The organism is Amycolatopsis ultiminotia, from assembly GCF_039536925.1.
Taxonomy (GTDB): Bacteria; Actinomycetota; Actinomycetes; order Mycobacteriales; family Pseudonocardiaceae; genus Amycolatopsis; species Amycolatopsis ultiminotia.
Genome location: NZ_BAAAZN010000026.1, coordinates 1 through 107692 on the forward strand (window position 1 = coordinate 1; position 107692 = coordinate 107692).

The 107692-nt window shown below is 70.6% G+C and carries 90 protein-coding genes, 1 tRNA gene and 3 pseudogenes; 44 read left to right on the forward strand and 50 right to left on the reverse strand.

From position 1 onward, the window contains the following. Positions 1-412: 412 nt before the first annotated feature. The 12 genes from tyrS to ABD793_RS38150 form a co-directional block, all read right to left on the reverse strand. The gene (gene tyrS, locus ABD793_RS38095) at positions 413-1693 is read right to left on the reverse strand and encodes a tyrosine--tRNA ligase (protein ID WP_344868391.1); all 1281 of its coding nucleotides are present in this window, start codon (positions 1691-1693) and stop codon (positions 413-415) included. Between the two features lie 32 nt (positions 1694-1725). After that, a complete protein-coding gene (locus ABD793_RS38100) occupies positions 1726-2364 on the reverse strand; it encodes a DNA-3-methyladenine glycosylase (protein ID WP_425548840.1) in 639 nt (212 codons plus the stop codon). A gap of 44 nt (positions 2365-2408) precedes the next feature. Further along, positions 2409-3824 carry an argininosuccinate lyase gene (argH, locus tag ABD793_RS38105; RefSeq protein ID WP_344868394.1) on the reverse strand — a complete coding sequence of 472 codons (1416 nt, stop codon included), beginning with the start codon at positions 3822-3824 and terminating at the stop codon, positions 2409-2411. Positions 3825-3849: 25 nt separating this feature from the next. Further along, positions 3850-4950 carry an argininosuccinate synthase domain-containing protein gene (locus tag ABD793_RS38110; protein ID WP_344868395.1) on the reverse strand — a complete coding sequence of 367 codons (1101 nt, stop codon included), beginning with the start codon at positions 4948-4950 and terminating at the stop codon, positions 3850-3852. Next, positions 4947-5456 (reverse strand): arginine repressor, encoded by a 510-nt coding sequence (locus tag ABD793_RS38115; protein ID WP_344868396.1) that lies wholly within the window; start codon positions 5454-5456, stop codon positions 4947-4949. Before ABD793_RS38115 ends, ABD793_RS38110 begins: the two co-directional genes overlap by 4 nt. Next, positions 5453-6379, reverse strand: coding sequence for an ornithine carbamoyltransferase (gene argF, locus ABD793_RS38120; protein ID WP_344868397.1), 927 nt, complete (start codon positions 6377-6379; stop codon positions 5453-5455). The genes ABD793_RS38115 and argF overlap by 4 nt, the downstream gene beginning before the upstream one ends. After that, positions 6379-7590, reverse strand: coding sequence for an acetylornithine transaminase (locus ABD793_RS38125; RefSeq protein WP_344868398.1), 1212 nt, complete (start codon positions 7588-7590; stop codon positions 6379-6381). The genes argF and ABD793_RS38125 overlap by 1 nt, the downstream gene beginning before the upstream one ends. After that, entirely contained in the window at positions 7587-8522 is a 936-nt protein-coding gene (gene argB, locus ABD793_RS38130; RefSeq protein ID WP_344868399.1) for an acetylglutamate kinase, read from the reverse strand. The genes ABD793_RS38125 and argB overlap by 4 nt, the downstream gene beginning before the upstream one ends. Further along, a complete protein-coding gene (gene argJ, locus ABD793_RS38135) occupies positions 8519-9679 on the reverse strand; it encodes a bifunctional glutamate N-acetyltransferase/amino-acid acetyltransferase ArgJ (protein ID WP_344868401.1) in 1161 nt (386 codons plus the stop codon). The genes argB and argJ overlap by 4 nt, the downstream gene beginning before the upstream one ends. Further along, a complete protein-coding gene (argC, locus tag ABD793_RS38140; protein WP_344868402.1) occupies positions 9676-10704 on the reverse strand; it encodes an N-acetyl-gamma-glutamyl-phosphate reductase in 1029 nt (342 codons plus the stop codon). The genes argJ and argC overlap by 4 nt, the downstream gene beginning before the upstream one ends. Positions 10705-10930: 226 nt before the next feature. After that, positions 10931-11407: a helix-turn-helix domain containing protein gene (locus tag ABD793_RS38145; protein ID WP_344868403.1), complete on the reverse strand. Its 477-nt coding sequence runs from the start codon at positions 11405-11407 to the stop codon at positions 10931-10933. 192 nt (positions 11408-11599) lie between these two features. After that, positions 11600-13186, reverse strand: a complete 1587-nt coding sequence (locus ABD793_RS38150; protein WP_344868404.1) for an alpha/beta hydrolase — start codon at positions 13184-13186, stop codon at positions 11600-11602. A 130-nt stretch (positions 13187-13316) separates the two neighbouring features. On the opposite strand from ABD793_RS38150, the gene ABD793_RS38155 reads away from it, so the two are divergent. Further along, positions 13317-14006 carry a DNA alkylation repair protein gene (locus ABD793_RS38155; protein WP_344868405.1) on the forward strand — a complete coding sequence of 230 codons (690 nt, stop codon included), beginning with the start codon at positions 13317-13319 and terminating at the stop codon, positions 14004-14006. Between the two features lie 59 nt (positions 14007-14065). Here the strand turns inward: ABD793_RS38155 and pheT are convergent, their stop codons facing one another. The 6 genes from pheT to infC form a co-directional block, all read right to left on the reverse strand. Further along, positions 14066-16642: a phenylalanine--tRNA ligase subunit beta gene (pheT, locus tag ABD793_RS38160; RefSeq protein WP_344868406.1), complete on the reverse strand. Its 2577-nt coding sequence runs from the start codon at positions 16640-16642 to the stop codon at positions 14066-14068. Next, a complete protein-coding gene (gene pheS / locus ABD793_RS38165; RefSeq protein ID WP_344868408.1) occupies positions 16642-17697 on the reverse strand; it encodes a phenylalanine--tRNA ligase subunit alpha in 1056 nt (351 codons plus the stop codon). The genes pheT and pheS overlap by 1 nt, the downstream gene beginning before the upstream one ends. Before the next feature lie 1963 nt (positions 17698-19660). After that, a complete protein-coding gene (locus tag ABD793_RS38170; protein WP_344868502.1) occupies positions 19661-20473 on the reverse strand; it encodes a TrmH family RNA methyltransferase in 813 nt (270 codons plus the stop codon). After that, positions 20470-20847: a 50S ribosomal protein L20 gene (rplT, locus tag ABD793_RS38175; protein WP_344868410.1), complete on the reverse strand. Its 378-nt coding sequence runs from the start codon at positions 20845-20847 to the stop codon at positions 20470-20472. The genes ABD793_RS38170 and rplT overlap by 4 nt, the downstream gene beginning before the upstream one ends. Positions 20848-20917: 70 nt before the next feature. Next, a complete protein-coding gene (gene rpmI, locus ABD793_RS38180; protein WP_344868411.1) occupies positions 20918-21112 on the reverse strand; it encodes a 50S ribosomal protein L35 in 195 nt (64 codons plus the stop codon). Positions 21113-21186: 74 nt separating this feature from the next. Then, the gene (gene infC, locus ABD793_RS38185; RefSeq protein WP_344868412.1) at positions 21187-21789 is read right to left on the reverse strand and encodes a translation initiation factor IF-3; all 603 of its coding nucleotides are present in this window, start codon (positions 21787-21789) and stop codon (positions 21187-21189) included. Between the two features lie 206 nt (positions 21790-21995). Between infC and ABD793_RS38190 the strand changes: the two genes are divergently transcribed. From ABD793_RS38190 to ABD793_RS38200, 3 genes are all read left to right on the forward strand, one after another. After that, complete coding sequence (locus tag ABD793_RS38190; RefSeq protein WP_344868414.1) at positions 21996-22355, forward strand: DUF1844 domain-containing protein; 360 nt, start codon at positions 21996-21998, stop codon at positions 22353-22355. A gap of 295 nt (positions 22356-22650) precedes the next feature. Beyond that, complete coding sequence (locus ABD793_RS38195) at positions 22651-23289, forward strand: GntR family transcriptional regulator (protein WP_425548841.1); 639 nt, start codon at positions 22651-22653, stop codon at positions 23287-23289. Next, a complete protein-coding gene (locus ABD793_RS38200) occupies positions 23286-24284 on the forward strand; it encodes a 1-aminocyclopropane-1-carboxylate deaminase (RefSeq protein ID WP_344868416.1) in 999 nt (332 codons plus the stop codon). Before ABD793_RS38195 ends, ABD793_RS38200 begins: the two co-directional genes overlap by 4 nt. 390 nt (positions 24285-24674) lie before the next feature. On the opposite strand, the gene ABD793_RS38205 is transcribed toward ABD793_RS38200, so the two are convergent. The 3 genes from ABD793_RS38205 to ABD793_RS38215 are packed head-to-tail and all read right to left on the reverse strand — an operon-like array spanning position 24675 to position 26805. Beyond that, the gene (locus tag ABD793_RS38205; protein WP_344868503.1) at positions 24675-25058 is read right to left on the reverse strand and encodes a RidA family protein; all 384 of its coding nucleotides are present in this window, start codon (positions 25056-25058) and stop codon (positions 24675-24677) included. Further along, complete coding sequence (locus ABD793_RS38210; protein ID WP_344868417.1) at positions 25058-25816, reverse strand: IclR family transcriptional regulator; 759 nt, start codon at positions 25814-25816, stop codon at positions 25058-25060. Before ABD793_RS38210 ends, ABD793_RS38205 begins: the two co-directional genes overlap by 1 nt. After that, the gene (locus ABD793_RS38215) at positions 25813-26805 is read right to left on the reverse strand and encodes a sugar kinase (RefSeq protein ID WP_344868418.1); all 993 of its coding nucleotides are present in this window, start codon (positions 26803-26805) and stop codon (positions 25813-25815) included. Before ABD793_RS38215 ends, ABD793_RS38210 begins: the two co-directional genes overlap by 4 nt. Positions 26806-26916: 111 nt before the next feature. Between ABD793_RS38215 and ABD793_RS38220 the strand changes: the two genes are divergently transcribed. The 8 genes from ABD793_RS38220 to ABD793_RS38255 are packed head-to-tail and all read left to right on the forward strand — an operon-like array spanning position 26917 to position 36923. Beyond that, positions 26917-28221: an amino acid deaminase gene (locus ABD793_RS38220; protein WP_344868419.1), complete on the forward strand. Its 1305-nt coding sequence runs from the start codon at positions 26917-26919 to the stop codon at positions 28219-28221. Between the two features lie 14 nt (positions 28222-28235). After that, positions 28236-29831 (forward strand): N-acyl-D-amino-acid deacylase family protein, encoded by a 1596-nt coding sequence (locus tag ABD793_RS38225; RefSeq protein WP_344868504.1) that lies wholly within the window; start codon positions 28236-28238, stop codon positions 29829-29831. Next, on the forward strand, positions 29828-31219 hold the full coding sequence (locus ABD793_RS38230) for a GntP family permease (RefSeq protein ID WP_344868420.1): 1392 nt from the start codon (positions 29828-29830) through the stop codon (positions 31217-31219). Before ABD793_RS38225 ends, ABD793_RS38230 begins: the two co-directional genes overlap by 4 nt. A gap of 45 nt (positions 31220-31264) precedes the next feature. Further along, complete coding sequence (locus ABD793_RS38235; RefSeq protein ID WP_344868421.1) at positions 31265-32413, forward strand: lactonase family protein; 1149 nt, start codon at positions 31265-31267, stop codon at positions 32411-32413. Positions 32414-32439: 26 nt separating this feature from the next. Further along, the gene (locus ABD793_RS38240; protein WP_344868422.1) at positions 32440-33723 is read left to right on the forward strand and encodes an extracellular solute-binding protein; all 1284 of its coding nucleotides are present in this window, start codon (positions 32440-32442) and stop codon (positions 33721-33723) included. A 4-nt stretch (positions 33724-33727) separates the two neighbouring features. After that, positions 33728-34675 (forward strand): carbohydrate ABC transporter permease, encoded by a 948-nt coding sequence (locus ABD793_RS38245; protein WP_344868423.1) that lies wholly within the window; start codon positions 33728-33730, stop codon positions 34673-34675. Beyond that, a complete protein-coding gene (locus tag ABD793_RS38250) occupies positions 34666-35532 on the forward strand; it encodes a carbohydrate ABC transporter permease (protein WP_344868424.1) in 867 nt (288 codons plus the stop codon). The genes ABD793_RS38245 and ABD793_RS38250 overlap by 10 nt, the downstream gene beginning before the upstream one ends. A 2-nt stretch (positions 35533-35534) precedes the next feature. Further along, positions 35535-36923, forward strand: coding sequence for a beta-N-acetylhexosaminidase (locus tag ABD793_RS38255; RefSeq protein ID WP_344868425.1), 1389 nt, complete (start codon positions 35535-35537; stop codon positions 36921-36923). Positions 36924-36932: 9 nt separating this feature from the next. Here ABD793_RS38255 and ABD793_RS38260 read toward each other — a convergent pair whose 3' ends face one another. The 3 genes from ABD793_RS38260 to ABD793_RS38270 form a co-directional block, all read right to left on the reverse strand. Continuing rightward, entirely contained in the window at positions 36933-37460 is a 528-nt protein-coding gene (locus tag ABD793_RS38260; RefSeq protein ID WP_344868426.1) for a hypothetical protein, read from the reverse strand. Positions 37461-37531: 71 nt separating this feature from the next. Then, entirely contained in the window at positions 37532-38200 is a 669-nt protein-coding gene (locus ABD793_RS38265; RefSeq protein ID WP_344868427.1) for a response regulator, read from the reverse strand. Next, the gene (locus ABD793_RS38270; RefSeq protein ID WP_344868428.1) at positions 38197-39801 is read right to left on the reverse strand and encodes a sensor histidine kinase; all 1605 of its coding nucleotides are present in this window, start codon (positions 39799-39801) and stop codon (positions 38197-38199) included. The genes ABD793_RS38265 and ABD793_RS38270 overlap by 4 nt, the downstream gene beginning before the upstream one ends. 183 nt (positions 39802-39984) lie before the next feature. Between ABD793_RS38270 and ABD793_RS38275 the strand changes: the two genes are divergently transcribed. Then, positions 39985-41349 (forward strand): cation:dicarboxylate symporter family transporter, encoded by a 1365-nt coding sequence (locus ABD793_RS38275; RefSeq protein WP_344868429.1) that lies wholly within the window; start codon positions 39985-39987, stop codon positions 41347-41349. Positions 41350-41442: 93 nt separating this feature from the next. Here ABD793_RS38275 and ABD793_RS38280 read toward each other — a convergent pair whose 3' ends face one another. Continuing rightward, complete coding sequence (locus ABD793_RS38280; RefSeq protein ID WP_344868430.1) at positions 41443-41844, reverse strand: winged helix-turn-helix transcriptional regulator; 402 nt, start codon at positions 41842-41844, stop codon at positions 41443-41445. A 112-nt stretch (positions 41845-41956) separates the two neighbouring features. Between ABD793_RS38280 and ABD793_RS38285 the strand changes: the two genes are divergently transcribed. Continuing rightward, positions 41957-43417 (forward strand): DHA2 family efflux MFS transporter permease subunit, encoded by a 1461-nt coding sequence (locus ABD793_RS38285; protein WP_344868431.1) that lies wholly within the window; start codon positions 41957-41959, stop codon positions 43415-43417. Here ABD793_RS38285 and ABD793_RS38290 read toward each other — a convergent pair. Together ABD793_RS38290 and uvrA are read right to left on the reverse strand one after the other, a co-directional pair. Beyond that, the gene (locus ABD793_RS38290) at positions 43393-43848 is read right to left on the reverse strand and encodes an SRPBCC family protein (protein ID WP_344868432.1); all 456 of its coding nucleotides are present in this window, start codon (positions 43846-43848) and stop codon (positions 43393-43395) included. The genes ABD793_RS38285 and ABD793_RS38290 overlap by 25 nt on opposite strands. Positions 43849-44894: 1046 nt before the next feature. Then, complete coding sequence (uvrA, locus tag ABD793_RS38295) at positions 44895-47756, reverse strand: excinuclease ABC subunit UvrA (protein WP_344868433.1); 2862 nt, start codon at positions 47754-47756, stop codon at positions 44895-44897. Positions 47757-48027: 271 nt separating this feature from the next. Here uvrA and ABD793_RS38300 point away from each other — a divergent pair, with 271 nt between their 5' ends. The 3 genes and pseudogenes from ABD793_RS38300 to ABD793_RS38310 all read left to right on the forward strand — a co-directional run. Further along, positions 48028-48705, forward strand: coding sequence for an MBL fold metallo-hydrolase (locus tag ABD793_RS38300; RefSeq protein ID WP_344868434.1), 678 nt, complete (start codon positions 48028-48030; stop codon positions 48703-48705). Positions 48706-48711: 6 nt separating this feature from the next. After that, positions 48712-49185 (forward strand): hypothetical protein, encoded by a 474-nt coding sequence (locus ABD793_RS38305; protein ID WP_344868435.1) that lies wholly within the window; start codon positions 48712-48714, stop codon positions 49183-49185. A gap of 8 nt (positions 49186-49193) precedes the next feature. Continuing rightward, positions 49194-49331: pseudogene (locus ABD793_RS38310) on the forward strand (MBL fold metallo-hydrolase); the annotation flags it as partial. Between the two features lie 74 nt (positions 49332-49405). Here the strand turns inward: ABD793_RS38310 and ABD793_RS38315 are convergent. Further along, complete coding sequence (locus ABD793_RS38315; RefSeq protein ID WP_344868436.1) at positions 49406-50194, reverse strand: DUF1684 domain-containing protein; 789 nt, start codon at positions 50192-50194, stop codon at positions 49406-49408. A gap of 88 nt (positions 50195-50282) precedes the next feature. On the opposite strand from ABD793_RS38315, the gene rnhA reads away from it, so the two are divergent. Together rnhA and ABD793_RS38325 are read left to right on the forward strand one after the other, a co-directional pair. Next, entirely contained in the window at positions 50283-50762 is a 480-nt protein-coding gene (rnhA, locus tag ABD793_RS38320) for a ribonuclease HI (protein WP_344868437.1), read from the forward strand. Beyond that, entirely contained in the window at positions 50755-51129 is a 375-nt protein-coding gene (locus ABD793_RS38325; protein WP_344868438.1) for a YchJ family protein, read from the forward strand. The genes rnhA and ABD793_RS38325 overlap by 8 nt, the downstream gene beginning before the upstream one ends. Positions 51130-51182: 53 nt before the next feature. On the opposite strand, the gene ABD793_RS38330 is transcribed toward ABD793_RS38325, so the two are convergent. After that, complete coding sequence (locus ABD793_RS38330; protein WP_344868439.1) at positions 51183-52607, reverse strand: carboxylesterase/lipase family protein; 1425 nt, start codon at positions 52605-52607, stop codon at positions 51183-51185. Between the two features lie 71 nt (positions 52608-52678). Between ABD793_RS38330 and ABD793_RS38335 the strand changes: the two genes are divergently transcribed. After that, positions 52679-54556 (forward strand): Na+/H+ antiporter, encoded by a 1878-nt coding sequence (locus ABD793_RS38335; protein ID WP_344868440.1) that lies wholly within the window; start codon positions 52679-52681, stop codon positions 54554-54556. Between the two features lie 28 nt (positions 54557-54584). After that, on the forward strand, positions 54585-55271 hold the full coding sequence (locus ABD793_RS38340; RefSeq protein WP_344868442.1) for a histidine phosphatase family protein: 687 nt from the start codon (positions 54585-54587) through the stop codon (positions 55269-55271). On the opposite strand, the pseudogene ABD793_RS38345 reads toward ABD793_RS38340, so the two are convergent. The 3 genes and pseudogenes from ABD793_RS38345 to ABD793_RS38355 all read right to left on the reverse strand — a co-directional run bounded on the left by ABD793_RS38345 (position 55247) and on the right by ABD793_RS38355 (position 57387). After that, a pseudogene (locus tag ABD793_RS38345) lies at positions 55247-56012 on the reverse strand (ABC transporter permease). The gene ABD793_RS38340 and the pseudogene ABD793_RS38345 overlap by 25 nt on opposite strands. 22 nt (positions 56013-56034) lie before the next feature. Further along, positions 56035-56850, reverse strand: coding sequence for an MmpS family transport accessory protein (locus ABD793_RS38350; protein ID WP_344868443.1), 816 nt, complete (start codon positions 56848-56850; stop codon positions 56035-56037). A 138-nt stretch (positions 56851-56988) separates the two neighbouring features. Then, positions 56989-57387 carry an NUDIX hydrolase gene (locus ABD793_RS38355; RefSeq protein ID WP_344868444.1) on the reverse strand — a complete coding sequence of 133 codons (399 nt, stop codon included), beginning with the start codon at positions 57385-57387 and terminating at the stop codon, positions 56989-56991. Positions 57388-57425: 38 nt separating this feature from the next. On the opposite strand from ABD793_RS38355, the gene ABD793_RS38360 reads away from it, so the two are divergent. Beyond that, a complete protein-coding gene (locus tag ABD793_RS38360; RefSeq protein WP_344868445.1) occupies positions 57426-58088 on the forward strand; it encodes a DUF6597 domain-containing transcriptional factor in 663 nt (220 codons plus the stop codon). Positions 58089-58566: 478 nt separating this feature from the next. Here the strand turns inward: ABD793_RS38360 and ABD793_RS38365 are convergent, their stop codons facing one another. Next, positions 58567-60060: an FGGY-family carbohydrate kinase gene (locus tag ABD793_RS38365; protein WP_344868446.1), complete on the reverse strand. Its 1494-nt coding sequence runs from the start codon at positions 60058-60060 to the stop codon at positions 58567-58569. 93 nt (positions 60061-60153) lie between these two features. On the opposite strand from ABD793_RS38365, the gene ABD793_RS38370 reads away from it, so the two are divergent. The 3 genes from ABD793_RS38370 (at position 60154) to ABD793_RS38380 (ending at position 63119) form a co-directional block, all read left to right on the forward strand. After that, the gene (locus ABD793_RS38370) at positions 60154-61131 is read left to right on the forward strand and encodes a LacI family DNA-binding transcriptional regulator (RefSeq protein WP_344868448.1); all 978 of its coding nucleotides are present in this window, start codon (positions 60154-60156) and stop codon (positions 61129-61131) included. A gap of 704 nt (positions 61132-61835) precedes the next feature. Next, positions 61836-62417 carry a DNA-binding protein gene (locus ABD793_RS38375; protein ID WP_344868450.1) on the forward strand — a complete coding sequence of 194 codons (582 nt, stop codon included), beginning with the start codon at positions 61836-61838 and terminating at the stop codon, positions 62415-62417. 45 nt (positions 62418-62462) lie between these two features. Continuing rightward, positions 62463-63119 (forward strand): RES family NAD+ phosphorylase, encoded by a 657-nt coding sequence (locus ABD793_RS38380; RefSeq protein WP_344868452.1) that lies wholly within the window; start codon positions 62463-62465, stop codon positions 63117-63119. Here the strand turns inward: ABD793_RS38380 and ABD793_RS38385 are convergent. Beyond that, positions 63112-65055, reverse strand: coding sequence for a S9 family peptidase (locus ABD793_RS38385; RefSeq protein WP_344868453.1), 1944 nt, complete (start codon positions 65053-65055; stop codon positions 63112-63114). The two genes, ABD793_RS38380 and ABD793_RS38385, sit on opposite strands and share 8 nt — an antisense overlap. Positions 65056-65093: 38 nt before the next feature. Next, positions 65094-66059 carry a TerC family protein gene (locus tag ABD793_RS38390; protein WP_344868455.1) on the reverse strand — a complete coding sequence of 322 codons (966 nt, stop codon included), beginning with the start codon at positions 66057-66059 and terminating at the stop codon, positions 65094-65096. A gap of 355 nt (positions 66060-66414) precedes the next feature. On the opposite strand from ABD793_RS38390, the gene ABD793_RS38395 reads away from it, so the two are divergent. The 3 genes from ABD793_RS38395 to ABD793_RS38405 all read left to right on the forward strand — a co-directional run bounded on the left by ABD793_RS38395 (position 66415) and on the right by ABD793_RS38405 (position 71039). Further along, entirely contained in the window at positions 66415-69306 is a 2892-nt protein-coding gene (locus ABD793_RS38395) for an alpha/beta fold hydrolase (protein WP_344868456.1), read from the forward strand. After that, entirely contained in the window at positions 69303-70241 is a 939-nt protein-coding gene (locus tag ABD793_RS38400) for an ABC transporter permease (protein WP_344868458.1), read from the forward strand. The genes ABD793_RS38395 and ABD793_RS38400 overlap by 4 nt, the downstream gene beginning before the upstream one ends. A 63-nt stretch (positions 70242-70304) precedes the next feature. Further along, a complete protein-coding gene (locus tag ABD793_RS38405) occupies positions 70305-71039 on the forward strand; it encodes an enoyl-CoA hydratase/isomerase family protein (protein WP_344868459.1) in 735 nt (244 codons plus the stop codon). A gap of 847 nt (positions 71040-71886) precedes the next feature. Here the strand turns inward: ABD793_RS38405 and uvrB are convergent. Beyond that, on the reverse strand, positions 71887-74046 hold the full coding sequence (uvrB, locus tag ABD793_RS38410) for an excinuclease ABC subunit UvrB (RefSeq protein ID WP_344868461.1): 2160 nt from the start codon (positions 74044-74046) through the stop codon (positions 71887-71889). Positions 74047-74231: 185 nt separating this feature from the next. On the opposite strand from uvrB, the gene ABD793_RS38415 reads away from it, so the two are divergent. The 7 genes from ABD793_RS38415 to ABD793_RS38445 all read left to right on the forward strand — a co-directional run bounded on the left by ABD793_RS38415 (position 74232) and on the right by ABD793_RS38445 (position 81847). Continuing rightward, positions 74232-74756, forward strand: a complete 525-nt coding sequence (locus tag ABD793_RS38415; protein WP_344868463.1) for a ribonuclease FAU-1 family protein — start codon at positions 74232-74234, stop codon at positions 74754-74756. A 76-nt stretch (positions 74757-74832) separates the two neighbouring features. Next, positions 74833-75561 (forward strand): class I SAM-dependent methyltransferase, encoded by a 729-nt coding sequence (locus ABD793_RS38420; protein WP_344868464.1) that lies wholly within the window; start codon positions 74833-74835, stop codon positions 75559-75561. A gap of 32 nt (positions 75562-75593) precedes the next feature. Then, the gene (locus ABD793_RS38425) at positions 75594-76619 is read left to right on the forward strand and encodes a methyltransferase (protein ID WP_344868466.1); all 1026 of its coding nucleotides are present in this window, start codon (positions 75594-75596) and stop codon (positions 76617-76619) included. Positions 76620-76741: 122 nt separating this feature from the next. Beyond that, a complete protein-coding gene (locus ABD793_RS38430) occupies positions 76742-78289 on the forward strand; it encodes a glycosyltransferase family 39 protein (protein ID WP_344868468.1) in 1548 nt (515 codons plus the stop codon). Positions 78290-78384: 95 nt separating this feature from the next. Then, positions 78385-79911 (forward strand): glycosyltransferase family 39 protein, encoded by a 1527-nt coding sequence (locus ABD793_RS38435; RefSeq protein ID WP_344868470.1) that lies wholly within the window; start codon positions 78385-78387, stop codon positions 79909-79911. Continuing rightward, a complete protein-coding gene (locus ABD793_RS38440) occupies positions 79908-81224 on the forward strand; it encodes a sensor histidine kinase (protein ID WP_344868472.1) in 1317 nt (438 codons plus the stop codon). The genes ABD793_RS38435 and ABD793_RS38440 overlap by 4 nt, the downstream gene beginning before the upstream one ends. Beyond that, on the forward strand, positions 81221-81847 hold the full coding sequence (locus ABD793_RS38445; protein ID WP_344868474.1) for a response regulator: 627 nt from the start codon (positions 81221-81223) through the stop codon (positions 81845-81847). The genes ABD793_RS38440 and ABD793_RS38445 overlap by 4 nt, the downstream gene beginning before the upstream one ends. Here ABD793_RS38445 and thrS read toward each other — a convergent pair. Together thrS and coaE are read right to left on the reverse strand one after the other, a co-directional pair. Then, on the reverse strand, positions 81844-83067 hold the full coding sequence (gene thrS / locus ABD793_RS38450; protein WP_344868505.1) for a threonine--tRNA ligase: 1224 nt from the start codon (positions 83065-83067) through the stop codon (positions 81844-81846). The genes ABD793_RS38445 and thrS overlap by 4 nt on opposite strands. Before the next feature lie 272 nt (positions 83068-83339). Then, positions 83340-84524 carry a dephospho-CoA kinase gene (gene coaE, locus ABD793_RS38455; protein ID WP_344868476.1) on the reverse strand — a complete coding sequence of 395 codons (1185 nt, stop codon included), beginning with the start codon at positions 84522-84524 and terminating at the stop codon, positions 83340-83342. 216 nt (positions 84525-84740) lie between these two features. Here coaE and ABD793_RS38460 point away from each other — a divergent pair, with 216 nt between their 5' ends. Continuing rightward, entirely contained in the window at positions 84741-84956 is a 216-nt protein-coding gene (locus ABD793_RS38460; RefSeq protein ID WP_184777166.1) for a hypothetical protein, read from the forward strand. Between the two features lie 56 nt (positions 84957-85012). Here ABD793_RS38460 and ABD793_RS38465 read toward each other — a convergent pair whose 3' ends face one another. After that, positions 85013-85453: an OsmC family protein gene (locus ABD793_RS38465; RefSeq protein WP_344868480.1), complete on the reverse strand. Its 441-nt coding sequence runs from the start codon at positions 85451-85453 to the stop codon at positions 85013-85015. Positions 85454-85602: 149 nt separating this feature from the next. On the opposite strand from ABD793_RS38465, the gene ABD793_RS38470 reads away from it, so the two are divergent. Beyond that, entirely contained in the window at positions 85603-86259 is a 657-nt protein-coding gene (locus tag ABD793_RS38470) for a TetR/AcrR family transcriptional regulator (protein WP_344868482.1), read from the forward strand. 1215 nt (positions 86260-87474) lie between these two features. Here the strand turns inward: ABD793_RS38470 and rpsA are convergent. Continuing rightward, complete coding sequence (gene rpsA, locus ABD793_RS38475; protein ID WP_344868484.1) at positions 87475-88995, reverse strand: 30S ribosomal protein S1; 1521 nt, start codon at positions 88993-88995, stop codon at positions 87475-87477. Positions 88996-89326: 331 nt separating this feature from the next. Between rpsA and ABD793_RS38480 the strand changes: the two genes are divergently transcribed. The 5 genes from ABD793_RS38480 (at position 89327) to ABD793_RS38500 (ending at position 94453) form a co-directional block, all read left to right on the forward strand. Then, complete coding sequence (locus ABD793_RS38480; protein WP_344868486.1) at positions 89327-90178, forward strand: class I SAM-dependent methyltransferase; 852 nt, start codon at positions 89327-89329, stop codon at positions 90176-90178. 18 nt (positions 90179-90196) lie between these two features. Next, positions 90197-91093: a GNAT family N-acetyltransferase gene (locus ABD793_RS38485; protein WP_344868488.1), complete on the forward strand. Its 897-nt coding sequence runs from the start codon at positions 90197-90199 to the stop codon at positions 91091-91093. A gap of 167 nt (positions 91094-91260) precedes the next feature. Beyond that, a complete protein-coding gene (locus ABD793_RS38490) occupies positions 91261-91962 on the forward strand; it encodes an ABC transporter ATP-binding protein (protein ID WP_344868506.1) in 702 nt (233 codons plus the stop codon). 26 nt (positions 91963-91988) lie between these two features. Then, positions 91989-93884: a YhgE/Pip family protein gene (locus tag ABD793_RS38495; protein WP_344868507.1), complete on the forward strand. Its 1896-nt coding sequence runs from the start codon at positions 91989-91991 to the stop codon at positions 93882-93884. Next, the gene (locus ABD793_RS38500; protein ID WP_344868490.1) at positions 93881-94453 is read left to right on the forward strand and encodes a TetR/AcrR family transcriptional regulator; all 573 of its coding nucleotides are present in this window, start codon (positions 93881-93883) and stop codon (positions 94451-94453) included. Before ABD793_RS38495 ends, ABD793_RS38500 begins: the two co-directional genes overlap by 4 nt. 332 nt (positions 94454-94785) lie before the next feature. On the opposite strand, the gene ABD793_RS38505 is transcribed toward ABD793_RS38500, so the two are convergent. Both ABD793_RS38505 and polA read right to left on the reverse strand, forming a co-directional pair. Beyond that, positions 94786-95322: an EF-hand domain-containing protein gene (locus ABD793_RS38505; RefSeq protein ID WP_344868491.1), complete on the reverse strand. Its 537-nt coding sequence runs from the start codon at positions 95320-95322 to the stop codon at positions 94786-94788. Positions 95323-95504: 182 nt separating this feature from the next. Next, on the reverse strand, positions 95505-98243 hold the full coding sequence (gene polA / locus ABD793_RS38510; protein WP_344868492.1) for a DNA polymerase I: 2739 nt from the start codon (positions 98241-98243) through the stop codon (positions 95505-95507). A 62-nt stretch (positions 98244-98305) separates the two neighbouring features. Here polA and ABD793_RS38515 point away from each other — a divergent pair, with 62 nt between their 5' ends. Further along, positions 98306-98743, forward strand: a complete 438-nt coding sequence (locus ABD793_RS38515) for a PaaI family thioesterase (RefSeq protein ID WP_344868493.1) — start codon at positions 98306-98308, stop codon at positions 98741-98743. Between the two features lie 119 nt (positions 98744-98862). Here the strand turns inward: ABD793_RS38515 and ABD793_RS38520 are convergent, their stop codons facing one another. The 6 genes from ABD793_RS38520 to ABD793_RS38545 all read right to left on the reverse strand — a co-directional run bounded on the left by ABD793_RS38520 (position 98863) and on the right by ABD793_RS38545 (position 104962). Continuing rightward, entirely contained in the window at positions 98863-99573 is a 711-nt protein-coding gene (locus tag ABD793_RS38520; RefSeq protein ID WP_344868496.1) for an ABC transporter ATP-binding protein, read from the reverse strand. Next, positions 99560-100489: an ABC transporter ATP-binding protein gene (locus ABD793_RS38525; protein ID WP_344868497.1), complete on the reverse strand. Its 930-nt coding sequence runs from the start codon at positions 100487-100489 to the stop codon at positions 99560-99562. Before ABD793_RS38525 ends, ABD793_RS38520 begins: the two co-directional genes overlap by 14 nt. After that, positions 100486-101631, reverse strand: a complete 1146-nt coding sequence (locus ABD793_RS38530; protein ID WP_344868498.1) for a branched-chain amino acid ABC transporter permease — start codon at positions 101629-101631, stop codon at positions 100486-100488. Before ABD793_RS38530 ends, ABD793_RS38525 begins: the two co-directional genes overlap by 4 nt. Then, a complete protein-coding gene (locus tag ABD793_RS38535) occupies positions 101628-102641 on the reverse strand; it encodes a branched-chain amino acid ABC transporter permease (protein WP_344868499.1) in 1014 nt (337 codons plus the stop codon). The genes ABD793_RS38530 and ABD793_RS38535 overlap by 4 nt, the downstream gene beginning before the upstream one ends. Before the next feature lie 94 nt (positions 102642-102735). Beyond that, positions 102736-103911 (reverse strand): branched-chain amino acid ABC transporter substrate-binding protein, encoded by a 1176-nt coding sequence (locus ABD793_RS38540; protein WP_344868508.1) that lies wholly within the window; start codon positions 103909-103911, stop codon positions 102736-102738. Between the two features lie 448 nt (positions 103912-104359). Then, positions 104360-104962: an ANTAR domain-containing response regulator gene (locus tag ABD793_RS38545; RefSeq protein ID WP_344868500.1), complete on the reverse strand. Its 603-nt coding sequence runs from the start codon at positions 104960-104962 to the stop codon at positions 104360-104362. Between the two features lie 186 nt (positions 104963-105148). On the opposite strand from ABD793_RS38545, the gene ABD793_RS38550 reads away from it, so the two are divergent. After that, positions 105149-105222: transfer RNA gene (locus ABD793_RS38550), tRNA-Leu, on the forward strand. A 629-nt stretch (positions 105223-105851) separates the two neighbouring features. Here ABD793_RS38550 and ABD793_RS42910 read toward each other — a convergent pair. After that, positions 105852-106349, reverse strand: a pseudogene (locus ABD793_RS42910) (recombinase family protein); the annotation flags it as partial. Next, positions 106261-106581, reverse strand: coding sequence for a hypothetical protein (locus ABD793_RS38555; RefSeq protein ID WP_344868501.1), 321 nt, complete (start codon positions 106579-106581; stop codon positions 106261-106263). The gene ABD793_RS38555 and the pseudogene ABD793_RS42910, both read right to left, overlap by 89 nt. Positions 106582-107692 lie beyond the last annotated feature (1111 nt).

Sequence of the window (107692 nt, forward strand, 5' to 3'; positions counted from 1 at the left end):
TGTGTTAAGCACGCCGCCAGCGTTCGTCCTGAGCCAGGATCAAACTCTCCAACAATGAACAGTTCAACCAATGACTACACATCAAACTCAAAGAAAACCCAACGAGGATTCTCCAAAAACAAAAAAACTCTACTGGCTTAGTTCACTAGCACACTGTTGAGTTCTCAAGCAACACACCCCAGAAAAAACCAGAACCCTCAGGCCCAGCCCCAACCGAAGCAACCATTCCTAGCAGTTTTATCCAGAGACACCCACTCAATCACCTTCCAGTGAGAGCTTGGTTCGTGCCCCGCAGCCACCCGGTCTCCCTGGCGACTTGAAGAACTTTACATGACCACCCAAGACCCCAAACAGGGGGGTACCTTAACTACGTTTCCGCAGGTCAGCCCCTGTTCCGAACCGCTGGCCGGAGTCAGGCCCCGACACTCACGCCGGCCACGTTGCGCTTGCCCTTCCGCACCACGAGCCAACGGCCGTGCAGGGCGTCCGCCGACGACGGCTGCCACTGCTCGTCCGCGATCTTCACGTTGTTCACGTACGCGCCGCCTTCTTTGACGGTGCGCCGCGCAGCGCCCCGGCTGTCCACCAGCCCCGCGGCGAGCAGCAGATCGACGATCGTCGGCCCGTCCGCCTCGGCCGCGGCGACCTCACCGGTCGGCACCTCGGCCATCGCTGCGTCGAGCGTCCTGGCGTCGAGCTCACCCAGCTCGCCGCGGCCGAACAGCGCCTGGCTGGCCGCGATGACCTGCCGCGTCTGGTCCTCCCCGTGCACGAGGTTCGTGAACTCCTCCGCCAGGCGTTTCTGCGCGGCACGCAGGTGCGGCCGCTGCTCGGTGTCCTCGGCCAGCGCGCCGATCTCCTCCTCCGGCAGGAAGCTGAACATGCGCAGGTACCGGATCACATCGGCGTCCCCGACGTTGACGAAGTACTGGTACCAGGCGTACGGCGACGTCATCTCCGGGTCGAGCCACAGGTTGCCGCCGCCGGTGGATTTGCCGAACTTGCGCCCGTCGGCGTCGGTGACCAGCGGCGCGGTCAGCGCATGCGCGGTGCCGCCCTCCACCCGCCGGATCAGGTCGACGCCGCCGACCAGATTGCCCCACTGGTCCGAACCGCCCACCTGCAGCTTGCATCCGTACTGCCGGTAGAGCTGCAGGTAATCCTGCGACTGCAGCAGCAGGTAGCTGAATTCGGTGTAGGACATCCCGTCGGTCTCGAGCCTGCGCTTGACCGTCTCCCGGTTGAGCATCACGTTCACCGGGAAGTGCTTGCCGACGTCCCGCAGGAACTCCAGCACGTTCTGCCGGCCGGTCCAGTTCAGGTTGTTCTCGACGATCGCCCCGGTCACCGAGTCGTCGAAGTCCACGAACCGCTCCAGCTGCCCGCGGATCCGGCCTGCCCACTCGGAGACGACGTCCAGTGTGTTGAGGGTGCGTTCCCCGGTGTCACGGGGATCGCCGATCATCCCGGTCGCGCCGCCGGCCAGCACGATCGGCCGGTGCCCGGCCCGCTGGAACCGCTTGAGCATCAACAGCGGTACGAGGTTGCCCGCGTGCAGGCTGGGTGCGGTCGGGTCGAATCCGCAATAGAGCGTGAGCGGGCCCTGGTCGAGTTCTCGGCGCAGGGCGTCGGCATCGGTGGACTGCGCGATCAGGCCGCGCCAGGACAGCTCGTCAAGGATGTGCTCGCTCACGTCTGTAGATCCTCCCGCACCAGGTCAATCGACTAACCCGCGGGTCGCACCTGCCGCCGTTTCCCACCGCGGCGATAGGTGGACACGGCGGGCGAGCCGTCGATCCAGAACCGCCACGGGGTGTCCATCGCCATCGCCACGCCGACCCGCGGGCCCACCCGCACGCGTTCGGCGGGCACTCGTTCTCCCCTCCTCAGCCGTACCGGCGACGCGGGATCGGTGAGGTCCGCACCGTTCTGCGCGCGATCGAGCCCGAGAACGGAGGTGAGGATCGCCGGCCCCTTGGCCAGCTCACCGTTGCCCCTGGCGTTCGGGCGCCGTGCCCGTACCAGCCCGGCCCCCTCGACCACTTCGCCGGCGCGCAGCAGCACCGCACCCGGCTGGCCGTCCTCGGTGCCCACCACGTTCGCGCAGAAGTGCATGCCGTAGACGAAGTACACGTAGAGGTGCCCGGCCGGGCCCCACATCACCGCATTGCGCGGGGTCTTGCCCCGGTAACAGTGCGAGGCCGGATCGTCGAGACCCCGGTAGGCCTCCACCTCGGCCAGGCGGACCCCGACGATCCCCTCGGGTGTCTCCGCCTCCAAGACCGCGCCGAGCAACAGCCGAGCCAGGTCGACCGGGTCCAGTGCCAGTTCCTCGCGCCGGAACAACCGGTCGTCCACGCGCACTCCCCTCGTTCGCCGTCCAGCCTAACCAGGCGGGACCGCCCGGTTCACTTCAGCCATTGCCGGTACTCGGCGGCGCGCTCGGCCAGGCGCTCCCGCTGCTCGGCGACCCGCTCCGGTGCGGTACCACCGCGTGCGTTGCGCGAACGCACCGAGCCTTCGACGGTGAGCACTTCGCGCACTGCCGGAGTGAGCGCCGGGTTGATCGCCTGGAACTCCTCGTCGGTCAGTTCGTCGAGCCCCACGCCACGCGACTCCGCCACCCGCACGCTCTCCCCCGCGGCCTCGTGCGCCACCCGGAACGGCACACCCTGGCGCACCAGCCATTCGGCGATGTCGGTCGCCAGCGTGAACCCGGCGGGAGCCAGCTCGGCCAGCCGCCCGGTGTGGAAGGTGAGCGTGCCGAGCATGCCCGCGATCGCCGGGAACAGCAGCTCCAGCTGTTCGACCGAATCGAAAACCGGCTCTTTGTCCTCCTGCAGGTCGCGGTTGTACGCCAGGGGCTGCGCCTTCAACGTGGCCAGCAGTCCGGTGAGGTTGCCGATGAGCCGGCCGGTCTTGCCCCGGGTCAGCTCGGCGACGTCCGGGTTCTTCTTCTGCGGCATGATCGAACTGCCGGTGGCCCACGCGTCGTCGAGCGTGACGTAGCCGAATTCGGCGGTGTTCCAGATGATCACCTCTTCGGCGATCCTGGACAGGTGCACCGCGAGCATCGCGACGGCGAACGCGAACTCAGCCACGAAGTCGCGCGACGCGGTGCCGTCGATCGAGTTCTCCACACTCGTGTCGAAACCCAGCTCGGTGGCCACCGCCTCCGGATCCAGACCGAGCGACGATCCGGCGAGCGCGCCCGAGCCGTACGGCGATTCCGCGGTGCGCGCGTCCCAGTCGCGCACCCGGGAGACATCGCGCAGCAGCGCCTGCCCGTGTGCCATCAGGTGATGCGCCAAGAGCACCGGCTGCGCATGCTGGAGGTGGGTGCGGCCGGGCAGGATCGCGTCCGGGTGCCGGGCCGCCTGCGACACCAGCGCGTCCACTACGTCGAGCGTGCCCGCGACGACGCGGCGGGCGGCGTCACGCAGCCACATCCGGAACAGCGTGGCCACCTGGTCGTTGCGGGACCGGCCTGCCCGCAACTTGCCGCCCAGCTCGGCACCGGCGCGTTCGAGCAGACCGCGTTCGAGCGCGGTGTGCACATCCTCGTCGGCGATCGTCGGCGTGAATGCACCGGACTCCACGTCGTGCGCGAGTGCGTCGAGCGCCGCGAGCATGCCGGCCAGCTCGGCATCGGTGAGCAGCCCGGCCTTGCGCAGCACACGGGCGTGCGCGCGAGAACCCGCGATGTCGTAAGGCGCAAGGCGCCAGTCGAAGTGGGTCGATGCGCTCAGCGCCGCCATCGCCTCGGCAGGGCCACTGGCGAACCGGCCACCCCACAGCTGCACCGGCTGGTCTTTCCCGCTCACGTTCTGCCTTTCTGAATCCGGCGTCTCAGGACGCCTGTGGAGTCGGATGCTGGGCACTGCCCAGCGGAGTCTGCCCGGTCACCGGACGGTACCGCCGCCCGGCCGGACGAGCGCGCCGCCCGGGGACGCCGCGCTCTCCGGCGACGGTGCCCGTGTGCAGCGCCAGCCGCACTTCGCCGGATACGCGCTCCTGCGCCTGCCGGACGAACGCGTCGAGTGGCTCCCGCAGCGGCGAGAACCACGATCCGTCCTGCACCAGCTCGGTCCACCGCCGGTCGATCCCACGCTTGAACCGGGCCAGATCGCGGTCCAGCGTCACGGCTTCCAGCTCCCGATGCGCGGTGAGCAGCGCGGCCGCACCCGGCGCCTCGTAGCTTTCCCGCCCGCCCCCGGCAAGGTCGAGGTCGAACCGGCCGAACCCGTAACCACCGGCCCGATGCCCGAGCCGCTGAACGGCTTCCGCCACGCTCACCGTCTCGCCGTCGAGCGCTACCGGCACGCCTCGTTCGAAAGTGACTACAACCTCGTCAGGTGCGTCGAAATTCACCGCAGCGTCCTCGACGTACGAGAACACCGCGCCCGGTGCCCGTGACAGGTCGACGAGCACCGGGGCATCGACGTCCCGGCCCCACAACGTGCGCTTCGTCGATACCTGCGGCCCGCCGACCGGTAGACAGCGCTCGCGGGCGTATCGAACGGCGTCGTCGCGATCGGTCACCGGCTCGAGCACGTCGAGGCCGGGCGCGAGGTCGGCGACGGTCGTGGTGAGCACTCCGTCCCCGCCATGCGCGACCGCCGACGCGGCGTGATTCTCAGCCACGGCAACGAGGTGCCCGGCCAGCACCGGACGCGCCAGCGACGCCACCAGCGGGTAGCAGCCGAGAACGACGGCATTCGCCTGCAGGGCAGGCAAACAGTAGCCGTCGGCGAGCTCGTCGCGTGCCTCCACCTCCACGACGTCCGCTGCCCCGCACTCGAAGGCGCGTCGGCGGATTGCACCGAGATCGACGTCCCCGGTGCCGAAATCGACCACGACGGCGAGGACGTCGGCCTGCGGCGCCAGCAGGCCGAGGGCGACGGTGGAGCCGAGCCCGCCTGAGTAGGCGAGCACGACCCGGCGGATCACGGCTCGTCCTCTTCGGACGGTTCGGCCGGCCGCTGCGCGAGCGCGGTGAAGCGCTGCGCGAGATCCCGTCCGCTGAGTGGTTCCCGAGCGATCACCGCCACTGTGTCGTCCCCGGCGATGGACCCGACGACCTCTTCCAGCGCTGCCCGGTCGATGGCGCTGGCAAGGAACTGCGCGGCCCCCGGCGGCGTGCGCAGGACGGTGAGATTGCCGGACGCGTCGGCGGACACCATCAGTTCGCCGAGCAGCCGCGACAACCGCGAAGTACCACCTTGGACGCCGCGGACCGGGCTGCCGTCCTCGGGAATGACGTAGACCGGCGCCCCGGAATCGGCGCCGCGGAGCTTGACCGCGCCCAGCTCGTCGAGATCGCGCGACAGCGTCGCCTGTGTGACGTCGATCCCCTCGGCCGCGAGCAGCTTCGCCAGCTCCGTCTGGCTGCGGATGGCCATCGTGGACACCAGTTCGGTGATCCGAGCCTGGCGGCCGACTCGGCTGCCGGTCACCGGCCGGACTGCCCGAACAACCAGACCAGCAGCGCCTTCTGCGCGTGCAGCCGGTTCTCCGCCTCGTCCCACACCGCGCTGGCCGGACCGTCGATGACCTCGTCGGTGATCTCCCAGCCCCGGTGCGCGGGAAGGCAGTGCAGCACGATCGCCTCGTCCGCGGCCCGCTTCAGCAGTTCGGTGTTGATCTGCAGCGCCCGGAACGGGGCGACCCGGTCGAGGCCGTCGTTCTCCTGTCCCATCGAGGTCCAGGTGTCGGTGACGAGCACGTCCGCGCCCTCGACCGCCTGATGCGGATCGGTGTACACCACGGCGCTGCCACCGGTCTCGGTGGACCGCTGCTTGGCGTCGAGCACCACTTTCTGGTCGGGCTGGAATCCCTCGGGGGACACGACCCGCACGTTCATCCCGGCAGTGGTGCCGCCGAGCAGCAGCGAGTGCGCCATGTTGTTGGCGCCGTCCCCGAGGTAGGTCAGCGTGAGCCCGGCGAGCTTGCCCTTGCGCTCGCGGACGGTCATCAGGTCGGCGAGCACCTGGCAGGGGTGGAATTCGTCGGTGAGCGCGTTGACGACCGGGATCGTCGCCGCCGAGGACATCGCGTCGATGCGCTTCTGCGCGAACGTCCGCCAGACGACGGCGTCGACGTACCGCGACAGCATCCGCGAGGTGTCCTCGATGGTCTCCTCGCGACCGAGCTGCATGGACCGGCCGTCGACGATCGCCGGATGCCCGCCGAGCTGGCTGATGCCGACTTCGAAGGAGAACCGGGTGCGCGTGGAGTTCTTCTCGAAGATCGCCGCCACGGTGCGCCCGGCCAGCGCCTTCGTGCCGAGCGGATCGGCCTTCAGCTGATCGGCAAGGTCGAGCAGTGCGGCCTGCTCGGCGGGAGTGAGGTCGTCGTCGCGGAGGAAGTGGCGGAGCATCAGTCGGCGTCCTTCGTGGTGGTGGTGGTGGAGTCGAGCGCGCCCGGGAGGGCGGCGAGGAAACCGCTCGCCTGCTGCTCGTCGAGCACCAGCGGCGGGGCGAGGCGGACGGCGTCGGGAGCGACGGGATTGACCAGGTATCCGGCCGCCTGCGCGGCCGTGGCGACGGCACCGGCGACCGGTTCACGCAGGCCGATGCCGAGCAGCAGGCCGCTGCCGCGGACCTCGCTGACGAGCGGGTGGCCGAGCGCTTCCACCCCGGCGACGATGTCCTTGCCGAGCGAGGAGACGTGGTCGAGCAGGTTGTCGCGGGTGATCGCGCGCAACACGGCCAGCCCGGCCGCGCAGCACACCGGGTTGCCGCCGAACGTGGTGCCGTGGTGCCCGGGTTTGAGCAGGTCCCCTGCGGCGCCGACGCCGATGACCGCACCGAGCGGCAGCCCGCCGCCGATGCCCTTGGCGAGAGTGATCACGTCCGGCACGATCCCGGTCTGCTGGAACGCGAACCAGGTGCCTGTCCTGCCGATGCCGGTCTGCACCTCGTCCAGTACCAGCAGCGCACCGGCGGCCTTGGTGATTTCCCGTGCGGCCTGGAGGTACCCGTCCGGCGCCGGGTACACCCCGGCCTCGCCGAGCACCGGTTCCAGGAACACCGCGGCAGTCTCGCCGTCGACCGCGCCGCGCAGCGCCTCGACATCGCCGTAGGGCACATGCGTGACCCCCGGCAGCAGCGGTGCGAACGGATCCCGCTTGCCGGGCTGCCCGGTGAGGGTCAGCGCGCCCATGGTGCGGCCGTGGAACGCGCCCTCGGCCGCGACGATCTTGCCGCGGCCGGTGAGCCTGCTGATCTTCAGCGCCGCTTCGTTGGCCTCGGCGCCGGAGTTGACGAACAGGACCTTCCCCTGGCCGGGCAAGCCCGCGACGTCGAGCAGGGTCTCGGCGAGTTCGACCGCGACCGGGTTCACGTAAAGGTTCGACGTGTGCCCGAGCCTGGTGATCTGCTCGGTCACCGCGCGCACCACATCCGGATGGGCGTGGCCGAGCGCGTTGACCGCGATGCCGCCGACGAGGTCGAGGTACTCCGCACCGTCGGCGTCCCACACCCGCGCGCCTTCGCCGCGGACCAGGGTGAGGCCGGGGGTGCCGTAGTTGTCCATCACGGCCGACTGCCAGTGCTGCCGGCCGTCCTCATTGGACTTCAAGGTGGTCACGGGTGCTCCGTTCCGGAAGGGGACGATTCGGGCAGGACCATGGTGCCGACACCACGCGAGGTGAACACCTCGAGCAGTACCGAATGCGCCAGCCTGCCGTCGATCACGTGGGCGCCGCGCACCCCGCCGCGCACTGCGCGCACGCACGCCTCCATTTTCGGGATCATGCCGCTGGCCAGTTCCGGCAGGATCTTCTCGAGCCGGTCGACGGAAATCCGGTCGATCAGCGAAGACCGGTCCGGCCAGTTGGCGTAGAGGCCTTCGACATCGGTGAGCACGACGAGCTTCTCCGCGCCGAGTGCCGCGGCGAGTGCGCCCGCCGCGGTGTCGGCGTTCACGTTGTGCACCACGCCGTCGACATCGGGGGCCACCGTCGAGACCACCGGGATGCGTCCGGCGTTCACGATGTCGAGCACCGCGTCCGGGTTGACCGCGGCCACCTCGCCGACCAGCCCGATGTCCACCGGTTCACCGTCCACAGTGGCCTGTTTGCGCTCGGCGGTGAACAGCCGCGCGTCCTCGCCGGAGATGCCCACCGCGTAGGGCCCGTGCGCGTTGATCAGGCCGACCAGCTCCCGGCTGACCTGTCCGACGAGCACCATACGCACGATGTCCATGGTCTCCGGCGTGGTGACCCGCAGTCCGCCCTTGAACTCCCCCGGCACGCCGAGGCGCGAGAGCATCGCGGTGATCTGCGGTCCGCCGCCGTGCACGACCACCGGGTGCAGTCCCGCCAACCGCAGAAACACCATGTCCTCGGCGAAGGCGGCCTTCAGCTCGTCGTCGATCATCGCGTTGCCGCCGTACTTGACCACCACGGTCGCGCCGTGGAACTGCTGCAGCCACGGCAGGGCCTCGATCAGCACACCGGCCTTCTCGGCGGCGGTCGCGAGCCGCTCGTCCGCGGAAACCAGTCCTTCGGTGCCGCTCATGAGGAGTACGCGCTGTTCTCTTCGACGTACCCGTGCGACAGGTCCGTGGTGTAAATCGTCGCTGCCGAGGCACCGACCCCCAGGTCCACGACGACGTCGATGGCCCGGCCGGACAGGTCCGCGGCCGAGCGGTCCTCCGCGGTGGTGCCTGCGGCGAAGAGCGTGGCGCCGTTGATGGTGATGGACAGGGTCTCGGGATCCAGCCTCGCCGGCGCCCGCCCGAGCGCCATCGCGATCCGGCCCCAGTTGGGGTCGGAGCCGAAGAACGCGGTCTTGACGAGGTTGTCCTCGGCGATGGTGCGTGCCACGGAGATGGCGTCCGCCTCGGAAGCGGCACCGCGCACGGTGATGTCGACGTCCTTGGTCGCGCCTTCGGAATCGGCACGCAGCTGCTGGACCAGGTCGTGGCTGACGGTGGCGAGGAGTTCGGTCAGCTCCGCCTCGGACGGTTCGACCCCGCTCGCCCCCGAGGCGAGCACCAGCACCGTGTCGTTGGTGGACGTGCCACCGTCGACGTCGAGCCGGTCGAACGTGACGTGCGTGGCGGCACGCAGTGCCCGGTCGAGGGTTTCCTTGTCCACCACGGCATCCGTGGTCAGCACGGACAGCATGGTCGCCAGATTCGGGGCGAGCATGCCCGCGCCTTTCGCGAACCCGCCGACGCTCCACCCGTTTCCGTGCCTGGCAAAGGCTTCCTTCGGTTTGCTGTCAGTGGTCAGCACGCCCTCGGCCGCGGCGAGACCCGCGCCCGGCGTCGTATCGAGTGCCTTCACCGCACTGTCCACACCGGACAGCAGGGCGGCCATCGGCAGCCGTTCGCCGATCAGTCCGGTGGAACACACCGCTACCCCGATCGCCCCGGTGTCCAGCAGCTCCGCGACTTTTTCCGCGGTGGCGTGGGTGTCCTGGAACCCGCCGGGCCCGGTGGCCGCGTTCGCCCCACCGGAGTTGAGCACGACGGCCTTCAGCTTCCCCTGCTTGAGTACCTCCTGCGACCACAACACCGGTGCGGCCTTGATCACGTTGCGGGTGAACACACCCGCCGCCGCGTCGAGCGGGCCGTCGTTGACGACCAGCGTGAGATCGAGTGCGCCGGAAGCCTTGATCCCGGCGGCGACGCCGGCGGCGCGGAAGCCCTGGGGGCCGGTGACGGTCACGGTGCCACTCCCACGGTGGAAAGTCCGGTGGCCTCGGGGAAACCGAGCGCCAGATTCATCGATTGCACGGCACCGCCCGCGGTGCCCTTGGTCAGGTTGTCGATCGCGGCGACCACGACCAAACGGCGTGCGTCGGCATCGACGCCCAGCTGTAGCTGGACGTTGTTCGAACCGACCGTGGCCGCGGTCGTCGGCCACGCGCCCTCCGGCAGTACCTGCACGAACGGCTCGGTGTCGTAGGCCTTTTGGTAGATTTCGCGCGCGGCCGCCTCGTCCACGTCCCGCACGAGCGGAGCGCTCGCGGTGGTGAGAATGCCGCGCGGCATGGGCGCGAGTACCGGGGTGAACGACACCGTGACCCGCTCACCCGCCACTGCCGACAGGTTCTGCGCGAACTCCGGAGTGTGCCGGTGCGCGCCGGCCACCCCGTATGCCCTGGCGCTGCCCATGACCTCCGAACCGAGCAGGTTCGGCTTCAGGCTCTTGCCCGCCCCGGACGTGCCGGTGACCGACACCACGGTGACCACGGGCTCGACCAGGCCCGCGGCGAGCGCGGGCGCCAGGGCGAGCGAACCACCGGTCGGGAAACAACCGGGGACCGCGATCCGCTTGGTACCGGCCAGTTTTTTGCGGGCCCCCGGCAGTTCCGGGAGCCCGTAGGGCCACTGCCCGGCGTATTCCCCGGAATACCAGCGCCGCCAGTCGGCCGGATCGGCGAGCCGGTGGTCGGCACCGAGGTCGACGACCAGCACATCGGGCCCGAGCTGCGCCGCGATCTCGGCAGAATGGCCGTGCGGCAGCGCGAGGAACACCACGTCGTGGCCCGCCAGGGTGTCCGGAGTGGTGTCCGCCAGCACCCTGCCTGCCAGCGGTGCGAGGTGCGGCTGGTGCGTGCCCAGCGTGGTCCCCGCACTGCTTGCCGCGGTCAGCGCACCGATCTCGGCCTCGGGATGGGTCAGCAACAGGCGCAGGAGTTCGCCGCCGGCGTACCCGCTCGCTCCGGCCACCGCGATCTTCACCGTCATACGAATGATTATGCACGAGCGTGCAAGCTCAAACAAACAGGGTTTGCCCACCCCGATCGCCCCTTCCCGACGTCGAGTCCGCGGAACTGGCACCACCTGCGCCGGACCGGGCCGCAGCCCACCCGTGCGCCGGCGGAACATCCGCTCCGCGCGCTGCCTTCGAGCCGCCGTCCACTCCGGTGCGGCCGTGGTCCGATGTCCGGGTCGCGCACCCGGCGGACCCAGCTCAATCCACCCCTTCCTCCGCCTCGCGCAGACTCGGCGGCGTCGGCAGGTGGTTCCCGGGCCGTTCCGGATCGCAGCCGACCCGTGGCAGCCGAGCCCGGATACCCCCTGGTGTGCGCGCGAAATGGCGTGCCAGGTCGCCGATCGATGCTCCGTCGAGCCAGCGGGCCTCGAGTTCGGCGTCCATCTCGTCGGACCACGGCTGCCCCTGCCGCGCGGGACGGCTGCGGGGTCTTCGCCTGGCACCACCCCCGGCGAAGGTGCGCAGGCTGGTGCCGAGCAGTTCGGCGACCGTGGGCACCGACGCCACGTCGAGATCGAGTCTGCCCTCGGCAACGGGTTCGCCGTCGGTCCGTTCACCGCCGACGGTGATGGTGACCCGGTCGGGCTCACCACCGTCGGTGCGGGTGATGACGGCGACCTGGTACTGGATGTCTCCTGCCCGGATCTCGGTCCGGTGCTCCTGGATGATCGTCATGGCGGCGAAGGTAGCCGCGACCCCCGACACTTTTTACTCACCTAGCGCGATCGGGTGACCGCGTTCCGAAATTGTCGGACCCCCGCCGTAGCGTCTTCGGCGACCACGAAGGACTACCGAGGGGGATCGGTGGACGAGCGAAGACGCGCGGTGTCCCGGCCCGGCGGACCGGGCCGGGACACCGCGAGGAACTCAGAACCGTGGCAAGTCGGCGAGCGCGCGCTGTTTCGCCGTCTGTGCCGGGGAATCTGCCTTCTGCTGTGCGCCGGAAGCATCCGGCACCGGCGGTGGCACGGGCTGGCACTGGACATCGGAGCCCTCGCCCGCGGTGCGCTTCGGCAATGCGCCCGTCGCGAGGTAGCCGGCCACCTTGTCGTCCACGCAGGCGACGCCGGAGAGCGATCCGGCGTGCGTTGTCCCGCCGGGCGCGCTGATCAAACTCGATCGGGGGAACAAAGAGCGCACCTCGAGGCTGCCGGCATAAGGCGTGGCCGCGTCCAGTTCCTCACTGATCAGCAGAGCCCCGCCCACCTTGCTGCCGTCGACGTGCACCGGCTGCCCCGCCTTGGCGGGCCACTCCGTGCAGGGGGCGTTGAACCAGGTGTTGCCCCAGGTCTCGAAGGGCGCGCGGAAATGGGTCCGCCAGGCGTCGAGGCGCCAGCGGTTCCAGTTCCGCGGCCACGGCACGTCGGTGCACTGCACCGCGCTGTACACGGCGTATCCGTTGTCGTCGCCGGGTGGGTTCGACTGGTCGTAGAGGTCCTTGAGCGGCTGCCAGTCGCCCTGGTGCACCCAGCCGGCGAAGGCCTTGGCCATGTCCTCCCAGCCGAACACGTAGTAGCCGGCCTGGAGGAACACGTCGGTCCACTCGTCACCGCCGAGCACGCCGCCCGCCGGCGACCGGTCCAGCCGTGCCTGCTGGTCGTACCAGAGCTTCTCGACCTCGGCGCCGGTCTTGCCGAGGTGGTAGATCCCGTCGTACTTCGCGACCCAGTCGAAGTAGACCTTGACCGCGCGGTCGAAGGCGACGTCCTGGTCGAGGTTCGACTGGTACCAGACCTTGCGCGGGTCCACGTTGCCGTCCAGCACCATGCGCCGCACGTGGTCCGGGTGAAGGGTGCTGTAGACCTGGCCGAGGTAGGTCCCGTAGGAGAAACCGTAGTAGTTGATCCGGCGTTCGCCGAGGGCCTTGCGCAGGCTTTCCATGTCCTCGGCGACATCGGTGGTCTTCACGTGGTCCAGCAAGGGTCCGTTCGCGGCACACGCCTTGGCGTAGCCGCTCGCCTTCGCCCGCCACGTGCGCTCGTCCCCCGGAGCCGAGGGCACGTACCGCGGGCGGGCGTAGGAGAAGTAGTTCTTGTCGCACGTGATGGCCGGTTCGCTGGCGCCGACGCCGCGCGGGTCGAAGCCGATCCAGTCGTAGCTGTCGCCGGCGTGCTCCGGCACGGCTTTGCCGAGCCTCGAGAGGCCGAGACCGGAGCCGCCGGGACCACCGGGATTGACCAGCATCACGCCCTGGTACTGCGCCGCAGTGTGCTTGATCCGCGACACGGCGATCCGCACCTGCGCACCGCCGGGCTGTGCGTAGTCCATCGGGACGACCAGGAAACCGCATTCGGCGCCCGAGCCGGCGAGTGTGCCCGAGGTACACGGAGCCCAGCTGATCGGCGCCGGGGTGTACCCCGGTCCGGCGGCCGGTCCGGCGCCGGCCGCAGGTGCGGCAGCCAGTGCGCCGGCGCCGAAAGCCGTGGCGGCGAGGACAGCGGCGATTCTCCTCACAGTGGTCCTTTTCGTCCGAGGGCGACCCGAATTCGGCGAAACTACCGGCAGCCCGGCACACTCGCCCGTCCCGGCGCCGGGTGCGCCGTCCCCCGATCCCCGGGGGCCGACCTAGCGGAGGTGATCACGAATGGGCGCGGACAGCAAATTGGTCGCGGCCGTCCGAAGCGGGCTCGCCGACCTGGCCGACGCCACCCGGGCGCCGGCGATGCAGGCGTACATGAAGTCGGAGATGCCGTTTCGGGGCGTCCCGAAGCCGGCGCGCGCGACGCTCACCAAGGCGGTCTTCGCCGTGCATCCTTTGCCGGATCGGGTGACGTTCACCGACACCGTGCTGACGCTGTGGCGGGAGGCGGGCTACCGCGAGGAACGTTATGCCGCGATCGCGCTTTCCGGGCATCGCGGCTATCGACAGTGGCAGGATCCGGAACTGCTGCCGGTCTACGACGAACTGATCGTCACCGGGGCTTGGTGGGACTACGTCGACGAGCTGGCGATTCGCCGAATCGGCCCGATCCTGCGCGCACATCGCGCGGCAGTCACCCCGATCGTCCGGCGCTGGGCGGGCGACGCCGATCGCTGGCGCCGTCGCACGGCGGTGATCTGCCAGGTCAGCGCCAAGGACCAAGTGGACCAATCGCTGCTCACCGCCGCCGTCGAGGCGAACGTCGGCGACGAGGATTTCTTCCTGCGCAAGGGAATCGGGTGGGCGTTGCGAGATCACGCACGCACCGACCCGTCCTGGGTGCGGGCGTTCGTCCGCACCCACCCCACCTTGTCACCACTGTCCACCCGGGAAGCGCTGAAGCACCTCGGCTGAACTGCCGGTACGCCCCACCGGCCGCCGCGTGGTGCGGCGGCCGGTGGGGGCGGTACCGGTCAGGCGCGCAGCGTGGCGCCGAAGCGGTCGCCCGCGGCGGCGACGGCCTCGTCGCGCGCCTTGGTGGCCTCGTCGACAGTCAGGGTGCGGTCCGGTGCCCGGAAGCGGAGCTTGTACGCGAGCGACCGCTTTCCGTCACCGAGCTGCTCACCGGTGTACACGTCGAAGAGGGTGATCTCCTCGAGCAGCTCGCCGGCGCTCTCGCGGAGCACGTCGGCAAGGTCGGCGGAGGGCACGTCCGCACCCGCGACGAGTGCGACGTCCAGCAGCACCGGTGGATAAGCCGAAATGCTGGGCGCCGGACGGGTGTCGGGCAGTGGGATGGCGTCGAGGTCGAGTTCCATTGCGACCGTGCGCGGTGGCAAGCCCAGTGCCTCGACCACCTTCGGGTGCAGCTCACCCGCGTGCCCGATCGGCCAGTCCCCCACGCGCAGCTGGGCGCAACGGCCCGGGTGCCACGGCGGAAGGTCCGCTGCCTGCACCGTCACCGACGCGCCGGCGGCTTCGGCGACCAGCCGTGCGGCCTGCACCGCATCCGCCCAGCCTGCCTGGTCTCCCTTGCCCCACCAGCCGGCGCGGGAGTGCTCTCCGGAGAGGACCACGGCGACGTGCACCGGCTGTGCCGGCACCGCCTCCTCGAGGACGGCGAGTTCCTCGTCGCTCGGCCGGTGCTGCACGCCGAGGTCGGGCACGGCGAGCTGGTTCGGCTTCGGCAGCACGACCTGGCCGACCTGGAACAGCGACAGGTCCTTGATGCCGCGGGAAACGTTGCGCTGCAGCGTCTCCAGCAGGCCGGGCAGCAGGGTGGTGGCCATCCGGTCGTGGTCGGTCTCGAGTGGGTTGCGCACCCGCACGGTGGCGCGGCGCACGTCGTCCTCGGGCAAGCCGAAGGCGTCCCACACCGCGTCGCTCACGAACGGGAACGGCAGCACTTCCACGTAACCGGCCTCCGCGAGCGCGCGCGAAACCGCTCGGCGGCGGCGCTGCGTGTCGGTGAGGCCCCGGCCCGCGGGTGCGGCGGGCAACGTCGACGGGATGCTGTCGTATCCCTCGAGACGCAGCACTTCCTCGACGAGGTCGGCCGGCTGCACGAGGTCGGCCCGCCAGCTCGGCGGCACCGCGGTGACGACCGAAATGCCTTCGTCGGTGGTACTCACCTGGACTTTGCACCCGATCTGGCCGAGGCGGCGCACGGTGACGCCGCGTTCATAGCGCACCCCCGCGACCTTGTCCGGCAGGTTGATCGGCATGGTGACCGGGGCGTGCGGGGCGACACCGCCCACATCGGTGCGGCCAGGCCGGATCGCGCCCTCGCCGTACTGGCGGAGCAACCGCGCGGCCAGCTCGACCGCTGCCGCGCACAGCGCCGGATCGGTGAACCGCTCGAAGCGCTTAGCCGCCTCGGAGAACAGCTTGTGCCTGCGCGCGGTCCGGCTGATCGACGCCGGGTTCCAGTGCGCGGCCTCGAGCAGCACGTCCGTGCTCTCCGGGGTGATCTCGGTGCTCGCGCCGCCCATCGTGCCGGCGAGCGAGATCACGCCACTGTCGTCGGCGATCACGATGTCGTCGGCGTCCAGCTCCCGCTCGGCGTCGTCGAGGGTGGTGAGCTTCTCGCCCGCCTTCGCCCGCCGCACCACCAGCTGGCCCTGGACGGAGCCGGTCGCGAACGCGTGCAGCGGGTGCCCCAGCTCCAGCATCACGTAGTTGGTGACGTCGACCGCAAGCGAGATGGACCGGATGCCTGCCAGCATCAGGCGGCGGCGCATCCACCACGGGGTCGGCGCGGTCGCGTCGAGCCCGGTGACCCGGCGCAGCACGAACCGGGGACAGCCCTGCGGGTCCTCCACCCGCACCGGCCACGCCTCGCCCTCGGCTTCCGGCACCTCCAGCAGCGCGGGGTCACCGAACGGCACGTCGAGCGCGTTGGACAGCTCCCGCGCCAGACCGCGGACCGACAGCGCGTAACCGCGGTCCGGCGTCGGCGTGACCTCGATGACGTGATCGTCCAGGCCCAGCAGCTCCCGGGCATCGTCGCCGGGGCTCGCGGCGCCCGGCGGCAGCACGAGGATGCCGGTGTGGTCGTCGCCGAGGCCCAGCTCCTTGGCCGAGCAGATCATCCCGTCGCTGACCTTGCCGTAGGTCGTGCGCGCGGCGATCGTGAAATCGCCCGGCAGCACGACGCCGGGCAAGGCGACCACGACCAGGTCGCCTTCGGCGAAGTTGCGCGCACCGCACACGATGCCGCGGGTCTTGATGCCGTGCGGGCCCTCGTTCTCGATCGGGCCGTCCTGCTCGTCGTCGTCCTCATAGTCCTCTTCGGACTCTTCGGGCTCTTCCGGTTCGGGATCGGGCTCCTCGCCGACCTCGACGCGGCAGTAGCGCACCGGCTTCTTGAAGCCGGTCAGCTCTTCGATCTCGGCCACCCGCCCGACCACGAGCGGGCCGCTGACCGGGCCGAGCCCGCTCAGCTCGTCGACCTCGATCCCGATCCGCACGAAGGCGTCGGCCAGGTCCTGGGGCGTGACCTCGTCACCCACGTCGAGGTGTTCGGTCAGCCAGCTCACCGGGACTCGCACTACGCCTCCGTTCCGAAGGGAAGGGTGAACCGGACGTCGCCCTCGACCATGTCGCGCATGTCCGGGATGCCGTTGCGGAACTGCAGCGTCCGCTCGATGCCCATGCCGAAGGCGAAGCCCGAGTACACTTGCGCGTCGACTCCGCAGGCGCGCAGCACGTTCGGGTTGACCATGCCGCAGCCGCCCCATTCGACCCAGCCTGCGCCGCCGCGTTTCTCCTCGAACCACACGTCCACCTCGGCGGACGGCTCGGTGAACGGGAAGAAGTGCGGGCGCAACCGGGTCTTGGAGCGTTCGCCGAACATCGCCCTGGCGAAGGCGTCCAGCGTGCCCTTGAGGTGCGCCATGGTGAGGCCCTTGTCCACCGCGAGGCCCTCGACCTGGGTGAACACCGGGGTGTGCGTGGAGTCCAGCTCGTCGGTGCGGTACGTGCGGCCAGGGCACACCACGTACACCGGGAGGTCCCGGTGCAGGAGGCTGCGGGCCTGTACCGGCGAGGTGTGCGTGCGCAGCACCAGGCCGGAGTCCTCCTCGCCGACGTAGAAGGTGTCCTGGAGCTGGCGGGCCGGATGGTCCTTGCCGAAGTTCAGAGCGTCGAAGTTGAACCACTCGGCCTCGAGCTCGGGGCCTTCGGCGACCTCGTAGCCCATGCCCACGAAGACATCGGCGATCCGCTCGGACAGCGTGCTGATCGGGTGCCGCGCGCCGCGCGGGATACGGTCCCACGGCAGCGTGACGTCGACGGCCTCCTCGCGGAGCACCCGCTCGTCGCGCTCCGCCTGCAGCGCCGCACGGCGCTGGTCGAACGCGGACTGCACGGCCTGGCGCGCCTCGTTGACCCGCTTGCCCGCATCGGCCTTTTCCTGCTTGGGCAGGGCACCGATCTCACGCCGCGCGAGCAGCAGCGGCGACTGGTCCCCGAGATGGGCCGGTTTGACGGCGGCGAGCGCGTCCAGGTCGGCCGCGCCGGCGAAGGCTTCCTCGGCCGCCTTGGTCGCCGCACGCAGGGTCTCCGGTGCGAGCACGTCGACCGGCTGTTCTGTGGCTCCGGACATGACTCCTCGGCGTCCGCTGGGACTGGTCTCGTCGGCGGCACGCGGGCAGGCCGCCACACGTGCTCATCGGGCAGCTCAGTCTAGGGGATCGGCCGCAGGCCCCGGCCGGTCACCCTCCGTTTCCGGAGCGCCCGCGCCGGATCCGCTCGGCGCCTGCACCTGCCGACGCCGGTCAGCGGTCCGGGCAGCCGGGCCGGAGGTCAGCACATCGGGTGAGACCAGGACGAGGCCCTCCGAACCCGGACGTCCGCTCCCGATGCGCACCCGCCGCCCGGCACCGGTGTGGATTCGCGACACCCGCACCGTCACAAGACGAAACGAGCGATGCGATCGTCCCTGCGGGCGACGTTTTCAGTACACAGAGTCACACGAGACCGCACAGCCAGAGGCAAAATCACCCGACGGTGTTCCTTGTGGACGGTGCGCATCCGGAAGCGCGCCGAGCAATCAGGACGGCCAGGCGTCGCCGAGGAGGACAAGTCGAGGAGAACGAGAGGCACGACCCCACGGCGCCGCCCGGCGGCGTGACAGACAGATCGGCTGCTGCCCTCGGTCCCAGGTACCCCGGAATAACAGGTACCCCGGTCTTGTACGCGGAGCGTGCAATAAGGCGACGGGAAGAACGAGCGATGGCCAGCCAGGAACGGGCGATCACGAGCGACGCCAGCTGACCACATCGTCCACCAGCCACTGGCCACCAGCCACTGGCCACCAGTCACGGGCACCAGTGACAAGGCACTGGGCACCAGCCAGGGCCACCGGGCAGTGGGCAGTGGGCAGTGGGCAGTGGGCAGTGGGCAGTGGGCAGTGGGCAGTGGGCAGTGGGCAGTGGATACCAGTCGCGCTAGGCACCAGCTGCCAGCCACGGGCGACAGCCGCCGGGTACCGGATACCAATCACTTGGCGATGGGCTCTGGTCGCCGAGCACCGGCAACCGGCGCGGGGCGCCAGTCACACCGGGCGCGGGCGCCGGCGCGGGTGACAGTCGCGGGGTGAGCCGCCGCGTGCCGGCGCGGGGCGCGAGTGGCAATTGTCGGCCGCCAAGCTCCGGGGACCGGGCGGTAATCAACGAAGCTCCGGGGCCGGGCGGTAATCATCAGTCACTGGGCACCAGTCACCGGGTACCAACTGCCAGTCGCCGGGCGTCGGGCGTGGGGTATCGGGCTGTAATCAGCTGCTGATGAGGGCCGGGCACTAGTCGCAGGGCGCAGGGCGCTGATGGCTGGACACACCCGGCGCCAGACACCTGGCAGCGGGCCAACAAGGCGGCGCTGGTGCGGGGACTCGGCGGCTCGTCGGAGGAGGCTCGCATGCGGGCGTCGGCAGCAGGCCCTGCGCGGACCACATCGGTTGCCATGCTGGGTTGGAGGCGTTTGCCGTGCGGGGTGGGGGTTGTTGCCGGGCGGGGTGGAGGCGTTTGCCGGGCGGGGTGGGGGCGTTCCGGGTGTCTGGGTTGGGGCTGTCTCTCATCCGGTGGGTCGGACTTGGGTGTTCTCGCGGGGGGCTTTCCCGCCGGGGTTGGCGGGGCGCGCAGGCCGGCGAGGGGAAGGGCTGGCCTCGCCCGGAGGGCGGGGCGCCTCGGCCGACGGAGAGTGCTGGTCGTCTCGGGCCATCTGGCCGGACGTTCTTTCGCACGTTCCGCGGACAAGATCGCTCGGCCGATCGGTTCGGCGTCGTCTGATCCGGACCGTTCGGGCGGACGAAAGCGGGGCGCGCAGTACGACGGCCGGCGGGGGCAGGTGGCCGGCGGGCGCAGCTGGCCGGCGGGCGCAGCTGGCCGGCGGGCGCAGGTGGCCGGCGGGCGCAGGTGGTCGGCGCAGATCGGCGACTGCCTGGGCTAGGCATCGCCGCAGGAAGTCCGGTATTCCCTCCGGCACTCGAACTCGACTCGGCCGGGGCGGTTGGCGCCGGGGTGACACGGGCATCCCGTCTGTTCGACGCCGGCGAAAGAAGCGAAGGGTGGTCAGTGAGAGGTGGCCATTGCGGTGGTGTAGACGCAGACTGCCGCGGCGGTGGCCAGGTTGAGGCTTTCCGCCTTGCCGTACAAGGGGATTCGGACCGTCTCGTCCGCTGCGGTCAGGAGTTCGGCGGGCAGGCCGTGTGCCTCGTTGCCGAAAAGCCAGGCCACCGGGGTTTCGAAGCGGAGGGTCTCGAGGGACGTCGACGCGTGCCCGGAGGCGGCGAGCGTGCGCAGGCCTGCCGTTCGCAGGGCGACGAGCACGCCGTCCACGTCGCGGGCCCGGGCCAGCGGGATGTGGAACGTGCTGCCCGCGGCGGCTCGGACGCTCTTGCCGTTGTGCGGATCGACCGTGTCACCGGCCAGGACCACCGCGTCGGCGCCGGCGGCGTCGGCCACGCGGATCACGGTGCCGGCGTTGCCGGGTTCCGCGACGTCGACGAGGACCACGACGAGCCGGGCGTCGGCGAGGACCGTCTCCAGTGGACGGTCGACCACCGCGCAGACCGCCACGATGCCTTGCGGGGTCACGGTTTCCGACAGCCCGTCCGCCGCGCGGTCGGTGATCGGCGATACCGGCACGCCGGCCTCGGCCGCGGTGGTGAGCAGCTCGGGATGTGCGCCGGCAGCTCGCTGGGTCGCGAAGAGCGCGTGCACTGTGCCGTGCGCGAGGGCGGCCTCGACCGCGTTGGCGCCTTCGGCCAGGAAACGGCCGGTCTTCTCACGCTCCGCACGCCGGGTGAGCTTGCGCGCAGCAACGACCCGGGGGGTCCGTTCGGTGAACGGCGCCGCCCCGGGTCGGAAAAAGCTGCCGGTCAGGCCGACTTCGCTTCGCCGGTGGTGATGTTCGCCTTGGCGAGCTCGGCGAGCGCGGTGAAGGCGGCGGCGTCGTTGACCGCGAGGTCGGCCAGGATCTTGCGGTCCACCTCGACACCCGAGGCCTTGAGGCCCTGGATGAACCGGTTGTAGGTCACGCCGTTGGCACGGGCGGCCGCGTTGATGCGGGTGATCCACAGCTGGCGGAAGTCACCCTTGCGCGCACGGCGGTCGCGGTAGGCGTAGTTGAGCGAGTGAAGCGTCTGCTCCTTGGCCTTGCGGTACAGCCGCGAACGCTGGCCGCGGTAGCCGCTGGCCAGTTCGAGAGTCGCGCGACGCTTCTTCTGGGCGTTGACCGCCCGCTTGACGCGTGCCACTGGTCCATCCTGTCGGGTTCGGGGGGTGCGGGGACCCCGGAGTGGTCGGGAAAGTGTGTGGGGGCGGGGCTCAGCGCCCGAGCAGCCGCTTGACGCGGCCGACGTCGGTCTTGGCGACCTCGGTGGTGCCCTCGAGACGACGGGTCAGGCGGTTGGACTTCTTCTCCATCAGGTGCCGCCGGCCGGCCTTCTGGCGGCGCAGCTTGCCCGTGCCCGTCACGCGGACCCGCTTGGACGTACCGCTGTGCGTCTTCATCTTCGGCATGGTTGTCCTCTTTCGTGCGGCGGCACACCGGTGCCCCGGTGTGCCGCTGACTGTGCTGGTCGGCGCTGGAGGCGTTACGCCTCGGGAGCCTCGGCCTTCACGGCCTTGGGCTTCACGTTCTTGTGCGGTGCCAGCACCATGATCATGTTGCGGCCGTCCTGCTTCGGCGACGACTCCACGAAACCGAGTTCGGTGACGTCGTCGGCGAGCTTCTGCAGGAGCCGGAAACCGAGCTCCGGCCGGGACTGCTCACGCCCGCGGAACATGATCGTGACCTTGACCTTGTTTCCGGCCGCCAGGAACCGCGACACGTGACCCTTCTTGGTCTCGTAGTCGTGCTGGTCGATCTTCGGCCGCAGCTTCTGTTCCTTGATCACCGTGAGGTGCTGGTTGCGACGCGAGTCACGGGCCTTCTGCGCGCTCTCGTACTTGAACTTGCCGAAGTCCATGAGCTTGGCCACCGGCGGGCGCGCCTGCGGGGCCACCTCGACGAGGTCGAGGTCCGCTTCCTGGGCAAGCCGCAGCGCATCCTCGATCCGGACGATGCCGACCTGCTCGCCGTTGGGACCGACGAGCCGGACTTCCGGCACCCGGATGCGTTCGTTGATGCGTGTCTCGGAGCTGATGGGGCCTCCTTGGTCCGAGTTGACTACTTCTCGTTTCGACCTGGTGCCCACAATGACTCAGGCCCCGCCGCCGGCTGCTGCCGGTGGACGGGGCCCGCTCTGTCTCCGATCGCCGCGCTGCACGGATACCATCACGGCATCCGACACCTCGGCGAGACCGGACCCGGACACCTGAGACGGTGACGCGGGTGGGAGCGGGGCTCCACTTGCCGCCCCCGATCACTCGGGAGCTGGTCGCACGTGGAAGGGTACCAGACGTGTCGGAACAACCCTCTTCACCGCCCCCGTATTCCCCGGACGACCGCAGCCTGGAGGACATCCCGAGCGTCGAGGTGATCAGCCGCGCAGCCGTGATGCTGCTGTCCGCGGGCGCCGAACGGCTCGGACTGGCCGACGCCGACCCGGAGACCTCGCCGCACCGCGATCTCGACGAGGCCCGCAGGCTCATCACCGCGCTGGCCGGGCTCGTGACCGCGTCGGCGGAGTACCTGGGCCTGCACGCCGGCCCGCTGCGCGACGGGCTGCAGTCACTGCAGAAGGCATTCCGGGAAGCATCCGCGGTGCCCGACCCACCCGGCCAAGGACCAGGCGAGAAGTACACCGGCCCGGTGCGCTGAACGGTCTCCGCCGGCCCGGCGTGAGCGCTTCCCGCGCGGGTCACGGCAGATCCGCCGGGCCGCGCACCGGACCGGCGCCGAGCGAGGCCGGACGGGCTCGGCCCGAAGTCATGCCGTGGCAGGTCTGCCGGACGATTCCACGGCAGCCGCCACCGGGATCGAACGACCGGCGCGGCTCGCACGGTTGACCAGGACGGCGACCTCGCCCGGCGGTGGCAGGCCGCGGAGTGGGCTCCGCCGCGCGAAGCGTTGCCGGGGTCGTCCTCGTTCATCTAACATGTTAGATGTGAGTGTGCTGCCCCGGGTGCCCCGGTCACTGCTGCGCGATGAGGCGTACCAGCGCATCCGGCAGGCGATCATCGACGGCAGTCTTGCGCCGGGTACTCCGTTGCGGGACGCCGACCTCGCCGGCGAACTGGGGCTTTCCCGGGCTCCGGTGCGGCAGGCGTTGCTCCGGCTGGCCGAGGACGGGCTCGTGGTCTCCAAACCGCAGAGTTACACGCGGGTCGCCGAGTTCGTCGCGGACGACGTCCGGGACGCGGTCCGGCTCGTGCGCGCACTGCACGAGCTCGCGGTCCGGGAAGCGCTTCCCCGGCTCGGGCCGGCGCAGATCACCGCGATGCGGGCGGCCAACGAGCGGTTCGCCGCCGCGGTCGCCGGCGGCGAGGCCGGCACCGCGATCGAGGCGGACGACGAATTGCACGACATACCGATGCACACAGCAGGCAACCGCGCCGTGGCCGCGACTCTCGAGCGGTACACACCTTTGCTGCGGCGACTCGAATACGCGCGATTCAGCTCGTTGCCCGCACAACGTTCGGTGCAGCGGCACGAAGACCTCATCGCCGCGCTCGAAGCCGGTGACGCGACGGCCGCCATCCGGATCACCTCGACCATCTGGGCCGATCTCGAAACACTGCTGGAGGATTCGTGAGCCTCGCCGATTTCCGCCGTTTCCCGTTGCTCGTCGGGCCTTCGCCGGTGCACCGGCTGGAACGGCTGACCGAGCACCTCGGCGGCGCGGCCGTGTGGGCCAAGCGCGAGGACCTCAACTCCGGCCTCGCGTTCGGCGGCAACAAGACCCGCAAACTGGAGTACCTCGTCGCGGACGCGCTCGCGCAGGGCGCGGACACGCTGGTGTCCATCGGTGGCGTGCAGTCCAACCACACCCGGCAGGTCGCGGCGGCCGCGGCGCGGGCCGGGCTGAAAGCCGTGCTGGTGCAGGAAAGCTGGGTCGACTGGCATGATCCGCTGCACGATCGGGTCGGCAACATCCAGCTCTCCCGGCTCCTCGGCGCGGACGTGCGGCTGGTCGACGCCGGGTTCGGCATCGGATTCAAACAAAGCTGGGAACAGGCCCTCGCCGAGGTCGAGTCCGGCGGCGGACGGCCGTACCCGATTCCGGCGGGCGCCTCCGACCATCGGCTCGGCGGGCTGGGCTTCGCGAACTGGGCACTGGAACTCGAGGCACAGGAACGGGAACTCGGCATCTTCTTCGACACGGTGGTGGTCTGTTCGGTCACCGGCAGCACCCAGGCCGGGATGCTGGCCGGAGTCGCGGCGAGCGGCACGCCGCGGCGGATCCTCGGGATCGACGCCTCGGCGAAGCCGGTCGAGACGCGCGAGCAGATCGGCCGGATCGCGAAGAGCACCGTGGAACTGCTGGGCGCCGGGCCGGTCGACGAGGTACTGCTCGACGAGCGTTACCACGCGGGCGTTTACGGGATCCCGGACGAGACGACGCTCGAGGCGATCCGGATCGCCGCACGGCTGGAGGGGATGATCACCGATCCGGTGTACGAAGGGAAGTCGATGGCCGGATTGATCGATCTGGTGCGGCGCAAGGAGATTCCGGCCGGATCGAACGTGCTGTACGCGCACCTGGGCGGACAGCCCGCGATCAACGCCTACACGAGCGTGCTCGGCTGACCCGTGGCCGCCGACGCGGGCTGCCGGCCGAAGGACGTCCGGCCGGCATCAGGCCAGCACGACACGCCCTGCTGCCGTGGCACATCGGGTGCCGGCACAGCACATCCGCGCCGAGTCCCGACCAACCCGGCACGCCCGGACCCGGACAGCGCACTCGGCCAACGCAGCACATCCGACCGGCACAACACGTCCGGGCCACCATCCGGCCAACGCAGCAGATCCGGGCCGACGCAGCAAACTCCGGACCGACCGGTGGCCGGCAGCGTCCCGGGCCGGCGGGTCTCCGGCGACACGTCCGGCTGAGCGGCACCGGCCGGTGCCGGAGAAACCCGCCGGGGCACCGCCCGCCCCGGGGGCTGGGTGCCCGGGGCGGGCCGGCACCCGCGTGGTTCAGTCCAGGACCGCCAGTACGTCGATTTCCACCAGGAGGCCGGGTGGGAGGCCGACGTACACCGTGGTGCGGGCCGCGTGCGGGGCGTCGCCGATCAGGTCGTTGTAGACCTCGTTGAACTCGGCGAAGTGGCTGGTGTCGGTGAGGTACACGCGCACCATCACCGCGTCCGCCCAGCTCGCGCCCGCCTCGGTGAGGATCGCCTCGATGTTCCCGAACACCTGCCGGGTCTGGCCTGCCAGGTCGTCGCTGACCACCGCGCCGGTCGCCGGGTCGAAGGCGACCTGGCCCGCCACCTGCAGGAGGTTTCCCTTCCGGACGGCTTGCGAGAACCTCGCCGGCGGCTGCGGCGCGTTCTGCGTGGTGATCGCCGTCTTGCCCATCATTGCCCCTTTCCGTTCCCCGTCCATCCACTGTGGACGGAAGCTTCCTCGGTGGCGGCCAGCAGCTCGGGAGCGAGCGCCAGCAGGCCGTCGTGGTCCAAAAGGACCTTCGGTACCGACATCGACGCCGCGGCCAGTACTTCCCCGCCGGCGCCGCGTACCGGCGCCGCAATGCAGTGGATGAAGTCCTCGTGCTCCGCATTGTCCACCGCGTAGCCGCGGGCCAGCACGTCCTGCAGTTCCGCCAGGTACGCCTCGGGGGTGGTGATCGTGGTCGACGTCAGCACCGGGTAGTCGATCTCGTGGGCGAGCTTCTCGCGCTGGGCAGCAGGCATGGCGGCGACGAGCACCTTGCCGACCGCGGTGCAGTGCAGCGGTGCCCGCTTCCCGATCCGCGAGTACATCCGCACCGAGTGGTGCCCCTCGTACTTGTCGATATACACGACCTCACCGTCCTCATAGGAGGCAAGGTGCACGGTGTGCCCGGTGCGCAGGTTGAGCGCGGCAAGCGCCTCGTGCGAGCTCCGGCGCACGTCCCGGTCCTCCAGCGCTTGGTTCGCGAGGTCGAACAGTGCACTGCCGAGCCGGTAATGGCGCGCGTCGTCGCGCCGGACGAAATGGTGCGATTCCAGTGTGCGCAGCAGGCGCAGCACGGTCGTCTTGTGCACGCCGATCTCCTCGGCCAGCTCGTCGAGCGTCCTGGCGCCGCGGGCAAGACCGCTCAGCACGGTCAGCGCCCGGTCGAGGCTTTGACTCACCTCGCCGTCACCCCTTCCCCGGTCAGCCGCGCCGCGGCCCAGCCGTCCGCGTCCGCCTGCAGCAACATGCGCACCATCTCGTCCGGCAGCGGGACGCCGACGTCGTCCTGGGTCAGCAGCGTCGCGGCCGCCTGGAGATGCCCCTGGCGGAGCCGGGTGAGCGGGTCCGCACCGCGCAGGGTGGCGGCGAGGAATCCGGCGGCGAACGCATCCCCGGCGCCGACCGGTTCGACCACCTCGACTCGCAACGCAGGTGCGAACAGCGGGTCCGCACCGTCTTCCACGAGCGTCGCCCCGTGCTCCCCGCGCTTGACCACGAGCGTGCGCGGACCGGGCAGGAGTTCCCGCAGCCGCACCGGATCACCGGTGCCCCACACACGTTCGGCCTCGTCGTCGCCGGTGAGCACGAGATCCGCGCGCCCGGCCAGTTCACGGAGAACGGACAGATCACGCCCGGTCCACAGCGCCGGACGATGGTTGACGTCGAACGAGACGAGCAGCTCGTCGCGCGGTATGTCCAGCAACGCCCGCACGAGCGCTTCGCAGCTGTCCGACAACGCCGGTGTGATCCCGGACAGGTGCAGTACGCGCACGCCGGGGAAATCCAGCCCGGACACCAGCTCCGGTCCCATCCCGGAGGCGGCCGAACCTCTCCGGTAGTACCGCACCGGACTGCCGCTCGCACCGGATTCCTTGAGATACAGCCCGGTCGGCCGGGCCGGATCCACCACGACGCCACCGACGTCGACGCCCGCGGCGGCGATCTCACGCACGATCGCGCGGCCGAACGGATCGTCGCCGACCGCGCTGACCCAGGCACTCGGCACACCCAGTGCGGGCAGGTGCGAGGCGACGTTCGACTCGGCCCCGCCGACGGTGCGCAGCCAGGTGCGGACCTCGTCCGGCGGACCGGGTTCGGCCGGCACGAACAAGGCCATCGACTCGCCGATGCAGAGCACCTCCGGCGGACCGGTCGGACCCTTCGTCACTGCCGCATTCCCCGTTCTTTCAGCCCGTTGACCTGTGCCGACCCGGATGCTACACCTATGCAACGCATTTTGCGCAACGTCCGTTGCAATATACGCAACCGAGGTCTCGTGATGAACAGCTCCGGCAACGCCGCACTCGACGCCGCCGTCCGCGCCGGGCGCGCGGAACGGATCGACTGGCGGTTCCGCTCCATCGCGCCCGCGCTCGCCGGGCTCACCCTCGACGAGGCCGCGGCCCGCCGCGCGAACCTGTTCGCCGACGGGTTCTTCGCGCCGTTCGTGGTCCTCGACGCGGCCGCGCTCGAGCACAACCTGAGCACGATGGCGCGGTGGTGCGCAGAACGCGGGGTCGCGCTGGCGCCGCACGGAAAGACCACGATGGCACCCGAGCTGTACGCCCGCCAGCTCGCACACGGCGCGTGGGGCATCACCGCGGCGAACGCCGGGCACGTGCGGATCTCCCGCGCCTTCGGGGTGTCCCGGATCCTGCTGGCGAACCAGCTCGTCGACCCGTCCGCGTTGCGCTGGCTGGCCGGTGAGCTGGCCGCGGATCCGGAGTTCGAGTTCGTCTGCTGGGTCGATTCGGTCCGCGGCGTCGAGCTGATGACCGCCGCACTCGACGGTTCACCGCGGCCGGTCGACGTGCTGGTGGAGCTCGGCGCCGACGGCGGACGCACCGGCGTGCGCACCACCGCTACCGCGCTCGCCGTTGCCGAAGCGGCCGCGAAAAGTCCAGCCCTCCGGCTGCGCGGCACCGGCGGTTACGAGGGCGCGCTGTCGCACGACACCGACGCGGCGGCGCTGGCGAAGATCAGTTCCTACGTGCACGGTCTGCGCGAGCTTGCCGTGGCATTCGCGGAAAAGGACCTGCTCGCACCGGGCCAGGTCTACGTGACCGCGGGCGGGAGCGCCTACTTCGACCGCGTGGTCGACGAGTTGACGAAGCCCTGGCCGGACGGGCTCGACGTGGTCCCGATCCTGCGCAGCGGCGCCTACGTGACGCACGACGACGGCTTCTACCGCCAGATCTCGCCGCTCGGCGCGCACCCGCGGATCACCGGCGTGGAAACCCTCCGGCCCGCACTGCACGCCTGGGCGCAGGTCACCTCGAAGCCGTCGGACGAGCTGGCTCTGCTGACCGCGGGCAAACGCGATCTGCCCTACGACGAAGGCATGCCAGAACCGCAGCAATTGCGCAAGGAAGCCGTGGTCACCGAGCTGAGCGGGCACACCGTGACGAAGATGAACGACCAACACGCTTTCCTCGCCCTGCCCGCCGGTTCGCCGGTGGACGTCGGTGACTGGGTACGGCTCGGGTTGTCGCATCCGTGCACGACGTTCGACAAGTGGCCGCTGCTGCCGGTCGTCGGCACCGACGGCGAAACGGTGGTCGATTTCGTCCGGACGTGGTTCTGATGAGCACGGTTCGGCTGGACACGGTCATTCGCGGTGCGCAGGTCGCGGACGGCACCGGAGCCCCGCTCACCCGTCAGGACGTCGGGCTCGCCGGCGGAAGGATCGCCGAGGTCGCCGGACCCGGTTCGCTGACCGGAGGCCGAGTGCTCGACGCGGACGGGCAGGTCCTGTCCCCCGGGTTCATCGACATGCACTCGCATTCGGATCTCCAGCTGCTCGCCCGTCCGGACCACCTCGCCAAGGTGAGCCAGGGCGTGACCACCGAGGTGCTGGGGCAGGACGGCCTGTCGTACGCACCGGTGGACGACACCGTGCTGGCCGCGCTGCGCCAGCAGCTCGCCGGCTGGAACGACGATCCGCCCGGGTTCGACTGGAACTGGCGGTCGGTCGGGGAATACCTCGACCGGCTGGATCGCGGCATCGCGGTGAACGCCGCCTACCTCGTGCCGCAGGGCACGGTCCGGATGCTGGCCGTGGGCTGGGCGGACCGGCCGGCAACCGAAACCGAACTGGCGCGGATGAAAGAGCTGATCGCGACCGGCATGGCCGAAGGCGCGTTCGGCCTGTCCTCCGGTCTCACCTACACGCCGGGGATGTACGCGAGCACCGAAGAGCTGGTGCAGCTGTGCCGGGTGGCCGGCGAACGCGGCGGTTACTACAGCCCGCACCACCGCAGCTACGGCGCCGGTGCGCTGGAGGCGTTCGCGGAGATGGTCGAGGTGTCCCGCCGCTCCGGCTGTCCGCTGCACCTGGCGCACGCCACGATGAACTTCTCGGTCAACCAGGGCAAAGCACCGGATCTGCTGCAGCTGCTGGACGAAGCACTCGACGACGGCTGCGACATCACCCTCGACACCTACCCGTACCTGCCCGGCGCGACCTACCTGTCCGCGCTGCTGCCCAGCTGGGCCACCGAGGGCGGGCTGGCGCCGACGCTGGCGCGACTGTCCGATCCGGACACCCGCGAGCGGATCAGGGCAGCACTGGAAGAGTCCGGTTCGGACGGTGCACACGGTGTGCCGATCGACTGGGCCGCCATCGAAATCAACGGCGTCCGGCGGGCCGAAAACGCGGCGCTGGTCGGGCACAGCGTCGCGGATTCCGCGCGATCAGCCGGAAAACCGCCGGCACAGCTGTACTTCGACACACTGCTGGACGAACAGCTCGGCACCTCCTGCCTGATGCACGTCGGGCACGAGGAGAACGTGCAAGCCATCATGCGCCACCGCACGCACACCGGCGGCTCGGATGGCCTGCTGGTGGGCGACCGGCCGCATCCGCGGGCGTGGGGCACCTTCCCGCGCTACCTCGCCCGCTACGTCCGCGAACTGGGCGTGCTCGGACTGGCCGACTGCGTCGCGCACCTCACCGGGCGCGCGGCACGGCGGCTCGGACTGGCCGACCGGGGCCTGATCCGCCCGGGGCACGCCGCCGACCTGGTGCTCTTCGATCCGGACACGGTCGCCGACACCGCCACGTTCGCAACCCCGCGGCAACCTGCCGCGGGCATCTCCCACGTCTTCGTGAACGGCGTCGCCGCGATCGCGGACACCCACCCCACCGGCGCACTCGCCGGACACTCCCTTCGGCACCCCGGGAGGGGCAGATGATCCACTGGCTGCAGACCACGACCGGCGGTCTGCTCACCCTCGCTGCGGTGTCCATCGCACTGCTGCTCGTGCTCATCATCAAGGCCAGACTCGAACCGTTCATCGCACTGATCGTGGTCGGCCTGCTCACCGCGCTGGCCGCGGGAGTGCCGGTGGGCACCCTGGTCGGCACCGCGCAGAAGACCTCGGATTCCCTGCTGGAAAAGGGATTCGGCAGCATCCTCGGGCACATCACCGCGATCATCGGGCTGGGCACGCTGCTCGGCTCGATCCTGGAGAAATCCGGCGGCGCGCGGGTGCTGACCTCGGCGTTGCTGCGGGCCTTCGGCGAGAAACGCGCGCCACTGGCGATGGGCCTGTCCGGGCTGATCTTCGGTGTCCCGGTGTTCTTCGACATCGGCATCTTCGTGCTCGCGCCGCTGGTCTACGCCGCGGCCAAACAGGGCGGCCGCTCGATTGTGCTGTACGCCCTGCCGCTGCTGGCCGGGCTGTCCATCACGCACGCGTTCATCCCGCCGCACCCCGGTCCGGTCGCCGCCGCCGGACTGCTGCACGTGGACCTGGGCTGGCTGATCCTGATGGGCGCGGTCTGCGGCATCCCGGCCTGGTTCGTCGGCGGCATCCTGTACTCCACCTGGATCGGCAAACGGGTGGACGTACCGCTCGCCGAGGAGTTCGCCAAGCTGGCAGGCGACGACGAGGACGAGTCCCGTACCCCGCCGTCGCTGGGACTGGTCGGCGGCATCATCGCGGTCCCGCTGGTGCTGATCCTGCTCGGCACGTTCGGCAGCATCCTGCTGCCGGAGGGCTCGGCGGGTGCCGAGGTCGCGGCGTTCTTCGGCACCCCGGCGATCGCGCTGACCATCGCGACCCTGCTCGCGTCGTGGCTGCTCGGCCGCCGCCGCGGGATGACCGGTGCCGACCTCGCCCAGCTCTCCGCCGCCGCACTGCGACCGGTCGCGATGATCCTGCTGGTGGTCGGCGCCGGCTCGTTCTTCGGTGCGGTGCTGTCCGCGACCGGCATCGGCAAGGCGGTGGCCGGTTCGCTCGGCGACGCCGGGCTGCCGGTCATCCTGGCCTCCTACGTGATCAGCTGCGGGCTGCGCATCGCACAGGGCTCGGCCACGGTCGCGATCGTGACCACCGGCGGGATCGTCGCGCCGACGGTGGTGGAACTGCACTACTCCCAGCCGCAGCTGGCGCTGATCGTGGTCGCGATCTCCGCCGGGTCGATCATCGCCTCGCACGTGAACGACGGCGGGTTCTGGATCGTGTCCCGCTACTTCGGGCTTTCCGTGCCGCAAACGCTGAAAACCTGGACCGCACTGGAAACAGTCCTTTCCCTGAGCGGTTTCGCCGTGGCAGCATTGGTCATGGCATTGGTCTGAACCATGCTGGGCTGAACCACCCGGAGCGAGAGCAGGGAGAATCCGATGGCCGCAGTTTCCCGTCGCACGTTCCTCGGCGCGGCAGGCGCCGCCGGGGCGGGCACCGTGCTCGGCGCCCCGTTCGCGAGCGCCGCGTCCGGCCGGTCCGGGTCCGGCCGCGAGGCCGGGACCACCGCGTACGTCGGCAGCTACACCAGCACCCCGCCGACCGGGCACGGGCTGGACGTGGTCAGCCGAGCCGGTACCGATCCCGCGCTGAGCGCGGTCCGGACCGTCGCCGATGTGCCGGACGCGTCGTGGTTCGACCGCAGCAGCGACGGCCGCACGCTGTACGTGACCAACGAAGGCGATCCGGACGGCACGGTGTCCGCGCTCGACCTCAGCGACGGGGCGAGCCCGAAGCTGCTCGGTGCCACGTCGTCGAAGGGTGCCGCGCCGACGCACCTTTCCGTGCACAGCAGCCAGCAGTTCGTGCTGGCAGCGAACTACGGCTCCGGCAGCGTGGTCGTGCTTCCGGTCGAGGACGGCGGGAAACTCGGCGAGGCGACCGATCTCCAGCAGCACACCGGAACGGATCGCGAAGCGCACGCCCACCAGGTGGTGAACGATCCGTCCGGCAACTGGGTGCTTTCGGTGGACCTCGGTGCCGATTCGGTGTATGTCTACGCGCTGGACACCGCCACCGGGAAGCTGTCGCTGCACAAGCAGGTCACGCTGCCCGCCGGCGCGGGGCCGCGGCACCTGGTGTTCCACCCCGACGGCAAGCACGCCTACCTCGCGCAGGAGCTGCGCCCGGAAATCACCGTCGCGGGCTGGGACGCGGAAACAGGCACGTTCACGCCGCTCGCCGTCGTCCCGGCGGTGCCGGCGGGCAGCACGGGTGACCTCTTCCCCGGTGAGATCGCGGTGTCCCAGGACGGAAAGTTCGTCTACGCCACCGTGCGCGGGCCGAACACGATCGCCACCTTCACCGTCGCCGACGACGGGGCCGGCCTGACCCTGGCGTCCAGTGTGGACACCGGCGGCGACTGGCCACGGCACCTCGCGCTGGATTCCGGCGAGAAGTGGTTCTACGTGGCCAACCAGCGTTCCGGCACGGTCACCTGGCTGCCCCGCGACGCCACCAGCGGGCTGCCCGGCAAGGTCGCCGGTTCGCTCGCGGTCCCCAGCGTCAACTCGGTCTTCTTCGCCTGATCCCCGCATCCTCCCCGGGAGTCCCCATGAGATTGCGCCCTACCCTGCCCGCTCTCGCCGCGCTCGCGCTGCTGGCCGGCTGCGCACCCACCCAGTCCGCTCCGGCGGCCGCGGGCGGTGACGAACAGACCGGAACCCTGCGAGTGTGGCTGTTCGACGAGGCCAGCCGCGCCCCCAAGGAGGCCGCGGTGAAGGAGGCAGCCGCCGAGTTCGAGGCCGCGCACTCCGGGGTGCACGTGGACGTGCAGTGGGTCCCGGTGGAAGGACGCGCCGACAAGTTTTCCGGCGCGTTCAACGATTCCTCGAACGCTCCCGACGTCGCCGAATTCGGCAACACCGACGTCGCGAGCTACGCGCAGACCGGTGCGTTGTCCGATCTCTCCGGCGACCTCGCCTCGTGGCCGGCGGGCAAGGACCTGCTGCCCTCGGTGCTCGACACCGCGAAGGCGAACGGGAAAACCTACGGCCTGCCCTGGTACACCGGGGTCCGTGCGCTGTACTACCGCACCGACGTGTTCGCCGAACTGGGTCTGAAGCCACCCGCCACGCTCGCCGAACTGGCCGACGACGCACGCAAGATCCGTGCCGCGAAGCCGGATCTCTACGGCATCGCCACCGGCGGCAAGTACACCTACGCGATGCTCCCCTTCGTCTGGGCCAACGGCGGCGACGTCGCCAAGCAGGACAACGGGAAGTGGACGTCCACTGTGGAATCCGGCGCGGCCGCCACCGGGCTCGCGGACTATGCCGCACTGCTCAAGGACGACATCTGCCCGCCGTCGGCCTGTGCGAACCTCACCGGCACGCAGAGCGTGACCGCGTTCGCCGGCGGCAAGGCAGGCATGGTCATCGGCGGCGACTTCAACCGCAAGGCGGTGGAACAGGGCACGGTGCAGGGCAAGTACGGGATCGTGCCGCTGCCGGGCACCAAGCCGGGCTCGGTCGCACCCGCGTTCGCCGGCGGCAACCTGCTCGGGGTGTTCGGTGCGAGCAAGCGGCACGGGCTCGCAGTCCAGTTCGCCCAGCTGCTGGCCGGCCCCGAGTACCAGGAGAAGATGTATGCCGCGATGGGCAACCTGCCCACCCTGCAGAGCGTGCAGAAGAAGCTCGCCGCGAACGACCCGTCGCTCAAGGCGTTCGTGGACACCCTCGCCGCAGGGACGAAGTTCGTGCCCGCGGCACCGGGGTGGTCGAAGATCGACAGCCAGAACGTGCTGCCCACCGCGGTGCAGCAGATCGCGACCGGCGGCAAGACCCCGGCTGCCGCGCTGTCCGACGCCGCGGCGGCGATGAACAAGAACTTCGGCTGACGCGGTGGCCACACTGCGCCCGCGGGCGCCGGGCCGGGCGGTACGCCGCGACGGCCGCGCCGCCCTGCTCTACTTGCTGCCCGCGGGGATCCTGCTCGCCGCGGTACTGGTGTACCCGATCTACCAGCTGGTGCTGATCTCGTTCTACGACTACGGCCAGCCGCAGGCAGCGGGCGCGGCACCGCTGGTGTTCCTCGGGCTGGACAACTACGCGGCACTGGTTTCGGACGTGCAGTTCTGGACCGTGCTCGCGAAAACGGTCGGGTTCGCCGCGGTCTGCGTGGCGGGCAGCCTGGTGGCCGGCACCGCGCTGGCGGTGCTCGCCACCCGGGTGCGCGCGCTGCCCCGGATGCTGTTGTTCCTGGCCGCGCTGGGCGCCTGGTCGACGCCGGCGATCGCGGGCTCGTACGTCTGGCTGTTCCTCTTCGACACCGATTTCGGGCTGGTCAACGAGGTGCTGTCGGGCATCGGGTTCAGCGGGATGGCACACCACTCGTGGACCTTCGGCACGGTCGGCGCATTCGGCCTGGTCGCCGCCGAGGTGATCTGGTGCTCGTTCCCGTTCGTGCTGGTGACCATGTACGCCGGAATCCGCGCGGTGCCCGGTGAGGTGCTGGAGGCCGCCGCGCTCGACGGTGCCTCGACCTGGCGCAGGACCTGGGCGATCGTGCTGCCGATGGTGCGCCCGCTGCTGACCATCGCCACCATCCAGTCGATCATCTGGGACTTCAAGGTGTTCACCCAGATCTACGTGATGACCAACGGCGGTGGCGTGGCCGGGCGGAACCTGGTGCTCAACGTCTACGCCTACCAGCAGGCCTTCGCCGGGCAGGAGTACGGCCTCGGCTCGGCGATCGGAGTCGTGATGACGTTGCTGCTGTTGTCGGTCACCGGGCTCTACGTGCGCACGCAGCGCCGGGCCGGGCAGGAAGGGGCCGCGCCATGGCGGTGACCGGTGCCCGCCGCGTGCGCCGTCCCGGACGGCTGGTGGCCGAGATCGTGACCGTGGTGATCGCCGGGATCGTGGCGTTCCCGCTGTACTGGATGGTGCTGTCCGCGTTCAAACCGGCCGGGGAGATCCAGAGCGCGGACCCGAAACCGTGGACGTTCGCCCCCAGCCTGGACAGCTTCACGCGCGTACTCACGGTGTCCGGCTTCGGCCGGTACTTCCTCAACAGCCTCGTGGTCGCCGTCGTGGTGGTGGTGCTGTCGCTGCTGCTGTCGTTCCTGTCCGCGGTGGCACTCACCCGGTTCCGCTTCCGCGGGCGCACCGTGGCGCTGGTAATGATCCTGGTCGCGCAGATGGTGCCGGTGGAGGCGCTGACCATCCCGCTGTTCTTCCTGATGCGTTCGGTCGGCGCCGCGGTACCCGCGTTCGGGCTCAACGAGCTGGGCTCGCTGGTGCTCGTGCACCTGGTGTTCAGCCTGCCGTTCGCGATCTGGATGCTGCGCGGGTTCGTCGCGGCGGTGCCGGTGGAGCTGGAGGAGGCAGCCGAAATCGATGGCGCCTCGCGGATGCGGTTCACCTGGCAGATCCTGTTCCCGCTGGTCGCACCGGGACTGGTCGCGGTGAGCGTGCTCGCGTTCATCCATGCCTGGAACGATTTCCTGTTCGCCAAGACGTTCATCATCTCGAAAACCGAGAACCAGACGCTGCCGCAGGCGATCCTGGTGTTCTTCAAACCGGAGGACACCGACTGGGGCGCGGTGATGGCCGCTTCCACCCTGATGACGATCCCGGTGCTGGTGTTCTTCGTACTCGTGCAGCGGCGGCTCGTCGGCGGGCTGGCCGGCGCGGTGAAAGGCTGACCATGCCCGGTTTCGCGACCCTGCTGCCCCGCCCCGTCTCGGTGACCGAAGCGCCGGGCACCTGCGCGTGGCCCGCCCCGGTCGAAGTGCGCCGCACTGCGGAACTGCCCGCCGAGGGCTACCGGCTGGAGATCACCCCGAGCGGGGTCACGCTGTCCGCCGCCGATCCGGCCGGTGAGTTCTACGGCCGCCAGACACTGCGCCAGCTCGCCGGACCGGACGCGTTCCGCGCGGCCGCCATCCACAGTGGACTGCGGGTGCCGTGCGGTACCGTCGAGGACCATCCCCGGCTGGGCTGGCGCGGCTGCCTGCTGGACGTCGCACGGCATTTCCGCACGAAGGCCGAGGTACTGCGGTTCGTCGACCTGCTGGCCGCACACAAGCTCAACGTGCTGAACCTGCACCTCACCGACGACCAGGGCTGGCGCATCGAGGTTCCGCGGTTTCCGAGGCTCACCTCGGTGGGCGGCTGGCGGCGTTCGTCGATGGTCGGCAGGCACGACGGCCCGGAACGCGACGGACGTCCGCACGGCGGTTTCTACTCCACCGACGACCTGCGGGAAATCGTGGCCTACGCGGCCGAGCGCGCGATCACGGTGGTGCCGGAGATCGACCTTCCGGGCCATTCGCGCGCAGCCATCGCCGCCTATCCGGAGCTCGGCCCGGACCCGTCGGCGTCGTGGCAGGTCTGGACGTCCTGGGGCGTGAGCACGGATCTGCTCGATCCGTCGGAGTCCACTGTGGAATTCTTCCGCACGGTGTTCGACCACCTGCTGGAGGTGTTCCCGTCCCCGGTGATCGGCCTCGGCGGTGACGAGGTGCCGGGTGCGAACGCGGGGCACAGCCGTCTCGTACGGGCGATCGCGGACCACCTCGGCGCCCGCGGCCGTACCCCGCTCGGCTGGGACGAGGTGCTGGACACCGGCGAACTGCCGCCCATGGTGATCGGCGCGTGGCGCGATCCGGCGCACGGTGCCCGCGCCGCCCGGCTCGGCCACGACGTGGTGCTCTGCCCGGAGGAGCACCTGTACCTCGACCACCGGCAGAGCGACCATCCGGACGAACCGATCCCGGTCGGCTACCTGCACACGCTCGAAAACGTCTATGCCTACGAACCCGATCTGCCGGGCCCGCGGCTGCGCGGGGTACAGGCACAGGTGTGGTCCGAGCACCTGGACACCGCGCGGCGCGTGGACTACGCGGCATTCCCGAGGCTGTGCGCGTTCGCGGAAGTGGCGTGGAGCAACGGACCCCGGGACTTCGCCGAATTCCTGCCACGGCTGCGCGAGCACCATCTGCCCCGACTGGACGCGCTCGGGGTGGACTACCGGCCGCTCGACGGTCCGCACCCCTGGCAGACCCGGCCGGGGGTACCCGGGCGGCCACGCTGAGCCCACCGCTCAGGAGGTGGGTCGCTCGTCCAGCAGGTGCAGCGAGCGGAGCCGCTGAACCACCGGCCCGCCGATGGTCTTGACGCGCTCACAAGCGGTGTCGGCAGTAGCCGGCGGGTAGTAGGCGACGCCGACCAGGACCGACGTCCCGTTCTCGGCGAAGATCGTCCCAGCGCACCCGGCGTTGACCCGGCTTTTGCCCAGCAGGACTTGCTCGCCCCCGAGTTCCACGTCGCCGAGCGGCTCGGGATAGCTGTCGCTGAAGTCGACGAACACGCCGCGGTCCCATCTGACGAAGATCGCGGTCGTGAAGGAACCCGCGGTCCACCAGCAGTTGCGAAACCTCGCTTCGTTGACGGTTTTCCCTTGCCCGAGACCGTTTGCGGTCGCCACGGACTGCTCGATGAACGAACAGGGATCGGCGTCCCGCACGCTCATCGGGGCCGGGGCCGCACTCGGCGCCTCGCCACTGCAACCGATGACGACCGTGCCGATCAGTCCACCTGCTGCCAGACCGGCTGCACCTGCGCGCCTCATGTGCCCCCTCCTCCGTGCTCGGAAGCACCCTAGGGCCACACTGCGGGACCGGTCCCGCGCCGTATAGGCCGTTATACAGAATGCAGGCGGTACCAGACCTCGGGGCGGCCGACCTGGCCGTAGCGGGGTTCGCGGTGGGCAAGGCCGTTGTCCGCGAGGTATTCGAGGTAACGGCGGGCGGTGACGCGGGAGGCGCCGATCGCGCTCGCCGCGCCGCCCGCGGAAAGCCCGTCCGCGGCGTCGGCGAGTGCTTCGGTGATCGCGTCGAGGGTCTGCGCGCTCATCCCCTTCGGCAGCGACGGGTGCTCGGTGGTCCGCAGCGTGCCGAGTGCCCGGTCGATCTCCGCCTGTCCGGTCACCTCGCCGGAGGCCTCCCGGAACTGCGCGTAGCGTTCCAGCTTCTCCCGCAACGACGCGAAGGTGAACGGTTTCAGCAGGTACTGCACGACACCCACGGACACCGCGGCCTTCACCAGCGACAGGTCCCGCGCCGAGGTCACCGCGATCACGTCGATCGGCAGACCGGCCGCGCGCAGCGAACGGCACACCGCGAGCCCGTGCGTGTCCGGCAGGTAGAAGTCCAGCAGCACCAGGTCCACCGGCTCGCGTTCGCAGAACCGCAGTGCGTCCCCGCCGGAGTGCACCACACCGGCGACCTCGAACCCGGACAGCCGCTGGACGTACAGCCGGTGCGCGTCGGCCGCGACCGGTTCGTCCTCCACCACCAGCACCCGGATCACCGCACCACCTCCTGCCTCGGCAACCGGACCGTGAACACCGCGCCGCGGTCGGTGTCCACGTCGATACTGCCGCCGTAGCGCCGGACCGCCTGCGCCACCAGCGCGAGTCCGAGCCCGTGTCCCTCGTCCGCCTTGGTGGACCAGCCGCGGCGGAACAAATCCTCCGCAGCTTCCTCCGGAACGCCCGGCCCGTTGTCCGCGACGCGCAGGATCAGCCCTTCTTTCCCGGATCGGGCGGTGACCACGACTGCGGGCCGTCCGCTCGCTCCGCGCACCGCCGCGTCGATGCCGTTGTCCACCAGGTTGCCCAGGATCGTCACCAGATCCCGGCCTTCGACGCCGGGACCGAGGTCGTCGATCACGGTGTCCGGCGTGATGGTGAACTCGACCCCGCGTTCGCTCGCCTCCGCGGCCTTGCCGAGCAGCAGCGCGGCCAGCACCGGTTCGGCGACCGCACTCATCACCCGGTCGGTCAGTTCCTGCGCCAGCGCGAGCTCCGCGGTCGCGAACTCCACGGCATCCTCCGGACGGCCGAGCTCGACCAGCGAAACCACGGTGTGCAACCGGTTCGCCGCCTCGTGTGCCTGTGACCGCAGCGCCTCGGAGAGACTGCGCGCGGTGGTCAGTTCACCGGTCAGCGACTGCAGTTCGGTGTGGTCGCGCAAGGTCACCACGGTGCCCTGCGCCCGTCCGCCGGAGCGCACGAGCGTGGTGCTGACCAGCAGGACCCGCGAATCGGTCAGGTGCAGCTCCTCGGTGCGGGTCTCCGGCGCGGTGAACGAGGCGGTCAGCTCCGGAGGCAGCCCCAGCCCGGACAGCGGCAGACCGGCCGGGTCGCCGCCGAGCCCCAGCAGCGTGCGTGCGCCGTCGTTGCAGAGCCCGACCCGGCCGTCGCTGCCGATCAGGAGCACTCCCTCGCGAACCGAGTGCAGCACCGCCTCGTGGTATTCGAACAGGTTGCTCAGCTCACCGGGTGCGATACCGCGGGTCTGCCGTTTGAGCCGGGCACTCACGAGCCAGCCACCGCACGCGCCGACCACCAGCACCGCCGCCGCGACCCCGAGCAGCGGCCACACCCGGTCCTGCAGTTCCGCGGAGATCGCGGCGATCGTGATGCCCACCGAGACGAGTGCGACGACCCGGTGGGCCGCACCGAACACCGGGACCACCGCACGCACCGACGGGCCGAGCGAACCGGTGTAGGTCTCGGTCACCATCCCGCCCCGCTGCGCGGCCTCGATGTGACCGAGGAACGGACGGCCGATCAGTGCCGGATTCGGGTGCGTGTAACGGATTCCCTGGGGCGACATGATCGTCACGAAGTCCACTTTCGTGTCCGCGAGCACCCGCTGCGCGTACGGCTGCAGCGTCGCGGTGGGGTCCGCTGTGGACGCCGCGCCCGCCACATCCGGTGCGTCGGCGATGGCGCGGGCGACCGCGAGCGACTGCTCCCCCGCGCGGTCGGTCGTGCTGCGCTTCGCATCGAGGTAGGCAATCGCGATTCCGCCTGCCACGAGCACCAGCAGCACCGCCAGCTGCAGGATCAGCAGCTGACGGGCGAGGCTCCAGTGGCTCGTGCGGATCCGCGGCGTCGAGGGCACCCGCCCATACCAGCACACCGGCGGCGGCCGGGACACACCGGCGGCGGGCCTGCGTCCACAGCGGACGCTCTTGTACGCGGAGCGTGCCGCGACTGTGCGAACTCAATGAACACAACGGTGACGGTGGTCATATCCTGCCCGCATAGTGACCTGCGTTCCACTGATCCCGAGCTGGAGGCAACGGTGCCGACACCGACCCCCGAGGCGGCCGCGCCCAAGCGCGACCGCACCCGCTACCTGTACCTGGCCGTGATCGTCGCCGTAGTCCTCGGCGTCGCGGTCGGGTTGCTCTGGCCGTCCGTCGGCAAGAGCCTCGCCCCGCTGGGCACCGGCTTCGTCAACCTGATCAAGATGATGATCTCGCCGATCATCTTCTGCACCATCGTGCTGGGCATCGGCTCGGTCGCGAAGGCGGCGAAGGTCGGCAAGGTCGGCGTGACCGCGCTGGTCTACTTCATCGTGATGTCGACCTTCGCGCTCGCGATCGGCCTGGTGGTCGGCAATCTGCTGCACCCGGGCACCGGGCTGCACCTCAACCCGTCCGACGTGTCCAAGGTGCACGAGCAGTCCGCGGACGCCGAGGGCGGCGTCGACTTCGTGCTCGGCATCATCCCGACCTCGTTCGTCTCGGCGTTCACCGAGGGCGAGGTGCTGCAGACGCTGCTGGTCGCGCTGCTCTGCGGATTCGCGCTGCAGAAACTGGGCAAGCGCGGCGAGCCGATCCTGCGTGGCATCGAGCACGTGCAGCGGCTGGTGTTCCGGATCCTGGCGATGATCATGTGGGCCGCCCCGGTCGGCGCGTTCGGCGCGATCGCCGCGGTGGTCGGCGCCACCGGCTGGGGTGCGCTGCGCAGTCTGCTGGTGATCATGCTCGGGTTCTACGTGACCTGCCTGATCTTCGTGTTCGGCATCCTCGGCGCGGTGCTCTGGCTCGGCGCCAGGGTGAACATCTTCAAGCTGCTGCGCTACCTGGGCCGCGAGTTCCTGCTGATCCTGTCCACCTCGTCGTCGGAATCGGCGCTGCCGCGGCTGATCGCGAAAATGGAGCACCTCGGCGTGAGCAAGCCGGTGGTCGGCATCACCGTGCCGACCGGGTACTCGTTCAACCTCGACGGCACCGCGATCTACCTGACCATGGCGACGATCTTCATCGCCACCGCACAGGACGAGCCGCTCGCACTGGGCGAGCAGATCACCCTGCTGCTGTTCATGATCATCGCGTCGAAGGGTGCGGCGGGCGTGAGCGGCGCCGGGATCGCGACACTGGCCAGCGGACTGCAGTCGCACCGGCCGGAACTGGTCGACGGCGTCGGGTTCATCCTCGGCATCGACCGGTTCATGTCCGAGGCCCGCGCGCTGACCAACTTCGCGGGCAACGCGGTGGCGACCGTCCTCATCGGATCGTGGATGAAGGAGTTCGACCGGGAACGCTCGCATGCGGTGTTCGCCGGGCAGAACCCGTTCGACGAGGCCACCCTGCTCGACGACGGGCACTCCGCACCCGCGGAACCGCCGAAGGAGCAGGTGCCGGCAATCTCGGGCAGCTGACGTCCGCGCCCGGCGCCTCTCCCGCCGGGCCGGCTCCAGGTGCCGTGGTCGTGCGCGTCCCCCGCGCGTACGGCCACGGCACCTTTTTCGTGCTCAGCAGGCGGCGTGCCCGTCGTAGGCCGCGCGCGAAGCCCCGATCGCCTCGCGGTGCCGCTCGGCCCAGCCGATCAGGCCGGACAACGTCTCGTACAGCTCGCGGGCCATGGGCGTGGCCTCGTACTCCACCCGTGGCGGGATCGTCGGGTAGACCGTGCGCACGAGCAGGCCGTCGCGTTCCAGGTTCCGCAACGTGAGCGTGAGCATCCGGCGGCTGATGCCCGCCACCGAACGTTCGAGTGCGGTGAACCGCACCGGACCGCGCATCGCCTCCAGCAGGATGCCGATCGCCCATTTGCCGCTGATCCGGTTGACCGCCTCGAGCACCGTACAGGCCTCGATTTTCTCCGGGTCCACGGCGCCGTCCTGGTCGGTCACAGCGATGTTCCCCTGGGACATGGAAGTGCCTCCTTCTCAGGCCTCCCATGGTCACACATGATGGTCGCAGTAACAACAGATGCCCTGGCTCTGAGCTGGGCAAACTCTGCGACCAGCAGGTGAAGGGACCGAAATGCCGGAAACGACCCGTCGGCGCGGGATCGCGCTCGCGGTGCTGTGCACCGCCTCGCTGATGGTGGTGCTCGACGGGAGCATCGTCGCCGTCGCGCTGCCCGCGATCCAGGAGGATCTGGGGTTCAGCACGCCCGGCCTGGCGTGGGTGGTCAACGCCTACCTCGTCGCGTTCGGCGGGCTGCTCCTGCTGTCCGGACGGCTGGGCGACCTCGCCGGACGGCGCCGGGTGTTCCTGGCCGGGCTCGTCGTGTTCACCGCGTCGTCGCTCGCCGCGGGGCTGGCCCCGAACGCTGGTTCACTGGTCGTGGCCCGGTTCGTGCAGGGCGTCGGCGGAGCACTGGCCTCGGCCGTGGTGCTGGGGATGATCGTGACGATGTACCCGCAGCCGCGGGCCCGTGCGCGGGCGATCGGGGTGTACAGCTTCACGCAGGCCGCGGGCGCGTCGATCGGGTTCGTCGCCGGCGGTGCGCTCACCCAGACGCTGGACTGGCACTGGACCTTCTACGTCAACCTGCCGATCGGCGTCGCGGTACTGGTACTGACGCCGTTCGTGGTCGAGGCGGACCGGGGAACCGGGCTGCGGGAAGGCATCGACGTGCTGGGCGCACTGCTCGTCACCAGTGGCGTGATGATGCTCGGCTACGGCATCGTCCAGACCGGCGAGGCCGGCTGGACACCGGCGACCGTGGGCACGCTCGGCGGAGCAGGCGCACTGCTGGCCGGTTTCGTACTGCGACAGGCCAGAGCGCGCACACCGTTGCTGCCGCTGCGGCTGTTCGGCATCCGCGCGGTCTCCGGGGCGAACCTGACCATGATCGTGATGGTGGCCGGGTTCCTGGGTTTCCAGTTCGTCACCGCGCTGTACCTGCAGCAGGTGCTCGGTCTCGACGCGCTCGGCACCGGATGTGCGTTCCTGCCGGCGCCGGTGATGATCGCGGTCTTCTCCCTCGGCCTGTCCGACCGGTTGAGCGCCCGGTTCTCGCCGAGCACCGTGCTCGTCTGCGGGTTGCTGGTGACGGCGGTGGCGTTCCTGCTGCTCACGAAGGTGCGTGCGGACGGCGGCTACTTCCTGCACGTGTTCCCGGCGCTGCTGCTGATGGGCACCGGCGCCGGCCTGGCCGTGCCGTCGCTGGTCGGGCTCGCGATGTCCGCCTCCGGACCGGCCGACTCGGGGGTGACGTCCGGGCTGATCACCACGACCCAGCAGGTCGGCGCGGCGATCGGCACGGCGCTGCTGGCCTCCGTGGCCGCCGCGCGTACCGGCGGCCTGCTCGCCACGGGTGCCGACCGGCGCGAGGCGCTGACCTCGGGCTTCCGCGTTGCCTACGGCCTGAGCGCGGCGCTGGTGACGCTCGCCGCGGTCGTGGCGGCCGTGACCCTGATCCCGCGCCGCCGCGTCGTGGCGCCTGCGGAACTGTGCGCCGCGGGCGTGGATCAGCCGGGTGGGCCGACGAGGTAGGCGGCGAGGCCGCGGTGACCCCGGCGCATCATCCACGCGTGGTTGACGCGGAAGAACGGCCGGGCCACGCCGTCGAGGCGGCGCAGCAACGCTTTGCGGGCGCGGACGTGCTGCGTGATCTCCAGCCGGGTGCCGCCGTCGACGGAGTGCAGCGCACCGGCGAGGATCCCGTCGAGGTCACCGCTGAGCCGGACCCGCACCCGACCGGCCAGCTGGTCCTGCTGCTCCCGGTGCATCGCGATCACGAGCCGGTAGGGCAGCCTCGACCGGCAGACGACCTCGGCGGTGTCGTCGTCGACCTGCCGCACCGCGCGCACGTCCGGCCACCAGCGGGGATAGGACTCGAGATCGACGACCGCGGCGAAAACCCGCGCCGCCGGCACCGCAGGCAACCACCAGCTGCTGCGAAACCGGTACTCGGCAGCTGCCATGGCAAGCACCCCCACACACTGCGCTGAACTCCCGACGGCCGACCCTCCCCAGCCTGCCACCGATCCCACACCCATGACGGTGCCCCCAGCCACCACATCGCACAGACCGGCGGCGTCCCCGGCCATTACCGCACCGCCGCCGGTTGGACGTTCCGGAAGGTCGTCGCACCCGCGCCGCGGTGCTTCCGCACCCTGGGTCAGCCGCGCCGCCGGGTGCTCGGCGCACTCCGGGAACTCCGCGCCTGCTGCTCCGGCGCTCACCGCGACGATGCCTTCGCCCACCGACATCGTGCAGTGGTGGCCTGTGGAACCGGTCGCGGCCGGCCGCATCTGCTCACCTACGACAACGCGCCCGAGGCCTTGGCCGGCGCTGCAGTTCCTGCCGCCCGCGCCAGCCTCCGACACCGACGCGGATCTGCTCCCGGAGACTCCGTTCGTCTACCGGATCCGGCCGCGGCACGGTCCGCCGTCGCCGGTCGCACACGTCGGCGAAAGACCGGCCTGGCAACAGGCCTCGCCGCAGGCACACCAAACCCTGCCCGCAACCACACCAGCCGCAGACCCACCAGCCGAAACCGCGGCACACGAGCCCCCAACGACGGTCGCAGGCACACGGCCGGGCACATCAAACCGGAACCAGGCACACCGCGGCCAGCACGCACCAAGACGGAACCAGGCACACCCGGCCGCGCGCCGAAACCCCAAGCACGCCAAGCACAGGCCCACCGGTCCCGGTCTGCGAAACCGGTGGACCGGTCGGGGCAACCGGCCGAGCTGCGCCCTGTCCCGCCAGCCCGAGCTACGCCCTGTCCCGCCAGCCCGAGCTACGCCCCGTCTCGCCGACCCGAACGTCGCCCGCTACGCCCCGTCCCGCCGACCCGAACGTCGCCCGCTACGCCCCGTCCCGCCGACCCGAGCGTCGCCCGCTGCGGGCTGTCCCGGCAGCCGGGGAACGGGGCTCGGGCTCGCGCGGCAGGTCCTCCGGCTGCGCTCCCCGTGGTCCACCGCGGCACCACCGGCCGGGCCGGGCCCAGTCGCCGGGTGCGTCAGGCCGGGTTCACCACCTGCTGGAGGAACTCGCCGGTGTAGCTGTCCTCGTCCGCCGCCACCTCCTCGGGGGTGCCCTCGGAGATGACCATGCCGCCGCCGGAACCGCCCTCCGGGCCCATGTCGACGATCCAGTCGGAGGTCTTGATCACGTCCAGGTTGTGCTCGATCACGATCACCGTGTTGCCCTTGTCGACCAGCCCGTTGAGCACGCCGATCAGCTTGCTGATGTCCTCGAAGTGCAGGCCGGTGGTGGGCTCGTCGAGGATGTAGACGGTCTTGCCGGTGGAACGCTTCTGCAGTTCACTGGCCAGCTTCACACGCTGCGCCTCACCGCCGGAGAGGGTGGGCGCGGGCTGGCCGAGGCGCACGTAACCGAGACCGACATCGACCAGCGTCTGCAGGTGCCGGTGGATCGCCTTGATCGGCTCGAAGAACCCGGCGGCCTCCTCGATCGGCATGTCCAGCACGTCGGACACCGTCTTGCCCTTGTAGTGCACCTCGAGCGTCTCCCGGTTGTACCGGGCGCCCTTGCACACCTCGCACGGCACGTAGACGTCCGGCAGGAAGTTCATCTCGATCTTGATCGTGCCGTCACCCGCGCACGCCTCACAGCGGCCGCCCTTGACGTTGAACGAGAACCGGCCCTGCTGGTAACCGCGCACCTTTGCCTCGGTGGTGGCCGCGAACAGCTTGCGCACGTGGTCCCACACGCCGGTGTAGGTGGCCGGGTTGGACCGCGGGGTCCGCCCGATCGGCGACTGGTCGACGCGCACCAGCTTGTCGACGTTGCCCAGCCCGTTGACCCGGGTGTGCCGCCCCGGCACCTGCCGCGCGCCGTTGAGCTTGTTGGCCAGCACCTGCGCCAGGATGTCGTTGACCAGCGTGGACTTACCCGAACCGGACACCCCGGTGACCGACACCAGGCAGCCGAGCGGGAACGACACGTCGATCCCGCGCAGGTTGTGCTCGCGCGCGCCCACCACGGTGAGCTGCCGCTTCCTGTCCACCGGACGGCGGATCCCGGGCACCTCGATCTCGCGCCGGCCGGACAGGTAGGCACCGGTGAGCGATTCCCGGTTCTTCAGCAGCTTCTTGTACGGTCCGCTGTGCACGATGTGCCCGCCGTGCTCGCCCGCGCCGGGGCCGATGTCGACCACCCAGTCACTGGAGCGGATGGTGTCCTCGTCGTGCTCCACCACGATCAGCGTGTTGCCGAGGTCCCGCAGCCGGGTCAGCGTCTCGATCAGCCGGTGGTTGTCGCGCTGGTGCAGCCCGATCGACGGTTCGTCCAGCACGTAGAGCACGCCGACCAGACCGGAGCCGATCTGCGTCGCCAGCCGGATGCGCTGCGCCTCGCCGCCGGACAGCGTGGCCGATGCGCGGTCCAGCGACAGGTAGGTGAGGCCGACGTCCAGCAGGAAGCGCAGCCGGGCCTGGATCTCCTTCAGCACCGCACCGGCGATCATCGCCTCGCGCGGGCCCAGCACCAGCTCGTCGAGGAACTGCGAGGACTCCGCGATGGACAGCGCGCACACCTCGGCGATGGACCGCTCGCCCTGCGTCGCGTGGTCCAGCGTGACCGCGAGGATCTCCGGCTTGAGCCGGGTGCCCTGGCAGGCAGGGCACGGCACCTCGCGCATGTAGCCCTCGTACCGCTCGCGCATGTACTCGGACTCGGTCTGCTCGAGCCGCCGCTCGAGGAACGGGATGACCCCCTCGAAAGCGGCGTAGTACGAACGCTGCCTGCCGTAGCGGTTGCGGTAGCGGACGTGCACCTGCTCGTCGACGCCGTGCAGCACCGCCTTCTGCACCCGCGCGGGCAGCCGCCGCCACGGCGTGTCCGTGCGGAACCCGACCGCCTCGGACAGCGATTCCAGCAGCCGCAGGAAGTAGTCCGCGCTCTGCCCGCCGGACCAGGGCGCGATGGCGCCCTCGGCCAGCGACAGCTCGTCGTCCGGCACCACCAGCTCCGGGTCGACCTCCTTGCGGATGCCGATACCGGTGCACTCCGGGCATGCGCCGTAGGGCGAGTTGAACGAGAACGAGCGCGGTTCGAGGTCCTCGATCGCCAGCGGATGACCGTTGGGACAGGCCAGGTTCTCGGAGAAGCCGCGCACCCGGTGCGCGTCGTCCTCCGGCAGGTCGACGAACTCCAGCTCGATCAGGCCGTCGGCCAGCCGCAGCGCGGTCTCCACCGAATCGGTGAGCCGCTGGCGCGAGCTCGCCTTGACCGTGAGCCGGTCGATCACCACGCCGATCTGGTGCTTCTCCTGCTTCTTCAGCTTCGGCGGATCGGTGAGCGGGTGCACCGTGCCGTCGACGACCACCCGCGCGTAGCCCTGCTGCTGCAGGTTCTGGAACAGGTCGACGTATTCGCCCTTGCGCCCGCGCACCACCGGTGCGAGCACCTGGAACCGGGTGCCCTCGGCCATGTCCAGCACCTGGTCGACGATCTGCTGCGGGGTCTGCTTGCTGATCGCCTCACCGCACTTCGGGCAGTGCGCCTTGCCCGCGCGGGCGTAGAGCAGCCGCAGGTAGTCGTAGACCTCGGTAATGGTGCCCACCGTGGAGCGCGGGTTGCGCGAGGTGGACTTCTGGTCGATCGACACCGCGGGCGAGAGACCCTCGATGAAGTCGACGTCCGGCTTGTCCATCTGCCCGAGGAACTGCCGCGCGTAGGCCGACAGCGATTCGACGTACCTCCGCTGCCCCTCGGCGAAGATCGTGTCGAAGGCAAGACTCGACTTGCCCGACCCGGACAGGCCGGTGAACACGATCAGGCTGTCGCGGGGCAGGTCGATATCCACGCCGCGGAGGTTGTGCTCGCGCGCACCGCGAACAACGAGGCGATCAGCCACGCCCACGTCCCTTCAGTCATTCTCGGCTTCTGGCCCGCCGCCTGCGGGCGCCGCCCAGGCTAGGGCGGACCCCCGACAAAAACCGCACCGCACGTCTGTTACCTGGTCTTTTCCGGCTTTTCACCGGCGAGCGGGAAGACGCGCCCTGCGGTTCGGGGAGGCAGGCGGGTCCCCGACCACGATACAGGCCGGGCCCGCGCGCCCGGACCGGTGCGGCCCCCGGCGCGGACGGGTGGAGCGCGGCGGCCGGACCCGGCTACCGTGTGGTCTCGTGAACATCGCCGACACCTACACCGGGCACGTCGAACCGGGCGGCGACGCCGCCCGCCGCACGCTGGACGGCCTCACCATCACCAAGCTCTCCGTGGGCCCGATGGACAACAACGCGTACCTGCTCGTGTGCCGCGCCGAGAACGAGGCGCTGCTGATCGACGCGGCGAACGATCCGGACCGCATCTCCGACGTCGTCGGACACGGCCCGGACCGGCCCGCGCTGCGCACGGTCGTGACCACCCACCAGCACCAGGACCACTGGCAGGCGCTGGGCGCGGTGGCAGGCGCGAACGGCGCGAACACCGCGGCACACCCGCTGGACGCGGAGCCGCTGCCGATCCCGCCGGACTTCCTCGTCGAGCACGACGACACCCTGCAGTTCGGGCAGGTCACCCTCGAGGTGATCCACCTGCGCGGGCACACACCGGGCTCGATCGCACTGCTGTACCGCGACCCGAAGGGACACCCGCACCTGTTCACCGGGGATTCACTGTTCCCCGGCGGAGTCGGGAAGACCTGGGCGCCGGAGAACTTCACCTCGCTGCTCGACGACGTGGAAACGCGGATCTTCGGCACACTGCCCGACGACACCTGGGTCTACCCCGGACACGGCGACGACACCACCCTCGGCACCGAACGGCCACACCTCACCGAGTGGCGCGAACGCGGCTGGTGAAGAGCATTGTCCTACCGGCGACGGTCGCACAATGACGACAGCTACGGCGGCGGCATTCCGATCGCCCTGCTGAAGGCAGAGCTACGACTGCTCCGGAACCTTTTCCGGCTGCTGTTCCGCCGGCACCATGGCAGCGGCAAGTGGGAACTTCTGCTGGCTCGGCGACGTGCCCACCCCGAGGCCGACCTGGTCCAAGTCCGGAAGGTCTACCAATTGGCACGGACCGGCACGAAGGCGGTGATTCGCTTCGAGGGATCGGGGAAGAGCAGCGATGCATGGTTCCACAGCCACCGGGTGAAAACCGGTGACTACTTGCTCATCACCGGCAGCGACGGTTTCGGGCGTCACCACCGGACAATCTGCCGGTACGTGCGTCCCGAACAGATCTACGCCAGTGCTCCCCGCCGTGCACGTCGCAGGTACAACCGCCAGGTTTCCGGACAACGAGCTGATCGAGCGTCTTCCACATCCGCCTCGTAACCAGCCACTCGCTGCTCGACGACGTGGAAACGCGGATCTTCGGCACACTGCCGGACGACACCTGGGTCTACCCCGGACACGGCGACGACACCACCCTCGGCACCGAGCGGCCACACCTCACCGAGTGGCGCGAACGCGGCTGGTGAATCCGGGCCCCGCCGGTGACGACGGCCGGCGGGGACACCGGTGGAACGCTGTGCTGAAAACCGGCCGGAGTGTGTCAGCTCTGCCGTTCGTACGGCAGCTGCTCCCCCGCTTCCACTGCGAACGGCAGGCGGTTGCCCTCCGGTGGCAGCGGGCACGTCGCGAAGTCGGTGAACGCACAGGGCAGGTTGACCGCCCGGGTGAAGTCCAGCGTGACCGTTCCGTCCGGCGCGGGGCGGGGCACCGGCAGGGAGCGGTTCGCGGGGTAGGTCGTCACGCCGCTCGTCGCGTCGGTGAACAGGATGTTCAACCCGTCGCCGTGGCCGTTGAAGGCGGTCAGCGTGTACTCGGTCCCGTCGTGGTCGAAGTGCACCCGGCCGGGTGCGGTGTAGACGTGGGAGAGACCTTCGACCACCGCGCCCACCGTGGTCGGGCGGGGCTCGTCGAACGGTTCGAAGCGACCGGCCAGCACCCAGGACGGATCGGGGGCGTAGGCGGGGACCCCGCGGAAGTCGCGCAGTACCTCGGCTTCCGGGTCGTGCACGCGGATCAGGTAGCCGGACCGGCGGGCGATCTCGACCTCCACCGCCCCCGCCGTCACGCGGGTGCCCGCGCCGCTGTTGACGAGTTCGAAGCGGTGCGTTCCGGTGATCGGCTCGCCGTCGTGGCGCAGATCGGCCCCGTCCGGGTCGACGTAGGCCGCGTCCGCGTCCTGCCACCAGCGGCCGGGCAGCCCGGGGTAGGTGCGCGGCTCGTTCTCGAGCCAGTCCAGGGAGACCAGCGCGAGCCAGCCGTACGGGTCGGCGAGCGTCTTTTCCCGTTCCGTCTTCCAGTCCCGCCACGCCTGGGTGAAATCCGCGCTCATCGTGCCCCTTCCGCTCGTGTCGCGGGGACAACGCACCCGCGGGCGCGGCATTCCCGGTCCCAGGATGCGGGAACGGTAGGGTCTCCGCGTGGCGGAGCGGACGGACCAGGCCGTGGAGATCTACACCGACGGCGCGTGCAGCGGCAATCCCGGACCGGGCGGATGGGGCGCGTTCCTGCGCTACGGCAAGCACGAGCGGGAGCTCTACGGCGGCGAGGACACCGTCACCACCAACAACCGCATGGAGCTGATGGCCCCGATCCGCGCGCTGGAAAGCCTCACCCGGCCCGCGGTCGTGCGGATCTACACCGACAGCACCTACGTCCGCAACGGCGTCACCCAGTGGATGCCGCGCTGGAAGAAGAACGGCTGGCAGACGCAGGCGAAGCAGCCGGTCAAGAACGCCGATCTCTGGCAGCGCCTGGACAGCGCGGGCGAGCGGCACGAGGTCGAATGGCTGTGGGTCAAGGGCCACGCCGGCCTGCCGGAGAACGAACGCGCGGACCGGCTCGCGGTCAAGGGCGCGCAGGAGTCCGCCGAAGCCGGGGTACGGCGGGCCCGTGGCTGACCGCTGCCCCTGCGGCCTGCCCGAGCCCTACGACGACTGCTGCGGCCGCTTCCATCGCGGCGAAAAGCAGGCTCCGACGGCCGAGCGGCTGATGCGGTCCCGCTACTGCGCGTTCGCCGTCGAGGACCGCGACTACCTCATGGCCACCTGGCATCCCGACACCCGGCCCCGAAGGCTGCGGCTCGACCCCGCGCAGGAGTGGCTCCGGCTGGAAGTGCTCGGGCACACCGGCGGCTCGCTGCTCGAAACCGAAGGCACGGTCGAGTTCCGCGCGCACTACCGCTACCGGGGACACGAGGACGCGCAGCAGGAGAACAGCCGCTTCGTGCGCGAAGCAGGCCGCTGGTACTACCTCGACGCGCTCTGACAAGCGGTCTTCGCGGACGACACGTCGGGCTGGTCAACCGGCGAGCGACGCCCTCACCCGCGGCCGCTCCACAGCAGGCGCTCTTCACGGTTCGGGTCCGACACCGTGGTGCTGGCATCGTCGAAGAGCCGGGTCACCCGCTCGTCCGGCTCGTAGTGCGGCCAGCCCGGCTCTCCGGTGGTGACGAAGCGAAGCCAGGCGTCGAACATCTCCGTGGCCATCGCGCGCAGCCGTGCGGGGTCCGGACGCGCGATTGCGAACAGGAAGCGCCAGTTCGGATTGCCGATGTCGTCGAACACGAACGGGAGGTCGATGCCGTGTGCCGCACCGAGTCCGCGGCCACGCGGTGCGATCCGCCAGTCCAGCCGGTACATCCACGCCCGCCCGCCCGCCGCGTGCTGGGCCTGCGCGAGACGGATCGCGGGCAGCCACCAGTCACCCGCCGTGCGCACGCGGTTGATCAGCTCGGTTTCGGGCAGGTCCGGGAACAGCTCGCGGTACGCGGTGCGGGCGCGGGCCAGAGCGTCCGCGTCGAGCATCGTCGAGCCGGTGCCGAGCAGCTTCGCACCACCGGTTTGCAGCCAGGAGAACAGGTCCTGCTCGTCGGCGGTGGTGCCGACGAGCACCCGCACGTCCCTGGCCACGCCGTCGGCCACGGCGTCTCCCGGGCGTCGCGGCAGCAGCTCCCCGTCCACGACCACCCGGTAGGGCACCAGCGTGCCGAGCGCGGCCGTGACCCGTTGCTGTGCCGCCAGAATCTGCGTCACCGGTGCCGTGGCGAGAGCTTCGGCGGGCAACGCCAGATCGTCGAGGACCGCCTTGCCGACCGTCTCGGCTTCGGCCGGGGTGTGCACCACCGAACCGACGCCGGTGCCGCTCTGCACGATCGCCTGCCGGAACAGCCCGCGCGCGGAAGGGACCGCGAGCAACGTGCCCACGGTGCGCCCGCCGTTCGACTGCCCGGCGAGCGTGACCCGGCCGGGGTCGCCGCCGAACGCGGCCGCGTTGTCGCGCACCCACTCCAGCGCCAGCACCTGGTCCCGCAGGGAAAGGCTGCCCTCGGAAACGCCGGGCAGGCGCAGCATGCCCAGCACGCCGAGCCGGTAGCCGACCGTCACCACGACCACCCCGCGCCGGGCGTAGCCGGAACCGTCGAACTGGTGCGGGGACCCCATCACCCCGCCGCCACCGTGGATCCACACCAGTACCGGGTACGGACCGGGTGAGTCCGGCGCGTAGACGTTGACGTAGAGGCAGTCCTCGTCGCCGACGAACCGCTTGCCGGTGACGTCCGGCTGCGGGGCCATCGGAGCGAACTCGGTCGCCTCCCGCACGCCGGTCCACGGGGTCACCGGAACCGGCGCGCAGAACCGCAACTGCCCCACCGGCGGCTGCGCGAACGGAACGCCGCGGAACACCCGGACGCCGTCCCCCGCCACCCCGCGCACTGTCCCGGTCGTGGTCTCCGCCGTTGTCACGGAGCCAGCCTAATGCGGTAGTTTCGGCCACCCCCGGGCGCAGCCGGGGGTGCGCGGGTGATGATTGTCGCGTGCACATCGCTGCGGAATTGGTCGCCTTGGTCGTGACCGTCCTCGTCGTCACGGTCGCGGCGCGACGGCTGGACTGGTCGGCACCGTTGTGCCTGGTTGCGGTGGGAGTCGCGGCGTCGTTCGTGCCCGGGGTGCCGGAGTACGAGCTCGATCCCGAAGTCGTGCTGATCGGCTTGCTGCCGCCGTTGCTCTACTCGGCGTCGATCCAGACCTCACTGGTCGCGTTCCGCAAGCTGCGCGGGCCGATCGCGCTGCTGTCGGTCGGGCTGGTGGTGTTCACCGCGTTCGGCGTCGGGCTGGTCGCCTGGGCGGTGGTGCCCGGACTGCCGCTCGCGGCGGGGATCGCGCTCGGCGCGGTCGTCGCGCCGCCGGACGCGGTGGCCGCGAGCGTGGTCGCGCGGCGGGTGGGCATGCCGCGCAAACTCGTCCGGCTGCTGGAGGGCGAGAGCCTGTTCAACGACGCCGCCGCGCTCGTCGCGCTGCGCACTGCGATCGCGGCGATCGCCGGCGCGGTCAGCCTGTGGCAGGTCGGCCTCGACTTCCTGCTCGCCGCGGTCGGCGGGGTCGTGATCGGGTTGGTCGTCGGCGTCGTGGTGGCGTTCCTGCGCGCCAAGCTGGAAGAGCCGATCACCGACACCGCGCTGTCGTTCGCGGTGCCGTTCGCCGCCTACCTGCTCGCCGAAGCCGCGCACGGATCCGGGGTGCTCGCCGTGGTGGTCACCGGGCTGATCCAGGGGCACAAGGCACCGCAGATCCAGTCCGGCCCGTCGCGGCTGGCCAGCAGGCTCAACTGGCAGACCGTGCAGTTCCTGCTGGAGAACATGGTCTTCCTGCTGATCGGCCTGCAGCTGCGGCGGATACTGGCCGAGGTCGCCAAGAGCGGGCTGTCGCTGTGGACGCTGATCGGCATCTGCGCGGCGGTGCTGGGTTCGACCGTCGCCGCGCGCATGGTGTGGATGGCAGGCATCGGTATCGTCCGGCGGCTGCTGCGCCGCCTCGGCGCGAGCCGCGGCAAGATCTGGCCGTGGCGGTACTCGGCGGTGATCTCGTGGGCCGGGATGCGCGGCGTGGTCACCCTCGCCGCCGCCTTCGTGCTGCCCGCCGAAACCCCGCAGCGCGCGGTGCTGGTGCTGGCCGCGTTCGTCGTGGTGGCCGGCACGCTGCTGGTGCAAGGCATGACGCTGCCCCCGTTGATCCGGCGGCTGCGGCTGCCCCGGCCCGATCCGGCGGAGGACGCACTGCAGGAGGCGGCCGTGCTGCACGACATGACCGGCGTCGCGCTGCGCCGGCTGGAAGAACTGCAGAAACCGGACGATCCGCCGGAGGTGCTCCAGCGGTTGCGCGACCGGCTGCAGGACCGTTCGGACTCGGCGTGGGAACAGCTCGGCAGGCAGAGCTCGCTGGCGGAAACCCCCAGCGACGCCTACCGCCGGCTGCGGGTGCAGCTGCTGGACGCCGAGCGCGAGCAGTTCCTGCAGGCACGGGACCAGGGCACCGCCGACGACGACGTGCTGCGGCGGATCCTCGCGCGGCTGGACATCGAGGAGTCCATGCTCGACCGCGAAGAAGAGGAACCGCCGCAGGAGGGCCGTGAACTCAGCACGCCCGCGGCGACGGCCGGTTCGTGCAAGCACCTCGCGCACGAGTGGACCGCGAAGGAACCCAGCTCGCCGGACACCTGCGCGGCATGCGTCGAGGAAGGCACCACCTGGGTGCACCTGCGGATGTGCCTGAAGTGCGGCAACGTCGCCTGTTGCGATTCCTCGCCCGCCAAGCACGCCGCACAGCACTTCCACGAAAGCCGGCATCCGGTGATGCGCAGCTTCGAACCGGGCGAATCCTGGCGGTGGTGTTTCGTGGACAAGCAACTGGGCTGAACCCGCCGCGCCGGTTAGGGTCGGGGACATGAGCACGCCCGAGCAGGAGATCGAGTACCGCCAGCACCGGTTCACCCCGCCGCCCGGGGCGACCGAGATTTTCCTGGTGCGCCATGGCGAATCGATGCCTGCCCGGACGAGCCGGCCGTTCGACACCGTGGCCGGGCAGGCCGACCCGGACCTCGCTCCGGAGGGCCGCGACCACGCCGAACGAGTGGCCCGGCGGCTGGCAGGCGAACGGCTCGACGCGCTGTACGTGACCACCCTGCGGCGCACCGCGCAAACCGCCGCACCGCTGGCGCAGCAGCTCGGCCGTACCCCGTCCGTGGAGCCGGAGCTGCGGGAAATCCACTTGGGTGACTGGGAAAACGGGCTCTTCCGCAAGTACACCACCGAGGGCCATCCGATCGTCGAGCAGCTGTGGACGCAGCAGCGCTGGGACGTCATCCCCGGCGCGGAGTCCGACGAGGCGTTCGGCAGCCGGATCCGCGCCGCGCTCATCCGGATCGCCGCGGCGAACCCGGACCGGCGGGTGGCGGTGTTCACCCACGGCGGCGTGATCGGCGAGATCTTCGCACAGGCCAGCCGGGCACTCGACCGGTTCGCCTTCCTCGGCGCGGACAACGGTTCGGTGTCGCATCTGGTGGTGCACGGCGAAAACTGGATCGTGCGCCGGTTCAACGACACCGCTCACCTGGCCGCGCCGCTCGGCTGACGCCGCCGGATCCGCCCGTCCGCGACCAGCTGCACGCCTCACCAGCACGGCGACCGATTCGGCGGCCAGCAACCCGATCAGCACGAGGACCTGGGTGGTCCCGGCCTGCAGCGGGCTCGCGCCGCCGAGCAGCACGCCGACATACGCGCCGGGCAGCGTGACCAGTCCGACCGTGCGGGTCTGGTCCAGTGCGGGGATCAGTGCCTGGCCCGCCGACGGACGGCAGATCTCCAGCGCGGCAGGCCGGGGCAGGAACCCCAGCGCGAGCGCGGCTTCGTACTCGCCGTGGCGCTGGGCCAGCTCGTCGAGCGCGCGGCGGGCGGCCTGCGAGGTCGCGGACATCGCGCCGCCGATGACGATCCCGGCGATCGGCACCACCGCGATCGGCCGCGCGGGCACGACTCCCGAGCCGAGCACGAGGGCCAGCACCGGCGCCACGCCCGAGGCCAGCGCCAGCGCGACCCAGCCGACGTGCCGTCGCGCCCCGATCCGGGCGGCCGAAGTACCCGCCGCGATCGCGAACATCGCCAGCACGAACAGCCCGGTCAGCCAGCCCGAGCGCAGGATCACGGTGATCACCAGCGAAACGAGCGCCAGCTGCGCGACCGCCCGTACCGCGGCCACGACCACGGCACGGCCCTGTCCCAACCCGCCGTAGCGCACGACCGCGGCACCGGCGAGCGTGAGTACCACCAGGACCGCCACCAGGGCGGGGCCGAAGCCGATCGCCGCGTTCACCATGGGGATCTTGCCTCAGCGGGCCTCACGCCGTGCAGCTGAGCCGGGTCCCTTTCCCCGTCACGGACTGCCGGGCGACGACCGTGCCGTCCACCCGGATGCGGCAGGCCAGCGCGCCGGCTCCGGCGTTCTGCACGACGAGACCCGAGAAAACCTGTGCACCGGCGGAGGCCGAACGGTGCACGGTGACCGACCACGGCGTGGCGACTTCGGCCTGCTGTTCGAGGTCGCCACCGTCGGCGACATAGGTGAGGTTGTGCGCCCCGCCGGAACCGGTCAGCTCGTACACGACGGTGCGGCGCACGCTCTCGTCGACGGCAGGCTGGGCGGCCACCGCGTCCCCGGCCGAGCCGGTCCGGCCGGTGGATGCGGCTCGGCCTGTCTTGCCGGTTGTTCCGGTCTGGCCGATGGTCCCGGTCTCGGCAGTGGTCCCCGTTTGCCCGGTGGTCCCCGTTTGCCCGGTGGTCCCCGTTTGCCCGGTGGTCCCCGCTTGCCCGGTGGTCCCCGCTTGCCCGGTGGTCCCCGCTTGCCCGGTGGTCCCGGCCTGCCCAGTGGTTCCGGTCTGTCCGGTGGCCGCGGCTTGCCCGGCCGATCCGGCCCGGCCGCTCGTTCCCGTCCAGCCCGCTTTCCGGCCGGCCGAGCCGGCCGGTCCGCCGCTTGCCGCAGGCCCGGTCGCCGCCGCGCCGGCCGGATCGGGTTGCCCGGGACCGGAGCCGGGGATCAGGTACCCGGCCACGGCGGCCGCGAGCACCCCGAGCACCACCGCCACCCTGCCGAGCGGCCGCAGCCGGTCCGGCTTTCCCCGGTCCGCCGTGGGCCGGGCCGCACCAGGAACATCCATCGAGAGGTCTTCTCTCCTCGAGCGCGCTCGGCGTGAACGCGGCTGAGCAGGACGTCCTGTTTCTCGGCGGATAGTCACGCGGCGTTACCCACACCGGCGTATCCGAGAATTCTTCACCCTTTTGGGTGGACTCGATGGTCAGTCCACGAGCCCCGAGTCGGCGAGCATCCGCAGGACGCGCTGTCCGGCGGGTGGGCACGCGCCCGCGTCGGCCGAGCCCAGCCAGGCGGTTTCGGCGATCTCCGCGGACGGCATCGGCTCACCCGTGTGACCGGCGGTGTAGCAGGTCATCCGCACGCGGCGGCCGTCGGCGAACCCGTCCGCCGGTTCGTCGAGGAGTGCGAAGAACCGGAAGCTCATCGGGTCGAGCCGCACGCCGAGTTCCTCGCGGATCTCCCGGCAGAGCCCCTCGACGTCCCCTTCGCCCGGCTCGCGTTTGCCGCCGGGCAGGTAGAACTTGGCCTTGCCGGTGGTCCGCACGGACAGCAGCCGCCGGTCGCGGACGTGGACCCAGGCAAGCGAGTCGATCGGGATCATGGCCGCATTCTGTCGTACCCGGGCGGCACAACTGCGGTGTGTATCGCGAGACGCCTCCGCCGGCCGTGCTGCGCGGCACCGTGCGCTGCCTGTGGGAGTCGGTGGAGCACGGCCCGAAGCGGATCGTGCCCGACGGCTGCGTGGACCTGGTCGTGGGAGGCGGCGAGGTATTCGTCGCCGGACCGGACACCGGGGCGTGGACGTCCGAATTCGCCCCGGGCACGCACCTGCGCGGACTCCGGCTCCGTCCGGGCGCGGCGGCCCCGGTACTCGGTGCAGGCGCGAACGAGCTACGCGACCAGCGAGTACCGCTCGCGCGGCTGTGGAGCCCTTCCCGTGCGGACGAAATCCTCAACGGCCGTGCCCTCGCCGACACCGTGCGCCCGGCCGTCCCCGATCCGGTGGTGGACCGGATGCTCGCCCATCTGGCGCAGGCGCCCGCCCGCATCGGCGCCGCGCCGAACGGGGTGGGGGAACGTCAGCTGCGCCGCCGGTTCATCCTGGCCGTCGGCTACGGACCGGCCACCTACCTGCGGATACTCCGCTTCCAGCGGGCAATCGCCCGCGCCCCGGCCACAGCCGGGCTGGCAGCCCTCGCCACCGCCGCGGGCTACGCCGACCAGGCCCACCTGTCGCGGGAATGCCGGACCCTCACCGGGCTGCCGCCGAACACGTACTTCTCCCGCCACGCCACCGGCTGAACCCACCACCCCCGACGAAACCACCGGTGTCGCCTGCTCCGGACCCGGCACTCCCGGCGGAACCATGCGCACCGGTTTGCCTCACCGCCGACTCGGATCCGCCACATCCGACGAAAACCACCCACGCCTGGCACCCACGCCGACCAACCCACCGCACCGGCAAGGTCACGCCAGTCGCCTCACTGCCGGCCCGGACCCGCCGCCCCGGAGCTACCCGCGCCGGCTTCGCCCACCAGCCGACCTGACCTTCCCCGGCGAGGTCACCACGTCGGCTTAGCCCCCGACCGGTTCGACCCATCGCATCCGGCGAAACCAGGCACGTCCCCCGCGGAATCGAGCCGGTGCTCGTGGCCCGGACGAAGACCGGGCGGCACGCCGATCCTGCCAAGCGCCGTCGACCGGGACCGTTGCGCCCGGCGGTCCCGGGGAGGCTGGGCTGTCGCCGGATGCTGTCCGCCTCGCCTGACGAGGCACCGGGCTACTCCCCCGCGCCCGCCGCGAGGTTGTGCTGGTGTGCAAGGAAGTGTGCGATCTCCGCGGTCGCCGGGTACAGAGCGCGGTAGCGGGTGTAGAACTCGTCGTAGGTGTCCGCGCGGGCCGGGTCGGGGCGGATCACTTCCGCGACCGGGTTCCAGGCCTCGACGTCCGGGTCCTGGCCCACGGCGACGGCGGCGAGCAGTGCGTCGCCGAACGCCGCGCCGATCGTTTCGGTGGGTACGTGCTGGTCCTCGCGAGTCACGTCGCTCACGATCCCGGTCCACACCCGGCCCTGGGTGCCGCCCCCGACGGCGACCAGCCGCCGCGCCGGGCCACCCATCGCTTCCAGGTTGTGGCGCACCCCGTACGCGGTTCCCTCGAGCGCGGCCCGGTACAGCTCGGCCTGTCCGTGCCCGGTGGTCAGCCCGGCCAGCACGCCGCGTGCCTCGGGATCGGGCACGGGCGTCCGTTCGCCCGCGAAGTACGGCAGCATCAGCAGCCCCCGGCTGCCGGCGGGCACCTCGCCGGCAGCGGCCACCAGCGGGGCGAAATCACCGTCGAACAGATCGCGCAGCCAGTCGGTGATCGCACCCGAGGTGGCCATGCCCGCGGCGAGCGAATAGCTGCCGGGCAACACGCCGCGCGTCGCCCACAGTCCCGGCACCGGACGCGGCGTGGCTGTCTGCTGGATCAAGAACATGGTGGTGCCGTACATGATCATCGTGTCGCCCGGTGCCACGACGCCCGCACTCGCCGCTTCGGCCCACGCGTCGACGGTGCCGCAGGTGACCGGCATCCCGGCAGGCAGACCGGTTTCCGCGGCGTCCGCCGCGGTCACCGTGCCGGCCACCTCGCTCGGCCAGGCCAGCCGGGGCAGCTCGATCCCCGGCGCGACGAGCGCGGCCCAGTCGGCGGCCCAGTCCCCGGTTCGCAGGTCGTACATCGGATCGCACTGGCTCGCCGAGTGGTGGTCGAGCACGTACGCGCCGGTGAGCCGCTGCACCAGATAGGAACTCGCCATCAGGAACCGCCGCGCGCGGGCGGCGACCTCCGGTTCGTGGCGGTACAGCCAGCGCCACTTCGGGCCCACCGCCTGGCTGGACAGCGCGCTGCCGCACCGCTCCACAATGGACTCTGCGCCGAGTTCCGCGGTGAGCTCGGTGATCTCCGCACTCGCGCGGGTGTCCACGCCGTAGAGGATCGCCGGGCGCACCGGACGTCCGGCGTCGTCGGCAGGCAGCAGCACCGGGCCGATCCCGCTCACCGCGAGCCCGGCAGGCGGGGTGCCGTCCGCGGCCGTGAGCAGCTCCCGCACGAGCGCGGTGAACCCGGCCCACCAGACGGTTTCCGCGTCGTGTTCGAACCAGCCCGGACGCGGGCGGGAGGTCGTGTGCGGGCGGCTCGCCCGCGCCAGTACAGTGCCGTCCGCACCCACCAGGACGCCCTTCGCACTGGACGTGCCGATGTCGACGCCGAGCAGCGGGCCCGGTTGCACCGCGGTACCTCCGGTGAGCGGACGGTAAACGATTACCGAGGACGCTATTCTTCGGTCACCGGAGTGTCAAGGAAGCCAGGACGAGGAGGCGCGGTGGCCACCATCAGCGACGTCGCCGCCAGGGCGGGGGTCTCCACGGCGACCGTGTCCAGGACGCTGAACGGGAAGTCCACTGTGGACCCGGAGCTCGCCGCGCGGGTCGTCGCGGCGGCCGAGGAACTCGGTTACCACCCGAACGGACTGGCCAGGAACCTGCGCCGCCAGGAGACCGCGGTGCTCGCGTTGATCATCTCCGACGTGGAGAACCCGTTCTTCACCTCGCTCGCCCGCGGGGTCGAGGATCTGGCGCAGGTGTCGGGCTATTCGGTGGTGCTGTGCAATTCGGACGAGAACGCCGACAAGGAACGCCGGTACCTCGACGTGGCGCTGCAGGAACGGGTCGCCGGCGTGGTGCTCTCCCCCACCGGTCCCGCGACGAACGTCGCGCTGCTGCGCCGGCTGGGCACCCCGGTGGTGGCGGTCGACCGGCCGCTCACCGGCACCGACGGCGACCAGGTGCTGGTGGACACCCGCCGCGCCGCCCGGGACGCGACGCGGCATCTGATGACCGGCGGATACCGCCGGGTCGGCTGTCTGAGCGGCCCGGCCGGGGTGCGCACCGCCGACGACCGGCTGACCGGCTACCTGGACGCGGTCGGCGAGGAGAACGCGCTCTGCCGCCGGGCGCGGTACCGGGCCGAAGGCGCCCGGCTGGCCGCAGGCGAACTGCTGGATCTGCCTGTCCCGCCGGACGCGCTGCTCATCGCCAACAGCACGATGGCGATCGGTGTGCTGGAGGCACTGGCCGCCCGCGGCCTGCGCCCCGGCCGCGACGTGGGTCTGGTCTCCTTCGACGACGCCCCGTGGGCCCCGCTGATCGACCCGCCGCTCACCGTGGTGGCCCAGCCCGCGTACGAGATCGGCCGGGTCGCCGCCCAGCTCCTGCTCGCCCGCATCGCCGACAGCACCCGCACCGCAGTCACGGAAACCCTGGACGCCCGGCTGATCGAACGGCAAAGCTCCCGGCGCTGACCCGTCGAGCGACGGGAGCCGGCCGTCGCGCAGCAAGAAACCCGCCGCAGCGGAGCGAGAACCCGGGCGGTCGCGCACGCGCGGCCCGGCGCTTACCCGCAAGACCCGGCCGTGGGGCGACCGGCGGGTGCGCAAGAAACCCGATTGTCGCGGGAAATCCGGGCGGCACGTCCGGCAGGCACACCCGGCTGGTCGGCTACCGGGTGCGAGCCGGCCCGGCAAGCCCGAACCCACGGCCCAGCACGGCCCGGATGACGGACCGCCTGCCGCACTGGGATCCCGGCGAAAGCAGAGGATCCCGGCGAAAGCAGAGGGTCTCGGCCGAAGAAAGGATCCCGGCCGAACAGCGGCTCCCGGTGAAAGAGCGGCTCCCGGCGGAACGGAAGGGTGGACGACGTACCTGGGGGCCGGCGTCGAGCCGACCCCCGGGCACGTCCCACCCCCTGTCCCCCCAGCACCGGCGGTCGCCGGAGCCCGCGCGAGCCTGAGGCGGAGAAATCGATTACCACAGTGAACGTAAGTGCGCCACGAGGGAGTGTCAAGAACACGAAAGCCTGGACAACCCTGCCTGGCCGGGGCACACTGACTCGAAATTGCCTACTCATCGTGTTGGGTGCTGTGCGATACGTGTCGATCTTTGATGAATTCGCCCACATTTCGGACAGGAACCGCACGAACCCGCACATCCGCGCTAGTCTGAGCGCATGTCAGTCGCGCTGGAGAATGTTCTCGCCAGAGCTGGGCTCAAGGCCGATGCGAACGCCTTCCTCACGCTCGTGGAGGACGCGGCCCGCCGGTTGTCCCCGCCGAACCCCGACCCTGCACACTACTTCTCCCCCGATCAGGTCGCCGCGCTCTCCGGCGCGGGCCTCGACCTGAGCCCACGCGGGGAGGGCGAGCCCGATTTCCGTGCGCGCACCGTCGCCGCGCACGCCGTGCTGGCCGACTCCGCACTGTCGGTCGGGCAGGCCGCGGAGATGCTCAACGTCGACGACAGCCGCATCCGCCACCGGCTCAACGAAGGCAGGCTCACCGGCTGGAAGGACCAGGGGTGGCGACTGCCCGGATGGCAGTTCAACGGCTCCGGCGTGCTGCCCGGCCTCGAGGTCGTGCTGCGCGCGATTCCCGCGGACCAGCCGGCACTGGTCGTCGCGGCCTTCATGAACACCCCGCAGACGGACCTGGTGATCAGCGACCGCCCGGCCACGCCCCGCCAGTGGCTGCTCGCCGGCGGCGACCCGGACCAGGTCGCCCGCCTGGTCGCCACGCTCGGCGAGCCGTTCTAGGCTGACCGGCAAGATCACCGACACAGGACGGACAACCACCGACGCATGGCCCGGCTCCCCCTGCCACCGGCGCGGTCCGTCCTGGTCAAGGAGCTGGATCGGGACCACGACGTGGTGGCGGTCCAGCCCGAGACCAGGCTGGTCCGCATCTTCACCGCACACGGCAACCACCCGCAGCAGTGGAACACGTTCCGCTACACCGGCCCGCTCCCGCACGGGCGGTTCGACCAGCAGCAGCCCGGACGAGGCGGGCAGCCGGTCACCGACCCCGCCGACGGCGTGCTGTACTTCGGCCTGACCGTGCGCACCAGCATCGCCGAGGTTTTCCAGACCACCTCCACCGTGGACCGCACCACCCGCGGCCCGCGGCTGGTCGTGGTGCGGCCGATCCGGGCCCTGCGGATGCTCGACCTCAGCGGCCTGTGGCCGACCAGGGTCGGCGCCTCGCAGGAGATCTCCAGCGGGCCGAAGAAGATCACCCAGGCCTGGGCACGCGCGATCCGCGCGGCGATGCCCGATCTCGACGGCCTGTGGTATCGCTCGTCGATGGACTCCGGCGGTCCCGCGGTGTGCCTGTGGGATCCGCCGGCAGGCGCGGCCCTGCCGATCGCCCCGGACGTCCTGCTGCCGCTGGACCATCCGGGGCTGGACGTACCGCTCGGCCGGGTGTGCGAGGAGCTGAACTACACGCTGCTCAGCTGAGGTGGCGCGACCACCACTCCAGCACCGCGGCGAAGCGCTGCACCCGGTGCCGGGGCCGGCCCGTGCGGGACAGCTCGTGGCCCTCGCCGGGAAAGAGCAGGAATTCCGGATCCGCCCCCGCCCGGCGCAGCGCCACGAACATCCGCTGCGCCTGTTCCAGCGGGCACCGCCAGTCCTGTTCGGAATGCACCACGGCGAACGGGATCCGCACGTCCGCGGCGTAGCTGAGCGGGCTGCGTTCGCGTTGCACCTCGGGATCCGTGCCGACGTACGCCTTCGTGAAGAAGTAGCCGATGTCGGAGCTGCCCAGGAACGAATCCCAGGCGTTCACCGCCCGCTCGCTCCACCCGGCACGGAACCGCTCGGGGTGCTTCGCGGCGACCCAGCTGGTCATGAACCCGCCGTAGGAACCGCCCATGATGCCGACCCGGGACGAGTCGAGGTCCGGCCGTTCGAGCGCCTTGTCGAGCAGCGCAAGCACATCTTCGACGTCCACGGTGCCCATGGCGTGCACCACCGAGCGCCCGTGCGCCTGCCCGTACCCGGCCGAACCGCGCGGGTTGCCCAGCACCACCGCATAGCCGGCCGAGGCGTACACCTGGGCTTCGTCGAACACTGCCCACTCCTGCTGGGTGAACGGGCCGCCGTGCACCACCCGCAGCACCGGATGCGGTCCGTCGCCGTCGGGGAGCACCAGCCAGCCGTGCACCGGGTAGCCGTCCGCAGCGGTGGTGTTCAGCTCCTCGACACGGCAAAGTCCCTTGTCCCGCAACGTCTTCGAGTAATCCGTGAGCACCCGTGGGCGGTCCCCGCCGAGCACCACGATCTCACCCGCCGTCTCCGGCGTCGCGACCACGGCGACCACCGTGTCGCCGTCCGCCGCGAACCCGTGGACCGCCGACTGGCCGCTGTGCAGCACCCGCAGGCTGTCGAGTTCGGCATTCTCCGCGGACGCGGGGACTGCCCGAAGTTCGACGGCGCCGCGATTGCGCACCGGCACCAGCACCTCGTCCGCCAACGGGATCGCCGGACCGGCGCCGGACTCGACGTCGACGGTCTCCTGGTCGGTCAGCCGCCGCGGCTCCGCGCCCGCAACCACGGCGTACAGCCCGGTGTTGGTGGCCACCAGTACACCGTCCGCATAGGACGTACCGAGGTAGTAGAGCGCGCCGTCCCGGCCGAACACCGGGTACTTCGCCTCGCCGGGGCAGGAGACCAGCAGCTCGGGTTCCCCGCCGCCGGCCGGGAAGGCCACCAGGTCGTTCGACAGCGTCTCCACCCGGTCGAACTCCTGCGGTACCACCACGACGACACGTTCGCCGTCCGGCGTCCACGCCGGTTCCTGCACGTCGTAGTCCGCCGGTGAAAGCGGCTCCGGCTCCCCGCCTTCGCCGGTCTCTTCATCGATGCCGAGCACGAACAGCCGCTTCGGCCGGTCCCGCAGGAAACCGATGTTGTCGATCCGGTAGTCCAGCCGCGTGATCCGGCGGGGCTGCTCGGCGTCCGCCTCCGGCGTCCGGCCGTCCGTGTCTTCGGTGCCGTAACGTCCCGCTTCGGGCAGCCGGGCGGTGCACGCGAGGCGCCGCGAATCCGGCGCCCACACCGGTTCGTCCGCACCGAGCGGGAACGACGTCAGCCGGCGCGCTTCGCCGCCTTCGGCAGGCATCACGTGCACCTGCGGACTGCCTTCGGCGGCCTTGCCTTCGCCGGCACGCAGGAACGCGACCCAGCGCCCGTCCGGCGAGATCGCCGGCGCCGAGTCACGCGGACCGTACGTCCACGGCCGGTCGCCCCCGTCGGCGAGCGAGACCCGGCGCAGTGCGGTGTGGTTCCGGTCTGCCTCGAGATCGGGCCTGCTCACCGTGGTGAGCAGCAGCTCACCACGCAGCGCGGGACGGCCGGGGACGACGAGTGCTTCGATGTCGGCAGGACGCATGCCGACGACCGTACCGGACCTTTAGCAAAGCGAACGACCTATTTCGCCTCGACGCCCGCGCGCTCGTCGCGCCGGGCCTTGGCCAGGCTCAGCACCGTGGTGACGGCCAGCACGACCACGATCACGCCGAGGGATACCCAGTTGCTGATGTCGAGCCAATCCGGCGCCACGTGGTATTCGTGCAGCGCATGCAGCACCAGCTTGGCGCCGATGAAGGCGAGGATCACCGCGAGGCCGTAGCTCAGGTACACCAGCTTGTTCACCAGCCCGCCGAGCAGGAAGTACAGCTGCCGCAAGCCCATCAGCGCGAACGCGTTGGCGGTGAACACCAGGAAGGCGTCCTGGGTGATGCCGAAGATCGCCGGGATCGAGTCCACCGCGAACAGCAGATCGGCCGAGCCGATCGCCACGATCACCAGCAGCATCGGGGTGATCATCCGCTTGCCGTCCCGCTTGACCAGGTACTTGTGCCCGTGGAAATCGTCGGCGACCGGGAACAGCTTGCGCACCCAGCGGGTGACCGCGTTCTCCTGGTACTGCTCGTCCTCGCTCTTGCCGCGCAGCATGCTGATCGCGGTCCAGACCAGTACCGCACCGAAGAGGAAGAAGACCCAGACGAACTGGTTGATCAGCGCTGCGCCGACCGCGATGAACACGCTGCGCATCGCCAGCGCGAGCAGGATGCCGACCAGCAGCACCCGGTGCTGGTGGATCACCGGCACCTTGAACGAGGCCATGATGATCATGAAGATGAACAGGTTGTCGACGCTCAGCGAGTACTCGGTGATGTAGCCGGTGAAAAATTCGACGCCCGGGTCGTGCCCGGCGAAGATCCACACGCCGGCACCGAACAGCACGGCGCACGCGACGTAGAAGATCACCCAGCGCGCGGCCTCGCCGGTCTTCACCTCGTGCGGCTTGCGATCGACGATCACCAGGTCGAGGCCGATCAGCGCGAGCAAGCCACCGACCGTGGCGAACCACAGCCACACGGGAACGGTCATGAAAACAAACCTCCGGATAGTGCGCAGCAGCAACTAACCGGAGGTCTCTTCCGCCGGTTTCACAACCCGGCCGGCGGTGCCGGGGGCCGGTGCCCGGCGAGCGCCCGTGATCATCGCGATCACCGTGCTCACCGGAGGTCCGGGCCGCCGTGCTGACGACACCGCCGCGGAGGAATACTCCCCTCACAGCGCGTTCAGTGTGCCGGTTGCCCGCGGCGAACGCCAGCGGTGGTCACCCGCGTCACCGGGCCGGGCCTGTTACCTGCGTCACCGGCCGCTCGAAAGGGTGAGATCGGTGTCTGATCCGTGTGAACCCGGCGCGACGTTCTCAGGAAAGCTCCCATAACGTCGGCACGTGCCCCGAATCCCGCTCCCGCGCACGCGCGGAACCCGGCTCACCGCGCTGGCCGCAGTCGTGCTGGTGGTCGCCGCCGCCGTGGCGGTCTGGACGACCCGCGACACCGGCCCGGCGCCGGTCCGGACCCAGGACGCCGTCGTCGCGATGCCTGCCGCGCCCGGCTCCGCCGAACAAGTCCGCATCGACACCACGACCTACTACCCCGAGCGCACTCCCGCCCCCGCGGTGTTGCTGGCGCACGGCTTCGGCGGGGACAAGACCAGTGTGGATCCGCAGGCGAAGGAACTCGCCCAGCGCGGGTTCCTCGTGCTGACCTGGTCCGCGCGCGGGTTCGGCCACAGCACCGGCCGGATCGGGCTCAACGACCCGGACGGCGAAGTCGCCGACGCGAGCAGGCTGATCGACCGGCTGGTGGCAAGCCACGAGGTCGCCACCGGCCAGGACGGCGCACCCGAGCTGGCGGTCACCGGCGCCTCCTACGGCGGTGCGCTCTCGCTGCTGCTCGCAGGCACCGATCACCGGGTGCGCGCGATCGCCCCGGTGATCACCTACAACGACCTCGGGCAAGGCCTGGTGCCGAACGCGGCGGCGACCGCAGCCGGAGACGCGAAAACCCCGGCAGCGGGTGCGTTCGCCCCGGACGGGGTCTTCAAGAAGAGCTGGGCAGGCATCTTCTTCTCCGCCGGATCCGGTGCCGCGGCGAGCGGCGCGCCCTCGTCCGAAGCACCCGAAGCGGGCCAGGAAACCACGGACAACGGGGACACGGCAGGCAACAGCGGCACGTCGCCGCAGGCCGCCGCCCCGGCCGAAGGCAGTGGACAACCGGGAGGTGGGCAACCCGGCCGTGCACAGCAACCGGCCGCGGACCCGTGCGGCCGCTTCACCCCGGCGGTGTGCCAGGCCTACACGGAGCTCGCGACCGCGGGCAAGGCAAGCCCGCAGACCGTCGAGCTGCTGCGCCGGGTCTCCCCCTCCTCGGTCACGAACCGGATCACCGTGCCGACGTTGCTCGTGCAGGGCGAGAGCGACACGTTGTTCGGCCTCGACCAGTCCGACGCCACCGCACGGCAGATCGCCGCGGCGGGCGGGCCGGTCCGCACGATCTGGTACACCGGCGGCCACGACGGCGGTTCCCCCGGCCCGCAGCTGCGCGCGAAGATCGGCGACTTCCTGTGGTCCTCGCTGACCGGCGAGGGCGAGCCCGGCCGAGGCTTCGCCTACGACGTGCAGGGCACGTTGCGGGCCAACGGAACCCCGTCCGTGCGCACGGTCTCCACCGACGCCTATCCCGGGCTGGGCGGTGCAGGCACCGAACGCCGTCCGACGGCGCTCGCCGGTCCGCAACAGGAGGTCGTGCGGCCGGCCGGCGCGAACCCCTCGGCCGTGAGCGGCATCCCCGGGCTCAACGGGCTCGCCGCCGGTTCGTCGCGGCTGACCCCGTTGTTCGGCTCCGATCCGCCGGGGCAGTCCGCGCAGTTCGGCACCGCCCCGTTCGACAGCCAGGTCCTCGTGGCCGGCTCCAGCACGGTGCGGCTGCGGATCGCGACCGACCCGGCACACCCGCTGCCGGAGGCGGTGCTGTTCGCGAAGCTCTACGACGTGGGCACGGACGGCAGCCGCGTACTGCCCGCGAACGCGGTGGCGCCGCTGCGGGTGAGCGGACTGCCCGCCGACGGCACACCGGTGGACGTCACGGTGACCCTGCCCGGCATCGTGCGCCCGATCGAGGCCGGACATTCGCTGCGGCTGGTCGTCGGCAGCACTGACCAGTCGTACTCCGTGCCCGAGCAGCCGGGAGTGTTCCGCGTCGGTCTCGCACCGGGTGGCTCGCTCGCGGTCCCGGTCGTACCCGGTGCCTCGGCGGGCGCTCCGGTGCCTGCCGGGCAGCTGATCGGTATCGGCGTGACCCTGCTCGTCGGGATCGCCGCGCTGGTGGTGGCCGCGATCCGGCGGCGGCGGGCACACGACGTCGACCCGGATCTGGCCGGCACACCGCTGGTGATCAGCGGGCTGCGCAAGCAGTACCCGGGCGGTTTCGTGGCGGTGCAGGACCTTTCGTTCCGGGTGGAGCCGGGACAGGTACTCGGCCTGCTCGGTCCCAACGGCGCGGGCAAGACCACCACGCTGCGCATGCTGATGGGCCTGATCACGCCCACCGAGGGCGAGATCAGGGTGTTCGGGCACCGGATCACGCCGGGTGCGCCGGTGCTGTCGCGGATCGGGTCCTTCGTGGAGGGTTCCGGGTTCCTGCCGCACCTTTCCGGGAAGGCGAACCTGGAGCTGTACTGGGCCGCCACCGGACGGCCCGCGGAGCGGGCGCACTTCACCGAGGCGCTGGAGATCGCCGGACTCGGCGACGCGGTGCACCGGCGGGTGAAGACCTACAGCCAGGGCATGCGGCAGCGGCTCGCGATCGCGCAGGCGATGCTCGGCCTGCCGGAGCTCATGGTGCTCGACGAACCGACCAACGGGCTCGACCCGCCGCAGATCCACCAGATGCGCGAGGTGCTGCAGCGCTACGCCGCCACCGGGCGCACCGTCGTGGTGTCGAGTCATCTGCTGGCCGAGGTCGAGCAGACCTGTTCGCACGTCGTGGTGATGCACCGCGGCACGCTGGTGGCCTCCGGTGAGGTCGGCGAGCTGGCCGCGTCCAGCGGGGAGGCCACCTTCCGGGTCGGCGATCCGGCGGCCGCCGCGGCGGCGCTCAAGGCCGTCGGCGGCGTCTCGGACATCGAGACCGAAGGCGACCTCGTGCACGCCAACCTCGACGGGATGCCGCGGGCCGAGGCGGTGGCGGCACTCGTGCGCGCCGGCGTCCCGGTGGAACAGGCCGGGCCGCGGCGCCGGCTGGAAGACACGTTCCTGCAGCTGGTGGGAGAGGATTCATGAACGACACCAACGGTGCAGGCGGGGTGCACACCGACCCCGCGGCGTTGCGGGAGCTGACCGAGCTGGCCACCGCCGAGCGGACCGAGGTGGGCCCGGACGGCGCGGTGGCCGGCTACCGCGCCGGGCGCACGCTGCGGCTGGGCGTGGAGCTGCGGCGGCAGCTGCGCCGCCGGCGGACCCAGCTGGTGCTGGCGTTCGTCGCGGTGCTGCCGTTCATCCTGGTGGTGGCGTTCGAGATCGGGCAGTCGAGCCCGAACCGCCGCTCGGGCGGGTTCGTGGACCTCGCGACGGCGAGCGCACCGAACTTCGTGGTGCTCGCGTTCTTCGTGTCCGGTACTTTCCTGCTGCCGATGATCGTCGCGTTGTTCTTCGGCGACACGATCGCGAGCGAATCGTCGTGGTCGAGCCTGAAGTACCTGCTGGCGATCCCGGTGCCACGGCACCGGCTGCTGCGGCAGAAGGCCGCGGTGTCCGGCCTGCTCTCGGTCTCCGCGCTGGTGCTGCTGCCGCTGGTGTCCCTGCTGGTGGGGGTGCTCTGGTACGGGGCAGGCGATGCGATCAGCCCCACCGGCGACGCGATCTCCTTCGGGGACAGCATGCTCGCGCTGCTGCTGTCCACTGTGTACATCGTGGTGCAGCTGGCCTGGGTGGCCGGGCTGGCGCTGCTGCTGAGCGTGTCCACCGAGGCCCCGCTCGGCGCGGTGGGCGGCACGGTGCTGGTCGCGATCCTGTCGCAGATCCTCGACCAGATCACCGCGCTGGGCGGGTTGCGCAATTACCTGCCCACGCACTACTCCTTCGCCTGGATCGACCTGATCTCCACCGACATCGACTGGAACAACCTGGCGAGCGGCGCGCTGTCGTCGCTCATCTACGCCACGGTGTTCCTGCTGCTGGCCGGCCGCCGGTTCGCACGCAAGGACGTCACCAGCTGATCGGCCGCTGTCCGGTCCGGCGTCATCCGACGAACCGGACCGGACGGCGGTACGGTGCTGCGCGTGACGATCCACCTCGAGCTCCACGACGGCATCGCCCTGACCACCCTCGATCGCGGCCTCGACACCGCCACCTGCGCCGAGCTGGTGCTCAAACTCGAGGAGGCCGACGCGGCCGGAGCCCGCGCCGTGGTGCTCACCGGCACCGGCGACACGTTCTCCCCCGGCGTCGATCTGGCGCGTCTCACCGAGGGCGGAGCCCGTTACGCCGAGGAATTCCTCCCCACGCTGTCCGACGCGCTGCTGGCGGTCTTCGGTTTCCCGCACCCGGTGGTGGCCGCGGTCAACGGCACCGCACTCGGTGCCGGGCTGGTACTGGCCGCCGCGTGCGACCACCGCGTCGCCGCCGACGGCGACGGCCGCCTGGGCGTTCCCGACCTTCTGGTGGGTGTGCCGTTCCCGTTGGCAGCACTGGAGATTCTCCGCTGCGCCTACGGCACCACCCCGCTGCCCGCGCTCGCCTACAGCGGCGCAACCCTCACCGTCGCGGACGCGCTGGCCCGGGGTCTGGTCGACGAGGTCGTACCGGCCGGGGAACTGGCGACCCGCGCGCACGAAATGGCGGCGCGCCTGGCCACCCTGCCCACCGAGGCGTTCGCACACACCAAAGCCCAGCTGCGCCAGCCGTACCACGAGCGCATCGCGGAAAACCGCGTCGCCGACGACGCCCACGTGGAACACCTGTGGGGCACGGAATCCACGCTCGCCGCAGTCAAGTCCGCTGTGGACAACGGCTGACCGGCCACGCTCCGCAGCACTCGACGTGGCTCAACCGGCCGTCGGCTGAAAAGCTGTCGACACCGGTCGTGCCCAAGCGGCTGCTCCCGCAACGGCAGGCAGATCACACCGCGCGACGACACGACGAGCGCCCCACCCCGGGTGACGGTGCGGCAACCTCCTGACCGCAGTAACCGACGAAGCACCGGTTGCTGCCACTGCGAGTGCCGTCGAGCTCGCCCTCCGCACCCCGGCGCTCCCACCGCACCGGCGGCAGCCACCCCGGCCCCACCCGGCCCAGCACGTTCCGGCCTGTGCTGTCCCCCGGCTGTGCTGTCCCCCGCACGAAGCAAACCGCGCAGGACAAACCCGGCGCACCACAACCAGCCACCCCGCGCGCCGCGGACCCACCCCAGCCGACCCGCACCCAGCACGAACCGACCCGCACCCGAGTCAAGCCCGGCGTCCGGCAAACCGGGTACCGACGGCACTCGCGACGCGACGGTCGACCACCTCCGGGCCCCTCCCGATGCCCTTCCTCGGCCCGTCTCCCTGCTCACCCGGCCTTCTCCCGACCTTGCTCGGCCCGGCCCTCTTCCGACCTTGCTCGGCCCCGGCCCTCTCCTGACCTTGCTCGCCCCGGCCCTCTCCCGACCTACTCGGCCCCGGCCTTCTCCCGACCTTGCTCGCCCCGGTCCTCTCCCGGCCTGCTTGCCCGGCCCCTACCCCGGTCCGCTCACCCGGCCCTTCCTCAGTCCGTCTCCCCGCTCGCCCGGCCCGTCCTGGCCCCTCCCCCTGCTCGCCCGGTCCGCTCCCGGCCTGCCGGGCTTCCCGCCGGCCTGCCCTCCCCGCCGACCCGCGGGAAGGGCTACTTGATGCCTGCCGCGTCCATGCCGCGGAGTTCCTTCTTCAGGTCGGACACCTCGTCGCGCAGCCGGGCGGCCAGTTCGAACTGCAGGTCGCGGGCGGCCTGCATCATCTGGTCGGTCATCTGCTGGATCAGGTCGGCCAGTTCGGCGCGCGGCATGGACGAGACGTTCTTCTCGGTGAGCACGCCCGAGCTGCGCACCCGGTCGCCCTGTTCCGGTTTCTTGCCGCGTGAGGAGTTGCGGCCCGAGCCGCCGACCGCGACCGAGTCCTGCGAGTCCTCGGCCTCGCTGTAGACGCGGTCGAGGATGTCCGCGATCTTCTTGCGCAGCGGCTGCGGGTCCAGCCCGCGCTCCTCGTTGTAGGCGACCTGTTTGGCACGGCGGCGGTCGGTCTCGTCGATCGCGTACTGCATCGAGTCGGTGATCTTGTCCGCGTACATGTGGACCTCGCCGGACACGTTGCGCGCCGCGCGGCCGATCGTCTGGATCAGTGACGTGCCGCTGCGCAGGAAGCCCTCCTTGTCCGCGTCGAGGATCGCGACCAGCGACACCTCGGGCAGGTCGAGCCCCTCACGCAGCAGGTTGATGCCGACCAGCACGTCGAAGTCCCCGGCACGCAGCTGGCGCAGCAGCTCGACGCGGCGCAGCGTGTCGACCTCCGAGTGCAGGTAGCGCACCCGGACGCCCAGCTCCAGCAGGTAGTCGGTGAGGTCCTCGGCCATCTTCTTGGTGAGCGTGGTGACGAGCACCCGCTCGTCCTTGTCCGCGCGCTCGCGGATCTCGTGCACCAGATCGTCGATCTGGCCCTCGGTGGGTTTCACGACCACCTTCGGGTCGATCAGGCCGGTCGGCCGGATCACCTGCTCCACGAACTCGCCGCCGGTCTGCCCCATTTCATACGGCCCGGGAGTGGCCGACAGGTATACCGTCTGCCCGATCCGGTCGGAGAACTCCTCCCAGGTCAGCGGCCGGTTGTCCACCGCGCTGGGCAGCCGGAACCCGTACTCGACGAGGTTGCGCTTGCGGCTCATATCGCCCTCGTACATCCCGCCGATCTGCGGCACCGTCTGGTGCGATTCGTCGATGACCAGCAGGAAGTCCTCGGGGAAGTAGTCGATCAGGGTGGCCGGCGCCGAACCTGCCGACCGGCCGTCGATGTGCCGCGAGTAGTTCTCGATGCCGGAGCAGAAGCCGACCTGCCGCATCATCTCGATGTCGTAGGCGGTGCGCATGCGCAGCCGCTGCGCCTCCAGCAGCTTGCCCTGTTTTTCCAGGTCGGCGAGCCGCTCCTCGAGTTCGGCCTCGATACCGCGGATCGCCTTTTCCATCCGCTCCGGCCCGGCGACGTAGTGCGTGGCGGGGAAGATCCGCACCTCGTCCACCTCGCGCACGATGTCGCCGGTGAGCGGGTGCAGGTAGTACAGCTTCTCGATCTCGTCGCCGAAGAACTCGACCCGGATCGCGAGCTCCTCGTACGCCGGGATGATCTCCACGGTGTCGCCGCGCGCGCGGAAGGTGCCACGCGCGAACGCGATGTCGTTGCGCGTGTACTGCACGTCGACCAGCGCGCGCAGCAGCACGTCGCGGTCGACCGTGCCGCCGACCTCGAGCTTCGTGGACCGGTCGAGGTAGGACTGCGGCGTGCCGAGGCCGTAGATGCACGACACCGAGGCGACCACGATCACGTCCCGCCGGGAGAGCAGGTTCATCGTGGCGGAGTGGCGCAGCCGCTCGACGTCGTCGTTGATCGACGAGTCCTTCTCGATGTAGGTGTCGGTCTGCGCGATGTACGCCTCGGGCTGGTAGTAGTCGTAGTAGCTGACGAAGTACTCGACCGCGTTGTGCGGGAACAGCTCGCGCAGCTCGTTGGCCAGCTGCGCGGCCAGCGTCTTGTTCGGCGCCATCACCAGCGTGGGCCGCTGTACGCGCTCGATCAGCCACGCGGTGGTGGCCGACTTGCCGGTGCCGGTGGCGCCGAGCAGCACGACGTCCTTCTCGCCCGCACCGACCCGGCGCTCGAGCTCGTCGATGGCCGCCGGCTGGTCACCGGCGGGCTGATAGTCGCTGACCACCTCGAACCGGCCGCCGCTGCGGGGCACTTCGGAGACCGGACGGAAGTCGGACTGCGCGAGGACGGGGTGTTCGGTTGCGAAAGCCACGTCCCCAGGGTAGGCCGCCCCACCGACAGTTTCCGGCGCACCCGCCCCGACCTGCGCCGACGTGCTCGTTCCCGGCTACTGGACCGGCTGGACCCCACCGGTGCGCATCCGCCATCCGGGTCGGCCTTCGCCGGCACCGGCTCCGCCGCACTCCCCGGCGGCCGGGTACCGGGCAGGATGGCCGGATGACCGACGTGCACCCGCCGAAGGTGGAGATCTTCGACCCGGCCGCCCGCGTGAACGTGGACAACAAGGGGATCCGCCGCGACGTGGAGGAGTTCCGGGTGGAGCCCTTCGGGCTGTACGTGGCACGGCCTGCACCGGGGCGGGCGCAATTCCACTACCTCGAATCCTGGCTGCTGCCCGGCCTCGGGCTCCGGATCACCGACTTCTGGTTCTCCCCCGGCTACGAACGCGACCAGGACTTCTACCTCGACGTCGTGCGGGTGCACCGCGACGGGCCGCGCTGGGTGACCACCGACCTGTACCTCGACCTGGTGCTCAAGGACAAGGTCTCGGTCCGCGTGATCGACAGCGACGAACTGCTCGCCGCGGTCGTGGCCGGGCTGCTTCCGCAAGCGGAGGGCGAGTACGCGCTCGAGACCGCCTACGCCGCGGTGGAAGGCCTCGCGCGGCACGGTTACGACCTGGCCGCCTGGCTGTCCGCGAAGGACGTGACCGCAACCTGGCGGCGGCACCCCGGGCAGTAACCCCGGGGGAAACCCCCACCGCCGACGGCGGGCAACCGGCTTATCCGCGCCCCGCCCGCTCGCGATGCTGACCACTATGGACAGCAACGTGCACGGGCACCTCGCCGAGCAGGTGACCCCCGACCTCGTGGAACGGCTCTACCACGACCACGCCGACGCGCTACGGGCCGCGCGTGAGGCGCAGCGGGCCCATCGGCGCGCGCATCCGGCGATGAAGACCCAGCTGGACGACGTCGAAGCGGAGATCTCCTACCTGCTGCTGCGGTACTTCCGGCCGGCAAAGGTGGTGGAGATCGGCGCACTGCACGGCTGGTCCACCAGCTGGATCCTGCGTGCGCTGGCGGACAACGGCACCGGAGCACTGGTCACCGTCGACCTGGTCGACCACGCCACCGCGACCGTGCCGGCGTCGCTGTCCGACGGCCGCTGGGAATTCCGCGGCGGGGACGCGAAAACCCTGACCGGCGATTGGCTGTCCGATGTGGACTACCTGTTCGTCGACGCCGATCACGGCGCACGCTTCGCGCGGTGGTACCTCGCCGACGTGTTCCCGGGACTCGCGCCGGACACCCCGGTGAGCGTGCACGACGTGTTCCACCGGAGGACCCCGCTGCCGTTCACCGAAGGGTCCGAGGTGCTGGGCTGGCTCCGAAGCACCGGCACCCCGTACTTCACCGCGGCCGGAGCCCGTGACCCGCACACGCACACCCGGCTCGGCGAACTGCGGCGTGCGCTGGGCTTGACCGAACCCGTGCACACCGGCCGCGACAACCCGATGATCTACTTCCGGCGACCCGTTAATTAGGGTAGCCTTACCTCTCCATCGAGGGAGGGCTGATGAGCGACACGGTTCCGGACGGCGCACGGCTGCGACAGCTGGCATTCGGCTTCATGACGACGTATGCGGTGCGCGCAGCCGTTGAGCTCCGGCTCGTCGAAGCGTTCGACGCGCAGGCACGCTCGGCCACCGAAGTCGCCGGGGAACTGGCTCTCTCGCCGGAAGCCACCACGCGCCTGCTGCGCGCGCTGACCGCGCTGGGCTTGTTCACCGAGACCGAACCGGGGCACTTTTCCCCCACCGACGAAGGGCGGCTGCTGCGCGGCGACCACCCCCACTCCCTCAACGCGCTCGTCGACATGTTCACCGACCCGGTGATGACGCGTGCCTGGAGCGATCTCGCGACCAGCGTGCGGACCGGCCGGACGACGTTCGACGACGCGTTCGGCAAGCCGTTTTTCCCGCACCTTGCCGAGAATCCGCGGAAATCGGCGCTGTTCAACGCGGCGATGAGTGACGGTTCGCGCGCGGCGGGCCGGGAACTCGCCGCGGCCTGCGACTTCGGCCGGTTCGCCACGGTGATCGACATCGGCGGTGGCGACGGCACGGTCCTCGCCGAGATCCTGCAGCGGTATCCCGCAGTGCGGGGTTCGGTGTACGACACCGCGGAAGGCGGTGCCGCGGCCGCCGGCCGGTTTGCCGCCGCCGGGCTGCAGGACCGTGCTTCGGTCTCGGTCGGCGACTTTTTCACCGGCGTGCCCGCAGGAGGCGAGGCGTATCTGCTGAAGAGCATCGTCCACGACTGGGACGACGAGACGTGCAGGACGATACTGGGCCACTGCCGCACCGCCGTCCCGGCGCACGGCCGGCTGCTCATCGTGGAACCGGTTCTGCCCGATCTGGTCACCCCCGGCGCTCCGCCCGGGTTGTACCTGAGCGACCTGAACATGCTGGTGAACGTCGGCGGCCGGGAGCGCACCCGCGCCGACTTCGAGAATCTGTGCGGTGCCGCCGGTTTCCGCGTCGCCCAGGTGCAGCCGGTGCCGGGCACCGGGTTCTGCCTGATCGAGGCCGAACCGGCCTGACGCACCGGTGCGCATCCACCGATCGGTGGATGCAGGTCGCACCGTTCCGATGATCCGCCGCACCCCTCTCCCGCGGGACTCTCGTACCCGAGAGAGAAGGTCATCGAGAGGAGGCGGCGGAGATGCCGGTCATCGACGGGCGCGAGGGCAGGCGCCGGGGGAACGCTGCGGGGGACCTGTCCTCCCCTGCCGGACCGGCGGTGCTCTTCGCACGCACCCCGGTGCTGGCGATCGCCGGTGCGCTGCTCGTGGTGGTCGCGCTCGTCGCGAACCGCTACGGCTACATGGGCGACGAGCTGTACTTCATCGCCGCGGGCAAACATCTTTCCTGGGGCTACGTGGACCAGCCGCCGCTGCTGCCGCTGCTGGCCCACGTGATGGAGTCGCTCGGGCCCGGCTCGCCGTTCGTGCTGCGGATCCCGGCGATGCTGGCGATGGCGGCGGGGGTGGTGTTCGCCGCGCTGATCGCCCGTGAACTCGGCGGCCGGACCCGGGCGCAGGTGCTCAGCGCGGCGATGTTCGCGGTGTCCGCCGTCTTCGTGGCGGGCGCGCACTACCTCGCGACCTCCACATTCGACCCGTTCCTGTGGACGGTGCTGAGCTGGCTCGTCGTCCGGTGGATCCGCACGCGGCGCGACGGCCTGCTGCTCTGGGCGGGCGTGGTGACCGCGGTCGCGCTGTACGTGAAGTTCCTCGTCGGCGGGTTCTGGCTGGTGGCAGGGGTGGCACTGCTGATCTGCGGTCCGCGGGAGCTGCTGCGCCGTCCGGCGCTGTGGGGCGGCGCGGCGATCGCGGTGCTGGCCCTGGTGCCGACGCTGATCTGGCAGGCCCGGCACGGCTGGCCGCAGCTGCAGATGGGCACCGCGATCGCCACCGAGGTCGGCGAGGGCGGCGGACGGCTGTGGTGGCTGCCGGAGGTCCTGCTCATCGCCGGGATCCCGACCGGGGCCACGCTGCTCGGCTACGGGGTGTGGCGGCTGGTGCGGTCGCCGCGGCTGCGTCCGTACCGGTTCCTCGGCTGGACCACGATCGGGCTCGCCGTGGTGTTCCTCGCGGTGAACGGCCGGTCCTACTACCTCGCGGGCATGTTCCCGGTCTGCTGGGCGGCCGCCGCGGTCGAGCTGGAGAGCGGGCAGGCCTCGCGCCGGTGGCGCTGGATCGCGACCTGGCCGGTGTACCTGGCGGGCTTCCTGCTCCTGCTTCCCGGCACGCTGCCGGTCTGGCCGCAGTCGTGGCTGGCGAAGCACCCGTCGCTGCCGAGGCCGACCTACACCTTCGCCGAGATCGGCTGGCCCGAGGCGGCGCGTTCGGTCGCGGGCGCCTTCGCGAAGCTGCCCGACCCGGCGCACACCGCGATCGTCGGCGAAAGCTACTGGTCCGCGAGCGGGCTCGATTACTACGGTCCGGCACTCGGCCTGCCGGAGCCGTCGAGCCCGAACCGCGGCTACGCCACGCTGACCACCCCGGCGGACTCGGCCCGTGACGTCCTCTACGTCGGGGCCGACCCGCGCCCGCTGCTCGGCCACTTCACCGACCTGCGGCCGATCGGCAAGGTCGACACCGGTGCGGCGAAGCCCAGCGCCGCCGACGGCACCCCGATGTGGCTGGCCAGCGGACGGCTGCAGTCGTGGGGAGAGATCTGGCCGGAGCTGTTCACTGTGTACAGCTGAGGTCCTGTGCCCGGCGCCACAGCCCTGGGGGTGGCGCCGGGCACGAACCCGTAGGGTGCGCCGCACCGGGCCCCGACAGCGGACGAGGGAGCAGGATGGACGCCGTGACCACGGCCGGAGCACCAGGCCGGACGGACGGCGCACTCGCCGGATTCGCCCGGCGGCCGGTCGCGCTGCTCGCGGCAGGCACCGCCGCCGTGCTGCTGGCGACTGCCGGCCGGTACGGCTACTTCGGCGACGAGCTGTACTTCCTCGCCGCCGGAAAACACCTGTCCTGGGGCTACGCCGACCAGCCCGCAGTGCTGCCCGCACTGGCCTGGCTGATGAACTCGATCGCCCCCGGTTCGCTGGTGGTGTTCCGGCTGCCCGCGATACTGGCGACCGTGGCCGGGGTGGTGTGCACCGCCCTCCTCGCGCGTGAGCTGGGCGGCGAGCGCAAGGCCCAGACCAGGGCGGCCGCGGCGTACGCGATCTGCGGCCAGTTCGTCGGCAGCGGCCACTACCTGGCCACCTCCACTGTGGACCCTCTGCTGTGGACGGTCGCGATCTGGCTGCTGGTGCGCTGGGTCCGCGCCAGGGACGACAACCTGCTGCTGTGGCTGGGCGTGGTCACCGCCGTCGCACTCAACGTGAAGTTCCTGATCGGCGCGTTCTGGGCGGTCACCGCGGTGACCACGCTGGTGTTCGGCCCCCGCGACCTGCTGCGCCGGCCGAAGCTGTGGGCCGGGGCCGGGATCGCCGCGCTGGCCTGCGTGCCCACCCTGTGGTGGCAGACCGCCAACGGCTGGCCGCAGCTCGGCATGGGCGACGCGGTGTCCAGGGAGGTCCAGGAGGCAGGCGGGCGGGCCACGTTCGTGCCCGCGCTGCTGTCCGGGGCCGGCCTGGTGATCGGGGCACTGGGCGTGCTCTACGGGCTGGGGGTGCTGCTCGGCAGCCCGCGACTGCGGCCCTACCGGTTCCTCGGCTGGACCGCGCTCGGCGTGGCAGCGGTGTTCTTCCTGGCCGACGGGCGGTTCTACTACGCCGCCGGCACGTTCGGGCTGTTGTGGGCCGCCGCCGCGGTGCACCTGCAGCAGCGACGTCCGGCCAGGTGGTGGCGCTGGGTACCGACGTGGCCGGTGTTCGTGCTGTCCGCGCTGTACAGCCTGCCCTACGCGCTCCCGGTGTGGCCGGCGCACTGGCTGGTGGAGCACCCCGAAGCACCGCATCCGGCGTACGCACTGGAAGAGGTCGGCTGGCCGGACCTGGCCGACTCGGTCGGTGCCGTGTACCGCGCGCTGCCGCCGGGTCAGCGCGCGCATACCGCACTCCTCACCGCGGGCTACTGGCAGGCCGGCGCGCTCGAGCGGTACGGACCGGACCAGGGCCTGCCGACGACCTACAGCGCGAGCCGCGGGTTCTGGTACTTCGGGCGCCCCGGTGACGACGCGGACACCGTGCTCTTCGTCGGCCGGGATCCGGCGAAACTGGTGCCGCACTTCCGCTCGGCCCGCGTCGCAGGCGAAGTGGACAACCGGCTCGGCGCCCCGAACTCCAGCCGGCACCTGCCGGTCTGGCTGTTGTCCGGGCGGACCGGCAGCTGGGCGGAGATCTGGCCGCAGCTGAAGGATCTGAAGGCATGAGAACTGGCGGGGTCAAACTCGACTGGCACGGTTCGCTGATGCCCCCGCCTGCGATCGGGCCCGGCGATTCGCCGCTGCCGTGGCACTACTGGTTCACCCGCGCCGAAAGCGTGACGTCCTTCCTGCTGCTGCTCCTGCCTTCGGTGCTCGCCACCGTGCTGTCGGACCACCCGCCGGGCTACCGGCTCACGACGCTGGCGATCGCGGGTGGCGCCGCGCTCTGGCTGGTGGTGCGGAGCCTCGTGCCGAGCGCGGATCTGCGTGCGCACCCGGCGGTCACGGCAGTGCACTTCGCCGGCTTGGTCACGGTCGGTGCGGTGCTCCAGGCCCGCGAGGACTACTTCCTGATCTTCACGGTGTACTCCTATTTCGCGGCGATGCGGATGCGCCCGTTGCCGCTGGCGGTCCTCGGTATCGCGATCACCTCGGCGCTGATCAACACGATGAACGACGGCGGGCCGGTGCACGCGCTGGCCACCCAGCCGTGGATCTCGCTGACCGTGGTGCTCGTGCAGACGGTGACCATCGGCGGCGGGGGCGCGGTGTTCGCCGCACTCGCCAGGCAGAACGAGGAACGCCGCCGGATGCTCGAACAGCTGGCCGCCGCCGAGGCGGAGAACCGCGGGCTGCAGCAGCAACTGCTGGTGCAGGCGCGGGAGGCGGGCGTGCTCGACGAGCGCCAGCGGATGAGCCAGGAAATCCACGACACCCTCGCGCAGGGCTTCACCGGCATCATCACCCAGCTCGAGGCCGCCGAACAGGCCGGGCACGATCCGGCGAAGTGGCGGCGGCACCTGGCTGCGGCCGCCGCGCTCGCCAGGGAGAACCTCACCTCGGCGCGGCGTTCGGTCGAGGCACTGCGGCCGGAACCGCTGGACTCGGCGACGCTGCCCGAGGCGATCGCCGGAGTGACCCGCAGGTGGAGTGCGCAGACCGGCGTGCCCGCGACGTTCTCCGCCACCGGCGCAGCCGCGGCGCTGCACCCGGAACTCGAGGCGACGCTCCTGCGGATCACCCAGGAGGCACTGTCCAATGTGGCCAAGCACGCGGGCGCCGGACGGGTCGGGCTCACCCTGTCCTACATGGGTGACGAAGTGACGCTCGACGTGCGCGACGACGGGATCGGCTTCGATCCGGCGGCGGTGCGCGAGGGCGGTTTCGGGCTGCCGGGGATGCAGCGGCGGGCCGACCGGCTGGCCGGCACCCTGAACGTCGAATCGGAACCCGGTGGCGGCACGGCGATCTCGGTGAACCTGCCCGCCGTTCCGGCTGCCACACTGGACGCGACCGACCACGAGGGGACGCCCGGATGACCGTCACGCTGCTCATCGCCGACGACCACCCGATCGTCCGGGACGGCCTGCGCGGCATCTTCACCGGCGAGCACGGGTTCGAGGTACTGGGCGAAGCCGCGAACGGCGCCGAGGCGGTCACCTTCGCCGAGGCGCTGAAACCGGACGTGGTGCTGATGGACCTGCGCATGCCGGGGACCGACGGGGTCGCGGCGATCACCGAGCTGTCCCGGCTCGGCAACCCGGCCAGGGTGCTCGTGCTGACCACCTACGACACGGATTCGGACGTGCTGCCCGCGATCGAGGCAGGTGCCACCGGCTACCTGCTCAAGGACGCACCACGGGACGAGCTGTTCCGCGCGGTGCGCGCCGCCGCCCGCGGCGAGTCGGTGCTCTCCCCCGCGGTCGCCAGCCGGATCATGGGCCAGCTGCGCGCGCCCGCCCAGGAGCCGTTGTCCCAGCGCGAAATCGAAGTCCTCACCCTCGTTGCCCGCGGTTCGACGAACAAGGACGCGGCGAAGCAGCTGTTCATCAGCGAGGCGACGGTGAAGACCCACCTGCTGCACGCGTACGCGAAACTCGGGGTGAAAGACCGGGCCGCGGCGGTCGCGGTCGCGCTGGGACGCGGGCTGCTGAACTCCTAACGCCACAACTGCCCGCCTCGAGCACCGACCCGCGCGAGCACTTCGGCGAGGAATTCCCCGGCAGGCACCGGATCCGGGCGACGACCGTCGCGCAGGCGCACCGCGACCAGGCCTTCCTCGGTCTCGCGGGGCCCCAGCACCGCCTGGTAGGGCACCAGCCGGTGACCGCGGATGCGGGCGGCGAGGCTGCCGCGGTCCGCCGGGACGACCTCGCAGCGCAGACCGGCGTCAAGGCATTGCTCGGAAAGCGTTGCCGCGGCCGGGAATTCGGCGTCGCCCACCGGGAACACCGTGACCTGCACCGGAGCCAGCCACGGCGGAAACGCGCCACCGTGGTCCTCGATCAGCTGGGCCAGTACACGTTCCAGGCTGCCGAGAATGCTGCGGTGCACCAGAACCGGGCGGTGCGCGCGGCCGTCCGGTCCGGTGTACTCCAGGCCGAACCGCTCCGGCTGGTGGAAGTCGACCTGCACGGTGGACAGGGTCCATTCACGACCGGCGCGGTCGGCGACCTGGACGTCGATCTTCGGGCCGTAGAACGCGGCCTCACCCGGTGCACGCTCGAAGTCGAAGCCCGCCAGCGCTTCGGCGAGCAGTTCGGCCGACCGTGCCCAGTCTTCCGGCGAGCCGGCGTACTTCGCACCTTCGCCGGGCAGCGAAAGCCGGTACCGCGCGGGTTTCAGGCCGAGGTCGGCGTGCACCCGGCGGATCAGCTCGAGTGCCCCGCGCAGCTCACCGGCGACCTGGTCCGGTGCGCAGAACAGGTGCCCGTCGTTGAGCTGGATCGCGCGCACCCGGCTCAGCCCGCCGAGCACCCCGGACAGCTCGGCCCGGTACATCCCGCCCAGTTCGGCCAGCCGCAGCGGCAGCTCGCGGTGGCTGCGGGCACGGGAGGCGTAGATCAGCGCGTGGTGCGGGCACAGGCTCGGCCGCAGCACGAGGTCCTCGCCACCGACCCGCATCGGCGGGAACATGTCGTCGCGATAGTGCTCCCAGTGCCCGGAAAGCTCGTACAGTTCCCGTTTCCCGAGGACCGGCGAGCACACGTGCCGGTAACCGGCCCGGCGTTCGACCTCGCGCACGTACTCCTCCAGCACGTGCCGCACGGCCGCACCGTCGGGCAGCAGGTAGGGCAGTCCGGCGCCGATCAGCGGGTCGCCGCCGAACAGGCCGAGTTCGCGGCCGAGCCTGCGGTGATCGGACCTGCCGGGATCGGGCAGGCGGGATCCGGTCCTGCGGGGACCGGACACGTGCGGATCGGGCAGGCGGGGATCGGGCAGGCGGGGATCGGGCAGGCGGGGATCGGACACGGTGGTCTCCTTCGGGTCTGGCGGGACGAGGAGACCACACGGCGAAGCCCGGGGCACTCGCCCCGGGCTCGGTGTCAGGTGTCAGCGCGCCGGGACGGAATCCGGCGTGGTCGTGTTCGCGGCGCGCTGCATGCCCTCGACGGTAACCGGGCGGGCCGACCGGCCGCACCCGGTTTTCCGCGTCACGGCTTCCAGGAGCTCTCCTCGGCCCACGCCTCGGCCCGCACGAAAGCCTCGTTGACCCAGCTCTGCTTCTCGTCCGCGTAGTGCTCGATCGTGCCGTCCGCGGCGTGCTCGCGGGCGAGTTGCTGTTTCACCGCGGCGTAGCTGTCCCGTTCGTCGGGGTGCGCGCGGATCCAGTCGCGGAACAGCAGGGCGAGCCGCCACGCCGGGGTCTCGGTGGATCGCACGTGCAGGTTCACCGCACGTTTCGGGTCGGCACCCACGTGCAGCCGTTTCGGCCACGGTGTGTCGCCGCCCTGCGGGTCGTCCGCCCAGTCGCCCTCCCGCCGCGGGAATCCGGCGTCGGCGAGCGCCTCGGCGAGCGCGTCCGCATCGTCCAAAGTAGACACTGTGAGCTGGAGGTCGAGCACGTCCTTGGCCGGCAGTCCCGGCACCGCGGTGGAGCCGATGTGATCGGCCCGCACCAGGCGCGCCCCGGCGAGCTGCCGCAGCCGCGCGAGCCGCCGTTCCGCCTGCAGCGGCCAGCTCGAATCGTAGGCGGAGAGCACCGGGGACGCCGGCGGCCGCGGCTTGCGCAGCCGCAGGTTCGCCTCGAACGGCACCAGCCGGTCCGCCCACAGCGCGTCGACCTCGGCGAGCACCACGTCCTCCCGGCCGCCGTTGTCGAGCCAGACGTCGGCCACCGCGCGGCGCTGTTCCTCGGCCGCCTGCGCGCGGATCCGGGCCCTGGCGTCGTCCTCGGTCATGCCCCGCGCCTCGACGAGCCGGCGCACCCGGACCTCGACCGGCGCGTCCACGACCACCACCAGGTGATAAGCCGGGGCCAGGTCGTTCTCCACCAGCAGCGGGACATCGTGCACCAGCACCGCGTCCTCGGCGGCCGCGCTCATCAGCTCGGCGGTGCGCTGCCCGATCAGCGGGTGCAGGATCCCGTTGAGCCGCCGGCGCGATTCCTCGCCGGCGAACGCACGGGCGGCCAGCGCCTGCCGGTCGAGCGATCCGTCGCCGGCGAGCACCTCCGTGCCGAAGGCCGCCACGAGCGTGGCGAGCCCCGGCGTGCCCGGCTCCACGACCTCGCGGGCAATCCGGTCGGAGTCCACCACCACGGCGCCGTGCTCGGCCAGCCGGTTCGCCACCGTCGACTTTCCCGCACCGATTCCGCCAGTCAGGCCCACGCGCAACATGAGCCACACCCTAACCAGCGTGTCCGTCACCCGCTCAGGGGACGGCCGTCCCCTGCACGTGCACCAGCATGGGTAGTCGCACATCCGGCCGGGAAAGGCAAGCACATTCCGCAGGGTTGCCCAACTGATCCGGGTGACACGCCGCGCGGTTCCCGGGTTTTCCGCCACGGCATGCGTACGGTGCGCAGCGGAAACGTCGCCCACACGGAGGAACGGATGGCGGACAAGCACGTCGGGAAGCACCGGCTCGGAACGCCGGGACTGGTGCACTGCGTTGCCTACCGCCAGGTCGCCGACGCACTCGCGGAATACCGGCGCACGTGGCTGAGCGCCCTGCTCGTGCCCGCGCAGCACAGCCTGGCCGGCCTCCGTCGCCGCGCACTCGCCGCGGCAAGGGAACGCACCTGGGTGCCGGCGGTGTCCACCCCCTGACCACGCGATCCGGCTTCTTCGGCAGGCGGGGTGCGGCGAGCGCGCGCCCCGGGTGCTCAGGCGGTGCGGGTCTCGATCACGATCTCGCGGCTCAGCGTGCGGTGCACCGGGCACTTGTCCGCGATCTCCAGCAGTTTCGCGCGCTGCTCGTCGTCGAGGTCGCCTTCGAACGCGATCTCGCGGGTGATCCGGCTCAGCAGGCCGGCCTCGGTTTCGCAGTGTTCGCAGTCCCGCGCGTGGACCCGGTCGTGCCGCAACCGCACCTCGGTGCGGATCAGCGGGATGCCCTTGCGATCGGCGTACATCCGCAGGGTCATCGCGGTGCAGGTGCCGAGCGAAGACAGCAGCAGGTCGTACGGTGTGGGACCGGCGTCGTCCCCGCCGGCCGAAACCGGTTCGTCGGCGAGGAATTCGTGTGCCGTGGTGCTGACCCGCTGCGTGTAGTGGCCGTTGCCGGCATCGGTGACGACGACAGTGCCGGGCTCCGGCTGGGTCATGGCGGGGTTTCCTCCGGCTCGGTGACGCAATTCGGGCGTCGCGTGTGGACGGTGACCGGCCCGGTCGGCCGGATCCGGCCGTGGGGCGACGTTCCCAAGACGCCGTGGATATCGTATCTTCTGCATCGAGACGCGGATGCTCTTCCCGCGTGGCACGGGCGAAGGGGGTGCGGAGCGTGGCCACCCGCCATCTCTCGACACAGCCGGCCGAACAGCACCGGCGGCGGTTCCTCGATGCGGCGTTGGCGGTCCTCACCGACCGCGGCGTCGCCGGGCTGACCGTCCGCGGTGTGGCCGAGCGGGCCGGCGCGTCGACGATCACCGTCTACACCCGGTTCGGCGGCCGGGTCGGACTGCTGGACGCGCTGTACGAGCGCGCGTTCGACCTGCTGCGCGACGAGCTGCGCGCGGTACCGCCGGAATCCGACGACGGGGTCGCCGACCTGCTCGAGGTCGCCCTCGCCTACCGCCGCTTCGCACTGGCGAGCCCGGCCCGCTACGCGCTGATGTTCGAGCGTTCGGTACACGACTACGACCCGGACCCGGCGCTGCGCTCGGGCGTGGTGAGCACGACGTTCGTGGAGTTCGTCGCGAAGATCGACCGGATCAGCCCACCGGGCGTCGTGGCGCGCGACTGCGGCTACCTGCTGTGGACGTCCATGCACGGCCTGGTCAGCGTCGAGCTGACGATCCGCTCCCAGACCCACATCGACGACTGGTTCCTCGACCCCACCGACGAAGCCCACGAGCGGATGTACCGGCACGGCGTACTGGCCATGATCACCGGTCTCGGCCTGCGCCACTGAGTCCCCCGCGCCCGCCGCGCGAACCGCCCCCGCAACCGACCCGTCCGGCCCCGGCCCGAGCCACACCCGCACCGGACCCAACGTACCCAGTGAGACCGAGGCAACCCGGCAACGAGCCGGCTCGGCCACCGAACGGGCCCGGCCCGGCGACCGAAGAACCACTCCGGCGACCGCCGAGCCCGGCTCGGCCCCCGGACAGCCCCACCGGCCACGACCCGACCAGCTCCACGCCCGTCGTGTCCCGCGGCCCCCGCTCCCGTGACCTGGTGGCGCGTGGCCCGTAGCCCTGTGGTCCCGCCCTGTGCCCATGGCCCCTCGGTCCCGGGCCCTTGACCCGGTGGCCAGTGGCCCCAGCCTGTGCCCGTGGCACCCATGGCACCTTGGCCCGGTGCCCGGTGCCCGGTGCCCGGTGCCCGATGGCCGATGGCCGATGGCACGGAGGAACCTGTCCTCGTTGCCGCTCGGAACCGTTGGCCGCACCGGCCTGTTCTGGGCGGAGCATGCACGCCGGCGGGGACCACGCGCCGATCAGCGATTTCCGGGGATCACGCCGTGTCGTGCCGGCACGATGGGACGCCGAATTCTCCCTCGGGACAAGCCGAGTCCGTCCTGCCGGCCGCCGCACGGCGATCGGCCTCGCCATCCCCGGCCGCACTGCGAATCCGTATCCCACGACCCGGATCCCGCTTGGCGTAGCCGACCTCGCTACCACCGGAACAGTCCCACCGGGGTGAGCGCGTTACCCCAGCCGGGACCGGGCCACCGGACAACCGGAACGCCACCCAGTCCGCTGCCCCGGCACCAGATCCGCCGGCCGGCTCGGCAACGGTCCCGTGCATGCACACGCCAACCAACCCGGGCGTCGCATCAGCGGGAGAAGTGCGCCCTCCCCCGCCGCTGGCAAGCTGAGTCTGCCCAGGCGACACCAACCCGAGCCGGTCTGTCCACCGTCGTCAGCGGAACGTGCCCAGCGACCATCAACCCGAGCCACCCTGCCCCACCCCGCAAGCACAACCTGCCCAGCAATCCGAGCCACACTGCCCACCCTCACCTGCCCGGTGACCACCGCCCAGGGCGACCGCCACGCAGTCCTCCCGAAGCGTGCTTGACGTGGGCCGGCCACGACAGGCACGTGCAGCGTTGCCGGGACACGGCCGCGGCCCCGGTCCGAAAGGACCGGGGCCGCGGGGTGATCGGGTGGTGCGGGAGCTGGGCTCACGCGCCGCCGGAGAGCTTCTCGCGCAGGGCCGCGAGCTGCTCGTCGCTGGCGAGCGTGCCGCCGCTCTTCGCCTCGACCGGGGCGGAGGTGTAGCTCTGGTCGCCACCGGCGCCGGCGCCGGCGCTGCTGCTGCCACCCTCGATACCGGTGGCGGCGTCCGCGGCGGCTTCGGCATCGGCCTCGGCGGCCTTCTTGACCTGGGCCATGTGCTGCTCGTAGCGGGTGTGCGCCTCGGCGTACTGGCGCTCCCACTCCTCGCGCTGCTTGTCGAAGCCTTCCTGCCACTCCTGGGTGTCCGGGTCGAAGCCCTCGGGGTAGATGTAGTTCCCCTCGTTGTCGTACTCGGCCGCCATGCCGTACTGGGTCGGGTCGAACTCGGCGTCCGGCGTGACCCCTTCGTTGGCCTGCTTGAGCGACAGCGAGATCCGGCGGCGCTCGAGGTCGATGTCGATGACCTTGACCATCACGTCGCCGTTGACCTGCACGACCTGCTCCGGGATCTCCACGTGGCGCTCGGCCAGCTCGGAGATGTGCACCAGGCCTTCGATGCCCTCCTCGACGCGCACGAACGCGCCGAACGGGACGAGCTTGGTGACCTTGCCCGGCACGATCTGGCCGATCGCGTGGGTGCGGGCGAACTGACGCCACGGGTCTTCCTGGGTCGCCTTCAGCGACAGGGACACGCGCTCGCGGTCCATGTCCACGTCGAGCACCTCGACGGTGACCTCCTGGCCGACCTCGACGACCTCGGACGGGTGGTCGATGTGCTTCCAGGACAGCTCGGACACGTGCACCAGGCCGTCGACACCGCCGAGGTCGACGAAGGCGCCGAAGTTGACGATCGACGACACGACGCCCTTGCGGACCTGGCCCTTGGCGAGCGCGTTGAGGAACTCGCTGCGCACCTCGGACTGGGTCTGCTCCAGGTAGGCACGGCGGGACAGCACCACGTTGTTGCGGTTCTTGTCCAGCTCGATGATCTTCGCCTCGAGCTCGCGGCCGACGTAGGGCTGCAGGTCGCGCACGCGGCGCATCTCGACCAGCGACGCGGGCAGGAAGCCGCGCAGGCCGATGTCCAGGATGAGGCCGCCCTTGACGACCTCGATGACGGTGCCCTTGACGGGCTCGTCCTTCTCCTTGAGCTCCTCGATCGTGCCCCAGGCGCGCTCGTACTGCGCGCGCTTCTTGGACAGGATCAGGCGGCCTTCCTTGTCCTCCTTCTGGAGAACGAGGGCCTCGACCTCATCGCCTACGGTGACAACCTCGGCCGGGTCGACATCGTGCTTGATGGAGAGTTCACGCGAGGGGATGACACCCTCGGTCTTGTAGCCGATGTCGAGCAGGACCTCGTCGCGGTCGACCTTGACGATGGTGCCTTCGACGATGTCGCCGTCGTTGAAGTACTTGATCGTCTTGTCGATTGCCGCGAGGAAGTCTTCCTCCGACCCGATGTCGTTGATGGCGACCTGCTGGGGCCCGGCGGGCGCGGTCGGGGCGGTGGCGGTGTCGGTGGTCATTAGGCGGGTTGCTCCGGTGGATGGGTATCGTAGGTGGTCGCTTGGCTACCGGATGGTGCACGCGGCGAGGCCCGGAAACGAGACATGCGACGACCCTGCTCAAACGTCCGGCGAGCAAACGTTCCACCAGTGAACGACCGCGGTATGACCCGCTGACGGTGCGCGGCCCCGGCTGGTAGTGACCCGGACAGCGCGAACCCACTGCGCTAACACGTATCGTACGCGGGCCCCGGTACCGGACACAATCAGGGTCGGTCCCGGCTCCCGCTACGGTGAGCCCAACGTTCCGCCCGCCCGGACCATTCCCGCACCCGCCCTGCAAGGAGCCGTCATGCCCGAGCCCGCAGCGCCGCCGGCGAGCCGGTACGAGAGCACCGAACAGCGGCTCGGCACCACCGGGGTGGCGCACCGCTCGGTCGGCGGCGCCGAAGCCGAGGCGGCGAACCTCGCGTGGTGGAACGCGGACGCCGACGACTACCAAGCGACGCACGGTGGATTCCTCGGTGACGCCGACTTCGTCTGGTGCCCCGAGGGCGTGCGCGAGGCCGACGCCCGCCTGCTCGGCGACGTACGCGGCCGTCGTGTGCTCGAGGTCGGCTGCGGGCAGGCCGCATGCTCGCGCTGGCTCACTTCGGCAGGCGCCGCGGCGGTGGGCACCGACCTCTCCGCCGGAATGCTGCGGCACGCCCGCGAAGGCAACGTCCGCACCGGCGTGCCGGTCCCCCTCGTGCAGGCCAACGCCGAACGGCTGCCCTTCGCCGACGGCAGTTTCGACGTGGCGTGCTCCGCGTTCGGCGCACTGCCGTTCGTGCCTTCGCTGGAGACGGTGTTCGCAGAGGTGCACCGTGTGCTGCGGCCGGGCGCTCCGTGGGTGTTCTCGGTGACCCACCCGATGCGCTGGATCTTCCCGGACGACCCGGGCCCGCAGGGGCTCACCGTCACCCAGCCGTACTTCGACCGCACGCCGTACGTGGAGGTGGACGACGACGGCGCCGCCACCTACGTCGAATACCACCGCACGACCGGTGACTACGTGCGTGCACTGGCGGCCACCGGGTTCGCCCTGGCGGATCTGCTGGAACCGGAGTGGCCTGCCGGGCACACCCGGACCTGGGGCCAGTGGAGCCCGCTGCGCGGCAAGCTGTTCCCCGGCACCGCGATCTTCCGCACCCGCCGCGGCTGAACGGCTACGCTGCGCCGGATGAGTCACGCCGAGCGCTTCCGCGCACTCGACCCGCTGCTGCCACCGCCCGCACCGGAGGCCGACGGCGAGCCGGTCACCGCCGTCGCTGCCACCGGTGACCGGGTTTCCGGTGTGCTGCAACGGTTCCGGCACGAACCGGGGGACGCCGCGCTGCTCTGGTCGGCCGCGCAGGTGTGGCAACTGTTCCCCGATCCCGCGACGCCCGGCACCGCCGGATTCGACGCGCTGCTCGGCGTGCTCCGGTCCCGTGTGGACACCGAACCGGCCGAACCGGACTCGGCGTGCGTGGTCAACTGGCCGAGCCGGGACGCCGAGGCGATCCGGGCTTTCCTCGACCACGGGATGGCCCCGCTGGCCGCGCTCGCCGTGCGCACCGGGCAGGACGCGCGTCCCCGCACTCCCGGCACGCCCGCCGTCCGGCTCGCCGGACCGGACGACCTCGCCACCGTGCTGGCCTTGTGCACCGCCACCTTCGACTACACCGGATTGGTGGCACACCGCCGCCGGGAGCAGACCGCCGAACTGCTGCGTCCCGCGTTACGGCGCGCGCTCGAAGAACCCGCCACCTGGCTCGCCGAGGCGGACGGCGAAGTGATCGGGCTCGCGCAGTGCGCCTGGGTCGAGTCCGCACCGGGGAACGAGGCTGCCGAACTGCTGCCGCCGGGCCGATGGGGCTACGTGAACAACGTGGTCACCGTGGACGGCCACCGCAGCGGCGGGGTCGGTCAGGCGCTGATGGCCCGCGCGCACCGCGAACTGCACGACCGGGGCGCAATCGGCACTTACCTCTACTACAACCCGCTCAACCCGCTCTCCTCGGTCTTCTGGCACCGGCAGGGTTACCGCCCGCTGTGGACGTCGTGGGAGGCACACCCGGCGTCGGCACTCCGCTGAACCGGCACTGCACCCGGCCGACCCTGCATTCAGCCGGCCCGCACCGAGCCGGCCACCCGGTGGTGTGATGTCCGGCCGGCTGCGTTGCCGGGTGGCGTCCTGCGCGCTAGTTTTTGAACTGACCGGTCAGTTCAGTACAGGTGTCCAGCAGAAACAGGAGTATGGCCGTGCAGGTCCGCGCCGACCGGGTGTCCCTGGAGGGACCCCACGGTCCGTTGTTGCCCCCGACCTCGCTCACCGCCGAGGAGGGCGGGCTCACCGTGGTGCACGGCGAGCCGGGCGTCGGGATCACCGCGCTCGCCCTCGCGCTCGCCGGGCGGCTGCGGCCGACCACCGGCACGGTGACCGCCGATCCGGCAGGCGACCTGCGGCGGCTGGTCGCGGTGGTGGACGCGCCGGGGGTCAGCGAACCGGACGAGGCGCTGACGCTGCGCGTGGTCGCCGGCGAGGAACTCGCCCTCGCGCACCGCCCGGCGGGCAAAGAGGACGTCGCAGGCTGGCTGGCCGCACACGACGCCGCGCCGTTCGCCGGCAGCCGGTTCGAGAACCTCGGACCGGCGCTGCGCATCCGGCTGCTCACCGAACTGGCCGCCGAACGGACCGGGGTGCGGATGCTGGTCCTCGACACCCCGGACCGGCACACCAGCGACGTCACGACGTGGGCCGAGGTCGCCCGTGCGCACGCGGAACGCGGTTTCGCGGTCGCTGTGCTCACCGCGACCACCCCGCCCTCGGCGCTGCCGCAGCCGCCGGCGCGGATCGGGTCGGTGGAACAACCGGAGCCGGTACGGTTCGCCACCCCCGCCGCAGCCGAACCCGAGACCCCGCCCGAGACCGAGACCGAGACCGCCGAAGGAGACCGGGCATGACCACCCCCGACAAGCGTGCCGGCGGGTTGAACGCGTTCCGGATTGCGCGCAACGAGCTTCGCCGCCTGTCCACCGGCACGTTGCCGAAACTCGCGATGGCCGCACTCGTGCTGGTGCCGCTGCTGTACGCGTCCTTCTACCTCTACGCGAACTACGACCCCTACGGCCGGCTGGACAAGCTGCCCGCGGCCGTGTTCGTCGAGGACGGCGGGGCGAAGGACTCCTCCGGTGCGGAGCGCAACGTCGGCCGCGAGGTGGCCGACGAACTGTTGAAGTCCGGCACCTTCCAGTGGCACGAGGTGTCCGAAAAGGACGCTCGGGACGGGGTGCGGGACGACAAGTACTCGTTCGCCATCGGCATTCCGAGCGGGTTCTCCGCGGCACTGCTGTCGTCCGGGAACTTCACACCGCAGCAGGCGACCATCACGCTCACCACCAACGACGCCAACAACTACCTCTCCGGCACGATCGCCAAGCAGGTGGCCGACCAGGTCCGCAAGACGATCGCGGAGAAGGTCGGCAGCGAGGCCGCGGACCGGTTCCTCGTCGGCTTCTCCACCATCTACGGCAAGATCTCCGAAGCGACCGACGGAGCCAAGCAGCTTGCCGGTGGCGCGGCCGAACTGCAGACCGGACAGCACCAGCTCGCCGACGGCGCCGCGCAGCTGGCGACCGGCTCCGGGACACTGGCCACCGGGCTGGGCACCCTGAAATCGAGCACCGCGCAGCTGCCGAGCCAGGCCCAGCAGCTCGCGAGCGGTGCCGGGCAAGTGGCCGACGGCAACCAGAAGGTGGCCGACGCCGCGGCACTGGCCGCCTCGGCGTCGTCCGACCTGCAGGGCAGGCTCGACGGCTACCGGACCCAGCTGAACACCCAGCTGCACGACGCCGGTCTGTCCGACAGCCAGGTCACCGACATCCTGGGCCGGCTGGACGCACTGCGCTCCCCGGTCGACCAGGCGAACGGGAAGATCCAGTCGGCCAACGGGGACGTGCAGAAGCTCGCGAGCGGCGCACGGCAGGTTTCCGACGGGGCACACCAGCTCGCGTCGTCCGCGCCCCAGCTCACGAGCGGGATCGCGCAGGCGTCCGACGGTGCGAACCAGCTGCGTGACGGCGCGGCCAAGCTCGACGACGGCGAGAAGACCGCGGTCACCGGCACCGACAAGCTCGCGAGCGGCGCCACGCAGCTGCGCGACGGACTGTCGTCCGGGCTGTCGCAGATCCCCAACCCGGACGACCCGACCCGCACGGCCACCGCGAACACCATCGCCGATCCGGTTGCGGTCACCTCCAACGGCGTGGCCTCGGCAGGCACCTACGGTGCAGGACTCGCCCCGTTCTTCATCGCGCTGGCCACCTGGATCGGCGCCTTCGTGCTGTTCCTGCTGATCCGGCCGCTGTCCACGCGCGCGCTCACCGCGGGCGCCTCGCCGCTGCGCGTCGCGCTCGGCGGCTGGCTGTCCTCGGCACTGCTGGGACTGGCGCAGGTGGTGGTGCTGTTCGCCGCGGTGACCTGGCTCGTCGGTATCCACGTGGCGCATCCGCTCGGCGCGATCGGGTTCGCATTCCTGGTGTCGCTGGCGTTCACCTCGGTGGTGCACGCGCTGAATGCGTTCTTCGGTGCGGTGGGCAAGTTCCTCGGGCTGGTGCTGCTGGTGCTGCAGCTGGTGAGCGCGGGCGGCACGTTCCCGTGGCAGACCATCCCGGACGCGCTGTACCCGCTGCACGTGGTGCTGCCGATGGGCTACGCGATCGACGGGTTCCGGCACCTGCTGTACTCCGGTGCGTCCCTGCAGATCCTCGGGGACGTCGGGGTGCTCGTGGCCTATCTCGTCGGCGGGGTGCTGCTGTCCACGCTGGCCGCGCGCAGGAACCGGGTGTGGTCGGTGTCCGCGCTCAAACCCGAGCTGAGCCTGTGAGAGAGGCGACGAAGCAGAAGCTCTTCGAGGCGACCCTGCGGCTTTCCGCGGGCAAGGGCCTCGTCGGGCTGACCGTCGACGACATCGCCGCCGAAGCCGGCGTTGCCAAGGGCACCGTGTACTACAACTTCGGCTCGAAGGACGGCCTGGTCGACGCGTTGCTGCGGTTCGGGGTGGATCTGCTCGCCACCCGGCTGCGCGCGGCCGAATCGGACGCCGACCCGCTCGAGGTGATCGAGGCGCAGGTGGACACCACGCTCGAGTTCATCGGCGAGTACCCGGGATTTTCGCAGATCGTGGTGAGCGAACTGTGGCGCACGCCGGGCCGGTGGCAGGACACGCTTTCACTGCTGCGCGAGGAGATCATCGCGGTGGTCAAGGCACAGCTGGAGCGGCTCGACGCGGCGGGCAGGCTGCCCGAGGGGGTGCAGATCCCCACCGCGGCCGCGGGGCTGTTCGGCACGATCCTGGTCGTCGCGCTCGACTGGCAGGTGTTCCAGCCCGCCCGCACCAGGACCGACGTCGTCGACGCGGTGATGGTGCTGGTGCGTGGGCTGGGCAAGCAGTGAGCGGGGTCCGGCCGCGAGTACGGCCGGGTCCCCGTGCACGGATCAGCCGCAGTTCGCGCAGCAGCCACAGCCCTTGCCGGTGCAGGCGGAACAACAGCCGTGGCGCAGGAAGGTCGTGAAGAGCCGGTTGAGCATGTCTCGGTCCTCCGGAATCGATCGGCATCTGCGCACATCACGCTAAGTGCATCCGGCGCGGCGCCGGTACCGCTGTCCGGGCGGGTGGCCGGGTGAATCACCCGCCGCACCGGGATTCTGCTGCATCTGCACGTTTTCCTGCTCGTGCACCGAAGTCCGCGCGCCCACTGTCCACACCGGACCCGCGGGCGGCCGGCTCAGGCCACCGGCACCGCGATCCGGCCGAACAGCCAGGTGCCCGGCGCCGCCGGGTCGTCGCCTGCCCAGAACTCCGTCCAGTGCGCGCTGAACTCCGCGGCCGAGAGGTGGCCGTCGCCATCGCGGTCCAGCCGTGGGAAAACCTCGTCGACGTCCGGAGCGGCACCGCACCACGCCTCGATCAGCCGGCCGTACTGCACGCGCGAAATGCGGCCGTCGCCGTCCGCGTCGATCGCCGAGAACATCTCCTCCGCCGGAGCACGCACCACGCCGGGCCGCTCCCCCAACTGCTCGACGACGAGCAGCACCTCCGCGAGGCTCACCCGCCCGTCGTGCACCGGATCGGACGCCGCGCACAGGGCGTTCCACCAGCCCGTGAGGAGCGCGGACAGCCGGCGCGCGGACGTCTGCCCGCTCGTGCGCGCCCACCGCCAGGTGAGAACCCGGAAGTCCTCCTCGGTGAGGAATCCGTCGCTGTCGACGTCCATCGCGCCGAACACCATGCCGATCTTCGCGCACTGCAGTGCACTCGCCATCGGGGCCGTTCCCTTCCGCCCCCGCCGCCGGGGATCCATGACCCCAGCGTGACCCGCCGCCCCCGCGGACGGCACCGGCAGCCGGGGCGTGGTCCGCCCCGGCCCGGTGATTCCCGAGCTACCGGGGGTGACCGGCACACGCCGTGGTCGGCTCAGCAGCTCCCCCGGCCTCGCCGGCGACGTCAGTGCGCGGCTTCGTTCCACGAGCGGCCGTAGCCGACCGAGACCTCCAGCGGGACAGCGAGCCGGTAGGCCGAGCCCATGCCCTCGCGAACCAGCTTCTCGACCTCCGCGCGTTCGCCCTCGGCGACCTCGAGTACCAGTTCGTCGTGCACCTGCAGCAGCACCCGGCTGTGCAGCTTCGCCTCCGCCAGCGCGCGGTGCACGTTGAGCATCGCGACCTTGATGATGTCCGCCGCACTGCCCTGGATCGGTGCGTTGAGCGCCATCCGCTCGGCCATTTCACGACGCTGCCGATTGTCGCTGTTGAGGTCGGGCAGGTAGCGGCGGCGGCCGAAGATGGTCTCGGTGTAGCCCTGTTTGGCCGCCTCGCCGACCACCGACTGCAGGTAGTCGCGTACCCCGCCGAAGCGGGAGAAGTACGCTTCCATCTGCGTTTTCGCCTCTTCGGTGGAAATCCGCAGCTGCTGCGAGAGGCCGTAGGCGGACAGCCCGTAGGCCAGCCCGTAGGACATCGCCTTGACCCGGTAGCGCTGCTCCGGGGTGATCTCCTCGGCCGGCACCGAGAATGCCCGGGACGCCACGAAGGTGTGCAGGTCCTCGCCGCTGTTGAAGGCCTCGATCAGGCCCTCGTCCTGCGACAGGTGCGCCATGATCCGCATCTCGATCTGGCTGTAGTCCGCGGTCATCAGTTCGGGGTAGTCCTCGCCGACCACGAACGCGTCGCGGATGCGCCTGCCCTCCTCGGTGCGCACCGGGATGTTCTGCAGGTTCGGCTCGACCGACGACAACCGCCCGGTGGCCGCGATGGTCTGCTGCAGCGTGGTGTGGATGCGCCCGTCGTCGGCGACCGACTTGATCAGCCCCTCCACCGTGGTGCGCAGCCGGGTCGCGTCGCGGTGCTCCAGCAGGTGCTGCAGGAACGGGTGCTCGGTCTTCTCGAACAGGCTCTGCAGTGCCTCGGCGTCGGTGGTGTAGCCGGTTTTGGTGCGCTTGGTCTTCGGCATGCCGAGCTCTTCGAAGAGCACCACCTGCAGCTGCTTGGGCGAACCGAGGTTGATCTGCTTGCCGATCACCCCGTACGCGGCCTCCGCCGCCTGCGTGACCCGGCTGAGGTAGTGCGCCTCGAGCTCGGTGAGCTGGTCGAGATCGACCGCGATACCGGCCGCCTCCAGCTCGGTGATGACCTCCAGCAGCGGCAGCTCCAGCTCCGCCAGCAGCTTCGTCCCGCCCAGCTCCGTCAGCTCGGTGCCGAGCGCACCGCTGAGCTCGAACACCGCGCGGGCGCGCACCAGCTCCGCGGAGATCTCCTTCTGCGCCAGCTCGTCGGCGCCGCCGTCGAGCAGGGACAGCTGACCGTCGCCGTCGCCGGATTCCGAGCGCAGCTCCCGGTGCAGGTACCGCAGCGCCAGATCGTCCAGCCCGAACGTGCGCTGGCCCGGCCGCGCGAGGTACGCGGCGAGCGCAGTGTCCATGACGAGCCCGGCGAACTGCCAGCCGCGCGCGCGCACCGCGTGCAGCGGTACCTTCAGATCGTGCCCGATCTTGCGGATCTTCGGGTCCGCGAGCCATCCGGACAGCGCACGGTCGTCCGCCTCGTCCATCGCGGTCACGTCGACGTAGGCGCCCTCGCCGTCCGGGGCCGCGAACGCGACCGCCCGCAGGTCGGAGCGGACCGACGTGCCGGTGGCGCGGAAGGACAGCGCAATCGGCTCGCCTTCGCCGGCGTGTGCGCCGAGCCAGCCGGCCAGCGCACCGGGCTCGAGTGCCGAACCGGACACCTCGAAGCCCTCCTCGGCCTCCGGTTCGGCGCTGCTGAGCGTGGCGAACAGCCGGTCGCGCAGCACCCGGAACTCCAGCTCGTCGAACAGCCGGTGCACCGCCTCGCGGTCCCACGGGCGCAGCAGCAGCTGCTCGGGCGTGGCCTCCAGCGGCACGTCACGCACCAGCTCGGTGAGCTCGCGGTTGAGCGTGACCGACGACAGGTGCGCACGCAGCGCGTCGCCGACCTTGCCCTTGACCTCGTCCACCCGGTCGATCAGCTCGGCCAGGGTGCCGAACTGGCGGATCCACTTGGCCGCGGTCTTCTCCCCCACGCCGGGGATGCCGGGCAGGTTGTCCGACGGGTCGCCGCGCAGTGCCGCGAAGTCCGGGTACTGGCTCGGGGTGAGCCCGTACTTCTCCGCCACCTGTTCCGGGGTGAACCGGACCAGGTCGGACACCCCGCGTTTCGGGTAGAGCACCGTGACCCGGTCGTTGACCAGCTGCAATGCATCGCGGTCGCCGGTGCAGATGAGCACGTCGAAGTCCTCGGTGCCGGCCTGCGTGGTGAGCGTGGCGATGATGTCGTCGGCCTCGAAGTTCTCCTTGACCAGCGACGGGATGCCGAGCACCTCGAGCACCTCCTTGACCAGGTCGACCTGGCCGCGGAACTCGTCCGGCGTGGTGCTGCGGTTGGCCTTGTAGTCGGCGTAGGTCTCCGACCGGAAGGTCTTGCGGGACAGGTCGAAGGCCACCGCCAGATGCGTGGGTGCCTCGTCGCGCAGCAGGTTGATGAGCATCGAGGTGAAGCCGAACACCGCATTGGTGACCTGCCCGGTCTTCGTGCGGAAGTTCTCCGCGGGCAGCGCGAAGAAGGCGCGATAGGCCATCGAATGGCCGTCGATCAGCAGCAGCCGGGGCCGCTCGGTGGTGGTGGCGCCTGTGGCGTTGGCAACGGTTCGGTTCTCACTCGGGCTCACGGGGCCGAGTCTAAGGTGAGGGTCCGACACTCTTGCGTGTCGCATCGGGTGAGGAGCATGGAGTGACCGAACAGGCCGCCGAGACGATGCCGGAGCGATTCGCGGGCACCGACCCGCTGGCCGCAGGCCAGCAGCTGAACGACAAGATCGGGCTGACGATCACCGAGATGACCCCGGAACGGGTCGTCGGCACCATCCCGGTCGAGGGCAACCTGCAGCCCTACGGCCTGCTGCACGGCGGGGCGAACGCCACCGTCGCGGAGGCACTCGGATCGGTGCTGGCGGCGCTCAACGCTCCCGACCGTGCCGCGATGGGCCTGGAGCTGAGCTGCACGCACCACCGCGCGGTCCGCTCCGGCACGGTCACCGGCGTCGCGACTCCCCTGCACGTCGGCCGCGGCACGATCACCGCGGAGATCGTGCTGACCGACGACCAGGACCGCCGCACCTGCAGCGCCCGGCTCACCTGCGTGGTACGAGACCGGCCCCCGGGCTCCTGACCGAGGCGCACCGACGGCACGGCCTGAACCGATGCACCACCGGCCGCTGCACGACTGAACCCCCATGCGAGATCACACCGCCGCGGCTAAGCCACGGCAATCAGGCACGGCGATCAGGTTCAGACGCCGAGGTAGGCTTCCTTGATGCTGGTGTCGGCGAGCAGTTCCTTGCCGGTGCCGGTTTTGGTGATCCGCCCGGTCTCCAGGACGTACGCGCGGTGCGCGCGGGAAAGTGCCTGCTGCGCGTTCTGCTCCACCAGCAGCACCGTGGTGCCCTGCCGGTTGATTTCGGTGATGATCCGGAAGATCTGCTGGATGAACTGCGGGGCCAGCCCCATCGACGGCTCGTCGAGCAGCAGCAGCCGCGGTTTGGCCATCAGCGCCCTGCCGATCGCGAGCATCTGCTGCTCACCGCCGGACATCGTGCCGCCGACCTGGCTCTTGCGTTCGGCCAGCCGCGGGAACAGCTCGAAAACACGGTCGAAGTCCGGTTGCAGGTTCTTCCGGTCCTTGCGCGCGTATGCGCCCATGTCCAGGTTCTCCAGCACCGTCATCCCGGGGAAGATGCCCCGGCCTTCGGGCGACTGCGAGATTCCGCGGACCACCCGCAGATCGCCGCGCAGCCGGGAGATGTCCTCGCCGTCGAACCGGATCGTGCCACCGGAGATCGGCCGGATCCCGGAGATCGCCCGCATCGTGGTGGACTTGCCCGCGCCGTTGGCCCCGATGAGGGTCACGATCTCGCCCTCGTCGACCGTGATGGACAGTTCCGACACGGCCTTGATCCGTCCGTAGTGGACGGACACGCCGGCAAGCTCAAGCAACGTCATCGTCGGGAACTCCCAGGTAGGCGGCGATCACGGCGGGGTTCTCCCGGATCTCGGCAGGCACCCCTTCGGCGATCTTCTTGCCGAACTCCAGCACCACGATCCGGTCGGTCACGCCCATCACGAGCTTCATGTCGTGCTCGATCAGCAGCACGGTGTACCCGTCGTCGCGGATGGTCCGGATCAGCCCCATGAGCTCTTCCTTCTCCGCCGGGTTGAACCCGGCGGCAGGCTCGTCGAGGCAGAGCAGCTTCGGTTCGGTGGCCAGCGCCCGCGCGATCTCGAGCCGCCGCTGGTAGCCGTAGGGCAGGTTCTTCGCCCGGTCCGCGGCCCGGTCGGCGATGCCGACGAACTCCAGCAGCGCCATGCCCTTCTCGATCGCCTGCTTCTCCTCGCGGTGGTGGCGCGGGCTGCGCAGCAGTGCGCCGAGCAGGCTCGTGCGGTGCCGCGCGTCGGTGCCGACGACCACGTTCTCCAGCGCGGTCATCTCGCCGAACAGCCGGATGTTCTGGAACGTGCGGGCGATGCCGAGCCGGGTGATGGTGTGCCGCGAAGCCTTGCCCAGCGGCCGGTCCTCGAGCAGCACCTGCCCCGAGGTGGGCCGGTAGACGCCGGTCATCGCGTTGAAGCAGGTGGTCTTGCCCGCGCCGTTCGGCCCGATCAGCCCGAGGATCTCCCCGCGCCGGATGTCGAAGGACACCGAGTCCAGCGCGACGAGGCCGCCGAAGCGCACCGTGACGTCGTCGACCTTCAGCAGGGTCTGCCCGACCGCGACGTCGATGACCCGGTCAGGGGCGACGACGTCGGCGACCTCGGCCTCGTGTTCGGCGAGCTGGTCCGCGGTCATGTTCGCGACCTCGGCCACCAGGCCGCCTTCGGCGGGGACCTCGGGCCCGGTGCCGTTGCCGGGGACGGTCATGCCTTCCCTCCCGGGGTTTCGGGTGCCAGCGACCCGTCGCTGCTGACCTGCTCACCCTTGCCGAGCAACCGCCGGTACGCCAGCCTGCCGTAGGAGAGCAGCCGTTGCCGCGCGCCGAGCAGGCCCTGCGGGCGAAAGATCATCAGGATGATCAGCGCCAGGCCGAAGATCAGATACTTGTACTCCGCGATCTGCTGGAACCGCAGCGGCACGTAGGCCACCACGATCGCACCGAGCAGCACGCCGACCTTGTTGCCCGCGCCGCCGAGGATCACCGCGGCGAGGAACAGCATCGACGTGACCACGTCGAACTTCTGGTTGTTCACGAAACCGAGCTGGCCCGCGTAGAGCGCGCCGGAGAGACCGCCGACCGCGGCGCCGCTGACGAACGCCCAGATCTTGAACTTGAACGTGGGCACGCCCATGATCTCGGCCGCGTCCTCGTCGTCGCGGATCGCGACCCACGCGCGGCCGACCCGGCTGCGCTCCAGGTTCCCGACCACGAACAGGATGATGATGATCACCGTGACGCAGAGCCAGTACCAGGGGACCCCGTCGGTGTTGGTGAACAGCGGAGTGCCGTCGGCCTTGCTGCCCGGCGGGTGCCCGACGCCCTGGAAGCCGCGGTTGCCGCGCAGCGGGTCGACGTTGTCCGCCAGCAGCCGCACGATCTCGCCGAAGCCGAGCGTGACGATGGCCAGGTAGTCCCCGCGCAGGCGCAGCGTCGGCGTGCCGAGCAGGACGCCGAAGATCATCGTGACCACCATCGCGATCGGCAGCACGGCGAGGAACGGCAGCTTCGCCAGCGACGAGTCCGGACTGGTGAACAACGCCATCACGTAGGCGCCGACCGCGAAGAACCCGACGTAGCCGAGGTCGAGCAGACCGGCCTGGCCGACCACGATGTTGAGGCCGATGGCGACCAGCGCGTAGCGGGCCACCTCGAACATCGCGATCGGGAAGTCGTAACCCGGCTGGGTGGTGATCAGCGGCGGGTTCAGCACCGGCAGCAGGTAGACCAACGCGACCAGCGGGATCAGCACGACCCATTGCTGCACCCGGGACAGGTTGTTCCACCAGTCCGAGACCGGACGGCGGCGCTTCGCCGCAGGCGGCGCGGCCGGAGTCGAGGACGTCGTCATACCCGCGCCTTCCCGAGCGACTCGCCGAGGATACCGGTCGGCCGGAACATCAGGATCAGCACCAGCAGCGCGAACGCGACGACGTCGCGCCACGCCCCGCCGAACAGCGACTGGCCGTAGTTCTCCACGACCCCGAGCAGCAGGCCGCCCAGCAGCGCCCCGCGCAGGTTGCCGATACCGCCGAGCACCGCCGCGGTGAACGCCTTGATGCCGAGGATGAAACCGCCCTGGTACGAGGCACCCTGCGGGATCTTCATCATGTAGAACAGCGCGGCCGCGCCGGCGAGCAGGCCGCCGATGAGGAACGTGAGCGTGACGACGCGTTCCTTGTTGACGCCCATCAGCGTGGCGGTGTCCGGGTCCTGGGCCACCGCGCGGATGCCGCGGCCGAACTTGGTGCGGTTCACGAAGATGTCCGCACCGACCATCAGCAGGATCGAGGCGACCACGGTGATGATCGTGACGATCGTGACGCTGCCGCCGAAGATCGTGAACACCTCGTCGTTGCGCAGCAGGCGGATGCTGTTCTCCGGGTTGCCGCCGCGCCAGATGAACAGGATCTGCTGCAGCACGAACGAGGCGCCGATCGCGGTGATCAGGAAGACCAGCCGGGGTGCCCCGCGTTTGCGCAGCGGCCGGTAGGCCACCCGTTCCAGGGCGACCGCGGTGCCGCCGGAGACCGCCATCGCCGCCACCAGTGCGAGCAGCAGGAATCCGATCAGCGGGAGCAGCGGGAGATCGGGGGTGGCGCCCGGCCGGAATCCCAGGCCGTAGAAGGTGAACCACGTCGCGTAGGCGCCGTAGATGAACACCTCGGAGTGGGCGAAGTTGATCAGTTTGAGGACGCCGTAGACGAGGGTGTAGCCCAGCGCCACGAGCGCGTAGATGCTGCCGTAGGACAAGCCGTCGATCGTGTTGTCCCAGAACTGGTTCAGGAACGAATCCACATCGAAGGTGATCCAGTCGCTGCCGCCCTGTGCCAGGACGAGCGAACTGAGGTCATGGGTCATCGACACACTAGTTCTCCAAGTGGGTCCGGGGTGCGGCCCGGCGGGATCACCACCGCCTGGCCCGCACCCCGGTGCGTGGAACCGAAGCGGTGCGCTACTTGATCTCGGTGTTGCGGACGATCTTCCCGTTCTCCACCTTGTAGGTCCACACGGTGGTCGCGGCCAGCTCGCCGTGGGCGTCCCACTTGAAGTGCTTCGTGATGCCCTGGCCGTCGTAGTTCTTCACGAAGTCCAGCAGGCCGGCCCGATCCTTCTTGCCCGCGTCGATCCCCTTGACCAGGATCGTCGCGACGTCGTAGGCCTCCGGCGAATAGGTACCGGGGTCGGTACCGGTCGCGGCCTTGTACGCGTCGGTGAACTTGGTGAACTGGTCGGCAGGCACGCACGGGCAGGTGAAGTACGAGGTGGCGGCGGCGTCACCGGCGCCCTTCACGAACTGGTCGTCCTTCACCCCGTCCGGACCGACGAACTTGGCGGCGACACCGGCGTCGTTGAGCTGCTGCGCGAACGGCGCGGCTTCCTGGTAGTAGCCGGAGTAGAACACCGCGTCCGGCTTCTCGCCCTTGATCTTGTTGACCACCGCGGAGAAGTCGGTCTGCTTGGTCTTGACCTTGTCCTGGCAGGTGGCCTTGGCGCCGAGCGCCTTGGTGATCGACGCGGCGAGGCCGGTGCCGTACTCCGAGTCGTCCTCGATCACGCAGACCTTGCTCGCCTTGAGCTCGTCGGTGATGAACTTCGCCGCGGCCGGGCCCTGGGTGTTGTCGTTGCCCAGTGCGCGGAAGAAGGTCTTCCAGCCGTTCTGCGCCAGCGACGGGTTGGTCGCGGACGGGGAGACCGCGACCAGGCCCGCGGAGTTGAAGATGTTGCCCGCGGCCTTCGACTCGCCCGAGAACGGGAGGCCGATGACGCCGATGATGTTCTGCGTGTTCGCGATCTGGGTGACGATGCCCGGCGCCTTGTCCGGCGTGCCCTCGGTGTCGAACTGCTCCAGTTTGACCTGGCAGCCCGGGTTGGCCTTGTTGTGCTGGTCGACGGCGAGCTTGGCACCCTTCAGGATGTTCTGCCCGAGGGCCGCGTTGGCACCGTTGATCGTGCCCGCGTAGGCGATGGAGACCGGCGAGCACTGGGCCTTCCCGTCACCTGCCGGGTCCGCGGCGTTGGCCGCCGCCGACGGCGCCGCGGCCTGTGGGGCTCCGCTGTCGCCACCCGAGCCGCTGTCGGTTCGCGCCGCGCACGCGCTCAGCGAGATGGCTCCCGCCGCGGCCAGCACGATGACCTTCGTGAGTCGTGCTCTCTGCACTCGTTCCTCCAAATGCCACCCGCTCGCTCGGTGAACGGCGGGTCCCTCACTGGGACTTCGACTGGCCGCTGAACGTAGCCGCCGCGCGGGGTGTTGCACAGAGTCACAGCACGTCTTGTATCCACATCGTGACGGTCGTCAGGACTGTTAACCGACGATTTACACTCGATCGTCGGACTGTGACAACCGAGTGATAACGCTGAGTGTGCACGTGCCGCCCGAATGGAGCTCTTGACTCAGGGCCTGGTCGCTATGGGCAGTTTAGGAACTCCCTCTCCGTCATCGCGGTCGAGGCCGCGATCGCCGGACTTCAAGGTAACAAATCTGCCCTTGTGCACAGCGCAGAGCAACCGCGGACACGGCGAAGCGGGCGCGACCCCCTGGTCACGCCCGCTTCGCCGCCGGCCTGCGAGACCGGCTAGCCGATGCTCTCCACGACGGCCTCGGCAACGGCCTTCATCGTGGTGCGGCGATCCATCGCGGTGCGCTGGATCCAGCGGAATGCGTCCGGTTCGGTGAGGCCCTGCCGGCTCATCAGCAGGCCCTTGGCCCGGTCGATGACCTTGCGGGTCTCGAGCCGGTCGGTGAGCCCGGCGACCTCGGCCTCGAGCGCCTGCAGCTCGGAGAACCGGCTGACCGCCAGTTCGATGGCAGGCACCAGGTCGCGTTTGGCGAACGGCTTGATCAGGTATGCCATGGTGCCCGCCTCACGGGCCCGCTCGACGAGATCGCGCTGGCTGAACGCGGTGAGGATGACGACCGGCGCGATCCGGTCGCCGGTGATCTTGGCAGCGGCCTCGATCCCGTCCAGCTTGGGCATCTTGACGTCGAGGATCACCAGGTCGGGCTTCAGGTCGGTGGCGAGGCCGATGGCCTCCTCGCCGTCGCCTGCTTCACCGACCACCTCGTAGCCCTCTTCCCGCAGCATCTCGACCAGGTCGAGTCGGATGAGTGCCTCGTCCTCGGCGACGAGCACCCGTCGCTGAGGCACGGTGGCGGTCTCGGCAGCCTCTTCGGTCACCGGCTGTCCTCCTGAAGGCTCGACGCGACGATGGCGACGCGGTCACCCGCGAACCGTCAGCCTACCGGGAACGATCCAGATCCCACGATGGCGTTCACCACGAAGTGGCGGGCGCGACACCCAGCCCGCACCCGGGCCCCACCCAGTCCCGCGAACGAGCGCTCGCGTAGAGTCTCCCCGCGGTCGGCCCCCGTAGCCCAACTGGCAGAGGCAACGGATTCAAAACCCGTCCAGTGTGAGTTCGAATCTCACCGGGGGCACGTACAGCATCCACACAAGCAGAACCTTCGCGTTGACCAGGTGTTTTGCGTGTGGATCGCATGGTCTTACTCGTCCTTTCTGCCTGGACGGCGATCTGGGCCAGCTCGTCGGCGGGTAGTCGGATCTCGATGGTGACCTTGTCGGTGTCCTCGATCAGGCCAACCGTGAGCTGGAGGGCCTCGAACAGGCTCCGTAGGTGCTTCTCGGGTGCGTCGGCGAGGTTCATCGTGAGGAAGGGCAGTGTGCCGAGTAGGGCGAGGTCGTCCTCGCTCGGCTTGCCCGGGTCCGCTTCGTCAGCTGCGTCGACGTCAGCGATCGCCGCTTGCGTTGTCTTCTTTTGGGCCTCCAGTTCGTTGTAGGTCGTGCGCAGGCCCTGGGTGAATGGGTCATCGGGTTCGCCGTCTTGCGCCTGGCGCAGGACCGAGGTCTGACGGCGGGTTAGCTCCGACAACACACGGTGCAGCCGTTCGCGGTCGGCGTGGCGTTGCTGGGCGGCGCGATCGTCGAGTCCGTCCAGGTCCGCGGCGAGGATCGCGCGCCGACGAGGACCGAAGACGCGGTCGGCGAGAAACTGGGACACCGCGTCCAGGATGGACGGCTCGCGAAGATAGATCGCCTTCGGATGGCCTGCGTAGGTGTCGGGTCGGCCGCGGTTGTTGTTCTTGGGCCAGCACATGTAATAGGCGGTGTTGTGCCGGTGGGTGCCGAACATGCGTCGTCCGCAGCCGCAGAAAACCATGCCGCGCAGCATGTAGGTACGGCGGGTCTGCGGGTGCACGTTGGGTTCGTTGTCCGCGCGCGAACCTCGGCGCGCTTCACGGCGAGCGTTGGACTCGTCGTACATCCACTTCGGGATCAACGGCTCGTGCACCGGTTTCGGCGACCACACCCACTTGACCGGATCGTTGACTTTGCCTCCTTTTGAGCGGGAGGCGCGACGGTTGAACACCTGGTATCCGGTGTACTTCGGGTTACGCAGGATCTCGTACACGCTGGTTTTGCCCCACGCTCTACGTGCCCGTTTGCCGCCGGGCGGCTCAGGCGGCGGATACCGTTCCGGATCGGCGTTGAGCCGGTCGGCGATGGTGTCGTAACTGGCGTCCTCGTGGTAACGCCAGTTCGCGATCTGCGTCGCTGTTTCGGCCCGGACGCCCGTCGGGCTTCAGCCGGCTCTTCGTGTGGCCCTTGTCCGCCTTCGACGGGTTCGGATGCGGAATGACCTTCGCCTTGTAGCCGTATAGCGGCTTACCAATGTTGTAGCGTTCACGCACGTGGGTGCACAACCCGCCCCAGGACTGCTCCAGAGTGTTGAGGACCTCGTACTCGGCGATGGATTGGTTGATCCGGCGCTGCAGCACACGCTGCGCCCGGTTCCCCGAGAGCGTGATCGGCTCGTTGGGCGTTTCCCCGGCCGCGTTACCGCACAGTCCGAGAGCCCGGACGGCCCGGACACCGGGACACCTACTGTGCGCCGTCGTTCGATCGCCGGAGATGGCGGATTAACCACCCGGTCGTGATTGCTGTTGTCTCGCCGTTCGTCGAGTCGTCCGCGAACGGGAACACCACGACACCGTCCTGGGTCTCTACGGACTGCGCAGGTCGGTTCTTCCTCGCGGCGCGACGGTCGGCGAGTGAGATGACATCGAGCGAGATCTGACGTGGCTCGGTTCCGTCGCGGGGTACCGACCTGGAGGAACGGCTCGGATCGCACCTGAGGTTCACGTCGGTCAGTTGTATGGCAAAGGCCCGGACAACCTCTGGGCGTTGACCGGAGACCGCCACGCGGTCATCGAGATGAAGACGGGCTGCACCACCGACGCGATCGCGAAGAAGGACGTCGACCAGCTCGGCGGCTCCGTCCGCTGGGACCAGGACAATCCCCCTGGCCTCACCAGCATCCCGATCATGGTGCGCCCCAGCCGGGATCGTGAACCACCAGGGAACGCCAGTGCCGGGACGCGGGTGATCACGGCCGCCAAACTCGACGAGCTCAAGGCCGCGGCGCGGTTGTTCGCCGTGGCCGGCCGATGGGCAAGGCCGTTGGCACGACGAGCAGGGAGTGTCGGTGCAGCTCATCCAGGCCGGGCTGACCGCCGCAGACACGCAGCTCCGGTTGGTTCTGCAACGTCTCGCGAGCGGTTCCGGCTGATTCTCAGCTCCGCAGCGACGAAAAAACGCCCTGGTCCGATTCCAGACATCCAGCATGGCTCGGGGCGCATCCTCATCTGGTGGCCGTTGTCGTGGTCAGGTGACGGAAATGGTGGTCCGTCACAGCAGTTGACCCGCCGACGGTGCCATGCGGGGCTGCTCGACGTCGGACTCGCTGTGCCGGGGTGGCCGGGACGACGGTGGTCACCGTTTCTTGAGCCGCCGCCGATTGACCGTCAGTACCTCGTCTGACAGGTCCGGGGCGGCGTCCGCGATCGCCCGGGAGAGGATCAGCGCGCCGACCATTTGGCTGAACAGTGC

What these genes read in the sequence shown, in the direction of transcription:
- argF (WP_344868397.1), bottom strand. Translation starts at nt 6,379, where the DNA reads ATGCTCCGCCACTTCCTCCGCGACGACGACCTCACTCCCGCCGAGCAG.
- argB (WP_344868399.1), bottom strand. Translation starts at nt 8,522, where the DNA reads ATGAGCGGCACCGAAGGACTGGTTTCCGCGGACGAGCGGCTCGCGACC.
- argC (WP_344868402.1), bottom strand. Translation starts at nt 10,704, where the DNA reads ATGACGGTGAAGATCGCGGTGGCCGGAGCGAGCGGGTACGCCGGCGGC.
- ABD793_RS38145 (WP_344868403.1), bottom strand. Translation starts at nt 11,407, where the DNA reads ATGACGATCATCCAGGAGCACCGGACCGAGATCCGGGCAGGAGACATC.
- ABD793_RS38155 (WP_344868405.1), top strand. Translation starts at nt 13,317, where the DNA reads ATGGGCGCGGACAGCAAATTGGTCGCGGCCGTCCGAAGCGGGCTCGCC.
- pheS (WP_344868408.1), bottom strand. Translation starts at nt 17,697, where the DNA reads ATGTCCGGAGCCACAGAACAGCCGGTCGACGTGCTCGCACCGGAGACC.
- rpmI (WP_344868411.1), bottom strand. Translation starts at nt 21,112, where the DNA reads ATGCCGAAGATGAAGACGCACAGCGGTACGTCCAAGCGGGTCCGCGTG.
- ABD793_RS38205 (WP_344868503.1), bottom strand. Translation starts at nt 25,058, where the DNA reads ATGGGCAAGACGGCGATCACCACGCAGAACGCGCCGCAGCCGCCGGCG.
- ABD793_RS38220 (WP_344868419.1), top strand. Translation starts at nt 26,917, where the DNA reads ATGAACAGCTCCGGCAACGCCGCACTCGACGCCGCCGTCCGCGCCGGG.
- ABD793_RS38230 (WP_344868420.1), top strand. Translation starts at nt 29,828, where the DNA reads ATGATCCACTGGCTGCAGACCACGACCGGCGGTCTGCTCACCCTCGCT.
- ABD793_RS38235 (WP_344868421.1), top strand. Translation starts at nt 31,265, where the DNA reads ATGGCCGCAGTTTCCCGTCGCACGTTCCTCGGCGCGGCAGGCGCCGCC.
- ABD793_RS38240 (WP_344868422.1), top strand. Translation starts at nt 32,440, where the DNA reads ATGAGATTGCGCCCTACCCTGCCCGCTCTCGCCGCGCTCGCGCTGCTG.
- ABD793_RS38250 (WP_344868424.1), top strand. Translation starts at nt 34,666, where the DNA reads ATGGCGGTGACCGGTGCCCGCCGCGTGCGCCGTCCCGGACGGCTGGTG.
- ABD793_RS38255 (WP_344868425.1), top strand. Translation starts at nt 35,535, where the DNA reads ATGCCCGGTTTCGCGACCCTGCTGCCCCGCCCCGTCTCGGTGACCGAA.
- ABD793_RS38260 (WP_344868426.1), bottom strand. Translation starts at nt 37,460, where the DNA reads ATGAGGCGCGCAGGTGCAGCCGGTCTGGCAGCAGGTGGACTGATCGGC.
- ABD793_RS38280 (WP_344868430.1), bottom strand. Translation starts at nt 41,844, where the DNA reads ATGTCCCAGGGGAACATCGCTGTGACCGACCAGGACGGCGCCGTGGAC.
- ABD793_RS38285 (WP_344868431.1), top strand. Translation starts at nt 41,957, where the DNA reads ATGCCGGAAACGACCCGTCGGCGCGGGATCGCGCTCGCGGTGCTGTGC.
- ABD793_RS38290 (WP_344868432.1), bottom strand. Translation starts at nt 43,848, where the DNA reads ATGGCAGCTGCCGAGTACCGGTTTCGCAGCAGCTGGTGGTTGCCTGCG.
- ABD793_RS38315 (WP_344868436.1), bottom strand. Translation starts at nt 50,194, where the DNA reads ATGAGCGCGGATTTCACCCAGGCGTGGCGGGACTGGAAGACGGAACGG.
- ABD793_RS38340 (WP_344868442.1), top strand. Translation starts at nt 54,585, where the DNA reads ATGAGCACGCCCGAGCAGGAGATCGAGTACCGCCAGCACCGGTTCACC.
- ABD793_RS38350 (WP_344868443.1), bottom strand. Translation starts at nt 56,850, where the DNA reads ATGGATGTTCCTGGTGCGGCCCGGCCCACGGCGGACCGGGGAAAGCCG.
- ABD793_RS38355 (WP_344868444.1), bottom strand. Translation starts at nt 57,387, where the DNA reads ATGATCCCGATCGACTCGCTTGCCTGGGTCCACGTCCGCGACCGGCGG.
- ABD793_RS38375 (WP_344868450.1), top strand. Translation starts at nt 61,836, where the DNA reads ATGTCAGTCGCGCTGGAGAATGTTCTCGCCAGAGCTGGGCTCAAGGCC.
- ABD793_RS38380 (WP_344868452.1), top strand. Translation starts at nt 62,463, where the DNA reads ATGGCCCGGCTCCCCCTGCCACCGGCGCGGTCCGTCCTGGTCAAGGAG.
- ABD793_RS38385 (WP_344868453.1), bottom strand. Translation starts at nt 65,055, where the DNA reads ATGCGTCCTGCCGACATCGAAGCACTCGTCGTCCCCGGCCGTCCCGCG.
- ABD793_RS38390 (WP_344868455.1), bottom strand. Translation starts at nt 66,059, where the DNA reads ATGACCGTTCCCGTGTGGCTGTGGTTCGCCACGGTCGGTGGCTTGCTC.
- ABD793_RS38400 (WP_344868458.1), top strand. Translation starts at nt 69,303, where the DNA reads ATGAACGACACCAACGGTGCAGGCGGGGTGCACACCGACCCCGCGGCG.
- ABD793_RS38415 (WP_344868463.1), top strand. Translation starts at nt 74,232, where the DNA reads ATGACCGACGTGCACCCGCCGAAGGTGGAGATCTTCGACCCGGCCGCC.
- ABD793_RS38420 (WP_344868464.1), top strand. Translation starts at nt 74,833, where the DNA reads ATGGACAGCAACGTGCACGGGCACCTCGCCGAGCAGGTGACCCCCGAC.
- ABD793_RS38425 (WP_344868466.1), top strand. Translation starts at nt 75,594, where the DNA reads ATGAGCGACACGGTTCCGGACGGCGCACGGCTGCGACAGCTGGCATTC.
- ABD793_RS38430 (WP_344868468.1), top strand. Translation starts at nt 76,742, where the DNA reads ATGCCGGTCATCGACGGGCGCGAGGGCAGGCGCCGGGGGAACGCTGCG.
- ABD793_RS38435 (WP_344868470.1), top strand. Translation starts at nt 78,385, where the DNA reads ATGGACGCCGTGACCACGGCCGGAGCACCAGGCCGGACGGACGGCGCA.
- ABD793_RS38440 (WP_344868472.1), top strand. Translation starts at nt 79,908, where the DNA reads ATGAGAACTGGCGGGGTCAAACTCGACTGGCACGGTTCGCTGATGCCC.
- ABD793_RS38445 (WP_344868474.1), top strand. Translation starts at nt 81,221, where the DNA reads ATGACCGTCACGCTGCTCATCGCCGACGACCACCCGATCGTCCGGGAC.
- coaE (WP_344868476.1), bottom strand. Translation starts at nt 84,524, where the DNA reads ATGTTGCGCGTGGGCCTGACTGGCGGAATCGGTGCGGGAAAGTCGACG.
- ABD793_RS38460 (WP_184777166.1), top strand. Translation starts at nt 84,741, where the DNA reads ATGGCGGACAAGCACGTCGGGAAGCACCGGCTCGGAACGCCGGGACTG.
- ABD793_RS38465 (WP_344868480.1), bottom strand. Translation starts at nt 85,453, where the DNA reads ATGACCCAGCCGGAGCCCGGCACTGTCGTCGTCACCGATGCCGGCAAC.
- rpsA (WP_344868484.1), bottom strand. Translation starts at nt 88,995, where the DNA reads ATGACCACCGACACCGCCACCGCCCCGACCGCGCCCGCCGGGCCCCAG.
- ABD793_RS38480 (WP_344868486.1), top strand. Translation starts at nt 89,327, where the DNA reads ATGCCCGAGCCCGCAGCGCCGCCGGCGAGCCGGTACGAGAGCACCGAA.
- ABD793_RS38485 (WP_344868488.1), top strand. Translation starts at nt 90,197, where the DNA reads ATGAGTCACGCCGAGCGCTTCCGCGCACTCGACCCGCTGCTGCCACCG.
- ABD793_RS38505 (WP_344868491.1), bottom strand. Translation starts at nt 95,322, where the DNA reads ATGGCGAGTGCACTGCAGTGCGCGAAGATCGGCATGGTGTTCGGCGCG.
- ABD793_RS38520 (WP_344868496.1), bottom strand. Translation starts at nt 99,573, where the DNA reads ATGACGTTGCTTGAGCTTGCCGGCGTGTCCGTCCACTACGGACGGATC.
- ABD793_RS38525 (WP_344868497.1), bottom strand. Translation starts at nt 100,489, where the DNA reads ATGACCGTCCCCGGCAACGGCACCGGGCCCGAGGTCCCCGCCGAAGGC.
- ABD793_RS38530 (WP_344868498.1), bottom strand. Translation starts at nt 101,631, where the DNA reads ATGACGACGTCCTCGACTCCGGCCGCGCCGCCTGCGGCGAAGCGCCGC.
- ABD793_RS38535 (WP_344868499.1), bottom strand. Translation starts at nt 102,641, where the DNA reads ATGACCCATGACCTCAGTTCGCTCGTCCTGGCACAGGGCGGCAGCGAC.